The organism is Bacillus sp. CZDM1, assembly GCF_055502545.1.
In genome coordinates, this window is the sequence record NZ_JBUESO010000004.1 from 288,358 (window position 1) to 403,700 (window position 115,343).

The 115,343-nt window shown below is 37.8% G+C and carries 114 protein-coding genes, 2 pseudogenes, 2 riboswitches and 1 other annotated feature (2 of these 119 only partly in view); of the genes and pseudogenes, 32 read left to right on the forward strand and 84 right to left on the reverse strand.

Annotated elements, in window-relative coordinates; translation table 11 throughout:
• From ACY3XC_RS11650 to ACY3XC_RS11665, 4 genes are all read right to left on the reverse strand, one after another.
• Positions 1-190 carry the 5' portion of a hypothetical protein gene (locus ACY3XC_RS11650; protein WP_464868684.1) on the reverse strand. The gene continues 26 nt to the left of window position 1, outside the view, so 190 of the gene's 216 nt are visible here — the first part of the coding sequence; its start codon is at positions 188-190; its stop codon lies beyond the left edge, outside the window.
• Positions 191-479: 289 nt separating this feature from the next.
• Entirely contained in the window at positions 480-746 is a 267-nt protein-coding gene (locus ACY3XC_RS11655; protein WP_179158628.1) for a phage holin, read from the reverse strand.
• A 91-nt stretch (positions 747-837) separates the two neighbouring features.
• Entirely contained in the window at positions 838-2,193 is a 1,356-nt protein-coding gene (locus ACY3XC_RS11660; protein ID WP_464868685.1) for an ABC transporter permease, read from the reverse strand.
• On the reverse strand, positions 2,190-2,879 hold the full coding sequence (locus tag ACY3XC_RS11665; RefSeq protein WP_464868686.1) for an ABC transporter ATP-binding protein: 690 nt from the start codon (positions 2,877-2,879) through the stop codon (positions 2,190-2,192). Before ACY3XC_RS11665 ends, ACY3XC_RS11660 begins: the two co-directional genes overlap by 4 nt.
• A 172-nt stretch (positions 2,880-3,051) precedes the next feature.
• On the opposite strand from ACY3XC_RS11665, the gene ACY3XC_RS11670 reads away from it, so the two are divergent.
• Positions 3,052-5,154, forward strand: coding sequence for a PBP1A family penicillin-binding protein (locus ACY3XC_RS11670; RefSeq protein WP_464868687.1), 2,103 nt, complete (start codon positions 3,052-3,054; stop codon positions 5,152-5,154).
• Positions 5,155-5,417: 263 nt separating this feature from the next.
• Positions 5,418-5,744: pseudogene (locus ACY3XC_RS11675) on the forward strand (IS5/IS1182 family transposase); the annotation flags it as partial.
• 373 nt (positions 5,745-6,117) lie between these two features.
• Here the strand turns inward: ACY3XC_RS11675 and ACY3XC_RS11680 are convergent.
• From ACY3XC_RS11680 to ACY3XC_RS11770, 19 genes and pseudogenes are all read right to left on the reverse strand, one after another.
• Positions 6,118-6,831: an ATP-binding protein gene (locus tag ACY3XC_RS11680; RefSeq protein WP_464868688.1), complete on the reverse strand. Its 714-nt coding sequence runs from the start codon at positions 6,829-6,831 to the stop codon at positions 6,118-6,120.
• On the reverse strand, positions 6,828-7,322 hold the full coding sequence (locus tag ACY3XC_RS11685) for an ECF transporter S component (RefSeq protein ID WP_464868689.1): 495 nt from the start codon (positions 7,320-7,322) through the stop codon (positions 6,828-6,830). The genes ACY3XC_RS11680 and ACY3XC_RS11685 overlap by 4 nt, the downstream gene beginning before the upstream one ends.
• On the reverse strand, positions 7,312-7,896 hold the full coding sequence (locus ACY3XC_RS11690; RefSeq protein WP_464868690.1) for a cob(I)yrinic acid a,c-diamide adenosyltransferase: 585 nt from the start codon (positions 7,894-7,896) through the stop codon (positions 7,312-7,314). Before ACY3XC_RS11690 ends, ACY3XC_RS11685 begins: the two co-directional genes overlap by 11 nt.
• 17 nt (positions 7,897-7,913) lie before the next feature.
• Positions 7,914-8,342 carry a bifunctional adenosylcobinamide kinase/adenosylcobinamide-phosphate guanylyltransferase gene (locus tag ACY3XC_RS11695; protein ID WP_464868691.1) on the reverse strand — a complete coding sequence of 143 codons (429 nt, stop codon included), beginning with the start codon at positions 8,340-8,342 and terminating at the stop codon, positions 7,914-7,916.
• On the reverse strand, positions 8,294-8,893 hold the full coding sequence (locus tag ACY3XC_RS11700) for a histidine phosphatase family protein (protein ID WP_464868692.1): 600 nt from the start codon (positions 8,891-8,893) through the stop codon (positions 8,294-8,296). The genes ACY3XC_RS11695 and ACY3XC_RS11700 overlap by 49 nt, the downstream gene beginning before the upstream one ends.
• Positions 8,863-9,651, reverse strand: coding sequence for an adenosylcobinamide-GDP ribazoletransferase (cobS, locus tag ACY3XC_RS11705; protein WP_464868693.1), 789 nt, complete (start codon positions 9,649-9,651; stop codon positions 8,863-8,865). Before cobS ends, ACY3XC_RS11700 begins: the two co-directional genes overlap by 31 nt.
• Positions 9,648-11,153 carry a cobyric acid synthase gene (locus ACY3XC_RS11710; protein WP_464868694.1) on the reverse strand — a complete coding sequence of 502 codons (1,506 nt, stop codon included), beginning with the start codon at positions 11,151-11,153 and terminating at the stop codon, positions 9,648-9,650. Before ACY3XC_RS11710 ends, cobS begins: the two co-directional genes overlap by 4 nt.
• Entirely contained in the window at positions 11,150-11,722 is a 573-nt protein-coding gene (locus ACY3XC_RS11715) for a bifunctional adenosylcobinamide kinase/adenosylcobinamide-phosphate guanylyltransferase (protein ID WP_464868695.1), read from the reverse strand. The genes ACY3XC_RS11710 and ACY3XC_RS11715 overlap by 4 nt, the downstream gene beginning before the upstream one ends.
• Positions 11,704-12,780 carry a threonine-phosphate decarboxylase CobD gene (gene cobD / locus ACY3XC_RS11720; RefSeq protein ID WP_464868696.1) on the reverse strand — a complete coding sequence of 359 codons (1,077 nt, stop codon included), beginning with the start codon at positions 12,778-12,780 and terminating at the stop codon, positions 11,704-11,706. Before cobD ends, ACY3XC_RS11715 begins: the two co-directional genes overlap by 19 nt.
• On the reverse strand, positions 12,755-13,720 hold the full coding sequence (gene cbiB / locus ACY3XC_RS11725; RefSeq protein WP_464868697.1) for an adenosylcobinamide-phosphate synthase CbiB: 966 nt from the start codon (positions 13,718-13,720) through the stop codon (positions 12,755-12,757). The genes cobD and cbiB overlap by 26 nt, the downstream gene beginning before the upstream one ends.
• Positions 13,717-15,183, reverse strand: coding sequence for an adenosylcobinamide amidohydrolase (locus ACY3XC_RS11730; protein ID WP_464868698.1), 1,467 nt, complete (start codon positions 15,181-15,183; stop codon positions 13,717-13,719). Before ACY3XC_RS11730 ends, cbiB begins: the two co-directional genes overlap by 4 nt.
• A gap of 3 nt (positions 15,184-15,186) precedes the next feature.
• Complete coding sequence (locus ACY3XC_RS11735) at positions 15,187-16,248, reverse strand: FecCD family ABC transporter permease (protein ID WP_464868699.1); 1,062 nt, start codon at positions 16,246-16,248, stop codon at positions 15,187-15,189.
• On the reverse strand, positions 16,214-17,179 hold the full coding sequence (locus tag ACY3XC_RS11740) for an ABC transporter substrate-binding protein (RefSeq protein WP_464868700.1): 966 nt from the start codon (positions 17,177-17,179) through the stop codon (positions 16,214-16,216). The genes ACY3XC_RS11735 and ACY3XC_RS11740 overlap by 35 nt, the downstream gene beginning before the upstream one ends.
• 161 nt (positions 17,180-17,340) lie before the next feature.
• A riboswitch (cobalamin riboswitch) is annotated at positions 17,341-17,533 on the reverse strand.
• 73 nt (positions 17,534-17,606) lie between these two features.
• Complete coding sequence (gene ribH, locus ACY3XC_RS11745) at positions 17,607-18,074, reverse strand: 6,7-dimethyl-8-ribityllumazine synthase (protein ID WP_179158645.1); 468 nt, start codon at positions 18,072-18,074, stop codon at positions 17,607-17,609.
• A 27-nt stretch (positions 18,075-18,101) separates the two neighbouring features.
• A complete protein-coding gene (gene ribB, locus ACY3XC_RS11750) occupies positions 18,102-19,232 on the reverse strand; it encodes a 3,4-dihydroxy-2-butanone-4-phosphate synthase (RefSeq protein ID WP_464868701.1) in 1,131 nt (376 codons plus the stop codon).
• 37 nt (positions 19,233-19,269) lie between these two features.
• Entirely contained in the window at positions 19,270-19,929 is a 660-nt protein-coding gene (gene ribE / locus ACY3XC_RS11755) for a riboflavin synthase (RefSeq protein WP_464868702.1), read from the reverse strand.
• Between the two features lie 152 nt (positions 19,930-20,081).
• Positions 20,082-20,228, reverse strand: a riboswitch (FMN riboswitch).
• An 87-nt stretch (positions 20,229-20,315) separates the two neighbouring features.
• Entirely contained in the window at positions 20,316-20,789 is a 474-nt protein-coding gene (locus ACY3XC_RS11760; RefSeq protein WP_464868703.1) for a GyrI-like domain-containing protein, read from the reverse strand.
• 106 nt (positions 20,790-20,895) lie between these two features.
• Entirely contained in the window at positions 20,896-21,744 is an 849-nt protein-coding gene (locus ACY3XC_RS11765; protein WP_464868704.1) for an SDR family oxidoreductase, read from the reverse strand.
• Positions 21,745-21,748: 4 nt separating this feature from the next.
• Positions 21,749-23,904, reverse strand: a pseudogene (locus tag ACY3XC_RS11770) (CapA family protein).
• 152 nt (positions 23,905-24,056) lie between these two features.
• On the opposite strand from ACY3XC_RS11770, the gene ACY3XC_RS11775 reads away from it, so the two are divergent.
• Both ACY3XC_RS11775 and ACY3XC_RS11780 read left to right on the forward strand, forming a co-directional pair.
• A complete protein-coding gene (locus ACY3XC_RS11775) occupies positions 24,057-24,260 on the forward strand; it encodes a hypothetical protein (RefSeq protein ID WP_179158651.1) in 204 nt (67 codons plus the stop codon).
• Positions 24,260-24,466, forward strand: coding sequence for a YwbE family protein (locus tag ACY3XC_RS11780; RefSeq protein ID WP_464868705.1), 207 nt, complete (start codon positions 24,260-24,262; stop codon positions 24,464-24,466). The genes ACY3XC_RS11775 and ACY3XC_RS11780 overlap by 1 nt, the downstream gene beginning before the upstream one ends.
• A gap of 201 nt (positions 24,467-24,667) precedes the next feature.
• On the opposite strand, the gene ACY3XC_RS11785 is transcribed toward ACY3XC_RS11780, so the two are convergent.
• From ACY3XC_RS11785 to ACY3XC_RS11800, 4 genes are all read right to left on the reverse strand, one after another.
• Positions 24,668-24,868 (reverse strand): cold-shock protein, encoded by a 201-nt coding sequence (locus ACY3XC_RS11785; protein WP_095248754.1) that lies wholly within the window; start codon positions 24,866-24,868, stop codon positions 24,668-24,670.
• A gap of 193 nt (positions 24,869-25,061) precedes the next feature.
• Entirely contained in the window at positions 25,062-25,811 is a 750-nt protein-coding gene (locus ACY3XC_RS11790) for a Cof-type HAD-IIB family hydrolase (RefSeq protein WP_464868706.1), read from the reverse strand.
• A 100-nt stretch (positions 25,812-25,911) separates the two neighbouring features.
• Positions 25,912-27,627, reverse strand: a complete 1,716-nt coding sequence (locus ACY3XC_RS11795; protein WP_464868707.1) for an ABC transporter ATP-binding protein — start codon at positions 27,625-27,627, stop codon at positions 25,912-25,914.
• Positions 27,628-27,741: 114 nt separating this feature from the next.
• Positions 27,742-28,047 carry an iron-sulfur cluster assembly accessory protein gene (locus tag ACY3XC_RS11800; protein WP_179158655.1) on the reverse strand — a complete coding sequence of 102 codons (306 nt, stop codon included), beginning with the start codon at positions 28,045-28,047 and terminating at the stop codon, positions 27,742-27,744.
• 328 nt (positions 28,048-28,375) lie between these two features.
• Here ACY3XC_RS11800 and qoxA point away from each other — a divergent pair, with 328 nt between their 5' ends.
• The 4 genes from qoxA to qoxD are packed head-to-tail and all read left to right on the forward strand — an operon-like array spanning position 28,376 to position 32,160.
• Positions 28,376-29,293 (forward strand): cytochrome aa3 quinol oxidase subunit II, encoded by a 918-nt coding sequence (gene qoxA / locus ACY3XC_RS11805; RefSeq protein WP_179158656.1) that lies wholly within the window; start codon positions 28,376-28,378, stop codon positions 29,291-29,293.
• A 40-nt stretch (positions 29,294-29,333) separates the two neighbouring features.
• On the forward strand, positions 29,334-31,277 hold the full coding sequence (qoxB, locus tag ACY3XC_RS11810; RefSeq protein WP_464868708.1) for a cytochrome aa3 quinol oxidase subunit I: 1,944 nt from the start codon (positions 29,334-29,336) through the stop codon (positions 31,275-31,277).
• A 3-nt stretch (positions 31,278-31,280) separates the two neighbouring features.
• Positions 31,281-31,877, forward strand: coding sequence for a cytochrome aa3 quinol oxidase subunit III (gene qoxC / locus ACY3XC_RS11815; RefSeq protein ID WP_464868709.1), 597 nt, complete (start codon positions 31,281-31,283; stop codon positions 31,875-31,877).
• 1 nt (position 31,878) lies between these two features.
• A complete protein-coding gene (gene qoxD / locus ACY3XC_RS11820) occupies positions 31,879-32,160 on the forward strand; it encodes a cytochrome aa3 quinol oxidase subunit IV (protein ID WP_464868710.1) in 282 nt (93 codons plus the stop codon).
• 15 nt (positions 32,161-32,175) lie between these two features.
• Here the strand turns inward: qoxD and ACY3XC_RS11825 are convergent, their stop codons facing one another.
• The 3 genes from ACY3XC_RS11825 to ACY3XC_RS11835 form a co-directional block, all read right to left on the reverse strand.
• Entirely contained in the window at positions 32,176-32,439 is a 264-nt protein-coding gene (locus ACY3XC_RS11825; RefSeq protein WP_179158660.1) for a hypothetical protein, read from the reverse strand.
• A gap of 131 nt (positions 32,440-32,570) precedes the next feature.
• Positions 32,571-33,890, reverse strand: coding sequence for a hemolysin family protein (locus ACY3XC_RS11830; RefSeq protein WP_464868711.1), 1,320 nt, complete (start codon positions 33,888-33,890; stop codon positions 32,571-32,573).
• A gap of 164 nt (positions 33,891-34,054) precedes the next feature.
• Positions 34,055-34,843, reverse strand: a complete 789-nt coding sequence (locus ACY3XC_RS11835) for a TerC family protein (protein ID WP_464868712.1) — start codon at positions 34,841-34,843, stop codon at positions 34,055-34,057.
• 436 nt (positions 34,844-35,279) lie between these two features.
• On the opposite strand from ACY3XC_RS11835, the gene ACY3XC_RS11840 reads away from it, so the two are divergent.
• Positions 35,280-37,349, forward strand: a complete 2,070-nt coding sequence (locus ACY3XC_RS11840; RefSeq protein ID WP_464868713.1) for a peptidoglycan D,D-transpeptidase FtsI family protein — start codon at positions 35,280-35,282, stop codon at positions 37,347-37,349.
• 49 nt (positions 37,350-37,398) lie between these two features.
• On the opposite strand, the gene trhA is transcribed toward ACY3XC_RS11840, so the two are convergent.
• The 3 genes from trhA to ACY3XC_RS11855 all read right to left on the reverse strand — a co-directional run bounded on the left by trhA (position 37,399) and on the right by ACY3XC_RS11855 (position 39,515).
• Positions 37,399-38,046, reverse strand: coding sequence for a PAQR family membrane homeostasis protein TrhA (gene trhA / locus ACY3XC_RS11845; protein ID WP_464868714.1), 648 nt, complete (start codon positions 38,044-38,046; stop codon positions 37,399-37,401).
• A gap of 353 nt (positions 38,047-38,399) precedes the next feature.
• Positions 38,400-39,005 (reverse strand): LysE/ArgO family amino acid transporter, encoded by a 606-nt coding sequence (locus tag ACY3XC_RS11850; protein ID WP_464868715.1) that lies wholly within the window; start codon positions 39,003-39,005, stop codon positions 38,400-38,402.
• Between the two features lie 66 nt (positions 39,006-39,071).
• Positions 39,072-39,515 (reverse strand): GNAT family N-acetyltransferase, encoded by a 444-nt coding sequence (locus ACY3XC_RS11855; RefSeq protein ID WP_464868716.1) that lies wholly within the window; start codon positions 39,513-39,515, stop codon positions 39,072-39,074.
• Between the two features lie 116 nt (positions 39,516-39,631).
• Between ACY3XC_RS11855 and ACY3XC_RS11860 the strand changes: the two genes are divergently transcribed.
• Entirely contained in the window at positions 39,632-39,979 is a 348-nt protein-coding gene (locus ACY3XC_RS11860) for a hypothetical protein (protein WP_179158667.1), read from the forward strand.
• Here ACY3XC_RS11860 and ACY3XC_RS11865 read toward each other — a convergent pair.
• On the reverse strand, positions 39,976-40,605 hold the full coding sequence (locus ACY3XC_RS11865) for a TVP38/TMEM64 family protein (RefSeq protein WP_464868717.1): 630 nt from the start codon (positions 40,603-40,605) through the stop codon (positions 39,976-39,978). The genes ACY3XC_RS11860 and ACY3XC_RS11865 overlap by 4 nt on opposite strands.
• A gap of 345 nt (positions 40,606-40,950) precedes the next feature.
• Between ACY3XC_RS11865 and ACY3XC_RS11870 the strand changes: the two genes are divergently transcribed.
• Both ACY3XC_RS11870 and corA read left to right on the forward strand, forming a co-directional pair.
• A complete protein-coding gene (locus ACY3XC_RS11870; RefSeq protein ID WP_464868718.1) occupies positions 40,951-42,129 on the forward strand; it encodes a TIGR04053 family radical SAM/SPASM domain-containing protein in 1,179 nt (392 codons plus the stop codon).
• A 130-nt stretch (positions 42,130-42,259) separates the two neighbouring features.
• Positions 42,260-43,210 (forward strand): magnesium/cobalt transporter CorA, encoded by a 951-nt coding sequence (corA, locus tag ACY3XC_RS11875; protein WP_464868719.1) that lies wholly within the window; start codon positions 42,260-42,262, stop codon positions 43,208-43,210.
• Positions 43,211-43,242: 32 nt separating this feature from the next.
• Here the strand turns inward: corA and ACY3XC_RS11880 are convergent, their stop codons facing one another.
• Positions 43,243-43,554 (reverse strand): hypothetical protein, encoded by a 312-nt coding sequence (locus ACY3XC_RS11880; protein WP_179158671.1) that lies wholly within the window; start codon positions 43,552-43,554, stop codon positions 43,243-43,245.
• A gap of 224 nt (positions 43,555-43,778) precedes the next feature.
• Between ACY3XC_RS11880 and ACY3XC_RS11885 the strand changes: the two genes are divergently transcribed.
• Both ACY3XC_RS11885 and tatA read left to right on the forward strand, forming a co-directional pair.
• Positions 43,779-44,801: a M42 family metallopeptidase gene (locus tag ACY3XC_RS11885; RefSeq protein WP_464868868.1), complete on the forward strand. Its 1,023-nt coding sequence runs from the start codon at positions 43,779-43,781 to the stop codon at positions 44,799-44,801.
• 21 nt (positions 44,802-44,822) lie between these two features.
• Complete coding sequence (gene tatA, locus ACY3XC_RS11890; protein ID WP_179158672.1) at positions 44,823-45,038, forward strand: twin-arginine translocase TatA/TatE family subunit; 216 nt, start codon at positions 44,823-44,825, stop codon at positions 45,036-45,038.
• A gap of 35 nt (positions 45,039-45,073) precedes the next feature.
• Here tatA and ACY3XC_RS11895 read toward each other — a convergent pair whose 3' ends face one another.
• Both ACY3XC_RS11895 and ACY3XC_RS11900 read right to left on the reverse strand, forming a co-directional pair.
• On the reverse strand, positions 45,074-45,199 hold the full coding sequence (locus ACY3XC_RS11895) for a hypothetical protein (protein WP_256989071.1): 126 nt from the start codon (positions 45,197-45,199) through the stop codon (positions 45,074-45,076).
• A gap of 19 nt (positions 45,200-45,218) precedes the next feature.
• The gene (locus ACY3XC_RS11900) at positions 45,219-45,803 is read right to left on the reverse strand and encodes a hypothetical protein (protein WP_464868720.1); all 585 of its coding nucleotides are present in this window, start codon (positions 45,801-45,803) and stop codon (positions 45,219-45,221) included.
• Between the two features lie 292 nt (positions 45,804-46,095).
• On the opposite strand from ACY3XC_RS11900, the gene ACY3XC_RS11905 reads away from it, so the two are divergent.
• Positions 46,096-47,319 (forward strand): NAD(P)/FAD-dependent oxidoreductase, encoded by a 1,224-nt coding sequence (locus tag ACY3XC_RS11905; protein ID WP_464868721.1) that lies wholly within the window; start codon positions 46,096-46,098, stop codon positions 47,317-47,319.
• Between the two features lie 140 nt (positions 47,320-47,459).
• Here ACY3XC_RS11905 and ACY3XC_RS11910 read toward each other — a convergent pair whose 3' ends face one another.
• From ACY3XC_RS11910 to proS, 7 genes are all read right to left on the reverse strand, one after another.
• Positions 47,460-48,440, reverse strand: coding sequence for an ABC transporter permease subunit (locus ACY3XC_RS11910; RefSeq protein WP_464868722.1), 981 nt, complete (start codon positions 48,438-48,440; stop codon positions 47,460-47,462).
• Positions 48,433-49,344: an ABC transporter ATP-binding protein gene (locus ACY3XC_RS11915; RefSeq protein WP_464868723.1), complete on the reverse strand. Its 912-nt coding sequence runs from the start codon at positions 49,342-49,344 to the stop codon at positions 48,433-48,435. Before ACY3XC_RS11915 ends, ACY3XC_RS11910 begins: the two co-directional genes overlap by 8 nt.
• Positions 49,345-49,358: 14 nt before the next feature.
• Positions 49,359-50,135: an SGNH/GDSL hydrolase family protein gene (locus ACY3XC_RS11920; protein WP_464868724.1), complete on the reverse strand. Its 777-nt coding sequence runs from the start codon at positions 50,133-50,135 to the stop codon at positions 49,359-49,361.
• A 90-nt stretch (positions 50,136-50,225) separates the two neighbouring features.
• Positions 50,226-51,467, reverse strand: a complete 1,242-nt coding sequence (gene hmpA, locus ACY3XC_RS11925; protein ID WP_464868725.1) for an NO-inducible flavohemoprotein — start codon at positions 51,465-51,467, stop codon at positions 50,226-50,228.
• A 133-nt stretch (positions 51,468-51,600) separates the two neighbouring features.
• The gene (locus tag ACY3XC_RS11930; RefSeq protein WP_464868726.1) at positions 51,601-52,266 is read right to left on the reverse strand and encodes a vWA domain-containing protein; all 666 of its coding nucleotides are present in this window, start codon (positions 52,264-52,266) and stop codon (positions 51,601-51,603) included.
• Positions 52,267-52,308: 42 nt separating this feature from the next.
• Positions 52,309-52,881, reverse strand: coding sequence for a GNAT family N-acetyltransferase (locus ACY3XC_RS11935; protein WP_464868727.1), 573 nt, complete (start codon positions 52,879-52,881; stop codon positions 52,309-52,311).
• 95 nt (positions 52,882-52,976) lie between these two features.
• Positions 52,977-54,407 (reverse strand): proline--tRNA ligase, encoded by a 1,431-nt coding sequence (gene proS, locus ACY3XC_RS11940; RefSeq protein WP_464868728.1) that lies wholly within the window; start codon positions 54,405-54,407, stop codon positions 52,977-52,979.
• Positions 54,408-54,453: 46 nt separating this feature from the next.
• Positions 54,454-54,671, reverse strand: a binding site (T-box leader).
• A 138-nt stretch (positions 54,672-54,809) separates the two neighbouring features.
• Between proS and ACY3XC_RS11945 the strand changes: the two genes are divergently transcribed.
• Positions 54,810-54,944, forward strand: coding sequence for a hypothetical protein (locus tag ACY3XC_RS11945; RefSeq protein WP_256989073.1), 135 nt, complete (start codon positions 54,810-54,812; stop codon positions 54,942-54,944).
• 141 nt (positions 54,945-55,085) lie between these two features.
• Positions 55,086-55,970: a cupredoxin domain-containing protein gene (locus ACY3XC_RS11950; RefSeq protein WP_464868729.1), complete on the forward strand. Its 885-nt coding sequence runs from the start codon at positions 55,086-55,088 to the stop codon at positions 55,968-55,970.
• 43 nt (positions 55,971-56,013) lie between these two features.
• Here ACY3XC_RS11950 and ACY3XC_RS11955 read toward each other — a convergent pair whose 3' ends face one another.
• From ACY3XC_RS11955 to ACY3XC_RS11970, 4 genes are all read right to left on the reverse strand, one after another.
• Positions 56,014-59,166 carry an MMPL family transporter gene (locus tag ACY3XC_RS11955; RefSeq protein WP_464868730.1) on the reverse strand — a complete coding sequence of 1,051 codons (3,153 nt, stop codon included), beginning with the start codon at positions 59,164-59,166 and terminating at the stop codon, positions 56,014-56,016.
• Positions 59,167-59,169: 3 nt separating this feature from the next.
• Entirely contained in the window at positions 59,170-59,631 is a 462-nt protein-coding gene (locus ACY3XC_RS11960; protein WP_179158682.1) for a MarR family winged helix-turn-helix transcriptional regulator, read from the reverse strand.
• 144 nt (positions 59,632-59,775) lie between these two features.
• Positions 59,776-60,360, reverse strand: coding sequence for an ATP-dependent Clp endopeptidase proteolytic subunit ClpP (clpP, locus tag ACY3XC_RS11965; protein WP_179158683.1), 585 nt, complete (start codon positions 60,358-60,360; stop codon positions 59,776-59,778).
• Positions 60,361-60,390: 30 nt separating this feature from the next.
• Positions 60,391-61,083, reverse strand: a complete 693-nt coding sequence (locus ACY3XC_RS11970; RefSeq protein ID WP_464868731.1) for a sigma factor-like helix-turn-helix DNA-binding protein — start codon at positions 61,081-61,083, stop codon at positions 60,391-60,393.
• A 231-nt stretch (positions 61,084-61,314) separates the two neighbouring features.
• On the opposite strand from ACY3XC_RS11970, the gene ACY3XC_RS11975 reads away from it, so the two are divergent.
• The gene (locus tag ACY3XC_RS11975) at positions 61,315-62,742 is read left to right on the forward strand and encodes a TerD family protein (protein ID WP_464868732.1); all 1,428 of its coding nucleotides are present in this window, start codon (positions 61,315-61,317) and stop codon (positions 62,740-62,742) included.
• Positions 62,743-62,789: 47 nt separating this feature from the next.
• Here the strand turns inward: ACY3XC_RS11975 and selB are convergent, their stop codons facing one another.
• Together selB and coaW are read right to left on the reverse strand one after the other, a co-directional pair.
• Positions 62,790-64,646 (reverse strand): selenocysteine-specific translation elongation factor, encoded by a 1,857-nt coding sequence (gene selB / locus ACY3XC_RS11980; protein ID WP_464868869.1) that lies wholly within the window; start codon positions 64,644-64,646, stop codon positions 62,790-62,792.
• 99 nt (positions 64,647-64,745) lie between these two features.
• A complete protein-coding gene (gene coaW / locus ACY3XC_RS11985) occupies positions 64,746-65,552 on the reverse strand; it encodes a type II pantothenate kinase (protein WP_464868733.1) in 807 nt (268 codons plus the stop codon).
• Positions 65,553-65,717: 165 nt separating this feature from the next.
• Between coaW and ACY3XC_RS11990 the strand changes: the two genes are divergently transcribed.
• The 6 genes from ACY3XC_RS11990 to ACY3XC_RS12015 all read left to right on the forward strand — a co-directional run bounded on the left by ACY3XC_RS11990 (position 65,718) and on the right by ACY3XC_RS12015 (position 71,990).
• Entirely contained in the window at positions 65,718-66,134 is a 417-nt protein-coding gene (locus ACY3XC_RS11990) for a hypothetical protein (protein WP_464868734.1), read from the forward strand.
• 300 nt (positions 66,135-66,434) lie between these two features.
• Positions 66,435-67,085: a hypothetical protein gene (locus tag ACY3XC_RS11995; protein ID WP_464868735.1), complete on the forward strand. Its 651-nt coding sequence runs from the start codon at positions 66,435-66,437 to the stop codon at positions 67,083-67,085.
• Positions 67,086-67,101: 16 nt separating this feature from the next.
• Positions 67,102-68,238 carry a glycosyltransferase family 4 protein gene (locus ACY3XC_RS12000; RefSeq protein ID WP_464868736.1) on the forward strand — a complete coding sequence of 379 codons (1,137 nt, stop codon included), beginning with the start codon at positions 67,102-67,104 and terminating at the stop codon, positions 68,236-68,238.
• 24 nt (positions 68,239-68,262) lie between these two features.
• Positions 68,263-69,252, forward strand: a complete 990-nt coding sequence (locus tag ACY3XC_RS12005; RefSeq protein ID WP_464868737.1) for an aminoglycoside phosphotransferase family protein — start codon at positions 68,263-68,265, stop codon at positions 69,250-69,252.
• Positions 69,249-71,195, forward strand: coding sequence for a hypothetical protein (locus ACY3XC_RS12010; RefSeq protein WP_464868738.1), 1,947 nt, complete (start codon positions 69,249-69,251; stop codon positions 71,193-71,195). Before ACY3XC_RS12005 ends, ACY3XC_RS12010 begins: the two co-directional genes overlap by 4 nt.
• Before the next feature lie 21 nt (positions 71,196-71,216).
• Positions 71,217-71,990 (forward strand): HipA family kinase, encoded by a 774-nt coding sequence (locus ACY3XC_RS12015; RefSeq protein WP_464868739.1) that lies wholly within the window; start codon positions 71,217-71,219, stop codon positions 71,988-71,990.
• A 200-nt stretch (positions 71,991-72,190) separates the two neighbouring features.
• On the opposite strand, the gene ACY3XC_RS12020 is transcribed toward ACY3XC_RS12015, so the two are convergent.
• The 7 genes from ACY3XC_RS12020 to ACY3XC_RS12050 all read right to left on the reverse strand — a co-directional run bounded on the left by ACY3XC_RS12020 (position 72,191) and on the right by ACY3XC_RS12050 (position 82,050).
• On the reverse strand, positions 72,191-72,814 hold the full coding sequence (locus ACY3XC_RS12020; protein WP_464868740.1) for a hypothetical protein: 624 nt from the start codon (positions 72,812-72,814) through the stop codon (positions 72,191-72,193).
• A gap of 254 nt (positions 72,815-73,068) precedes the next feature.
• Positions 73,069-76,206: an SbcC/MukB-like Walker B domain-containing protein gene (locus ACY3XC_RS12025; RefSeq protein ID WP_464868741.1), complete on the reverse strand. Its 3,138-nt coding sequence runs from the start codon at positions 76,204-76,206 to the stop codon at positions 73,069-73,071.
• A complete protein-coding gene (locus tag ACY3XC_RS12030) occupies positions 76,203-77,348 on the reverse strand; it encodes an exonuclease SbcCD subunit D (RefSeq protein WP_464868742.1) in 1,146 nt (381 codons plus the stop codon). Before ACY3XC_RS12030 ends, ACY3XC_RS12025 begins: the two co-directional genes overlap by 4 nt.
• 170 nt (positions 77,349-77,518) lie before the next feature.
• Positions 77,519-77,719, reverse strand: coding sequence for a cold-shock protein (locus tag ACY3XC_RS12035; RefSeq protein ID WP_007083969.1), 201 nt, complete (start codon positions 77,717-77,719; stop codon positions 77,519-77,521).
• Positions 77,720-77,969: 250 nt separating this feature from the next.
• Entirely contained in the window at positions 77,970-79,784 is a 1,815-nt protein-coding gene (locus ACY3XC_RS12040; protein ID WP_464868743.1) for a TIGR04190 family B12-binding domain/radical SAM domain protein, read from the reverse strand.
• Positions 79,785-79,930: 146 nt separating this feature from the next.
• Complete coding sequence (locus tag ACY3XC_RS12045; RefSeq protein ID WP_464868744.1) at positions 79,931-80,287, reverse strand: ArsR/SmtB family transcription factor; 357 nt, start codon at positions 80,285-80,287, stop codon at positions 79,931-79,933.
• A gap of 14 nt (positions 80,288-80,301) precedes the next feature.
• A complete protein-coding gene (locus ACY3XC_RS12050; RefSeq protein WP_464868745.1) occupies positions 80,302-82,050 on the reverse strand; it encodes a SulP family inorganic anion transporter in 1,749 nt (582 codons plus the stop codon).
• Between the two features lie 325 nt (positions 82,051-82,375).
• On the opposite strand from ACY3XC_RS12050, the gene ACY3XC_RS12055 reads away from it, so the two are divergent.
• Entirely contained in the window at positions 82,376-83,170 is a 795-nt protein-coding gene (locus ACY3XC_RS12055; protein ID WP_464868870.1) for a TIGR00266 family protein, read from the forward strand.
• A 52-nt stretch (positions 83,171-83,222) separates the two neighbouring features.
• Here the strand turns inward: ACY3XC_RS12055 and ACY3XC_RS12060 are convergent, their stop codons facing one another.
• The 5 genes from ACY3XC_RS12060 to ACY3XC_RS12080 form a co-directional block, all read right to left on the reverse strand.
• The gene (locus ACY3XC_RS12060; protein WP_464868746.1) at positions 83,223-83,714 is read right to left on the reverse strand and encodes a DinB family protein; all 492 of its coding nucleotides are present in this window, start codon (positions 83,712-83,714) and stop codon (positions 83,223-83,225) included.
• Between the two features lie 59 nt (positions 83,715-83,773).
• Complete coding sequence (locus ACY3XC_RS12065; protein ID WP_464868747.1) at positions 83,774-85,234, reverse strand: DUF4153 domain-containing protein; 1,461 nt, start codon at positions 85,232-85,234, stop codon at positions 83,774-83,776.
• A 70-nt stretch (positions 85,235-85,304) separates the two neighbouring features.
• The gene (locus ACY3XC_RS12070; protein ID WP_464868748.1) at positions 85,305-85,943 is read right to left on the reverse strand and encodes an HAAS signaling domain-containing protein; all 639 of its coding nucleotides are present in this window, start codon (positions 85,941-85,943) and stop codon (positions 85,305-85,307) included.
• A complete protein-coding gene (locus ACY3XC_RS12075; protein WP_095248688.1) occupies positions 85,924-86,271 on the reverse strand; it encodes a PadR family transcriptional regulator in 348 nt (115 codons plus the stop codon). The genes ACY3XC_RS12070 and ACY3XC_RS12075 overlap by 20 nt, the downstream gene beginning before the upstream one ends.
• A 103-nt stretch (positions 86,272-86,374) precedes the next feature.
• Complete coding sequence (locus ACY3XC_RS12080; protein ID WP_464868749.1) at positions 86,375-86,542, reverse strand: hypothetical protein; 168 nt, start codon at positions 86,540-86,542, stop codon at positions 86,375-86,377.
• 500 nt (positions 86,543-87,042) lie between these two features.
• Between ACY3XC_RS12080 and asnA the strand changes: the two genes are divergently transcribed.
• Positions 87,043-88,056, forward strand: a complete 1,014-nt coding sequence (gene asnA / locus ACY3XC_RS12085) for an aspartate--ammonia ligase (protein ID WP_464868750.1) — start codon at positions 87,043-87,045, stop codon at positions 88,054-88,056.
• Positions 88,057-88,138: 82 nt separating this feature from the next.
• On the forward strand, positions 88,139-88,477 hold the full coding sequence (locus ACY3XC_RS12090; RefSeq protein WP_464868751.1) for a hypothetical protein: 339 nt from the start codon (positions 88,139-88,141) through the stop codon (positions 88,475-88,477).
• Between the two features lie 71 nt (positions 88,478-88,548).
• Here ACY3XC_RS12090 and aspA read toward each other — a convergent pair whose 3' ends face one another.
• The 11 genes from aspA to ACY3XC_RS12145 form a co-directional block, all read right to left on the reverse strand.
• Positions 88,549-89,973 carry an aspartate ammonia-lyase gene (gene aspA, locus ACY3XC_RS12095; protein WP_179158711.1) on the reverse strand — a complete coding sequence of 475 codons (1,425 nt, stop codon included), beginning with the start codon at positions 89,971-89,973 and terminating at the stop codon, positions 88,549-88,551.
• Positions 89,974-90,094: 121 nt separating this feature from the next.
• Entirely contained in the window at positions 90,095-90,979 is an 885-nt protein-coding gene (locus tag ACY3XC_RS12100) for a YitT family protein (protein WP_179158712.1), read from the reverse strand.
• Between the two features lie 174 nt (positions 90,980-91,153).
• Entirely contained in the window at positions 91,154-92,098 is a 945-nt protein-coding gene (locus tag ACY3XC_RS12105) for a 5-oxoprolinase subunit C family protein (protein WP_464868752.1), read from the reverse strand.
• Positions 92,095-92,862, reverse strand: a complete 768-nt coding sequence (locus ACY3XC_RS12110; protein ID WP_464868753.1) for a LamB/YcsF family protein — start codon at positions 92,860-92,862, stop codon at positions 92,095-92,097. Before ACY3XC_RS12110 ends, ACY3XC_RS12105 begins: the two co-directional genes overlap by 4 nt.
• The gene (gene pxpB / locus ACY3XC_RS12115; RefSeq protein ID WP_464868754.1) at positions 92,849-93,592 is read right to left on the reverse strand and encodes a 5-oxoprolinase subunit PxpB; all 744 of its coding nucleotides are present in this window, start codon (positions 93,590-93,592) and stop codon (positions 92,849-92,851) included. Before pxpB ends, ACY3XC_RS12110 begins: the two co-directional genes overlap by 14 nt.
• An 89-nt stretch (positions 93,593-93,681) precedes the next feature.
• Positions 93,682-95,016 carry a Na+/H+ antiporter NhaC family protein gene (locus tag ACY3XC_RS12120; protein WP_464868755.1) on the reverse strand — a complete coding sequence of 445 codons (1,335 nt, stop codon included), beginning with the start codon at positions 95,014-95,016 and terminating at the stop codon, positions 93,682-93,684.
• A gap of 142 nt (positions 95,017-95,158) precedes the next feature.
• On the reverse strand, positions 95,159-95,773 hold the full coding sequence (locus ACY3XC_RS12125) for a TVP38/TMEM64 family protein (protein WP_464868756.1): 615 nt from the start codon (positions 95,771-95,773) through the stop codon (positions 95,159-95,161).
• A gap of 171 nt (positions 95,774-95,944) precedes the next feature.
• A complete protein-coding gene (pepF, locus tag ACY3XC_RS12130) occupies positions 95,945-97,732 on the reverse strand; it encodes an oligoendopeptidase F (protein ID WP_464868757.1) in 1,788 nt (595 codons plus the stop codon).
• 143 nt (positions 97,733-97,875) lie between these two features.
• Positions 97,876-98,160: a hypothetical protein gene (locus tag ACY3XC_RS12135; RefSeq protein ID WP_464868758.1), complete on the reverse strand. Its 285-nt coding sequence runs from the start codon at positions 98,158-98,160 to the stop codon at positions 97,876-97,878.
• 157 nt (positions 98,161-98,317) lie between these two features.
• Positions 98,318-100,264 (reverse strand): lipoteichoic acid synthase, encoded by a 1,947-nt coding sequence (gene ltaS / locus ACY3XC_RS12140; protein ID WP_464868759.1) that lies wholly within the window; start codon positions 100,262-100,264, stop codon positions 98,318-98,320.
• Positions 100,265-100,479: 215 nt separating this feature from the next.
• A complete protein-coding gene (locus ACY3XC_RS12145) occupies positions 100,480-101,112 on the reverse strand; it encodes a LysE family transporter (RefSeq protein WP_464868760.1) in 633 nt (210 codons plus the stop codon).
• A 196-nt stretch (positions 101,113-101,308) separates the two neighbouring features.
• Between ACY3XC_RS12145 and ACY3XC_RS12150 the strand changes: the two genes are divergently transcribed.
• Positions 101,309-101,821, forward strand: a complete 513-nt coding sequence (locus ACY3XC_RS12150) for a DUF3231 family protein (protein ID WP_464868871.1) — start codon at positions 101,309-101,311, stop codon at positions 101,819-101,821.
• 319 nt (positions 101,822-102,140) lie between these two features.
• On the opposite strand, the gene ACY3XC_RS12155 is transcribed toward ACY3XC_RS12150, so the two are convergent.
• Positions 102,141-103,352 (reverse strand): GNAT family N-acetyltransferase, encoded by a 1,212-nt coding sequence (locus tag ACY3XC_RS12155; RefSeq protein WP_464868761.1) that lies wholly within the window; start codon positions 103,350-103,352, stop codon positions 102,141-102,143.
• 211 nt (positions 103,353-103,563) lie between these two features.
• On the opposite strand from ACY3XC_RS12155, the gene ACY3XC_RS12160 reads away from it, so the two are divergent.
• The 4 genes from ACY3XC_RS12160 to ACY3XC_RS12175 are packed head-to-tail and all read left to right on the forward strand — an operon-like array spanning position 103,564 to position 106,270.
• Positions 103,564-104,124, forward strand: coding sequence for a tyrosine-type recombinase/integrase (locus ACY3XC_RS12160; RefSeq protein ID WP_464868762.1), 561 nt, complete (start codon positions 103,564-103,566; stop codon positions 104,122-104,124).
• Between the two features lie 51 nt (positions 104,125-104,175).
• Entirely contained in the window at positions 104,176-104,676 is a 501-nt protein-coding gene (locus ACY3XC_RS12165; RefSeq protein WP_464868763.1) for a cation:proton antiporter regulatory subunit, read from the forward strand.
• Between the two features lie 5 nt (positions 104,677-104,681).
• On the forward strand, positions 104,682-105,938 hold the full coding sequence (locus tag ACY3XC_RS12170; RefSeq protein ID WP_464868764.1) for a cation:proton antiporter: 1,257 nt from the start codon (positions 104,682-104,684) through the stop codon (positions 105,936-105,938).
• Positions 105,939-105,970: 32 nt separating this feature from the next.
• Positions 105,971-106,270 (forward strand): hypothetical protein, encoded by a 300-nt coding sequence (locus ACY3XC_RS12175; RefSeq protein ID WP_464868765.1) that lies wholly within the window; start codon positions 105,971-105,973, stop codon positions 106,268-106,270.
• 66 nt (positions 106,271-106,336) lie between these two features.
• Here ACY3XC_RS12175 and kynA read toward each other — a convergent pair whose 3' ends face one another.
• From kynA to ACY3XC_RS12225, 10 genes are all read right to left on the reverse strand, one after another.
• On the reverse strand, positions 106,337-107,185 hold the full coding sequence (gene kynA / locus ACY3XC_RS12180; protein ID WP_464868766.1) for a tryptophan 2,3-dioxygenase: 849 nt from the start codon (positions 107,183-107,185) through the stop codon (positions 106,337-106,339).
• Between the two features lie 53 nt (positions 107,186-107,238).
• The gene (locus ACY3XC_RS12185) at positions 107,239-108,669 is read right to left on the reverse strand and encodes an amino acid permease (RefSeq protein ID WP_464868767.1); all 1,431 of its coding nucleotides are present in this window, start codon (positions 108,667-108,669) and stop codon (positions 107,239-107,241) included.
• A gap of 25 nt (positions 108,670-108,694) precedes the next feature.
• A complete protein-coding gene (gene kynU / locus ACY3XC_RS12190) occupies positions 108,695-109,966 on the reverse strand; it encodes a kynureninase (RefSeq protein ID WP_464868768.1) in 1,272 nt (423 codons plus the stop codon).
• Positions 109,967-110,003: 37 nt separating this feature from the next.
• A complete protein-coding gene (locus ACY3XC_RS12195) occupies positions 110,004-110,792 on the reverse strand; it encodes a 2-keto-4-pentenoate hydratase (protein WP_464868769.1) in 789 nt (262 codons plus the stop codon).
• Between the two features lie 20 nt (positions 110,793-110,812).
• Positions 110,813-111,592, reverse strand: a complete 780-nt coding sequence (locus ACY3XC_RS12200; RefSeq protein WP_464868770.1) for a 2-keto-4-pentenoate hydratase — start codon at positions 111,590-111,592, stop codon at positions 110,813-110,815.
• A gap of 26 nt (positions 111,593-111,618) precedes the next feature.
• The gene (locus ACY3XC_RS12205; protein ID WP_464868771.1) at positions 111,619-113,085 is read right to left on the reverse strand and encodes an aldehyde dehydrogenase; all 1,467 of its coding nucleotides are present in this window, start codon (positions 113,083-113,085) and stop codon (positions 111,619-111,621) included.
• The gene (locus ACY3XC_RS12210; protein ID WP_464868772.1) at positions 113,078-113,554 is read right to left on the reverse strand and encodes a RidA family protein; all 477 of its coding nucleotides are present in this window, start codon (positions 113,552-113,554) and stop codon (positions 113,078-113,080) included. Before ACY3XC_RS12210 ends, ACY3XC_RS12205 begins: the two co-directional genes overlap by 8 nt.
• A gap of 19 nt (positions 113,555-113,573) precedes the next feature.
• The gene (locus ACY3XC_RS12215) at positions 113,574-114,584 is read right to left on the reverse strand and encodes an amidohydrolase family protein (RefSeq protein ID WP_464868773.1); all 1,011 of its coding nucleotides are present in this window, start codon (positions 114,582-114,584) and stop codon (positions 113,574-113,576) included.
• Positions 114,569-115,108 carry a 3-hydroxyanthranilate 3,4-dioxygenase gene (locus ACY3XC_RS12220; RefSeq protein ID WP_464868774.1) on the reverse strand — a complete coding sequence of 180 codons (540 nt, stop codon included), beginning with the start codon at positions 115,106-115,108 and terminating at the stop codon, positions 114,569-114,571. Before ACY3XC_RS12220 ends, ACY3XC_RS12215 begins: the two co-directional genes overlap by 16 nt.
• A 62-nt stretch (positions 115,109-115,170) precedes the next feature.
• Positions 115,171-115,343 carry the 3' portion of an NADPH-dependent FMN reductase gene (locus tag ACY3XC_RS12225; RefSeq protein ID WP_464868775.1) on the reverse strand. 391 nt of this gene lie beyond the right edge of the window, so only the last 173 of its 564 coding nucleotides appear in the window; the start codon falls outside the window, past its right edge — the gene reads right to left on this strand; its stop codon occupies positions 115,171-115,173.

Here is a 115,343-nt window from a genome sequence, read left to right on the forward strand (position 1 = left end):
GTTTTTGTCGTATATCTTTTAAATGTAACCGGATTAAAAAGGTAATTCCCAATATGATTCGATTATTCCAAAGCATTGCTTTTCTTACTTTTGGTCCGTAAACATAACGATTCCAAAGTAGATATATTGACTCCTCAAGGATAATAAATAGGATGTATATTACTGCTGCCATACCAATCCAATACCACATATCAAGAACCCCCCTCTTCCATAATTATTTCTCTAAATGTCTATTAACCTTATCTTTATTATACCTTCTACCCTTTAGACAATTGAGAAATTTCAATCCCCTTTTATTTACAATTTTCTACATAATGGCTGTGTTAAATTGGGCTGTTGATTTGTGCTCCAGGCGCTTCGCTTTCCGCACAAATCAACAGTGTTCTAAGATCAACAGTTACCTTTAACACAGCCAACATAATAAAAAACGGCTTAGCTTCCCTCTTGAGTGGGATACTTAGCCGTTTTTTGTTTTTATTTTAGTTCGGTTCTTTGTAATTTTTTGCTCGTGCGCTGTCACTCATACCTTTTGTTGTTGGGTCTTGAATAAGCCCCATCATGGAAAGTAAAATAAATAATGCATTAACAAAAGTTAAAATGGATTGCTGAATAGCATCTGAAAGTTGAAAATCTGTTATCCCTAATGCATTTAATCCTCCCAAAAGCATTTGCGCAACAATCATTAACTGAGCAACAAAGGCCATAACCCAGCTTTTGTTTTTAAAGCGGACCTTCCAGTTGATCATTTTCCCATCTCCTTCCTATGTTATAGAAGTTCTTTCTACTAACATATGCTTGGACTGAAAATGGTTGTCCGCCATTATCACAGAATCTTATTTATATTTCTCTTCTCATTGCCTTTAAAACATCCACTTTCGTTGCTCTTTGGGCGGGGCGAAGACCTGAAAGGATCGTAACGCCATAACAGATAGCCACACAGATAATAGGCAGACTAAGTGGAATTTCGCTAAATATAAGATCAGGAGGGGTTTCCTCACCAAAGGCCTGCTTAATGATTAAAGGAATAACCAAATTGACTGCGTAACTAATCCCGTAGGAAACAATAGTACCAATTAATGCCCCAATCAGACCAATATAACTACTTTCCAGCAGGAAAATTCGTTTTATGGTACGAGGAGTTGCTCCGATTGCTTTCATAATTCCAATATCGGGTGCGCGCTCTGTTACGGCCATCGTCATTGTATTGTAGATACCGATTGAAGCAATTAGAATCGCAATCGTACCTATAAAAATAAGTCCAACCTTTGCGATTGCAAACATCAAATTAACTTGCTTCAACTCATTTACTACTGAATAAGTTGCGTATTTCTCTTCTTTTAATTTGTCTGCTATGCCTTGGACCACTTCCATATTTTTCGCGTGAATTTTCACATCGTCAAAAGTATTCTTATTAGCTTCAAGTTCAGCTAACTCCACCTCATTATTTGAATCAAGGACAATCCCTTTTGGTGTTCCCGTAAATGCCTCAATTTCCTTCAGGATATCCTCTGAAATATATACACTTCTATCCTCCTGCCATTCCTTGGTTGGTTTTTTAGATATTCCCACAACGGTAACGGGTATGATTTTATCTACTGGTTTACCCTCCTCGACTTTTTGAACAGTAAGATTGATTTTTTCTCCAATAAGTTCTCCATTATAACGAAACTCTTCTTTCAATTGACCTTTTTCGTCAAACCATTCCTTTTTCGTTTCCCCTTTTATAGCAAGATTGAGCGGGAAATGATAGCCAACCACTACTTCATCTTTTGCCTTAGCGAGACGGCCTTCTGACAATTCAAAACCAGCTTTTATTTCAGATGGAAAATTAGTAACCACGGTTTGTGTACTTTGCTGATAATCTCCAATTGAATAGGACCCTTCCTGCTGCAGAATTTTCCGCGTTGTTATGGCTTTAACATCCTTAAGCTTTTCAAAAGCTTGTATATCTTTATCTTCTATCTGGCGATAACCGTTTTCATCATTTGTTTCTTGTCCATATACATCAATCTGTGTAACAATCCCACCTTCCAGTATTTCATTGACAACTGATTTTTGTAATCCAAACCCAACGGATGCAAGAACAATTAAGAATGCACAGCCCATTGCTGTAGCAAGTATGGTCATGTAAACTCTTGTTCTATTTTTCTTCATATTTTGACGAACGAAACGGAATTGGTCTCTCAGCTTCATACAAGCACCTCCTCATTCATTCGCCCATCAGTTAATTCAATGGTTCGATGACCGATTTCAGCTACTTTTTCATCATGGGTAATGATTAGAAAGGTAATCCCTAAATCTGCATTCAACTGCTTGATAAACGTCAATAAATCATCCTCCGTTTCACTATCAAGACTGCCAGTGGGTTCATCAGCTAGAATAATAGGAGGATTAACAATTAAAGCACGGGCAATACTCACCCTCTGCTGCTGTCCCCCCGATAATTCTCCTGGGTAGTGTTCCTGGTAATCTGCTAAACCAACTTTAGCCAGCATTTCATTTGTCTGTTTCTTTCTTTTATCTTCGTTGACTCCTTTTAAAATAAGTGGAAGTTCCACATTCTGAAAAGCTGTCATACTCGGTATCAATTGAAAGCTTTGAAAAATAAAACCGAGGTTCTTGATTCTAAATTCTGCAAATTTGGTCTCATTCAATTGTGAAACCTTCTGGCCATTAATCCATATTTCACCTTCTTTCGGGTGAATAAAACCACTTACCAGATTTAATAAAGTTGATTTACCAGAACCGCTCCTGCCAACGATGGTTACGATTTCCCCTTTTTCAATTTCAAAAGATATATCTCTTAGTACTGGAATGACGGTCTGTCTTCCTTTTTTTCCTACAGCAAATTCATGACTTAAGTTTTTGATTGTAATCATAATTTCCTCCTGTTTCCCTACTTCACCTTAATAGACGAAGTCCTCTCATCAAATCCCTACAGGTTATAGAATTATTTTTGTCATTCCCCAAAAAGGGCTATGATTGGTGTTTTTCTGCTAAAAAATTTATAATGAATAAAGCAAAAAATCCTTTTGAAGGAAAGGAAACATAATGGAAAAAATACGCCCCTATTGGGAAATGATTGTCCGTTTCTGGAAAAAGAAGCATCTCACACAGCTATTATTATTAGTCATACTGATTGTCATCCTCACAACCATCGTGTATTTTGGGTGGCTGGCAACAAGGGCAAATGTTCAAACCTTAAAGGAAGGACTTAGCCAACCGACTGTCATTTATGATCATAACGGAAAAATCGCAACGAATGTTGCCACCAATAGGACCGGTGGTGCAAAAATTGAGGAGCTGCCGAAATACGTTCCTGGTGCGGTTGTTGCCATTGAAGATGAACGTTTTTATGAACATAATGGTTTTGATATTAAAGGCATCACAAGAGCTTTTTTTAATAATATATTTGCAGGTGAAATTACTGGCGGAGGCAGTACGCTTACACAGCAATTAGCGAAGAATGCCCTACTCTCACCGGAACAAACCTATAAAAGAAAAGCGGAGGAGTTATTTTTAGCGGTTAAAATTGAAAAGGTATATAAAAAAGATGAAATTCTTCAAATGTACTTAAATCAAGTTTACTTTGGCAGCGGGGCATGGGGGATTAGTAATGCCTCAAAAAGATATTTTAATAAAGAGATAAATGAGGTTACCATCAGTGAGGCAGCTTTGCTTGCTGGATTACTGCAATCTCCCAATTACCTCGACCCCACGAAAAACTATGATGTGGCGATGAAGCGGAGAGATGTCGTTCTTAGTAAAATGAATGAACTTGGTATGATTACGAAAGACCAATACACTGCTGCAAAAGATGAAAAGATTAAGATTAATAGCGGCAGTGGAAGTTTAGTTGAGCGCAAATATCCCTATTATGTCGACGCTGTCCTAAATGAAGCGATTTCAAAATATGGATTAACCCAGGAAGAGATATTAACGAGGGGTTACCGAATTTATACTGAATTAGACCAAAACCTACAAACCGGTCTCGAAAAGGTAAACAATAATAAATCATTATTTCCAAAGGGAAAGGGAGATTCCATCGTTCAAAGTGGGTCTGTATTAATGGACCCAGCAAGTGGAGGTGTACGTGCACTTGTTGGCGGTCGTGGTGAGCATGTATTTAGAGGGTTTAACCGCGCTACCCAATTAAAAGCTCAGCCAGGTTCAACGATTAAGCCTCTAGCTGTTTATACACCTGCCCTTCTAGAAGGTTATACTTTCGACTCAGAGCTCATTGATGAGCCTGCTTCTTATGGTGACTACAAACCTGAGAATTTTTCTAAAACCTATCAGGGCAAGGTTCAATTGTATAAAGCACTGGAGGAATCCTTAAATGTCCCAACAGTTTGGCTTTTAAATAAAATTGGACTTGAGAAAGGATTAGATTCCCTTAAAGCCTTTGGAGTGCCTGTCGAAAAAGAAGATAGAAATCTGGCCATTGCGCTAGGCGGAATGAATAAAGGAATTTCACCGCAGCAATTAGCGAATGCCTTCTCCGCTTTTCCAAATGGCGGTAAGCGCAATGACAGCCATCTGATCACAAAAATCGTCGGTCCAACTGGAAATATACTTGCAGAACGGGAACCAAAATCAACAAAGGTAACTTCTAAGGAGATTGCCGATGAAATGACATCCATGCTTCTAAATGTTGTCGAATCAGGAACAGGCAAAAATGCTCATATTCCAGGTGTTCAAATTGCCGGTAAAACAGGTTCAACCCAGCTCCCCTATTCTGATATAAACGGGACGAAGGATCAATGGATGGTTGGTTATACCCCGAATCTAGTGGCAGCAATTTGGATTGGTTATGACCAAACCGACCGTAAGCATTATCTGCCGAGCAGTAGTTCTGGAAATGTTGTCCCGATTTTCAAGGAAATCATGAAGGAATCATTGCCACATATTCAAAAGGAAGAGTTTGATGTCGTCTCGATTAATGACCAGCTTGCCGGTAAAACGGCAACGAGAGAGAAAATTAAAAAACAGGCTGAGAAAATTAGCGAGGAATTAAACCAAAATGCTCAAAAACTGGGTGAAAAGATACAGGAGCAGGCACCAGTTTGGAAAAAATATTTGGAGGATGCCATGTTTTCAATCGGAAAAGGCATTGATACCATCATCCAGAAACTGAAAGGTTTAACAGAATAAGCACGCCAAAAGGCGTGCTCAGACTGTCGAGAAACTCTCGACAGTCTTTTATTTTGGCTCTTCTCTAAAATGTTGTTTTTTGTATACAAACGGACCGTTCCTTTCCGCTACAGGTGCTTGCTTTCCGCGGGGAGGAAGTCGAGCCTCCTCGATGCTGTGCGTCTGTGGGGTCTCGACCTTTCCTCTACATCCCGCAGGAGTCAAGCACCTTTCGCTCCAATCCACTCCTTGCTCTCAATATTGATAATGGCACAATCTTTCAGAATTCAACAATCAGCTGGAATCGTCAAACCCGTTTTAAGGATACAAATATATTTCAGGAGATTTTTGATTGTCTTTAAAGCAATTAACCATAAGATGGTAGGCGGAAGAGTTTTATTTTCCGATTCCACACATCTTAAAGCGAATGCAAACAAAAATAAATTCACTAGAGTTGAAGTGGAAGTTGAAACACGCGAATACGTTGATGAATTAAACAATTCTATTGAGGAAGACAGGAGAAACCATGGAAAAAAGCCTCTGAAAGAAAAGCGGAGGTGAATGAGAAAAAGGAAATACTCCAAAGTACGACTGAAGCTATTGTAGGTTACGGGGGGTGCATAATGCGAGTGAACTAGTGTTACTCACCGAAGCATGCCAAAACATGAAAAAAATTGCCACACACTTAACGAGACTAGAGAAAGTGTGTAGCAATTCTAATTTAATGCTCCCCTGTTGATTGGAGCGGAAGGTGCGAAGACTCCTGCGGGAGTACGGGGCAGGGGGAGACCCCGCAGGCGCTTCAGCGCCGAGGAGGCTTCCCGGCACGCCCGCGGAAAGCGAAGCACCTGGAGTGGAAATCGACAGGCCATTTAGCAGGCACGAATTTTTTTAAAAATCGTAGGTTAGACTCTAATAAAATATAAAATTGCAGAGAAAAATACCCTTTCTCGACAATCTGAGCACGCCAAAAGGCGTGCTCTTTTATTTAACATCAATGGAGTGAAAATACATATCTGCCAACCTTTTTAAATACTCTTCTTGATACTGTTCAAACGCAATAATAAAGCAAGTTGCGGGTCCAGATGATTTTAAAACATCTACATTCGTATCAAGCATTTCTTTCGTAAATTCTTTAGTAGGAAACATCTGGTTGAGCTCTGATAAGATACCTTTCGAACCGACAGGCCAAATCATGATATCTTGAAGGGTAGACACTTTCCGGAAAGTTGATAAAGGTGCAACCTCTTGTGTAAGGTCAATCACTTCGTTCCCAACTAACGGCTTACCGATTATGGCAAATTTTAAATCATTTGAAAAATACTTCTCTGTTTTTTTATCAAAAGGCTTTTTACCGAGAACTACTAATCCAATAGCAGATTGTTTAAGATGAAAGTTACTTTCTGTACTGCCAGTGATAGGTATATCCTCTAGGTTCAATTCTGCCAATCCTTTTTGGACTCCACCTACGAGCTCACTCCAAGACTCATCTCCACAAAAATTATGGAGCACAACTGAAACCGGCTCTCCTCCTGCTGCGATGCATTCCATTGCTGCTACTCTAAATGAGTAATATGCTACTGTTTCATATGAGACCTGTACATGATCCTCTGCTTTCATTCCAATGCCGCCGCTATTATCACTTGCAACAATAAGCGATTCTTGATTATTTAACGGTATGGTAATGGTATCCCTCATATATTCACATCTTTTTCAATCAAATCTTGTTTGACCAAAGCTTTGAGTCGAGGAATCGCCACTAAAGCTATGACTGTATTGATTGCTGATCCAATTAATAATGATGGAACTAATGCAACATAAAAAGCTGGATTCATGATAAATATAAACGGCAATGGTGCAGCAAATGCATTCGCAAGGATAAAGAGAATACTAGCAGTGCCTTTCTTCTTCTTTTTATATAGAACACCAAAAATAAAGACCAGAAGGGCCATTTCAATTGCAATTAGTACATGCATGGGTCCTAATGGAAAACCTGCGATTAAAGCAGATAACAAATGCCCTAACGCACCGACAATTGCTCCTGCACCACCGCCTAACAAGGCAGCAGCCAGTAATGCTGGAAAAACATCAAAAGCTACTGTGCCGATGATTGCCGGAATTTTAATTGCAGCGCCAACCGCGGATAAGGCTGAAAATAATGCCAGTAAAATGAGCATTCTACTTTTCATCTTTACGTTTCCCTTCCCTGAACACTTTTGCACTTCGAACATATTCTACGTCTTTTACGTTAAGTCGATAATTTACCACCCTTGCTAAGGCAAAGAAATAGTCGGAAAGACGATTTAAATATTTCAATGCTAATTCAGGCGTTTTCTCGTCGGTCTTCATTAATGTTACAACTAATCTTTCTGCTCTCCTTGTCACCGTTCTGGCAATATGAATCGAAGCAGACGGCTTTGTTCCCCCAGGTAAAATAAACCTCTCGAGTTCCGGAGCTTCTTGAATGTATTCATCGATTTTCTTTTCTAGGTACTCAATGGTTTCTTGCTCCAGCTTAAACTCAACTTTATCGGAAATATTGGCAAGATCCCCGCCACAATCAAATAATTCATGCTGAATTTTCTCAAGATCTGCTAAGACATCCTTAAAGATTAGCTCGTCAAGTTCCGTCATAACCTGCCCTACAAAACAATTTACTTCATCCACTGTTCCGTAAGCTTCCACTCTACTATCATCCTTGTCGACCCTGCCGCCAATAATACTTGTTTTCCCTTTGTCACCAGTTCTTGTATAAAGCTTCATTGCTTCTCATCCCCCGTTTATTTGATTGTTTGATTTAATCCATACCAAATGACATCCACTTTATCTGCTTTTGCAGCAAGATCTTGATAGGCCCATCCTGTTACATCCCGCCATAATCTAATTTCTCTCTCCATCGGGACAATTCCTTTTGTGATATCCGTCCCAATTACCACTAGTTTTCGCTCGGGCTCTGCTTTTTCCCAAGAAAGCCAATTGTTTATAATTTGAATCCAAATTTCCCGACATCTGTTTGAATGAATGGTCTTCGTTAACTCTTTCAACCAAATTTCGATTCCTTCCAAAACTAGTAAATCACTATTTATATGGTTAATGTTTTTTGCCAGAGGTGTTTCCTGATAAGCTGAAAGCCAGCTGCCAGTTAAACCGTACGTATTCTTTACCCATGCTCTTTTGCCGTTAAAGGCACCTCCCGTAATAAAGTGCAACGATCACGCCTCCTTAATGCTTCTCTATCAAAAACAAGTTCAAATCCTTGATGATGTTGTACCTGCCACGACCAAAAGTCTCTAGGTTGGGGTGCAAATTCAGATAATAAGTATCGAATGATCCCGCCATGCGTGATAATGGCACAGCGGCCGACATTTTTAGAGAGAATTTCTCCAGTAATCTCTTCCCACCCATTTTGAACCCTATGGGTGAATTTATCAAATGACTCTCCTTCTGGAGGACAATAAGATAAAGGATTCGATAGCCAACGCCGATAAAGAGGAACTTCTTTTAAATCTTCATAGGTTTTTCCTTCCCACCTGCCAAAATTCATTTCTCGTAAATTAGGTAAAAGAATCAACTCTTTATTAGGAAACAGTATAGTGGCAGTTGTAATGCATCTTGGCAGATCGCTAGAAAAATAGAGATTGTAGCTGCTTTTTGTGCTCAGGTCAGAAGACTCTTTGCATAAAGGAGAATCGTTCCATCCTAAATAAGCTTTTCGTTTATTCTCCTCTGTTAGGCCATGGCGAAATAATGCAATAACCACACTGTCATCCATAAAAATAATTCAGTCCCTTCAACGGCAGCTCCTAAAACATCACCCGTAATTCCACCGAACCACTTTACAGCTTTTCTACGGCATACTAGCAAACTAGCAAAGGCTATCAAAATCAATATCGAAACATGAAAGAATCCGTTAGCAGCCAATGTCATAAGAGCTAGAAAGACAGCAATATAAATTGGATATATCCATAATACTTTTATTGTTGCGGCACTTTGGAATAAAGTACCCAGTCCTTCCTTTTTAGCGGACTTCACGGTAAGCAGCAGGACACCCATGACACTTTTACTCATAAAAGGGATGGCAGCTATCAACATGTATGATACTATTTGTACATTTTCGGTAATCTCATAAATAAAGAGAAACCGACTGCTTAGCAATACAATAACCGAGATTACACCAAAGGCTCCTGTTCTTGGGTCCTTCATAATCTCGAGCCTTTTCGGTTGATCGCCGTATGAAAAATAAGCATCGCTTGCATCCATCCAGCCATCCAAGTGGATTCCACCAGTTAAAATAATCGTCATTAACCAAAGCAAGAACGCGATAGCAAGATTGGAAAAAGGAGTATATTCTAGCAATAGAAAAATGAGCGAAGCATATATCCCCCCTTGAAGCAATCCTAATAAAGGGAAAGCTTGAACGGCACTTTTTAAATGAGGCTTATCCATAGGTAATGCAAAACGGACTGGAATGGCAGTAAAAAATTGCAGGTCGAGTAAGAAACCCTTTAGAAATTTCATTTTGAGCACCACTTATGGATGATGTCATTTAGCTGTTCAAAATTAAGATGTGCTCTCATTTTTTCCGCAATCTCATCATATCTTGTATCTTTGTACTCACAAATATAAATGGTTTCCTTACTATGAATACCTTTGCTTTTTCGAATCATGTTTAACCAATGATTTCTCCATTCGTCATTATGAAAAAGATGATGAAGATACGTGCCAATAATTTGTCCATTCTTGCTGTAATACCCTTCTTCTTTTCCATTCTCAAGCGCTAAAAATGAACAGCCTTGCTGATGTAGTTGTGTTTTCCCTAAATGTATTTCATACCCTTCCAGCTTTCCATTTGTGGTCAAACCTGTATTTTCATGGTAGACTCCTGCAGCTCTCACTGTTTCTTTTTCATCATAAAAAGTGGTTCTGCCTGGAATCCATCCAAGTCCTGCCACGCTTTTGTTAGGTATCCCTGTATCCGAACCCATTTCATCGATAATTTCTACACCCAGAATTTGATATCCGCCACAAATACCTACAACATAACCGCCATCTTCTATATGTTTTTGAATCAAATTATCTAATTGTCTTTCTCTTAGCGTATTCAAATCATTGATTGTACTCTTTGTCCCAGGAATAATGACTGCGTCAGGATTTCCAAAATCAGAAGGGTGTTTGACCCAGCGAATCGAAACATCCTCTTCATATAGAAATGGTTCCAAATCACTATAGTTCGAAACAAACGGAAGATGGATGACAGCAATATCCAGATTCCCCTTTTTCCTGTTTGCAAATTGATTGCTTAATGACAAAGAATCTTCCCCATCAATCATATGATCTTCAACATAAGGCAGTACACCTAATACAGGAATTCCCGTTTTCTTTTCCAGCCAATGAATGCCATCTTCAAATAAGCTGATGTCCCCGCGGAATTTATTAATGATAATGCCTGCAACCCTTTGTCTTTCTTCAGGTTCCAAAAGCTCTAGCGTGCCTACAATACTCGCAAAAACTCCGCCTCTATCAATATCTGCTGCCAATATTACAGGAACATCCGCCAGCTCAGCCACCTTCATATTCACAAGCTCTCGATCCTTGAGATTGATTTCAACCGGACTTCCCGCCCCTTCAATAACCACTAGTTCGTATTCACTCGATAGGTGTTCAAGAGACTTCCTAATCACATCAAGTCCCTTTTCATAAAAAGTATCCCGATACCCTCTTCCAGAAAGAGTTTTCAACGGCTTACCTAAATAGACAATCTCAGAATCCTGGTTCGAACGGGGCTTTAATAATATCGGATTCATCCATACAGTTGCCTCGATTTTTGAAGCTTCTGCCTGGATTCCTTGTGCCCTGCCCATTTCTTTTCCATCTTTTGTAACATAAGAGTTGTTAGACATGTTTTGAGATTTGAAGGGTACAACTTTTACTCCATCATTGGCAAACATTCGGCAGAGTGCGGTCACAATAAGGCTTTTACCAACATCGGATGCCGTTCCTTGAATCATAACTCCTCTCATTTCCTAACTCCCTTCATGTTGGTCGGTATTCCCGCCTCAACTAAAAATGCTTGATCAGCGGACTTCACCAACTGCTGATGAATTTTTCCGAGAATTCGTCCATATGAAAATACGAGGTCATTCTCAGCCATTGACTCATGGAAAACTTCATTACTAACAACGATTAATACTTTTGCTCTGTCACGTATTTCAATTATTCCTGTTGTGATCCTTTCCATTACATTTGCTAAAAATGAGTTATCCCATTTTTGGTTTGCAGAAAACAGTTCATTATTTAAGAGGGTCGTAACACAATCAAGTAAAATAATATCTTCGATGTTAAAAAAATGAGCAATCTCCCCAATATTTTGAGACTGTTCAACCGTTCTCCATTGGAAATTTTCAGCTTCACGGTCATTCTGATGCTTTGCAATTCGGTCCCGCATTTCTTGGTCGGAAGCCACACCTGTTGCCAAATAGTTTAATTTACCACCATTTTCTTTTGCGAGCTCTAGTGCCATTTTTTCAGCAAAGCTGCTTTTCCCGCTTCTAACCCCGCCAGAAATAAAGATTAATGAAGCTGCCGCCATTCCAGCAACACCTCCATTAATTTACTATTTTCTTCCTTGCTTTTTATTGCGAAGCGAAGCCAATTTCCTTCCAACCCTGGAAAATTAAACGTGTGGCGGGGAATGATCCCCTTGTGCAAAAGAAATTCAAAAAAGCTAAACTGATCCTTGAGACAGGGATCTCTTAACAAATAAAAATTAACTTGGGAAGGTGTAATCACAAAATTTTTCTTCTTAAAAAAAGTAAATAACCGTTCCCGCTCTTCCCAAATATAGACTTGGGTCTGTTTAATGAATTTTTTATTTTGTAAACAAAGATCACCCGCCAATAATGCGATTGTATTGATACTCCAATGCGGCTGCAATGTGCTAAGTTCCGCAATGATGTTTGAGGGGGCAGCTGCATATCCTAAACGAAGTCCTGGAATCGCAAACATTTTTGTCATTGAACGGATGATGATTAAATTCGAGAACCTATTTATGTAAGGAATAAAAGAATGATAATCTATTAAAAAATCATAGAATGCTTCATCCAAAATCACGAAGCAATTTTGTTTTTCACATTCCTCAATAATTGAAAGTATTGTTGATACAGAATATTGAATACCCGTCGGATTATTTGGATTACACAAGAATAAGGCATCTGCACTCGGTAATTTTGGGCGTAGCTCATCCATACTTAGCGCAAAATTTGGCTCTTTCAGTTGATGATATTGAATCTCACAATGATTAGCCCGACAAGCCTTTTCATATTCAGAAAAAGTTGGTTCCACCACTATTACCTTTTTACCTGTCAGAAACCTTGCCACAAGGGTAATGAGTTCAGCTCCTCCATTTCCAATTAAGATGGAATCATCAGAAATTTGTTCACTTTCTACTATCCTGCTCTTAAGTTGTTCAGCAAATGGGTCTGGATACACATTAATTTCCTGATAAAAATCATTCCATTTCTCTTTCAGAACGGAAGGCGGGCCTATAGGATTAATATTTGCACTAAAATCTATATACTTATCTGGGAGCGAAAGCCCCATCGACTTAAAAAGGTGCTGCGGATTAGATCCATGTGAAGGCCAATTCAAGAATCATCCCTCCTATCCATAAAAATAGCAAAAATAAAAAAACGGTTTTATCTAAGATTCTATTAGCCAATAAAATATGACCTGCTTGAATAGGTTGTAGAGGCTCCCCCATCTTTGCCCGGTTTGAAAGTATTCCTTTGTAATAATTGATACCGCCTAGCTGAATACCTAAAATCGCAGCCACCGCCGCTTCACCCCAGCCGCTGTTTGGACTTGGATGCTTCTTTGCATCTCGTAACAATATCATCAACGCCCGTCGATACTCCATTTTGATAGGCTTTGTCCCGATTAGCATAAGGATTCCCGTAACCCTGCTGGGAATCCAATTCATTACATCATCCCACTTAGCAGAAGCCCAACCGAAATCTTTAAATCTCTCATTCAAATAACCTGCCATTGAATCACAGGTATTCGTTGCCCGATAAACCAGTGCCAGCGGAGCACCTCCAATCAGCGCCCAAAACAAAGGAGCTGTCACCCCATCACTCGTATTTTCAGCCACCGTTTCGATTGCTCCTCGTGCAATTTCACCTTCATTTAAAGTATCTGTATCTCTGCCAACAATGTATGAAAGTTTTATTCTTGCGCCGGCCAAGTCGCCTTTTTCTAAGGGACCATAGACATCAAGCGAAGCATCCTTTAGACTTTTTTGGGCAATTGTTGTTGCAATAATACAACTTTCAACAACAATCCCTGCAATAGGATGAATCCGATAACTAATTACTACAAGTAAAATTCCGATAGAAAATACTATCAATAGTACAAAAAGGAGCATTAAAATCCCTTTGATTCTTTTATTTTGTCCGTGGTTTAACACTTTTTCAAAGAATGAAATCAACGATCCTATCCACCTAACAGGATGCGGCCAATTAGGTGGATCCCCTACAAGCTTATCAATGAAATAAGCAATGGTTATGGCAGTTAAATGATAAACTATCATACGAATTTCCTCTTTTGAGATTTTCGAATACCCTCTGTCGTGCACTCGTAAACGGCTTTTCCAATCAGTTTTCCTAAAGGAGTAATCGTACCCGCATACTCTAGAATTTCTCCAGCCTGTGCAGCGGCAATTAAAATACTATCTGTGGAAGTCCCCGTAGCAATGGTGCCTGTCACTCCATCCATAACCTTTAAATCATGGAGCGCTTTCGCTTTTGCTTCCGTTGCAGTCATTATAGATTGAATAAATGCTTCCTCCGTTAATTCACCATTAACGAATATCCATGTATTGATGGTGCCAGGCACCTGTTCAAATGTATGCTGTACACTTTTGGAGGAATCGACAGCGTTACCAACACCTGCCGTTACCACAACAAAAAGTGAAAAACCTAACCCTTCGATGTGCTTATAGGCAACATCTTCAAGGACGACTGCTGTCATCATTCCAACTGTTTCAGAAGGTTCAAAGCTATTTGCTTTTAAAAAGTCTGCCATTTCTTTGCGATGATCGCTGCAGTTATAGTCTTTTCCAACGTGACGATTAACAAACGTATGATGCCAGCCTGTTCCCGATCCAATAACCCCAGAAGACATCGTCCTTAATGGAGAAGGGGCTTTTATCTCGATAAACTCTTTGGTCATTCGCAGCAATTTTTCATCGATTTGAACTTTTTCCATATCCTGCTTCTCTTCGGGTAATAACACCATTTGTGGTGCAGCTACTCTTGGATGGGGATGCTTCTTAATTTCGGTATGATAAACGTCTCGTATTCTTTCTTCCCTAAGCACTTCATTCGGGATATGGTTTATATTAATACTTCCGTTTTCAAGGAGAAGCAAACGATCGCAGTATAATCCTGCAAGATTTAAATCATGAAAGATGGAAAGGACTGTCAAACCCGTTTCTGTCGTCCAGTGTTTTAACAAATCCAGCAATTCTTTCTGATAGGATAAATCTAAGTGATTGGTTGGTTCATCTAAAAGAAGAATTTCCGGTTCTTGGGCAAGTGCCTGCGCCAGAAATACCCTTTGTTTTTCGCCGCCGGATAACTCTTGGATATTTTTATTTTTGAAAGAAGCGATACCTGTCTGTTTCATTACACGCTGCACGATGCTTTCATCCTTTTCTCCCCATGTCTGAAACCAGCCCGTTTGATGGGCATAACGACCAAGAGAAACGGTTTCTTTTACGGTATAGGAAAAGGATTGCGTAGAATGCTGTGACAAAACAGCTACGATTTGTGCAAGCTGTTTTGAATTAAACTCCTGTAGACGTTTACCTTTAATGAAAATATCACCTTTTGCAATCGGCAGGATTCCACTTATCATTTTTAACAGAGTCGTCTTGCCGCTTCCATTAGGTCCCAATATACCGAATAACTCACCAGTTTGAACTTCAAAGGAAATATCCTTTAATACAGATTCATCTGAATACCCGCCTGATACATCTTGAACCCTAAGCATCCTTTATCCACTTCTTTCCGTTCTTTTTCTCTGTAATAGGATTAATGCAAATACTGGGGCACCAAATAAAGCCGTTATGACTCCAATCGGCAGCTCTGTTGGAGAAATAATTGTTCTCGAAATTAAATCTGCCAAAATTAAAAATCCACTTCCCGTAATAATCGATAATGGCAGCAGGTGCCTATGATCAGGACCCCACAATAATCTTGAAAGATGTGGAATCACCAGCCCAACAAAACCAATCGTCCCTGAAACCGCAACTGCAGCTCCTGTTAATATCGATCCTGCAGTCAGGATCATTAGTTTTCTCTTTTGAACGTTCACACCTAAGTGGTGGGCACGTTCTTCACCAAAGGACATAGCATTTAATTCTTTTGTATTAAAAATAAGGATGACTGATCCTAGAACAAAAAAAGGTAAAATAATTTTTATGTATTCCCAGCCTCTCATCGATACGCTACCTAAAAGCCAGCCAATAATCTGCCTAAGTTCATCACCGGTTAAAGCAATCATGAGTGAAATAATCGCACCGAGAAAGGAACTAAAGATGATTCCTGTTAAGATAATCGTTTCCACCCTCATCGAGCGTTCAATTTTTCGGGCAAAAGCTAACACTAAAAATATCGTAACCCATGAAAATAAGATACTGAGTAAGGGCAGCGTGAAGCTTCCAATAAAAGGGATTGATAATTGGAAAAATAATGTGAGGACCGCCCCCACGGACGCGCCCGATGATACACCTAACGTATAGGGGTCCGCTAAAGGATTCCTTAATAGACCTTGAAAGGCTGCTCCTGCAATGGCGAGAGATGCTCCTACTAAACCAGCCAATATAACTCGTGGCAAACGAATGTTTAAAACGATACTCGAAAACATGGGGTCAATTTGATCTAGTGAAATAAAGCCAAATAGCTTCGACATGATGATTTGGATAATGGTAAAGATAGGAACCGAAACGGTTCCTATCGAAATTCCTAATAAAATTGAAAGGAGCAGGAAGCTTCCTGCTATCAAATAGGCTAATACTTTATTATTTAAAAATTTCCGGATAGACAGCCTTTGCAAGTTCCTCTACTCCTTCTACAATCCTTGGGCCTGAACGTGTAACAGTATCAGAATCCACATCGATGACTTGCTTGGTTTTTATTGCATTGACATTTTCCCAACCCTGTCTGCTTAACAATAGTTCTGTTGCATTTTCCGTATAAAATCCATATGTAGTAATGATGACATCTGGGTTTCGCTCAATGATTGATTCTTGATCCATTTTAATCCAGCCTTCTTGATCGCTTGCAATATTTTCAGCATTAATCAAACTGATCATTTCATCCATAAATGTGTTTTTTCCGGTTGTAAACACATCCGGAGCAGGAGATACTTCTACAAACACCTTTTTCTTTTCGTTTATTTCTTCAGCTTTGGCTTTAATTTCTGTTAATTTATCCTGCATCCCTTTAATTAGTTCTTCAGCTGCTTTTGTTTCACCAGTTGCTTTTCCAATCATGTTGATCGTATCATACACCTGTTCAAAATTGAGTGCATCATTAATGATTAAAACAGCAATTCCAGCATCTCTAAGCTGTTGGAGTCCTTCTTTCCCATTATCAGCAGTTGATTCATGTGCCAATACTAGATTGGGTTGTAAAGAAATAATTTTTTCGATGTTTAGGTTCATATCACCGATCTTCTCTTTTGATGCAACATCCTCCGGATAGTTGTCAAAATTAGATACACCCACAACTTCTTCACCAAGTCCCAGCGCAAAAGCAATCTCTGTATTACTTGGAATCACAGAAACAATTTTTTCTGGTTTTGCCTCAATTGTAACCTCATTATCTAAAGAATCTTTAATGGTTACGGGAAAGGCCGTTTCCACTCCTTTTTGCTCAGTGCTGCTGTTTTCTTGATCCTTCACAGGTTCTTTCTGTTCCCCACATGCTGCTAAAGCACCTATTGTTAATAAAAGAATAAGTAATAATGATGATAATTTTTTCATTGTTCTTCCCCCTAATGACTTTGCGTCAAAATACATCATTAAAAATGCCTGCACCTAAAAAACAAAAAACATCTCTACGATTAGTAGAGATGTTGGTTTGATTAGATTCCATTATAAAAAATGACTCTAGTCGTCCACACCTCCCTATCCTCGTAGGTTTTTTGGGGCACAAGAATTAGGCAGGTTTCCTGGCTCATGGTCATAGCTTCCTACGTCTTCCCATCAAATTGACAGTGACATAATGTAGGTTGCTCCCATTTACAGTGGCGGGACCGCGTTGGCATTTAACCAAACTTCCCTTTTAAGCTAAAAACTTTAAAAAAGTTTTTAAGCACCTATTCTACAAATATTTTTATGATAGACCTATTATATCGAATAAAAATTCAAAATGTATCATTTCCCACAAATTTCTTCAAAAAAGATCTTATTATTCCATATTTCGGATTAAATTAGCCATTTCTATAGCGCCAGTTGCTACATCCCAGCCCTTATTACCAGCTTTTGTTCCTGCACGCTCAATTGCTTGTTCAATCGAATCTGTTGTTAAAACTCCAAAAATAACGGGGATACCGCTATCCAGATTAATCCTTGAAACACCCTTGGCTACTTCATTACATACATAGTCAAAATGTGGAGTAGAACCGCGAATAACGGTGCCTAATGTAATAACAGCATCATACTTTTTACTATTCGCCAATTTTTGAGCAATTAGCGGAATTTCAAATGCTCCTGGCACCCAAGCGATGTCCACATCTCCATCACTTACCCCATGTCTTTTTAAGGCGTCCTGCGCACCGCTTAACAATTTGCTCGTAATAAACTCATTAAAACGTCCGACAACAATTCCGATTTTTAAACCTGAGCCTACTAAATTACCTTCATAAAAATTACCCATGATAATACCTCCATAAATGTTAATGTTTTATTTTTTTACCTTTTCATCTAGTATTTCCATTTGCAAGGGAACCGTTTCAATGATTTCAAGATCATAGCCCTTAATGCCTTTGATTTTTCGCGGATTATTGGTTAACAACTTCATTTTTCTAATCCCTAAATCCTTTAATATTTGGGCACCGATTCCAAATTCCCTTAGTTCTTCTCCAGTACCATTCTTTTCATTTTCGTCTAAGGTGTTATGACCATCCTCCCGTAATTTATTTAGTAAACCACGGCCTCCCTGACGTATATATAGGAGCACACCATTTCCTTCTTGTTCAATTTGTGATAATGCTACATGTAACTGTGGTTTGCACTGACATTGGAACGAACCAAAAACATCGCCTGTTAAACACTCTGAATGCACACGAACAAGGATAGGATGATCAGGATTTATTTCACCTTTTACTAATGCTAAATGTTCTTTACCATCAATTACGTTTGAATACCCTGCAGCCTTAAATTCACCAAATTCCGTTGGTAAATTGATTTCGATTTCGCGTTTGACTAGTTTGTCTTTTTTATTGCGGTATTCAATCAAATCTTTTATGGTAATCATCTTCACATTAAGCTCATCGGCAATTTTACGCAACTCCGGAACGCGTGCCATTGTGCCATCGTCGTTCATGATTTCACAAATGACACCAGCAGGCTTAGAGCCGCATAGTCTTGCTAAATCCACGGCCGCTTCGGTGTGTCCTGTTCTCCTCAAGACTCCGCCTTTTTTGGCCACTAATGGAAAAATATGTCCTGGACGCTTGAAATCAGAAGGCTTTGATTCCGGATCAAGCATGCTTAATACTGTTGCCGACCGTTCAAAGGCTGATATCCCTGTAGTTGAAAATTTATGGTCAATACTAACTGTAAACGCCGTACCATGTACGTCTGTATTTACGGCTACCATTGGGAAAAGTTCTAATTTCTGTGCTAACTCCTCATCAATCGGAACACAGATTAATCCTCTTCCATGCGTAGCCATTAGATTGATTACCTCAGGTGTAGCTTTTTCAGCCAAGGAAATAAAATCACCTTCATTTTCTCGATCCTCGTCATCACATACAATGATGACTTTGCCGTTTTGCAGATCTATCAATGCTTCTTCAATCTTATCAAACACGTCTTTTCTCCCCTTTCTAAGTTCCGTTGATATGTAATTAAGCAAAACCATTCTCTTCTAAAAAACTCGCGCTAATTCCGGATGGACTCTTTTTGTTACTATTATTTTGACTGTTTGTTAAAAAATGTCCAACATACTTTCCAATCATATCGCATTCTAAATTGACAATATCACCTGATTCCTTAAGACCAATAATACTTTCAGATAATGTATGCGGGATGAGTGATAAAGTAAATGTTTCATCTGTGACTCCAAATACAGTCAGGCTTGTACCGTCTACGGCAATTGAACCTCTTTCGATTACATACCTTAATATTTCTGTTGAGGCTTCGATTTCGTAATAGATTGCATTTTCAACCTGTTTTTTACTTTTAATTACACCCGTTCCATCAATATGGCCTGAAACGAAATGACCTCCAAACCTGCCCCCTGCAGCCATTGCTCTTTCGAGATTCACTTTTGCACCACGTTTGAGTGATCGTAAGCTGGAGGCTTTTACGGTTTCAGGCATGACATCTACTGTAAACTGATTGCCTGAAAAGCTAGTGACAGTAAGACATACTCCGTTTACCGAGATACTGTCTCCAAGATGGACATCCTTGAGAATTTTTTTTGCATCAATTGTAAGAACGAATGATTCTCCAGTTCGCTGGATATTTGCCACTACTCCTAATTCTTCAATAATACCGGTAAACATAGTTTTACTCTCCTTCCCTTTTTTTTTGCATATACCCATAAATGAATAAAAAAAGACCCTGAAGAGATGAAACACCTCAGGGTCCTTGGAAAAGGCAATAAGAAAATAGGGCTTAAAAAAGGGCAGATTTCTCCCTTGGTTAAAACCGGATTTTTTTCCTTCTCCCATCCAGACTTTAACTGTCGGCTCTGGATTTTCACCAGATCCACCGCTTAACTTTTACGTTAACCGGGTCACGGACTAAGAAGCTATGCTTCATCACCGCCGGTTAGGAATTTCACCTGACCCCGAAGGAATATTCAATATGATTACTATTAGTATACATAATAATTGGGAGAAATGCTAAAAAAAGAAAGAGAAGATAAAATCTTCTCCCAAAAATTACGTCATTTGTAGGTATCCTTATAGCTTTTTACAGGAAGATAAAGTTCGAAACCCATGCTGCCTTCGCTATCAAATTCATTTTCTTTAACAACTTTTAAGCTCAAGGCATGATCGTCTAAATCATAGCCATAATCTTGCATCCATACTAACATTTGCCGGTATGTATTTTCTAATTCTTTAAAACTTCCTTTATAGGAACAATAAACATAATTTTTGCGAGGGATGGTAAATCCAACCATACCATCAGGAACATTTTCTACCTTTTCAACTGGTGTCGTTACATAATAGGTGAATTCTGTCTCTCTGCTATGAAAGGGCGCAATTACGATTGCATCATTGGTTTGATTGGGTACTTCTTCTAACCGTACTTTCATTTCATTAAATAATTCCGGTATCTTGTCCATTTGGGAATAAGTGCCACTCCCAGAAATTCCAATTACCTTTATTTCTTCTTTTTCAAGTACTTGAATCTCCATACCTATCACTCCTCTTTTGTTGCTTATATATCTATTATTCTCACCTTACCCCTAAAATTCCTTCCTAAAAACGACAACATCGTGAATACATAAGGACTAATCTGCTCTATTTTACAAACAATTTACTTATAATTGTTTTTTCCCAAAGTCTCCATGGTAAAAAGTTTTTCAAAAAGATAGCAGCTTTAACTCCACGGCCAATTGGGTACCTAATACCCGGGTTTTCCAATGTTGCAATCTCAGCTATTTTTTTTGCCACATCCTCGGGGTTGCCAAAGCTGTTTTCCCCTTCTGCAATATATCTTTCTATGCTTTGCATGTAATCCTTATATGGAGAGTGTAAAAGTAATGATTCTTCTGCAACCTGTTTTCCTGTTGACCAAATATTGGTTTTGTAGGAACCAGGTTCAATCAATACGACCTTCACACCAAATGGCTGCATTTCTAGGCGGAGACTCTCACTCCAGCCCTCGATGGCATACTTCGAGGCAACATAAGGTGAAAGACCAGGAAAAGCTACTTTCCCGCTTATACTGCTAATATTGATTATACACCCCTGTTTTTGCATCCTCATTAAAGGCAAAAAGGCCTTGGTAACGGCGAAAACTCCAAAAACATTTGTTTCAAATTGTTTTCGATATTCATCCATTGATACATCTTCCACAAACCCTGCGCCTGCATATCCAGCATTATTAATCAATACGTCTACTCTCCCAAACTCCTCTTTAATCCACGATTTGAAGGCTTGGATTGACTCTTCATATGTAACATCTAATTCATGAACGATGATTTTAGATTCAACTCCATGCTTCCTTGCCTCCTGCAAAAGCATACTGCTTTTATTACAGTTTCTCATGGCAGCAATAACAGTGAATCCTTTTCGTGCTAATTCTACAGAAGTACTTAAGCCAAATCCGCTTGATGTACCGGTTACAATAGCTGTTTTGTTTTCCATAGTTTTATCTCCCTTTTGCTTTTGCAACCGTTGTTGAGTCAGAAATGATTCCATTGTTAATTTGAACTTCCCCGTAAGATAAGGTTTGAAGCTCGTTCCAAATAACTTGTTTTTCCTGCTCTGTCTGTACAATGATTTGATCCTGAATAATTCTAAACGGTACAAAAGACATTTCAATATTGTCCTTTTGGATATCTAGATGCAGGATTCCAGTTTGTGCTTTATCCCCTTTAATGTAATTTGGAAAAAGGAAATTTCCTAATGAATAGGCAATCGGTTTACCTTTATAATATTCAAAGCCTTGAAGCACATGAGGATGGCTGCCAATAACCCCATCCGCCCCTGAATCAATCATCGTTTTTGCCCACTCACGTTGGAAAGCTTCAGGAGAACGCTTGGTTTCAACACCCCAGTGGATATAGACAAAAAGGAAATCTGCATCTTTCTTTTCTATTTCAATGGTGTTTTGAATTAAAGATAAATCATATCCATTTGCTAAGCCTGGCTTTGTATCGGTTGCCAACCAGGTAAAGTCAGGAAGAACTCTTGAGAATGCCAGCAATTTAATACTTCTGCCTTTAATCGTATACGTTTTAGCACCATAAGCCTCTGCCTTGTTTGTCCCTCCACCCATATAGTCAAGTTGGTATATTTTCAGATTACTAAGCGTGTCGGTAAACCCGGATTGACCATAATCAAAGGAATGGTTGTTAGCCAAACTTACTAGCTGAAACCCAGCATTTTTAATCCTGTTAAGGAAATAGGATCTGAACGGAAATTATATTCCTTTGGAACCTTTACTCCGTCTGTAGTAATCGCTGTTTCCAGATTTACGACACTTAAGTCACTCGAGGAAAGTTCCTTTTTAATATGTATGAAGGGATAGTCTGGACCTTTTTGTTTTACCGTTTCTTTTACAGACCAATCCATCATCGCATCGCCGGCAAAGGTAATCCTAATTGATTTCTTAAATTGTTCTTCTTCTGCTTTTTTTGCTGCTGCTTCCCATGAATCTTTTATCTTAATTGGATCAGCCGATAGAGTTTGCTTTAGGGATACAAGACGGTGATAGTATGTAACTTTTTCTACTTTATTATCGATACTCCAAGGTTTAATATAGTTTACAAAAAACTCCTTCGTTAAAAAAACACTATTGTTTCCCGATTTTGTATTTCCATTTATATAGATACTTTCAAGTTTGCTCTTGGGTACGTCAACTGTTAGGTATTCCTTTACGATTAATTCATGATGCTTATTAACAATGTTAGCAATTCCTGCGATGACCTCCTGTGATTTTTCATATCCAATTCCCATAGTCGTGACAGCTAATCCAAAGGGTACTTTATCGTAAACGATGGCGACGTCATTATAAATCAAGTCTTTCGGAATCATCCCAACCTTATGAGCAATATTCTTACCAGGAATACCTTGAGGGATTGTAGTATTATAGATTGTATTTTCTAGGTATGTTACCAGTTTTTCTCCATATTTACTTTCCTTAGAAAATTGGTATACTTCTTTTGCATACAGAATTAAATCCCCTGCAGAAGTAACATTTTGTCCTCCGGGGTATGTATACTTAGCTCCAAGGCTTTTCATGAATTGAATAAAATTGTTCTGCCCTACTCGTTCCTTTAGCATAATAAAAGCAATATTATCACTATAGACCATCGCTTTTTCGATAAGGTCCTCAATGGTATAGCTACTCCCTATTTTATCATTTTGAATGATGCCGCTTCCTTCATAATAATGATGACTCATATAAGTTAGCTTTTCAGAAATATCGATTTCCCCTTGATCAGCGAGCTTCAATACATATAGTGCCAATGGAAGTTTAATCGTACTTGCTGCAGGCATCTTCTTATCATTATTTATTTCATAGGATACATCGGATAGTAGATTTTGGTAGTGAAGTGTAATCTTATCTTGCCATGGTTTTATGTATTCTTCTAACTCAATCTGCAAATCTATTAGATTATCATCCGGTTCTGTGCATGGCCATGCATACTTTGTGAAACTATGATAAAAAGGATAATCAAAAATAAAAAAGGATTTTTCAATGCCCCTCTCCCCCCTAGTGATTAGAATTAGTTTAATATGAGGGAGCTGCAAAAGGTGTCGAAATTTAAAGTATTTTAATAAATAATCAGAAAATAACAATAATCATTTAACAGAATAAATTTAAGGTAAAAAAATAAATAACAAGAAAGTGAATATTCCGTAACTTTATCCTTTTTAATTAATTTGTTAATTTTATTAAAAATAGATTATACTGTATGTATCTTAGTACATATTTTCAGGAGGATTTTCTAATGTCAGATAACAATCAAACAAACCAAAATGAAGAACCAAAAAAGAAAATGAGTTTGCAGGAAGCTATGAAGCAGCAGCTAGCCAATAAGAAGAATAAGGCTGCAGCAGCGAATAACAGCCAAGGCGGGCTGCAAAACAGCCAAAAAATGAAAAGCCAACAGACTAAAAAAGTGAGTAATACTCGTAGAAAAATGGGTGTTTAATGAACGGACAAAATAGAAAAGACATCACTCCCGGTATCGAGGTTAATATTGTACTTAAGGCTGATCAAAGAACCGGAAAACTAACAAGGGGTGTCGTGAAGGATATTTTAACAAATTCCAGCTCTCATCCCCATGGGATTAAAGTGAGATTAACGGATGGCCAAGTTGGCAGAGTGCAGGAAATATTGAATTCAAAGTCCACCTAATGGTAAATTGAACTATCCTTAGGTATGAATTTTCTATAATAACCCCATACTATAAATAACCATTTTACTTATCACATATTGAACCTCCACCTTTTGTGGAGGTTTTTTTATTCTATAGGGACTCTCTTTTATATGAGTGACCGCCCAGAACGATAAAAAAACAGACTCGCGTTGGAGTCTGTTTTTGATTTAGAAGGTTAATTATGCTTTACGAACGTTAACCGCTTGTGGACCACGTTGTCCATTTTCGATTTCAAACGTTACTTCTTGACCTTCATCTAACGTTTTGTAGCCTTCGCCTTGAATTGCAGAGAAATGAACGAATACATCGTCTCCACCGTCACGCTCGATAAATCCAAAGCCTTTTTCACCGTTAAACCATTTTACTTTACCATTTTCCATCTTTGTAGCTCCTCCTAGCATGTAACAATTACATGAAATTGCAATATAGTCTTGCCCGATTATTATAACCAAGAGGAATTGTTTTTAAACAATATCCTCTTGGTTATAAGTATTTCTCAATAGATTAAATTTTATTTCAAGAAAATAAAATTTTCTATTCAGTATATTGTTTATGTGTCCGCAAATGATAGTACTAGAGCACCCATTTTCGGATTGCTGCAGCGACACCATTTTCATTATTGGTTGTGGTGACCCAAGATGCTGCTTGTTTTACCAATTCCTGAGCATTTCCCATTGCAATACCTAAGCCAGCCTCTTTAATCATCGCCAAATCATTAAGACTATCACCTACGGCCATAACATTCTTCATATGTATTCCTAGGCGCTCACAGACTAAAGCCAGTCCTTTTGCCTTATTAATCCCAACTGGGTTTACTTCGATATTTGTTGGAGTCGAGTTACTTAATTCAAACTCCCCTCTTGCTTCTAGCTCTTTTAGAATTATATCCCTTGTTGGTTCATCTTTTATGTTAAACCCAAATTTCAACCATTCCTCAGCATGAATATCCTCCGGCATTTCATCAAACCAGTTTCGATTTGTGTTAATCGCCCAAAATCTTATCTTATGCTTTTGAGTAAGCTCTACCATCCATTGAATGGCATCTGTTTTCAAAAGATTTCTCTCCACTAGACCTCTTTTATCGTCCCAGATTTCACTGCCGTTTACTGTTACTAAATAAGAGGACAACGCAAGTGAATCCGCATGTTTTTCACATTTTCTTAGAGATCTGCCAGTACTGAGGACTACATAAATACCTTTTTCCTGTGCTTCCGAAATGGCGAGTCGGTTCGCCTCAGAGATCTCGTGTTCATCATTTAGCAGTGTACCATCCATATCAAGTGCAATTAATTTTATCTCGTTATCACTTTTATAATTTTCCATTCGTAATCACTCCTTTAAAACCATTACCTTAATAGACTATCCATTTTCTCACAAAATAGGAAAAATCCCCACGTACTTCGTAGAGATTTTCCAAAAAAAGTTATCGTTGGTATTGGACACGGTGAAGATTCGCAAAAATACCGCCTTGTTCAATTAACTCGTCATGACCGCCTTCTTCAGCAATTCCTTCTTCCGTCACGACAATAATCCGGTCAGCATTCCGAATGGTAGCAAGTCTATGAGCAATAATCAGCGTTGTTCGATTTTTTGCAAGTTCGTTTAAAGCTTCTTGGATGACCATTTCCGTTTCAGTATCGAGTGCAGAGGTTGCTTCATCTAAAATTAATATAGGTGGATTTTTCAAAAACATCCTGGCAATCGCTAATCTTTGCTTTTGACCGCCGGATAGCTTTAATCCCCTTTCACCAATTTCCGTTTCATACCCATCAGGCAGTGATTGAATAAATTTCTCGAGATACGCACGTTTTGCAGCCTCAAATATTTCCACATCTGTTGCATTCCGCTTCCCATATGCGATATTTTCTCGTATAGTCCCCGTAAAAAGAAAGACATCTTGTTGAACAATTCCGATTTGAGAGCGAAGTGATTTTTTTGTCATATTACGAATATCGAATCCATCAATCATAATGCAGCCATTGCTCACATCATAAAACCTAGGGATCAAAGAACAAATCGTGGTTTTACCTGCTCCCGATGGTCCAACAAACGCAATAGTCTCACCTGCAGTAATGTTTAGGTTGATACCTTCAAGTACTGACTTTTGTTGGTCATAACTAAAAGAAACATCATTAAAGATAATATCACCATTAAGTGAAGCTACTTCAATGGCATCATCCGTATCCTTTACTTCTGGCTCAGAGTCGATAATTTCCATAAAACGTTTAAATCCAGCCATTCCTTTTGGATACAATTCCATAATCGCACTAATTTTATCAATTGGTTTAAAAAGAACATTTATGTAAAGTACAAATCCGACAAGCTCCCCATATGAAAGCTGCCCTGTAAAGCTAAGCCATGCACCATAAACAAGTACAATAATGGTAATTAACCTGGTCATCATATAAATACCGGATAAACTGAAAGACATCACGCGATATCCTACTAGTTTTGCATTTCGGTATTTATGATTATTTTTTCGAAATCTTGCAATCTCAAAATCTTCATTTGTAAAGGATTGAACCACACGGCTTCCTGACACACTATCTTCCACTCTCGCATTTACATCTGCAATGCTTGTGTACATATGACTCCAAGCCTTATTCATCTTTAGATTACAGACTACAACTAATAATGCTAACAAAGGTAAAATCATTACAGCGACAAGTGCTAATTTCACATTAATCGTCAGCATAATCCAGAAAGCACCGATAAAAGTCATCACGGCAATGAAAACATCCTCAGGTCCATGGTGGGCAAGTTCACCGAGGTCAAATAGGTCGTTGGTTATTCTACTCATAATATGCCCTGTTTTGGTATTGTCAAAAAAGCGGAAAGACTGTTTTTGCACATGCTCAAAAAGTTCTTGCCTCATGTCTGTTTCAATATTAATCCCAAGCTTATGACCCCAATAATTCACCACAAACTGCAAAAAGGTACTAAGTACATAAACCATCAACAGCGCAATACTAACTGTCACAATGGTTTGCCAATCTCCCCCCGGCAGCAATTCATCAATAAACCAAGATACTGCTAATGGAAAAGCTAACTCTAAAACCGCAACAACAACAGCACTGCTAAAATCAAGGATAAACAGCTTTTTATGCGGTTTGTAATAAGAAAAGAAACGTCGAATCATCGCAGATCTCCTTTTTAGTTGGGGTAATTGGATTATATGAAAATATTTTGAAAATTACAATCAAAAAAACCACCTGTAATAACTTCAGGTGGAATTCATTTATTCTTTCTATATTTAATGATGGTGATGATGTCCGCCTTTTGATGGATTGGTAATCAGCCATTCTTCTTTTGGAACATGGAACATTTGAATCCATACACCATCTAGATATTCATCTCGCGTATCGAGGATTAAATCAATGTCCTTATCTGTTTTAACCACTTCATCATGCTCTGTTGGGGTATCGAGCATTAAATCATAATGGGCATGGTCACCATGCATATTGGTTACATACACACGGAACAATTTCCCTTCTGCTTCTTCCCCCTCCAACATTTTTTTCAATGCTTTCGCTGCATGGCGATTGATTTTGACTTTCATATATGTCTCTCCTATTCCTATGTATTCATATACATTATCCCATTAATATCTAAATTTAGACAATTATTTATCGCTTAAACTGAAGATATTCCCACTGAATATCTAATAAAGGAAATTAAAACCTTAACAAATTTGTCACAAATTATTTGAAAAACGTATATAAACATCACAGCGATGTTGTTAATATTGTAGTAGGAAATAATGACACTAATTATAAAATTATTATTAGTTAGTAATTAATCTCATTAAAAAAAGGTAAATTCCTAAACAAGTTTGTGAACAAATTCACGTACAACCACCATTCTAATAAATGAGAGGAGAAAAACACATGCACAAAAAGGGTACAAAAGGGGCTTTATATTCAGTGATTCTTACAATTATCACACTATTAACTGGATGTGAGCCATTACTTGTCTTGGATCCCAAAGGTCCTCAAGCCGAAAGGCAGGCTAGTGACATCCTATTATCAATAGGAATCATGTCTGTGATTGTCATTGTCGTTTTTGCATTATTAGTCTACATGCTAGTAAAATACCGAGCTTCTAAACAAAGAGCAGATTATGAACCTCCTCATATCGAAGGAAACCTTTGGGTTGAGGTTATTATGGTAGGTATTCCAGTATTAATCGTTGCTTATCTATCTTACGTATCTGTTCAAAGTAATTATATCGTTGAGGCAACACCAAAAGGATATGAAGATAAAGAGCCATTAGTCGTCTATGCTTCATCCTCAAACTGGAAATGGCATTTTAGTTATCCAGAAGAAGGAATTGAAACCGTCAATTACTTATATATTCCAACAGACAGAGCTCTTGAATTTAAACTTTATTCTCACGGTCCGATTACAAGTTTTTGGATACCACAGTTAGGCGGACAAAAATACGCGATGAATGACCATGTCACTACCTTGCATTTAGCAGCCGATGTCCCTGGTGAATTTATGGGACGAAACGCCAACTTCTCAGGTAAAGGATTTGCTGAAAATACATTCAATGTCACTGCAATGTCTCAAGAAGATTTTGACGATTGGGTAAAAGAAGTAAAAGAAACAGCTAAGCCGATAACAGAGAAGAAATTCGAGGAATTGTTAGAACCAGGTCATCTAGGGCAACAAACATACACTGGGACTCACCTAGAATTTTCACCGCCGCCATCTGGCCATAATCATAACGATGAATCAGCAGAAACACCTGAAACAGAATCTCAAACAGATTCCCATACCGGGCATGAAGGTATGAGTCATTAATAATAAAAAAGTAATCTTCCGTTGAAAGGAGATATAATAAATGGATTTCTTTAATCGATTTGCCGTTCCACATCCTAGTATTGCGATTTATGCATCGATGGCTGCAATTGGCCTTACACTTATTGCTGTTATTGCCGGGATAACTTATTTTAAAAAATGGGGTTACCTATGGCGTGAATGGTTAACAACTGTTGACCACAAACGAATTGGTATTATGTATTTGCTATCTGCCCTCCTCATGCTATTCCGAGGCGGGGTTGATGCCATCATGATGCGTGCTCAGCTGGCTGTACCAGAAAATACACTGCTTGACGCACAGCATTATAATGAAATTTTCACCACACACGGGATCGTAATGATCCTCTTTATGGCAATGCCATTCATCATGTTCTTTATGAACTTTGTTGTTCCACTACAAATCGGAGCACGTGATGTGGCATTCCCACGCTTGAACGCATTAAGCTTCTGGCTATTCTTTATGGGTGCGATGTTATTCAACATTTCATTCGTTGTCGGAGGTTCACCTGACGCAGGCTGGACATCTTACTTCCCGCTTGCAGGCAACGAATTTAGTGAATCTGTCGGTACCAATTATTATATGATTGCGATTCAAATTGCAGGTATTGGTACATTAATGACAGGAATAAACTTCATCACTACCATTCTCAAAATGAGAGCGCCTGGGATGACATTAATGAAAATGCCAATGTTTACTTGGTCCGCTTTAATTGCGAACGTAATTATCGTTTTTGCTTTTCCAGTATTAGCTGTGTTACTTGCAATGGGAACCTTGGATCGTCAATTTGGAACACATTTCTTTACCATGGATAATGGCGGTATGGATATGCTTTGGGCCAACATTTTCTGGGTTTGGGGACACCCTGAAGTATATATCTTAATCCTGCCGGCTTTCGGTATTTATAGTGAGATCATCTCCACCTTTGCACGTCGTAACCTATACGGCTATACATCAATGGTTGGTTCGATGGTTATTATCTCTCTTCTATCCTTCTTAGTATGGGCGCACCATTTCTTTACCATGGGGCAAGGTGCCTTAACAAATAGTATCTTCTCGATTACGACAATGGCAATTGCCGTTCCAACAGGTGTGAAGATTTTTAACTGGCTGTTTACGCTAAGAAAAGGAAAAATCGTTTTTACTACGCCAATGCTTTATAGCATGCTTTTCATTCCGCTTTTTACACTTGGCGGAGTAACCGGAGTCATGCTAGCAATGTCTGCAGCAGACTATCAATATCATAATACGATGTTCTTAGTCGCTCATTTCCATAACGTTATTATTCCTGGTGTTGTCTATGCAATGCTTGCTGGGCTGCATTATTACTGGCCAAAGATGTTTGGCTTCATGCTAAATGAGAGAATTGGAAAATGGACGGCATGGTTAATGTCTATTGGCTTTATATTGGCTTTCATGCCGATGTATATTTCAGGTTTAGATGGCCAGGCACGCAGGATGTACACATATTCAGAATCTGCTGGATTTGGACCAATGAATATGATTTCTTTTGTTGGCGCGGCGATAATGGCCATTAGTTTTGTGTTAATTGTTTACAATATCTACTATAGTACTCGTTATGAATCAAGAGATATTAGTAATGATCCTTGGGATGCGCGTACACTAGAGTGGTCTACACATACACCAGTACCAGAATATAATTTTGCTATTTTACCAGATGTACGGTCCAATGAGGCATTATGGGATGCTAAGAAAAATGGTCATGTACTATTTAAAGGTGAATACGAGAAAATTCATATGCCAAATAATAGCGGTATCCCATTTATTATGAGCTGTATCTTCTTTGTATGGGGATTCTCCTTTATATTCAGTCTGTGGATTCCTGTCATCGTTACTACTCTAGGAATTTTCGGATGTATGGCTCTAAGGTCATTTGAGCAAGACCATGGCCGTTATATCTCTGTTAAAGAAATTGAAGAAACAGAAACAAATTTGCGAGGTGCTTAAAAAATGAAAATAGATAACTCGCTTCCATTAGAATATAGTACCGAAGAAAACAGTTTAAAAATCTTAGGATTTTGGATCTTCCTTGGTGCCGAAATTATGCTTTTCGCTACCCTTTTCGCTACCTATTTCACTTTAGAGAATAGAACGGGAAGCGGACCAACTGGTGAAGAGATTTTCCAAATTACTCCTGTTTTATTTGAAACAATCCTTCTATTAACTAGTAGTTTTACTGTTGGACTTGGGATTCATGCGATGCGTATCGGGAAACAAAAAGCGATGATTACCTTCTTCTCCCTTACACTTCTTCTTGGTCTTGCCTTTTTAGGAGTGGAGATTTTTGAGTTTGTTACCTATGTACATGAAGGTGCAGGATTACAAACCAGCGCATTTACAGCTGCCCTGTTAACCACACTTGGAACACATGGAGCACACGTTACACTTGGATTTTTCTGGGGATTATTTATTATCCTGCAGATTAAAAAACGTGGATTAACTCCACAAACAACCAATAAAGCATTTATCTTCTCACTTTATTGGCATTTCCTAGATGTTGTTTGGATTTTCATCTTCAGCTTCATCTATTTGAAAGGAATGATGTAATATGAGCCAATTATTTCCGATGAAGCAAGTACTTGGTTTTGTATTTTCTTTACTCCTTACAACCGTAGCACTTGCGGTATATTTCTTAGATATGTCGTTTGCAGCAGGAATGACAACCTTACTTGTTACAGCATTCATCCAAGCAGGACTTCAACTAGTTGTTTTTATGCATGCTGGGGAAACAAAGGATAAAGGTGCAATTTACACAAATGTATTTTACGGTTTGATCATAGCACTTGTAACAGTGTTTGGAACGTTACTCGCGATGCTTTGGGATATGTAATTGAAAAAGGAGTACCTATTGAATAGGTGCTCCTTTTTTTGATTTAACTGGACCTACTTTCGTCCCTATATATGATTTTTCTAACATTTCATCTGTTACGACTAAAAACACACCAATCAGAAAAATAAATACGGCACCAACTGATGTTCCAATTCCAATTGGAACCAAAATGTTGTAACCGGTTACAAATATTCCGGCAATAAAAGCCAAAATACCCATAGTTAGAACAGTTAGGCCGACATACGTTACAGCATTAAGGAATTTCTCTCTACTTTTCATAACAACGTATCCCCTTTCTATATATTAATTATTGACCGCGTTCACAAAATTGTCAAACTTTTTTTAAGAATCGATACTCTATTCTTGACATAGCAAAACAAGCAATTCCCCAATTAGGCGGAATTACTTGTTTAGTTTTTTTCTTCTGCTGTAAAAACCTTCTTCGCTTCTATTAATAAAATATGATGTCCTTCAATTTCCTTAACGGTGAAGATGACCCCTTCCTCTTCAATCTCGTCACCCTTTTTAGCATCAAAATTCCGTGTCAGAAACCAGCCGCCTATCGTATCCATTTCATCATCTGATAAATTGGTCCCTAAAAGATCATTCACTTCATTAACCAATACTTTTGCATTGAAACAATAATGATCTGGACCGAGTTTCCTAATTTCCGCGACTTCATCAGTATCGTATTCATCACGGATTTCACCAACAATTTCTTCTAAAATATCCTCAACGGTTACCAATCCCGAAGTCCCGCCATATTCATCAAGGAGAATGGCCATATGTGAACGTTCTTTTTGCATTTTCACCAGTAAGTCATGAATGGGAATCGATTCAATGACGCGAATAACTGGTTTTAACATAGGTTGTAAGGTAGTATCCTTTAGGATTTCTTCTTTTTTAATCTCTTCCGTTAAAATTTCTTTTATATTTATAAGTCCTAATATATTATCCTTATCCCCATCAACTACAACAGGGTAACGTGTATATTTTTCTCTCTTTATGACTTCCCTAACGGTTTCAACACTATCATTCATATTCAAGGTAACCATTTCTGTCCTAGGAACCATGATCTCTTTTGCAATTCTTTCATCAAACTCAAATATATTGTTCACGTACTCCAGTTCGCTTTTGTTAATCTCGCCGCTTTCATAGCTTTCTGACAGCAGTATCCGCAATTCCTCCTCTGAAAGTCCTAATTCATTTTCAGAGACCGATTTGAACCCAAACCAGCCAACAAGTACTCGAGCTGAGTTATTTAATACCCAAATGAATGGGTACATAAGTTTATAAAACCAAATCAAAGGTTTAGATGTCGCAAGAGTAATTTGTTCCGCTCTTTGGATCGCTACTGTTTTAGGAGCTAACTCTCCAATTACAACATGCAAAAATGTAACAGAAGCAAATGCCAAACCAAACGATAAAATATGGGATACTGCCTCATTTAATTCCAGCCGCTTAAATAATGGAAACAATAAGCTCTCAACCGTGGGTTCTCCCAGCCAGCCGAGGCCTAATGCTGTAACAGTTATACCAAGCTGGCAGGCTGATAAATATTCATCCAAGTGGGTAGTCACATGTTTGGCAGCTTCTGCCCCTTTTCTGCCTTCTACAATTAATTGTTCAATTCTCGATCCCCTTACTTTCACGATAGCAAATTCTGTTGCAACAAAAAACCCAGTTAACGCGATTAATATTGCAATTAAAAGAAGATTTATGATTGTCAATCGCTGACCTTACATGGTGTAAGGCTTACACCTCCATAATAAATGTATGTATACGTTTATTCATACCCATAATCAGCTCTTTTTACTGAAAGAAAGCTGCAATCGATTGAATGCAGCTTCCTTTCAAATCTTAGTATTATAAGTTTTCCTTTATTGATAGTAAATTATGAGGCTTTTGTATCTAATTTCGCTTTTTCTACAACTTGATCCTTTGATAAGAACCAGCCTGCTGCAGCAATTCCCACTAACACTGCGTAAAACGTTAGTTTCCATTCGGTTGAATGGGCAAATTCTTCACTTAATACCGCAAGCGACGGATGTGAAAGTGTGTACACGGCAAGCTTTACACCTACCCAGCCAACAATACCGAATGCTGCAATTTCTAATCCAGGTCTTCTTTCTAACAGCTTAACAAATTGATTAGCAGCAAAACGCATAATCACTAGACCAATAATCCCACCAGCAAAAATAACTAAGAACTTTCCACCATCTAGACCCCCGATATTAGGAAGCGGCGTTTCTGGCAGCACAACTGCAAGTGCTACTGCAGCTAAGATGGAATCGACCGCAAAGGCAATATCTGCTAATTCTACCTTAAAGACAGTTGCCCAAAATCCACTTTGCTTAGCAGGTTTCTCTTCCAGTTTATTTTCTGCTTTTCCATTAATAGCTACTTTACGGACAATATGATTAATCGCCATAAATAACAGATAAAGGGCTCCGATTGCTTGAACCTGCCATACATCCACTAGGAAAGAAATAACAAATAATGAAACAAATCGGAACACAAACGCACCAGCTAAACCATAAAACAAAGCTTTCTTTCGATCTTCTTCAGGAAGGTTTTTAACCATGATTGCAAGTACTAAGGCATTGTCTGCTGCTAATAATCCTTCCAGTGCTACTAACACCAACAATACCCATCCATATTCCAGCAATAGAGAAAAGTCCATCAATAAGTCCTCCTAAGTAAGTAAGTTTTTTTCTAAAATATCCCTTTCGCTGCAATAAAAAAGCCTTTACCCTGGGCAAAAGCTGCAATTCGCTTTTACCCTGGTAAAGGCCACAAAAATACAAAAAGACCTTTACCGTTTGTGCAGTAAAGGTCTTGCTAACAACGTCACGTTGCCAATAAAGCCGGAGAAAATTACTTCTCGGAATGACGACTTTATTGTCCAGCTACTCCCCTTTAAAAAGGAAATATTTTATTACTAATACTATATGATAGAACCGACAAATCGTCAATACCAAAATTTAGCTATTGCCATATACTCCAGAACTAATAGGAAATCCTTTACATTTCTTCAAATATAATCGTAAAATAATAAATAATTACCAATTCTCTTATGAGGACATACTAACCAAAATGTATCAAGGATGTGAAAAAATTTGGAGAAAAAGAAAAAAAAGAAATCTCATTTTCCAATCCGCCTCAATCTGCTATTTTTCAGTGTTTTTTTGTTATTTTCCATCCTAATTTTGCGCCTGGGATTTGTTCAAATCGTATACGGGGAAAATTTTAAACGTGAGTTGGAAAGAAAAGAAGATATTACGATCAACAACCCTGTACCTCGGGGGAAAATGTTTGACAGTAATTACCGAGTCATCGTTGACAATGTTCCAAAACGCGCGATTACATACACAAACATGGGAGCCAGCCAGAAAGAGATGCTGGATACCGCTGAAAACTTAGCAAAATTAATTGTTAAGAATTTTGATAAAATGACGCAACGGGAAAAAAGGGATCTTTGGATCCTCAAAAATCCGGAAAAAGCGGATGCAAAAATTACTAAAAAAGAATTAGATTTATTTAGAGCAAAAAAATTAAAAGATAATGATTTATATAAATTAAAGATCGAAAGAATCACCGAAAATGAAATAAGTCAATTAACGCCAGAGGAGCTAGAAGTCTGGTCCATCTATCTTGAATTTTCGAGCGGTTATAAATTCACCCCGCAAATTGTCAAAAATGAAGATGTCACACCGGAGGAATTTGCGATTGTGAGTGAAAATCTACAATCCCTTCCAGGAGTTGACACCACAACAGACTGGGATAGGTCCTATGCCTTTGATCAAACATTAAAATCAATCCTGGGGAACGTAACCAAAACCGAGGAAGGTCTGCCTGCAGACCGACTAGATCATTTCTTATCATTAGGGTACAACCGTAATGACAGAGTAGGAAAAAGCCAGCTTGAACTGCAATACGAAGATGTACTCCATGGACACAAATCAAAGGTTAAAACGATAACAGATAAGCAAGGGAATGTCATTGAAACCGAAGTGGTTTCGGATGGAAAAAGAGGCAAGGACCTCGTCCTTACCGTCGATATGGTTTTACAAAAAGCTGTAGAAAAAATCATTGAAGAAGAGCTCTGGGGATTGAAAAATACGCCTAATACCTCTCTCTTGGATCGCGCGTATGTCGTGTTAATGGATCCGAATAATGGGGCCGTTTTAACAATGGCAGGAAAAAGAATAGTGAAAAATCCTGAGACCGGAAAATTAGAAATGCAGGACGATGCACTAGGTACCATTACGACTACCTACAATGTAGGTTCTGCTGTGAAGGGTGCAACGGTTTTAACTGGTTTTAAACAAGGTGTTATTAAACCAGGCACTCGAATAAATGACACAGGAATTAAAATCAAGGACACTCCACTGAAAAAGTCTTATTCCTATTTAGGTACACTGAATGATGTCGATGCGTTAAAATTATCGTCAAACGTTTATATGTTCCATACTGCCATTAGAATTGGTAAAGGAAATTACCAATTTGAACAGCCTTTAAGCCTTGCTCCAAATACGGTTGACATCATCCGAAATTCTTTTGCAAGCTTTGGACTTGGTTCTAGAACAGGTATCGATCTGCCAAATGAATCTAGTGGACTAAAAGGGCCAAGCCGGCTCCCTGGTCATATAATGGACTTAGTAATTGGACAATATGATACGTATTCTCCAATGCAGTTAGCACAATATATTTCAACCATTGCAAATGGCGGAAAAAGGATGAAACCACATATTGTAAAGGAAATACGAGAGCCTATCGATAATCATACAGATGAAATTGGTCCTGTTTTTCTAGAAATTAAACCAACTGTCCTTAATACGATCGATGCTGAACCTGCATGGATTGACCGGGTCCAATTAGGCTTCAAAAAAGTATTCCAGGAGCCAGGGGGAACAGCATATAAACGTTTTACCGGTGTCCCCTACTCTCCTGCAGGAAAAACTGGTACGGCGGAAGCATTTTATGATGGACCATTACGTGCTAATTTCGGTAAGGAGCCTCCTCCGGTTATGAATTTAAGCTTAGTTACTTATGCACCGAGCGCTAATCCTGAAGTGGCAATGGCTGTGATTGTCCCTTGGGCCTACCAAGGAACCACCGATAATGGAGCAAACTTTCTTATCGGGCGGAGAGTGATGGATACTTACTTTTCCATGAAGAACAATTAATTAGAAAAAGGCGTCTGGTATTTTTTAACCAGACGCCTTTTTCAATTCACTATTTAATTGGTAATACATAAAACAATACGCAGAAAAAGTGAAGCACAGTTGCTGCGATTACAAAGAGGTGCCAGATTGCGTGGTGGTAGCGGAACCCGCGCCATACATAAAAAATGGCACCAAAGGTATAAAGAAGACCGCCAATCATTAATAATGTCATCCCTTCGGAGGGAAGCTTGGCCGCTAGTGGATTCCACACGAAAACCATCATCCACCCCATGACAACGTAAAGAATGGTGGATGTAAATAAGTATTTTTTTGTAAAAAAACACTTGAATACCGTCCCGGCAATTGCGAGTCCCCAAACGATACCGAACAGTGACCAGCCTAAAGGACCTCTAATTACAATGAGCAGAAATGGTGTATAAGTTCCAGCAATATAAAAGTAGATAGAGGAATGGTCGAAAATTTCAAATATGTCTTTTGCTTTACCTTCAGGAAAACTATGTACCAATGTTGATGACATATACAAAATGAACATGGAGGCTCCATAAATCGTAAAACTAACAATGTGCCATGCCGTTCCGTAGAGTGTGGAAAAGACAATTAATATGACCAAAGCAGCAATACTAAGCATGGCACCAATTCCGTGCGTAATCGAATTGGCAACTTCCTCTTTCCGTGAAAATACATGTGTGTTTGCCATTTCTCAAAGCTCCTTTTTAACTCTTCTTCAATTTCTTCATTAAGTCTATTATGCTCTTTTTTGGACTCCAACAGTTAAATTTATAATTAGTTTTGGTTTCAAACCCTAAACGACTGCAGTAATAAATCATACGATCTGATTTTCTTTCCGCTTTAAAATGCCTGCAGGTGGCGCAGAAATGGAAGTCTTTCATTATATTCCCCTCCACAGATTTACCAATCTATTAATTATTCATTCATAGTTTGTTCATATTTTTTCGTTAAGATAAATTACAGGTTCAGTAACAGGCAATCCTCCCCCCTTTATTTTATAGATTCTTTACCCATACCCGGCAATTTGCCGGGTAAATTTTTTTAAAACGAAAACACTAGGTATACCACTGTTCCCCACATGATTACAGCAGATATTTTGTTTAACGTGTTAATGAATTGGCCCGTTTGATCAAGTTTTCCTACCAATCTGCCAACGACGGATAATCCAAAAAACCATAACCAAGAAACGAAAATACATACCATAGTAAAGACTGCCTTTTCTATTCCTGTGTACGCTATTGAACTTGTTCCGATTACTCCAATTGTATCCATTATGGCATGTGGATTTAACAATGAAACAGACGCAGCAAAGGTAATTTGTTTTTGCGCTGTAAATAGTTGACCACTATTCTCCTCTGTACTAGGTTTACTTTTCCATGTTACATAGCCCATATATAATAAAAAAGCAATCCCAATTACACTCAATGCTATTTTTAAAAAGCTGATTTCTAAGACAACTGCGGAAATTCCTAAAACAGCCAACGAAATTAAGAGTGTATCACAAAGTGCAGCTGTTAAAACCACTGGTAATGCATTAGTCCATTTTGGCTGTAAGGCACCCTGATTAAATACAAAGACATTTTGTACCCCTAAAGGTAAAATTAGTCCGAAGGCTAAAATAAATCCATGAATTGCAGCACTTATCATCCTGTCTCTCCTAAACATAATAATACTGGCTGTCTACTAAATGAGCAGACAGCCTTTTTGACGATATTATATTTTTCTTTGCATAAATATCTCTGGGTCATCGAGTGTCTGAAAACCGTATTGTTCATAAAGACCATGAGCGTCGAAAGTACATAACATCATTTTCCGAACATCTTTTAGTTCGGATTGCTCCACCATCGTTTCCACCATCCATTTCGATAAGCCTCTTCCCCTATATTCAGGAAGGACAAATACATCCATAATCCAAGCGAATCTTACAAAATCAGTTACCGCCCGGACAAAACCAATTTGCGTTGCATCCCCTTTTGCAGGATCTCCCTCATACATTCCAAAGCAAATCGAGGATTTCTCTATCGATTTCTTTACTTTTTCAATCGTAATACCTTTGGCCCAGTAAGAATCAACACTTAAAAAATGGTGAATCACATCAGTATCAAGATATTGCTTATCTGTACTAATAGTAAAACCAGCCTTTTCCCAACTAGACATCTTCCATCACCTTCCATAAATTAGGGATAAACTACTATCTTGTTGTATCTGAAGTATACTTCCTTCCTTGCCTGTCAATAACAATACCAAACACTAGAAGAAAGAGGTGTCATGGCATGAAGGGAATCTATTTTATTAATGATAGGATAAGATTAAATGGGCTTTCGAAGGAAGAAAGCTTTAAACTCCAAGAACAATCTATATTACCTTACATTCAACAGCATAAAATCGAAGTCGTTAAGTTAAATCCATACCAACTTTATGACTACTACACGATTCCACACGCGCTGTTACATGATCTAAAAAAGCATAAAAACTATCTTGATTGTTTGGTTCAGTACTCTCCTTTCGTGATGGAAGATTTTATTAATTCGTATCCAGCACGATGGTTCATTTTAAAAAGCTTCTTTAAAGAAGTCATTACAATTGAAGAAAAAGACCTCCCAGTAAAATACATTGTTTAGTCCAATGATCCTTTAGCCATTTTACGATAAATTATGAAAAAGTTAATAATGAAAATAATGAGAATATAACACCCATATAAAACAAAAGAAAATAACTTATTGCTGCTAAAAGAAGCACCCGCATAGGATAAAATCAATATGTTTGGTATTTTCCCTATCGTTGAAGCGGCAAAAAATATCAGCCAATTCACGTTACTTAAACCACAAATAATGTTGACAACAGGCGCTGGGATGATTGGAATCAGTCGGCAGGTTAGGATAGCAACAAAGGAATTTCTATCAAGAAACTTCTCATATTCCTGAGCTTTCGGATAATTCTTTAACTTAGATTGTGCATAATCCCGGAAACCGTACCTGCTTAAATAGAAGAAACCTATTGTTCCAGCCATTGCTCCCGTTAAGGAAACGATCACTCCTTGAGTGGCTCCAAATACTCCGCCAATAAGACCAGCTAGGACAGGAAAAGGAATGACAGGAAAAAAGACGCATATGGCAACAAACAGCATGCTAATGAAAATAGAAAGTACTCCGCCTGCCTTCATTATTGTAAGCAGTTCATCTTTTTGAAAAAAACCAATTGCAATGACAATCAATAATAATGATAGGCTTAGGATTCTTTTAACCATCAATTTCTCCTAATCTAATTTACTCTTCATAGTTAAGTATAAAGGTAAATGCCCTTTACATAAACCATAAATATTCAGATTTTTTGAACAAAAAAAGACCTCTATCGTTAGATCAACCCTTATCCATCAAGGATTTCCGATCACAATATCTATTAAAAATACAATAAATAGTAGTAGTTTGATAGTTTTTAGAAAAAGGAATGTAGAAATATTGTAACAAACCTTATGAAATATTGTAACAATCCTTTCATGCACAACGAAAAGAGAGACCTATAATAAACACATAGAAACATTTTTAATGATTTTAATTGTTCTTAAAAAATTTAATGAATCTTGGTGATGACAATGCAAGCAATAGGAAAAGGACACCCACACGCAATGGGACATCCACACGGAGTAAGCAAGGGCATTGATTATGATGTAAACCCCTTTATTGTAATTTGGGAAGTAACGCGCGCATGTGAGTTAAAGTGTGTACACTGCCGAGCTGATGCCCAGTTAACTCCAGATTCTCGTGAATTAACGCATGAAGAAGGAATTAATTTAATTGATCAAATTTATGAAATGGACAATCCAATGCTCGTTTTCTCAGGCGGAGATTGTATGATGAGAGAGGACCTTTTTGAGCTTGCAGATTATGCGGTTAAGAAAGGCATGCGTGTTTCGATGACACCAAGCGCAACCCCAAATGTTACGAAAGAAAGAATGGAACGTGCTAAAGATGTCGGCCTTTCCCGCTGGGGCTTTAGCCTTGACGCACCGACTGCTGAAATTCACGATAAATTCCGCGGAGTACCTGGTTCCTTTGACCTGACACTTGAAAAAATAAAATACTTAAATGAATTAAAAATGCCTTTACAAATAAATACTGTTATCTCTCGTTACAATTACGACCATCTTGAAGAAATGTCTAAACTAATTGAAGAGCTTGGCGCCGTTATGTGGTATATTTTCTTACTCGTTCCAACCGGACGAGGTCAAATAGATGCGTGTATCACACCTGCAGAGCATGAAAAAGTATTCCGTTGGTTGTACCAGCTAAGTAAAACAGCTCCTTACGACATTAAAACAACTGCTGCACAGCATTACCGTCGAGTTGTTTTACAAGAAAAAGCACGTGACCATGTTATTGAAAAAGGTGAAATTCGCTACGAAGACTCTATCACCACTGATTTTGCTTCGATGCACGATGGTTTAAAACGTGCACCAAAAGGTGTAAATGACGGAAATGGCTTTGTCTTTGTTAACCATATTGGAGATGTCATGCCAAGCGGCTTGCTGCCTATTGTCGGCGGAAATATCCGTGAAACGCCGTTAGCCGAAATTTATCGTGAAGCAAAAGTATTTAAAGATCTTAGACAGCCAGACAACTATAAGGGCAAATGCGGAGTATGTGAATACAACAAAATTTGTGGCGGATCTCGTTCAAGAACCTATGCGGTTACAGGAGACTATATGGAAAGTGAACCTTTCTGCGTTTATATCCCTCAAGCAATGAGAAAAAAATCAGAACAAACTGTATAAGCAACTATAGGCATTCCATTGGAATGCCTTTATTATTCCACTAATCCTGTTTTGAAAATATCACCTTTTATCGTTATGATTATACATGTAGATCATTTTTAAATTCTGAAGAATGAATAAGGTGTTAAATATGTTAAAAACCATTGCCGTTAACGAAAATTATCAATTGATTCATGATTTGAGCCCCACTGAGTTAGTCCAAGGTAATTATTTATGGTATTGGATTGATTTTGGGCAGCCATCTCAAAGTGAAATTGAGGTTCTAAATGAACCCCTTCACTTTCACCCACTAGCAATCGAGGATTGTATCTTTACACTGCAGCGACCAAAGCTAGACTACTATGAGGATAATACTTTTTTTGTTACACAAGCTCTAAATGCACTCACCTTAACAAAAGAAGAAATTGATTTCTTCCTTGCAGAAAATTATATTGTTACCTTTCACCATAATCCATCACCTGAGATTGATGAAGTATGGGACAGATTATCTCTTTCATCAAAGGCTAGAAAGTGGAATCCATCACAAGTGTTATACCATGTCTTAGACAAAATGGTGGATAATTATTTTCCGCTTGTCTATCAAGTGGAGGATACATTAAATGAATTAGATGAGAATTCTAAGGGGAGATCAATGGAGGCCCTATTAGAGGATCTTTTCGATACAAGACACCAGCTTTTAGCTTTAAGACATACCGTTACACCAATGAGAGATTTGGTATATCGAATTATTAATTCACAACGGATGACCAAAATGCAGATAAAAATGGAGTATTTCTCTGACATTCATGATCATCTTTTAAAACTTACCGAAATGGTTGAAGCGAATCGAGAATTAGCGTCTGACATCCGAGACAGCTATATTTCTTTAAATTCACATCAAACAAACCATGTCATGAAGGTCCTTACTGTTATTACTACCCTTTTTATGCCTCTTACCTTTATCGCGGGAATATATGGGATGAACTTTCACTACATGCCTGAATTAACATGGAAATATGGTTATTTTTCCACTTTATTCTTAATGTTTTTAGTAGTGTTAGGAATGTCTCTGTGGTTTAAAAAGAAGGGATGGTTCAAATAAAAAAAAGACTAGGCCGCTTAGTCTTTTTTCTGTTATTCCCAATTTTCGTACGTAACCGTACCCCCTGTTAAATCAATGGTATTCCGCTCACCCTTATAGTAAGTTCTTCCATCCTTTTCGAAAATATAATTTTCATAGGTAAAAACCTCTTTTCCATCTGGAAGATGGATGACAACTTGGGAACCAAGATTTTCTTCAGGTGATTCAATTTTTATTGTACTTAGATAATAATACCGAAACACGAAAAAACCCACGCTCAATATCATACACATTAAAATGAAAAAAAATGGTCCCTTCCAGGAAAATTGCTTCGTTTTTTGGTGATATAGTTCGAATCTGGTCATTTTTCTCCCCCATAAACGATAAGTTATTTTATAATTCTAAATTATTCCTTTTATACTTATTTATCCCATTTTTAATTAAATCCACACTTCCTAAACTATGCAAGGAACACGAAAAAGTTGCCGAATTTTGAATTCGATTGATTTTTCTATACAATGTTATAATAGGAAAGAGTGTAATTTCGAAGGGGGATTTAGCTTTGACAAACAAGAATACAGAGGAAACAATGAAATTATTGGTGGATTTAGTATCGATACCAAGTCCATCAGGGAATACCAATGAAGTCATTTCCTATGTTGAAAATTACCTGGCAGAATTAAAAGTTGAAACTAGAAGAAACCGTAAAGGTGGTCTTATTGCCACTATAGAAGGAAAGGATTCTAGGCAGCATCGTATGCTTACGGCACACGTAGATACTCTGGGGGCTATGGTAAAGGAAATTAAGTCTAACGGAAGACTGAAAATCGACTTGATTGGCGGCTTTAAGTATAACTCGATTGAAGGTGAATATTGCCAAATCGAAACCAGCAGCGGAAAAAAAATAACGGGAACCATTCTTATGCATCAAACCTCTGTCCATGTATACAAGGACGCTGGAAAAGCTGAGCGCAACCAAGATAATATGGAAATCAGGATTGACGAAAAAGTACATAATGCAGAGGATATTAGAGCACTAGGAATTGAAGTTGGCGATTTCGTTTCCTTTGATCCGCGGGTAGAAGTAACTCCAAGCGGATTTATTAAATCGCGTCATTTAGATGATAAAGCAAGTGTAGCCATACTACTTCAGTTAATTAAGCAAGTAAAAACTGAAAACATACAGCTGCCGTACACCACCCATTTCTTAATCTCGAACAATGAAGAAATCGGATATGGTGGTAATTCCAATATCACACCTGAAACCGTCGAGTACTTGGCCGTTGATATGGGGGCTATGGGCGATGGACAATCAACCGATGAATACACAGTTTCTATTTGTGTAAAGGATGCAAGTGGACCCTATCATTACGAACTTCGCAAGAATTTAATACGACTTGCTGAAGAAAACAATATTGAGTACAAACTCGATATCTATCCCTTCTATGGCTCGGATGCCTCAGCAGCCATTCGCGCTGGGCATGACATCGTACACGGGTTAATAGGTCCTGGAATCGATTCCTCCCATGCTTTTGAACGAACACACGAATCATCGATTGAAAATACAGCAAAGCTTTTATTACATTACGTACAATCTAATCTAGTTTTTTAATATTTTAAAAGGAGGTTCGGGATGTTTTCTAACATTGGTGTACCCGGATTAATCTTAATTCTAGTGCTTGCCTTAATTGTCTTTGGACCGAATAAACTGCCTGAAATTGGCCGTGCATTTGGTAAATCCATTCGTGAATTCAAGCGTGCTACAGATGGAATTACGAATGACATTAAGGAAGAATTTAAGGATGATCTAAAAGAGGCACAGAAAGAAAAGATTGAATTAAAAAAATAAAAAAATGCAAGCTGCATTGTTGCAGCTTGCATTTTTTATCTTCGCGATTTATCAGCAAAGTTTTGAAGTTGGTTTATTATTTTCTTCCTTGCTTTATCATTTCTCAATAGATATGCTGCCCCTAATGCAGCTGTTGTCATTAATAATCGATTTCTTGCCAAGTGATTCAACTCCACAATTCTATTCTGCTAACATGGTCTTTATCTTTTCATTATGTTGTTTAGACTGATCGAGAAGTTGATTTAATAATTCTGCTGCCCGCTTATCATTTTTCGTCTCAACTGCAGACTTTAGGTCATGGAAAGTTTTCCAATGACCCATTGCTTTCCCGCCGTGAGCTTTTTGAACAAATTCCTCTTTTGTTATTTTTCCTTCATCTAACTGTTTCTTTAACTCTTGAATCTTCGTCATTTTTTCTTGCTTCCACTTTTCACGTTTCTCAGCATTTTCAGGACTTAACCACTTGTTTCTTAATTCCTTTTTCTCAGCTAATACCTTTGTCCATTCTGCTTTTTTATCAGGGGTAAATTGATCCACCCATCCTAGCAGCCTTTGTTCACGCTCCGCCATTTTTGCCTGCCAGTCTTTGTGATTATGCTCCTGTTTTTCGCAATCACATTCTTCTGTTTCCTTCTCTCCATCTTTATCCTGAGAGCCTGGTACTGCTGGTTTTTCACTTCCTCCTGGCGTTTGTACATTCGCAGATACAAAAACTGGCATCGTTAGTATTAATCCTAGCAAGATCATCAACATTCTTTTTTTCATAGCTATTCTCCTTCTTTCTTACTATATTCTTATATTTAACCAGTTTTTAATTTGGCACGAATTTATCATTCCCTGTAAGTCGAAAAAAATTTACCAATTCGACAAATTTTATTGTTATATACTACTTGTTTCTTCATAGGGGATACCGTATTCTAAGAATATAGAAGATATGTGAAATTATTCACAAAAATATAGAGCAAATCGCTCTATATTTTTTACAAGTTATTGTGAAAGATTTCACAAAATTATCATAGATAGATAAACTTTTTTATAATTAGGGAGATGCATTAAAATGAGCAAACCAAAAATAGTGATCTTAGGAGCAGGTTACGGCGGTATTATCACAAGTAAGAAGTTAGAAAAGTTACTTATATCTGGTGAAGCAGACGTTACATTAATTAATAAACATGAATACCACTACATCACGACTCAACTCCATAAAACTGGAGCAGGTACTGCTGCTGATCGTCAAATTGCGATGGAAATTCCTGAGTTGATAAATCCTCTAAAAACAAATTTTAAAAAAGGCAATGTTACTGGTGTAGATGTTTCCAAGCAAGCAGTACACCTTGAGGGTGGCGAAACGGTAGAGTATGATTACCTATTAATCGCTTTAGGCTTCGATATTGAAACATTCGGGATTTCTGGTATTAAGGAACATGCTTTTGCCATCCGCAGCTTTAGAAGTACAAAAGCCATTTATAATCAAATCATTAGACAATTATCTCTTTATAAAGATGACAAAGATCCATCACGCCTGACGTTTGTTGTAGCTGGCGGCGGATTTACAGGAATCGAAATGTTAGGTGAATTAGCAGAGGGGCTTCCTAAGCTTTGTAAAAAATATGAAGTTCCTTATGAAGATGTAAAAATTGTTGCAGTAGAGGCTGCTGCATCTGTTATTCCGTTTTTCCCTAAGGAGTCCATCCAATATACAACTGAAGTGCTAGAAAAGTTTAATATTCAAATGTATACGGCAACCAAAATCTTAGAATGTACACCTGAGAAGGTTGTACTTGAAGATAATATCGAGATTCCAACTCGTACATTAATTTGGTCTTGTGGTGTGAAAGGCAATGAGATTGTTCAAAATTGCGGCTTGCCGATTGTAAAAGGCAAACTCCCAGTTGACTCGTTCCTTCGAGTTAATGGTAGAAAAAACATCTTTAGTATTGGTGACTGTTCTTTATTCATGAAGGATGATAAAAATGCTCTCCCTCCAACAGCACAGGTTGCCCTGCAAGAAGCTGATGTTTGCGCGAAGAATATTGTTGCAGCATTAAGAGGAGGAAGCTTGAAAGCTTTTGAATATCACCATAAAGGATCTGTTGCATCAATCGGAACCTTTGCTGCAGTAGGAAAGGTTGGAAACTTTAGACTATCTGGATTATTTGGTGCTTTCATGAAACAAGTAATTGAAGCCCGCTATTTATTAAACCTTGGCGGAACTTCCCTCATCATTAAACAGCACTTTGGAGTAAGTAAAGAACCAGTAAAAATGACAGCAAATCAGTAAATGTTAAAACAATGGAAAAGGAATCCCTCTCCTTCTTCCCATTGATTAGGATATCCCTTGTTTATTTTGCGCCTTAATCCCCCCCAATATTAAGGCAAAGAGCTATTCCAAATACGCAGGAATAGCTCTTTTATTTTGATTTAATATACATCCTTTTTGGTAAATACAAGGAATGAAACAAATAATCCAATTGCCCACCACACAAGTAGAACCATCATTGAAAATGATAATGTCATCCCTTCGATTGGCGGCGGGTTACCATTCATATAATTTGTTAGCTTTAAATTCACCATAAAGAAATACTTAGCAGACTCCCATGACGAAACCATATTGCTAAGAATCGCTCCTGAAATTAGAGCAGCCAGCATAACACCCATGCCAGCAGCCGTACTGCGAATTAACACGGATAGCATGAAAGAAAGTGTCCCTACGACAATCGCTACAAACCAAACTAGTCCAAAATCCATTAATAGAAACTGCCATTGATTGATTAACTTCACACTGGAGGTATTTAAACCTGTATCACTCACAGTAAAACCAGTCAATACTGGGGCTCCCCAGCCTTTATAGCCAAATACCAATCCCGAAATACCATAAGAGAGGATTCCAGCTATCGCTACAATTAACGAGATGGCAAAAGTTAAAGTTATATATTTACTCAGCAGGACCTTCCACCTTTTAACGGGCCGCGTTAATAGTAACTTAATCGAGCCTTGACTATGCTCAGAGGACACAATATCACTTGCAATGACCATAACCATCAATGGAATAAATAGTTCAATTGAATTTTCCAAAAATATTCTCATAAACGTCGGAGCACCAGGCTCTGAGGGGTTTATGTCATGATCCAAATAATATTGATTTTGCTGCATGGCAATTTGCAGTTGTTTTTTCCATTCATCCGAAATACGGGCACTGCTAATTCGGTTTTGCTGGTCAATAATGGTTTGTTGGATCATCGTCCGCCAATCGTCGGTTCCTAATTTTTCTCTTTGTCTTTCAACCTCTTTATATTGGGCATAGGTAAACATTGCAACCAGGATACCAATGATAATTGCAATTACAATTAGACGTTTTTTGGCAATAAGCTTCATCATTTCATTTTGAATCAGTTTATTCAATGGAATCACTCCCGGTTAACTCGAGGAACAAATCTTCCAATACAGGCATTTTACGATTCATTTCAGTCACAGATACACCTGCTTCAACAAGCATCTTATTCCACTCTGCTGTTTTAATCTCATCATATTCCGTCGAAATGGAACCATCTTCTCTTTCTTCAATGGTTGTCACGGAATGTAAAACCTTCTTCCCATCCTCTGCGGGATGGAAACGCCATACAACTCTTTCTCTATTTGATAACAAGTTATGGACAGTATCCGTTTTAATCACGGTCCCTCTTGAAATAATCGCCACTCGGTCGCACAGTAGTTGAATTTCACTTAATAGATGGCTGGATACAAGAACACTCAGTCCCTCTTCTTCGGCAAGGAACCGAATAAACTCCCTCATTTCTCTGATACCAGCAGGATCTAAACCATTCGTTGGTTCATCAAGAATTAACACCTTGGGTCTTCCTAAAAGCGCCTGTGCAATCCCCAGTCTTTGTCTCATTCCAAGTGAATAGGTTTTTACTCTATCATGAATTCGATCTTTTAGACCCACAAGCTTCGTTACTTCGTTGATTCGCTCTTTGCCAATCCCATCAAGCATATTCGCAAAATGCAGCAGATTATCATAACCAGACAAATATGGATACAATTCAGGATTTTCAACAATACAGCCGAGATGTTTCATTGCTTCCTCGAAGTTTTCTTCAATGTTATAGCCGCCAATCTTAATGCTTCCTGAAGTAGGTTTGATTAATCCTACTAACATCCGGATGGTCGTCGTTTTACCGGCACCATTTGGACCTAAGAATCCAAATACCTCCCCTTCTTTTAAATCAAAACTAATCCCTTTAATGATTTCATTTTTTCCGATTATTTTTTTCAAATTATGTACAGATAAAGTTATTTTCTCCATTTTCGCCGTTCTCCTTACCAGGTAAGCAATGAAGCCACTCGTTCAGCTATTAAACGGTACCCTTTTGTATTTGGATGAAACTTGTCAGTATATAGATAATCATTAACCTTTAACTCAAACAGATCAAATGTTGGTACAAATACAATCTTTGGGAAATTGGCACTTAATTCAGCACTCTGATAATTCCAATGACGAACTACTTTTGACATCTCTTTTCCCTCTTCTAAGTCAATAAATGGGTTATATAGGCCAATGAAAAAAACATTTGCATTTGGATTACTGGTACGAATCTGCTGGAAAATAAAATGCATGTTTTCAAGGAACTTCTTCTCGATTTCAGTAATGTCTTCCGGATTAAATTCGAATAAACCTTGTCCACCCCTGAACAAATCATTGCCGCCCATTGTCACTAAAACCATATCTGCTGATTGAATTTGCCGCTTAACTTCCGTTTGCTGAATTTGCTGCTTTAGCTGGTCAGAAACTTGTCCGCTAACGCCTAGATTCGTCAGCCGCACTTCCTGCTTTGTTTTTTCCTTTATTTCGTCCATAAGGACCCCAACATAGCCTTTTCCGGTTTCATCACCTGTTCCTCTTGTTAAGGAATCACCTATGGCAACAATATGCATTTCTTCTTTTTTCTCTGCTTTTTTTTCAATAATGGTTTTCTCTGGGATTTTATCGGGCTTGCCTGCATAATATTCGGCTACTGCCCATCCAAGTCCAACCAGCCAGAGGAGGCAAAAAAATACAGACACCATGGTTACCGACCTTATGACATTCTTATTCAAAAAGCTTCATCCTTCCTAGGGATTTCTACTTTTTATTTAATCACAATTAATGGCCGAATCAAACTTTCAACCCAGAAAAAAACCGATTTCCTAAACGGAAACCGGTTCTTTCTTCACACTTTCTTCTAAACTATCTTTTGGTCCGAAAAATTCAAAGTGAATTCTTTCATCATTTACCCCTAAATTCTTTAAAGAAGTATTAATAGATTTCATAAATGGCAGTGGACCACAGAAATAGAAGTCTGCATCTAAACTTAATACATTTTTCACAAGCCACTCTTGTGTCACATAGCCTTCAACATCAAAGGCATTGCTCTTACGATCTTCTTCTGTTGGAGAATCATAAAAGAAGAATGAGTTTACATTGTCCTTAGAAGCTAGTGCTTCTACTTCTTCTCTAAGTGCATGGACATTTCCATTTGCCGCAGCATGAATGAAAGTTACCTTTCTTTGAGGCTGCACTTCAACTACTGTTTTTAACATACTTAACATTGGAGTTAAACCTACACCGCCGCTTAATAGTACTACAGGTGTATTTTTTTCAATATCAAGGACAAAGTCTCCCGCTGGAGCACTTACATTTAGGATTTCGCCTTCTGTTACACCGTCATGTAAGTAATTTGATACCATTCCATCAGGGTTCGCTGTTCCTGCTTCGCGTTTTACGCTGATGCGGTAATAATCTTTACCTGGAGCATCAGACAAACTATATTGACGGATATGTGTAAATTCCTCGCCATCGATTTCAAGTTTAATGCTAATATATTGACCTGGAAGGAATTGAGCAATTCCCTTGTTATCCACCGGTTTTAAATAGAACGATGTAATAACATCACTTTCTTTTACTTTACGATCAACTACAAAACTGCGGAAACCGTCCCATCCACCTTCTTGTTTTTCAGCTTCTTCATACATTTCAGCCTCAACACTGATAAAGGCATCTGCAATTACCCCATATGCCTCTCCCCAGGCATTGATAATCTCATCTGTAGCAGCATCACCCAGTACATCTTTAATCGCTAATAATAGATGTTTGCCGACAATCGGATAATGCTCCGGTTTAATTCCGAGACTTCTATGTTTATGGGCAATTTGTTTAACAACAGGGAGGATTGCTTCAAGGTTATCAATATATTGTGCCGCCGCATAGACTGTCCCCGCAAGCGCTCTTTGTTGTCTTCCCTGTTTTTGGTTTGCATGGTTAAAGATATTTAATAGTTCAGGATGATTCCCAAACATCATTTGATAAAATCGTGTTGTAATCGCTTCTCCATGTTTTTCTAAAACAGGTACGGTTGATTTAATGATTTCGATTGTTTTTTGATTTAACAAAACAAACACTCCTTATGTGGTTATTACTATTTATATAGTGATTATATGAGTTATCATGCAAGGAGTAAGTGATGTAAATCACACTCTATTATATTCGAATACTTTGGCCTAGAACTAAAGTACCTTCTTAACCTTACAGAATTCCCTTTGTTTTTGCTTCTGCCAGCCATTCAGGAAACTCATTTAGCAGATTGTTATACAATTCTTCGTCGGATATAATTTCAATATCCTTAATGTGAAAGAAATTTGCATTATCTATGAAACGGCCTTCCATAGTGTCCAGTTTTTCTAGCACCTCAAAATTAGAATCACCAATACCGACAAACTGCCAGAAGATTGGTTTATTGGAGGATTCAACTATAGGCTTCTTAATCGTTCTCTTACAACCGCCATCGTTGATAAACACAATAAAGGTAGGTTCCTTTGCAGGTTGTTCTACTGTGTATTTATTAATTACATCTTCCATTACCTGGGGTTCATCATTTCTACCAAATTTGTGGATTAAATTGTTATTTAAAATATAATCATCTACATAATTAATAAAATCGCTTTCAGTTACTGACTTCAATCGTGAAAATTCGTTGTCATACACCCAAACATCAAGTGCTCCATCATCATCAAACTGACTAGCAACAGCTAAAATTCGCTCCACAACTTTTTGTACTGTCCCATTTTTGTACAGAGAACGCATTGACCCTGATATATCTAAGATTAACCCAACTCTTGCAACCACATCGGTAAGTTTCTTCTTTTCTAAAATAACTCCTGCAGTCTTTTTCATTAAACTAATTGTCGTCATGATATATCCCCTTTCAAAATTTTACCAACTCCCATAATTATACTATAGTGGATACAAATTTGTTTTTGCAAAAACACAGGTATCTCTTGGTTCCTTTGTCCCTACTGTCAGACTATCATTTTTTAATATCCCCTCTAATGTAAATCCTAGTTTCTCAGGGATGGCTCTGCTTCTTGTATTATTCGAATCGCAGCGGATTTCAACTCGTTTTGCATGAAGTTCATTAAAGGCAAAATTCGTGATAGCCTCCGTAGCTTCCGTAATGTATCCTTTACCGGAATGACGGGTATCAATCCAGTAGCCAATTTCAAATTTAGGTATATCCCAGTTTATTCGATGCAAGCCTGATGAACCAATAAATTCACCAGTTACTTTATCTAGAAGATGTAATCTTAAATCTTCACGGGTAATAAACTTTGCAATACTATCACGTATATTGGCTTCTACATCCTGCTCAGTTTGATTCATATGAGCCCATGGCATCCATGGCTTTAGTTCATTGAGTGATGCTTGTATGGCTTCGTATACCGCTTTACCATCACCTGGTAAGGGTTTTCGGATCAATAATCTATCGGTAGTAAACTCTTCTGGAAACTCTCTTAATATTGGTTTCACTATGTCTCCCCCCTTTAAAACTTTGGATCTTCATGAACTCTTACTAAGGATTTTTAATAAAAGACCCTTCCAAAAGGAAGAGTCTAAAATTCATATTAGTATGCTTTTGCCCAGTAAACCATTTTGTCAGCTTCTTTACCACAGCACACACATGTAGTAGAAACTTGTTCCTGTTCAAATGGAATACATCTAGAAGTTGCAGTTGTTTCTTCTTTGATTTTCTCCTCACACGCAAGTTCGCCGCACCACATCGCTTTTATGAAGCCTGGTTTCGCTTCTAGCTTTTCCTTTAATTCAGGAAGCGTCACCGCCACAGATGTTCTTTCTTCACGGTGGTTCAAAGCTTTATTATATAAGTTGGCCTGGATATCATCGAGTAATTCTGCCAGCTTTGTTTCAAGTTCAGACAATGGAACAATTACTTTTTCCAATGTATCTCGTCTTACTAATACAACCTGCTTGTTTTCAATGTCTTTTGGTCCAACTTCCAAACGAACTGGAATTCCCTTCATTTCGTATTCATTGAATTTCCAGCCTGGTTTTTTATCACTGGCGTCGATATTAACACGTGCTACTTTAGAAAGGGAATCCTTCAATTCATAGGCAAAATCAAGAACTCCTTCTTTATGCTGTGCGATTGGTACAATCATAACCTGAGTTGGCGCCGCTTTTGGAGGAATAACTAAACCGCGGTCGTCTCCATGGACCATAATTAACGCCCCAATGATTCTTGTTGTAAAGCCCCATGAGGTTTGGTGTACATACTGAAGCTTTCCTTCTTTATCGGTATATTGAATATTAAATGCTTCCGCAAAACCAGTTCCAAAGTGGTGAGACGTTCCGGATTGAAGTGCTTTACCATCATGCATTAAGCTTTCAATGGTAAAAGTAGCCTTCGCTCCTGCAAATTTTTCTTTTTCCGTCTTCTGGCCTTTTACTACTGGAATTGCAAGAATCTCTTCACAAATCGCTGCATATACATTCAGCATTTTTATGGTTTCTTCCATTGCGTCTTCATCGGTCGCATGTGCAGTATGACCTTCCTGCCATAAAAACTCTAATGTTCGCAAGAAAGGACGAGTCGTTTTTTCCCAGCGGACGACATTTGCCCATTGATTATATAATTTTGGTAAATCTCTGTGAGAATGAATAATTTTACTATAATGCTCGCAAAAAAGAACCTCCGATGTTGGACGGACTACTAAACGCTCAGCCAATTCTTCAGAACCGCCATGTGTAACCCAAGCTACTTCAGGCGCAAATCCTTCCACATGATCCTTTTCCTTTTGCAATAAGCTTTCAGGAATAAACAATGGCATATAGACATTTTCATGACCTGTTTCTTTGATTCGGCGGTCTAATTCATTTTTTATATTATCCCAAAGGGCATACCCATAAGGACGGATAATCATCGATCCGCGAACACTTGAATAATCAATTAAGTCTGCTTTTGTTACTACATCGGTATACCATTGGGCGAAATCCTCGTCCATGCTGGTAACATCTTTTACAAATTCCTTTGCCATTTTGACACCTCATTATTTTTTTGAATATAAAAAGGCCTTGGCCCCAAAAAGGGACCAAGACCTGGCGATACCACCCTAAATTCATAAAGCAAATGCTTTATACTCTCGACATGATAACGGATTTTATCCGCATGTATCTTCAAAAAGAATCCGATACAGAACTCCGAGGCAGGTTCAAATGTCTGTCTTAAGAAACCTTCCACCAATGGTTTCCTCTCTTTGTAAGACCATCTACATTTTACTAATCCTCATCACAGTTTCAAATAGTATTTTTCAAAAATTATATATTTCAGATACAAAAATGTCAAATATTATTATGGAAGATTATTCTGACATCCATTTCTCCTTATCTTTATTCTTACCCACTATTTGGGTTACAATTATGTAAATGAGGTGATTTCCTTGAAAAATGAAGATAAGAATGAGATAGAACAGGAAGAAGAAGAAAAGCAATACTTACTTGAGCTCATGAAAATGCAAAATGAAGCCTTAAAAAGAATTTACAAAAACACATTAGATCATGAAAAGAAAGAATAATCCACTATTTAACCGGACGTTACTGACGTCTTTTTTATTTTCCTCTAAGTTTCATTAAACGTTCATAAAAGCCTCTAAAAATACAATCCATTACATTTATAATGTACATATGTTGTTTATTAACTTTAGGGAGTTTTTTAAATGTATATGTTGTCGATATTCACAATCGTGATTATGAGTTTAATGACAGGGTCTTCTATTTTCCTTTTACATCGGAACAAAAATAAACTAGCTAACTTATCTGGACTGGTAATCGTAATGGTACTAACCCTGATGAGTGGTCTATTAGCTGGGTATATTAGCGGAATTCTATCAGGAGAATTATTTTTCCCTGTTGGATTGGGTACGTTAATAGGTTTTATTCTTGGCTTTATCGCTGGTCAACCGATAGGAATCCTTGCCATTTTAACGGGGTCAGCAACTGGGGTCGTGAGTGGAATAATGGGTGCTCTTTTGGGAGCAATTCTTCAGTTCGATAATCCTACTATCATATTAGGTATTTTATTAGCTGTGTATGCAATCATTCTTGGTCTTGTCCTATTATTTATCATCGTAGACTCTAATGGAAAACTTACACTTGATACAAAAGGAATTTCACCATTTAATATCTTATCAGGCGGGTTAGTACTCATTGCCTTATTCTTGTTTTTGTATAGCAGTGATTTGGTTAAGATTCCTGGTGAGAGCGAAGCAGCACAAACACAAGAGAATACTACAACTACCACACCAAAACAGACAGAACTAGATATTACGAAGGAAACCAATCCAAAAATTGAAATGATGGTTACACCAACTGGCTACACTCCAAATGTTATTAAAGTAAAAAAAGGCGTGCCTGTAGAATTAAATATAACAAATCCAGGTGATAATAGCTGCTTCTCTACCTTCATGATGCCTGATTTTGATTTAAATAATGTTAACCTAAAGGCAGGTACAACAAAGTTAACCTTTACACCTGACAAAGAGGGTGAATACACCTTTAACTGTGGAATGAATATGTTTAGAGGAACCGTTATTGTTGAATAACCTATAAAAGCAGCTCGCTGAAAACCTTCAGCGAGCTGCTTTTTTACATATGTGTTGAATGATGTTCCACAACATTATCGTTATTTTTTCTAAACGGCCACCAGTTTGCTGCCCCAAATGTTTTTACCATAACTGGAACAAACAATGGTAAGATCACGAGTGCATAAAGTGAGAGTCCTATTAGGAGGATAGCCGCAATTTGGAGCAAGGATAAAACACCTGCCGGCATCATCGCAGCGAATGTACCTCCTAAAATGATGGCTGCAGAGATAATAACGGTTCCCATCTTTTTCATAGCGATAAGGATTGCTTGTTCTACTGGCATATGTTTAAATTCGTTAAATCGGTCCATTAAGAAAATACTATAATCAATGCCGAGCGCTATTAAGATAACAAATGCAAAAAATGGAACAGCCCAGCTAATGCCTGAATAACCCAGCCAATTAACAAAGATAACCTCTGCTAATGCCATAGAAGTATAGTAGGTTAATATTAATGACCCTATCAAATATAGCGGCATAATGATGGAACGGAATAGAATGATTAGAATAAACGTAATCCCTATTAGCATCAGTACCACTGTCCGTGAGTAATCCGCTTGTGAAATATTATCAAGGTCATGGTGCATACTTGATACCCCACCCACTGCTACTTCTGCGTTTTCAAGCTTCGTATCCTTTACCACCCGTTCCACAGTTGCCTTAATTTCCGGAACTGTGTTTAGGGCTTCGTTAGAGTACGGATTTTTACTAAATACTACGTCAATCGTCATTACCTTGTGATCCTTTGACATATAGGTATCTAAAACTTGTTCGAAGTCTTTGCTGTTTAGGACCTCTTGTGGGATATAAAAACCATTTTTCTCTTGGCTGCCCACTCCAGCTAGATACTCTTCAGCAGACTCCAAACCATCAGATACTTGATTTAATCCATCAGCACTTTGCGTCAATCCATCTGTCAACTGGGTAATTTGACCACCTAAGTCTTGAAAACCTGTCAAAATCTGCTGCTGACCATTATTAACACCACTTAAACCATTTGAAAATTGTGGAAGTCCATCCACAATTTGACCTTGGCCATTTCCCATTGTGTAAAGTCCTGATTCAATTTCTGTTAAACCTTTTAAAAGGTCTTCCATTCCTTTTACGAGAGCTTCCTGACCCGCAATGGCTTCTGAGAATTTACCATTAGCAAAACTAATACCATCCTGTGCACCTTTTAAACCAGCATTTAATTGATTCAATATTCCAGCTAATTCTGCTGTTGCTGCCTGAGATCCTTGAATGGTCATTTTTATTGCTAAATAGTTTTCATTTTGTCCAATATCACTATATTGATTTTCTAAATTAGTAAAATATTGATTTGTTGCCGCTAAGGTATCGTGTAATCCACTAACACCCTTTGCTACTTGTTCGTAGTTTCCGGCAAGAGCCTTAATGCCGCCCTCTGCTTGTTTGTAACCTTCAAGCAATTGTTTACTGCCTGCTAATACCTTGGCAGACTCAGATTTAACAACTGTTAAGCCTTCTTTTATTTGAGTAGTACCGGTTGCACCTTGATTTAAACCTTCTTCAATTTTAGCAAGGTTCTCTTGAATACTTCCCATACTAGACTGTAACTGGTTCGTACCATTAATTAATTGGCTAATTCCATCTACAGCTTCTTCCATTTTAGGCTGGTTGGCTTCAAGCTGGTCTCCTGCCTCGGCTAGACCACTGCTAATCTTCTGAATTCCTTCATTCCCTTGGCCAAGTCCATCACCCAGACTTTTTACTTGTTCAGATATATATAAATCATCAATGGTTTCTCCTGTTGGACGTGTCACAGAACGTACCGAATCTACATCACTAATTTTATTAAGTTCCTGGCTTATTTTTTCAGTAATAGCAATGTATTCTGAAGTATTCATTTCATCATCATTTTTAATGACAATTTGAGTAGGCATTGATTCACCTGGACCAAAGCCATCAGAAATGATATTAAATCCTTTGATAGAATTAAATTCATCACCTATCTCTTCTAAAGAGTTAAAAGATAAATCTCCATCGTAGGTAAATAAAGCTGGAATTGAAATAGCTGCCACAATGAGTAAGGCAATTAATGGACGTGCTAGAGCAAAACTACCAACAAATCCCCAAAATTTACTTTCCCCATGTTCAAGCTTACCCTTCGATGGCCAGAAAAGTTTCTTTCCCAACACCACCATAAAAAATGGAACAACAGTAAATAGGGCGAGTAACAATAACGCTACACCAATTGCAACCGCTGCTGCTGATTGATAAAGTACAAAGGTTGAAAACCCAATCGAAGCAAATCCAATCATAACTGCTAACCCACTAAAGAAAACCGTTTTTCCGGCATTTCGATAGGTGATGACAATTGCTTCTACGACATTATCATTTTTTGACATTTCCTCTTTAAATCGACTAAGCAGCAAAATACAATAGTCTGTACCAATCCCAAACAAGACTGCTACCAAGAAGATTTGCGTAAAGGTTGATAACGGAAAATTCACTGTATCTACTAAGATAGCGACAATCGATTGTGCAGCCAAATAGCTGAATCCTACCGTAACTAATGGAATAATTGGAGCAATAGCTGATTTAAACACTAGTAAAAGGACGATTAATATGAACACAACCGTGATACCTTCTGTTTTCTTCAGACCTTCTTGTGAGTTTGTTACAAGGTCCTCAGCAATTAACCAGTTCCCCGTATAATAGTGTTCTAACTCTACATCTTCAAGTGCTTCATATAAGTCTTTCGATATTTCTTTTCCTTCACGGTCATTTGCTATGACATTTACAGAAACAAGAATGGTTTTACCATCCTCAGATACAAGCTGTTCCTTTAATTCTTCTTGATTAAAATGAGTTAGAATCGAAGTGATACCAAGTTCTTCCTTATTCTTTTCAAGAATGTAAACTGCTTTTTCTGCTTTAGCAAAGTCTTCTTTCATTAACTTCTTATCACTATGAAAGACTAATGCTGTTTGCAGCTCATTCCCGCTATTTTCACTCGACTGGACATCTTCCAAAATCTTTTCAGCGAGAGTAGAAGAATAACCTTCTGGAACGTTAATTTGCCCTTTTTCACGGACAAGGTTTTCCATATTTGGTGCAGCCATAAAAAGCACAGCAACCATGGCTATCCACGAAATGAGGATAAACCATTTACCTTTAATAATTGCTCTCACGTTTTATTCCCCCATTTCTTCCTTTTTCATGTTGGTTAATATCAGGGCTAATTTTTCATAGGTATTTATAAAATTAGTAATTTCTGTTTCATCAAATTTGGTGATAATTGTCTCAACTAAAAGATGTACCTTTTCTTGTGTCTTTTGAAGCAGTTCTTTTCCTTTTTCACTTAAGGTTAGATAAACCACTCTTCTGTCGTTTTCATCACGCGTTCTATCAATTAAACCTCTATCTGCCAACCGGTTAATGATTGCAGTGATTGCACTTTTATTGACACCAAAGGCTTCTGCCAATTCAGACGACGTGCACTCGTTTGATTTCTGAATGTATCCGATAATATAATGTTGATCAATCGTTAGGTCTTCTTCAATCTGATTTTTAATCAATGACTCTGCTTTCTTATTGACATCAAAAGAAACGGACACATATCGGTCGATTAGTTCCTGAATTGTCTTTTTATCCATTGTCCATTTCACCTCACCTCAAAATTAGTTAAACTGTTAAACTATTCACCTGTTTAACTATATGACACGTCGTAAAAGGTGTCAATAAAAAAAGGTCAGCTAATTGCTGACCTTTTTTCATATTTTGCATTATTATTTTTCAGTTTATTCTTTGGGGTATAGAATCTCATCGATAATTCCATATTCTTTGGCTTCTTCGGCACTCATAAAGTAATCTCGATCTGTGTCTTTTGCTACTTTTTCAACGGTTTGACCCGTTCTGTCAGCAATAATCTGATTAATATGTTCGCGGAGCTTTAGGATGCGTCTTGCAGAGATTTCTATTTCTGTTGCCTGCCCTCTAACGCCTCCAAGTGGCTGATGAATCATAATTTCACTATTTGGAAGAGCATAACGTTTTCCTTTTGTACCGGCGAGCAGCAGCATCGCTCCAAAGGATGCTGCCATCCCTGTACAAATGGTACGAACCTCTGGCTTAATGTATTGCATGGTATCATAGATAGCGAATCCTGCTGAAGTGGAGCCTCCTGGACTATTTATATAAAGAGAAATTTCTTTATCGGGTGCGTCCGCTGCTAAAAATAATAATTGAGCGACAACACTGTTCGCCACATGATCATTAATTTCATCACCAATGATAATGATACGATCCTTTAACAGGCGAGAATAAATATCATACGACCGTTCACCACGGTTAGATTGTTCAATAACATAAGGAATGGTACTCATTTTAAATCCTCCTTAAAAGCGAATAGTAGGCTATGCAGCCATGCAGAGAGTGCTTAAAGGAGCTGATGCTTTGAATGGGATGGTTATTCTAAACGCTGCGGAAGGTACTTCCGTTGTATCTAGGATGGACGGAATGGCTTCAATCAAATCTGTCGGGTCCTGGTTGACTAGAGAATCCTGAAAAAGCTTCCCAAGCTGTTCTCTCGATTCATCTTCCCAAAATGAATCGAGAGACTGACTTTCCCTTTGATTTTCTATCCGTTTTCTTGCTCTGTTTAAACTTGATTTTACAGCAATTTCTGTTGTGTTTAATATCTCTGCAATTTCCTTCGATTGATATTGGAAGGCTTCTTTTAAGAAATAAATAATCGCTTGTCTTGGAGTAAAGCATTCCATCAGTAAATCGACAGAATCCATACTATCTCCAGTTGGGAAATAGGACTCCTCACACTTCTGATCATTTCTTAATTCTTCCCTTTTTCTCTTTCGAAGAGTATCCATCCATTGATTGCGGGCAATTTTATTTAATAATGCACTTGTAATTTTATCTTTATGATAATAGGTTATAGCCTTTATCATAGCTTCTTGAGCAAGATCATCTCCATCCCATTTACTCTGAGATAGAAAGTAACAATATTTCTGCAGCTTGGGATACGATTCACTAAAAAAGAATTCCTCGGACTGCACATCTTCAAGGCTGTACAGACTAAGTTTGTTAGCCATTATTTTTCACTCCCTTAACACTCTCTACATTCTAAACGTTTTAACGGATTAAAAAGATACGGGTGGAAAAAATTTTTCTTATATTTCTACTATATACATTTATGAAACTTTTTCACCATTTTATCGTAGATGTTAGGAGCGAGAAAAATTAATGGGTATATCATTTCTTTCTTCTACATCGCTTGCATTATAATAAGATAAGAAGAGTAAACATGATTAGGAGTGAATTACGTGGGAGTTACGCTTAGTAAAGGCCAAAAGGTTGATTTAACAAAGTCACATCCTGGTCTGCATAATGTTGTCGTGGGTTTAGGATGGGATATTGCACATAATGGTTCTAACTTTGATTTAGATGCTTCAACCTTTTTATTAGGGCAAACGGGTAAGGTTCAAAGTGATCAGGATTTTATTTTTTATAATAATCCATCTGGCGGAAATGGCTCGATTAATTACAGCGGGGATAACCGAAATGGTGCTGGCGAACGGGATGACGAACAAATCCGGATCAATTTACAGGGAGTTCCCAGCCACATTCATCGCATTGCTTTTACGATTACGATTCATGATGCTCAAATGAAGCAGCAAAATTTCGGACAAATCTCTAATTCATACGTACGAATCTTTAATGAACAAACCAATGAGGAACTACTTCGTTTTAACCTAGGCAGAGATTTTACTGTTGAAACAGCGATTGTTGCGGCTGAACTATACCGTCATAATGGAGAATGGAAATTTAATGCGATTGCCAGCGGTTTTCAAGGTGGGCTGGCTGCATTATGCCGCAATTTTGGTGTATCAGTAGATGATGCACCGGCACCAACACCACCTGTGCAGCAAAATCTTTTTAATAACAATCAAAACCAATTCAATAACCAAAATTCATTTAATCAAAATCAATACGGTTCTAACCCTTATCAGCAAAACCAACAGACTCAGCGAATTCATTTACAGCCGGAATCTTCCTATTCGCAGCCAGCTTTTGGATATCCAACACAAACATCTTCACCAAACAACCATCGTACATATGGGGATGATATTCATTGTCCGCGCTGTAACTCATCGAATGTTAGGACGGGGCAAAAGGGCTTTGGTTTGGGGAAAGCAGCAATTGGCGGGTTAATTCTAGGGCCTGTAGGTTTGCTTGGTGGTTTTATTGGGAAGAACCAATTAAAGTTTACTTGTAATAGCTGTGGTAACAATTGGTCACCGAATCAAACCGACATAAATGAATGGGCCAATCAATCGAAAAGAAAAGCTCAGGAATTGTTTAATCGTTACAAGAGTCAGGATGTTTTAGAGGCAGTAGTAGCGGCTTGTGCCCTGGTTTCCATGGCAGACGGATATTTGGATGCCACTGAACGTCAGAAAATGATTGAATTTGTTAATTCCAGCGAAGAGTTACGCGTTTTTGATAGTAACAAAGTCATCCAAAGATTTAATTATTTTGTTTCACGGATTGAAGCAGACCGGATGATTGGTCGGGCTGAAGCCTTCCGTGCACTTGGAAAAATTAGATCAAAACCAGAAATTGCCCGTTTAGTTGCTCGCTATTGTATTGCCATTGGGTATGCAGACGGTAATTTTGATCACAATGAAATGCAAATGGTCAGTGATATTTGCCGCGAGTTAGGATTAAATCCTGGAGAATTTCTTTCATAGCAAGTAAAAACCTCAATCCGCTACATTGGATTGAGGTTTTTACTTGCTTATTTTTGCCAAACTCGTTTATTTTCTACTCGTTTTGTAAGGCCTTTAGAATCTAATCTCTCTAAAAATGGGATCATATATTTCCTGGAAAGGTCTAAGATTTCTTTGGCATCGCCAACTTCAAATTCTTGTCCTGTGCCACCTCGAAGTTTTTCGACGGCTTCCATAAAAACATCCCCGTGATAAGCAAATTGCTCATCCAAATAGACAACAAATTCTTGATCTTCCATAAACCGTCTTAAATCAGCTTCTAAATGGTCAGGAATACCAGAATCCGAAAAATAGTCTTTATAATAACGAACCTTTAGCGCATCCTTCTTTAATTCACCTAGCATGTTTTCAGCCCGCTTTTGCCAGCTTTTCGGTACATGCGGTACAAAGTTTGCCAAGGAAACAAACTGTTCTTTCCGCTTAAATACTTCATTTGCAATCCCGTTTTCCACCACAAAATCAATTAGCGGTTTTGGGAATCTTTTTTGCATAGACTGCAAAAGTTCGGCCTTATTAAGACCAAGTTTCATGGAATACAATTGATGGAATTCTTGTAAACGATCATAGATGTCTTCTTCAATCGAATTAATTAACATATTGAGTGTAAACTCTTTACCATTGTATAAGACAAATTCATCATCAGCTAAAAACTCATTCAGAGTTTCCTCTTCAAGTGCTGTACGCTTTATTAACTCATTAAGAGATAGACTTTTGGCTTCATAGATGGCAGCCGTTATCCGTTCCTTTGGCGAACCTTCTTTTTTCTTTTCAAGTTCTTCAATCGTTTGATTTCCAAACCGATATTTATTCCCTCTTGGATCGATTACCCAGCCGCCGCCAATCGTCTCTTGTGGACTTGGACGACGTAAAATAAAGCGATCCCCCCGCTTAGTAAGGATTTCTTCCTCTAAACGAAGCTGACAAAGAATTTCACCGTTTTCTTCTTTTATCTCATTCCTATCAAAAAAGACAATCCGTCCCATTACCTCTGTGGTTCCAATATGAAGCTTAATCGGCATCCGCTGTTTTACCATATGTTCGAGATCCTCAACCACCCGTATCGCTACATCCACTGTTTTCGTAACAATAAAGTGTTCGGAAGATACAAGAACATCACCGCGTTCTAAGTCCTCTTTCGAAACTCCAGAAAGATTAATAGCTGTACGCTGGCCAGCATATGCTTTTTGAGCTTGCATATGATGAACCTGAATTTGCCTTGCTTTCACTTCGAGTCCCTGCGGCATAATCTTTAATGTTTGACCCTCTTCCACCGTTCCTTCATAAACCGTCCCACGAACCACTGTTCCCTGACCCTTGACAGTAAATACCTGGTCAATCGGCAGACGGAAGGCACCTTTTGCGTCTCTCATTTCCTGCTCTTTAAGGGTTTTGATGATTAACTCTTTTAACACTTCTATGCCCTTTTTAGATAGGCTGTCCACTAATACAAACGGGGCATCCTCAAAGACACTTCCTGTTAATTCTTCTAAAATATCATCCTTTACAAGCTCAATAAATTCTTCATCAACCCTGTCAATTTTAGAAATCGCAACAAACCCGTTTTTCACTCCTAAGAATTTTAGGATATCCAGATGCTCTCTCGTTTGCGGCATGACTCCTTCATCTGCAGCAACAACCAGTACCACAAGGTCAATCCCTGCCACCCCAGCAATCATTTGACGAATAAACCGCTCATGCCCCGGCACGTCAATAACCGAAATTTGAATATCCTGATCCTCATATAATGGAGCAAATCCAAGTTCAATTGAAATTTGTCGTTCTTTTTCTTCCTTTAATCTATCAGTATCCACATTTGTCAAAGCTTTCGTCAAAGAAGTTTTACCATGATCTATATGCCCTGCCATGCCAATTGTAAAATATCGTTTCTCCAAAGTTGCCACCTACTTTTTTCGGTCTTCCTTTTTACTTTATCCTTAAAAAACATATTGTTCAAGAGAACATTTTTAGACCGACAAAAAGGCTCCAATTGCACCGCAATATTCTCCCTTTTCCAAAAACATCGTAGATAAACCTACCATATTCAAATAGTATTCTAGACCATGTTTTAATGATGGATTACCGATAATTGCAGTTCCGATAATGACCACACTTTTAACTTGGTGAATGGTTGCAGCCTGCGAGGTTAACAATACGATAGTTTCAGCAATCATATTGGAAAGTGAGGCAAGTCTATCCGCTTCCATATGGTTCAGTTTTTTACCTTTAGCAAAGTTCGCTGCTGTTAAATCACCCTGAATGGGGCTGTCTGCTGCTTCATAAATATCCTTAACCAGCATATCCACGTTTCCTTTATTTCCTTCTTCAGCGAGCACGGTAAGCAGTTGATAATCCTGTACTTTCGTTAATAAAGAGCCTAGACCCGTGAATGTACCTCCGCCCATTCCACTGCCAAGAATTCGCTCCGCTTTATCCCCATTTACCAGATGCCACGAGGTTCCCGTACCAATATTTAAGACCAAGTAGGATTCTTCGATACTCTTATTTTCTTTTGTAAGTAAGAAACGTGCCCCCTCACAGGTTGCTTGAAATTCAGGGATTAACGTACTTTCTTGAAAATACCTATTTTGTATAGCAAGCGCTTTACCGCCTGTAATGGAAACTTTTAAAGAGGGAGCTACCATTTTTAACCATGAAATAGCAGAATCCTGCTTGTTTATTGAAAACTTCTTAAAATGCATTCTTCCATTTTCCTGATAAACGATTTTGATTAACGAACCACCAGCATCAATTCCTGCAGTAATCTGTTGCATTGCCCCCCACTCCTTCTAAAGAACTGATTTTATTACTTATTTGACAATAATCCCTATTTATCCTGCTTTTTCATTTCACGAATCCTACACATTCAGCCCGTCTAAGACAACTATTTATGTGTTATGTTTTAGAAAAGAATTCTATTACAACAAAGGAAGATTTCAATGAAGAGAATCGGTTGGACTATTGTTATAGGAATGATACTGTTAGTGGGTTGTCAAAACTCTGAACCTAAAGAGGAGACAAAACAATCTACGGTACAAAATCAGATGGAGGAATCAACTAAATCGGAAACAAACGCTGCTTTCCCCTATCCAAATCTATTATCTGAAAGTGAACAATCCTTTTCGCTTTTAGTCATTGGGGATAATGAAAATCCGATTGAAAAAAACAATAAAATCACTGAAAAAGTCAATAATATTTTAAGTCTTCCCGAGCTAGAAATGGCACAGCAAGCATATCCCGAGCTTAATATTAAGACAGAACCCTCTTATATTCTTTTTGACCAAGCCGGGGTTGTTTACCAAGGAGGGAATTTTAAAGAGTTAGCAACTTATCTTGAAAAAAATAAATCAAACTAAAAAACCAGAATTTTTTCTGGTTTTTTTAGTTCTTTTTTTTAATCCAGCGATATTTCCTATTTGATTTTTGATTCCATAACTTGTGTCCTACATAAAAAAAGAAGACCTCTTAAGAGAATCTTCCTTTTATCTAACGTAATGTTTCCAAATAGTTAGTAAGTATTTCTTTTGAACTAGTGTTTTCGCCAAATTTTTCAGAAGTTGGACAAGCGTTGAGTTCCCTTTTCTATCTTTATCATATCTTATTAGTAGATTAATATTTTTTACATTTTTTTAATTTATAGAGGGAGATGAAGCATTATGCAACATAAGTCTAAGAATTCCGATGAAGCAAGGTTAATCAATGAGATTAACAAAATAAAGGTGACGAAGCCTGAATCTACAGGAATAATCATTCATAATCCGACAGACCTTCCTATCATCATCCAGGAAGAGAAGCGTGTTGTCATTGGTATCGATGAAACTCGTTGTGCAGCGTATTTCGAAGAAGAGGAAAAAGCCGAAAAAGAGTTTCAAGCTCTTCAGATGGGAGCGGAACGAGGAATTACTCCTATTGTTTATGAAAGAAGAGGGACTTACGTAGTAATGGAGTCTATTAAAGCGCCGACTATAGCTGATTACCTGAAAAACAATCCTTTAACCATTGAATTAATACAAAAACTTCTTGGTCTTCTCGATGATTTTAAGGCAATTGGTTTTACCCGTCTTGACCACGATCCGGCATACATTTACTTAATGCCAGACGGCAGTCTTAAGGTAGTAAACTTACACCGCCATAACAAAATACCACCTAAGCAGTTTCCACAGCGAATGATCAAGGGATTGGGTAATCAGGTTACTATCTTTCTTCAGTACGTAAAAGAATTTGAACCCACTTTGTATAACACTTGGACAAATCATCCTAAGTTCAATGCCACTATCGCAAAAGCAAAGTTAGGTAAAAGTAAATAGGAGGTGTTTGGAATTCATGAAAGTAGCAATGATTAGCTGGGAATATCCGCCGCAATTTTCCGGGGGGTTGGGCATCCACTGTCAAGCCATTGTTCGAGAATTGACAACCATCGGAGTTAGTATTGATTTTTACCTCCCTGCGTTTAAGAAACTCGAATTTGAAACTCCAGAGGGTATGGTTATTCATCATGTGCAGATGAACAAGCCATTCTCGGATTATTCTTATTTAGGAACTGCCATATGGGATTCTGTAATGGATTTCCGGAATCGACTGGATGAAGTATTTCAACCGGAAGGTATTGATATCATTCATGCGCACGATTGGATGGGTGTATTTGCAGCAACAGGAATCGCCCAAAAATACAAGATTCCCCTCATCTGGACTGTTCATTCTACAGAATATGATCGAGCTGCGGGAAATTCACTTAATCCCGCGATTTTTACTATTGAACAAGAAGCTCTTCTTACCGTGAATCATACGATATCTGTCTCCCAAAGGACAAAACAAATTCTGATTGATCGTTACCGTGCCGATCCGGATAAAATAACTGCAATCTACAATGGTATTGACTTCTCACCTTTTGAACAGATGGTAAACAGAGATTATCAAAAAATTGAAGGGCATATCTTATTTCTCGGTAGATTGACCGGCCAGAAAGCTCCAGATGATTTTTTACAAGCAGCTAGTTTTGTTCTTGCAGAACGTAATGATGTCCGCTTTATAATTGCAGGGGATGGTGACTTACTCAATAAGTTACGTCTCAAAACACGCCGCTTGAAAATTGCTGATCGTGTTGAGTTCACAGGAAGTGTCTTTGGTGAGAAATTGCAAGAATGTTACAAAAATGCCATACTTTATGTTCTTCCAGCCAGATCTGAACCTTTTGGAATAACGGTTTTGGAAGCAATGGCTGCAGGTATCCCGACAATCATCTCGTCCTCAACCGGAGTTGGGGAAATTGTCAAGAATGTTCATATCATTGAGCCGAATCAGCCGAAGGAACTGGCAAAGGCGATCATTCACCTCTTGGACAACCCAGAGCTAAGACAAACCTTAGGGCAAAAAGGTGCTCAAGAAGCACGGACATGGTCTTGGAACCTTGTAGCAAAGAAGACTCGCCAATTATATTTAAAGCTATTAAACACAACGTAAATTAAGGAAAGGAGTTAATAGAATATGTCAAAAGAGGCACAACTTCCTGCAATTGAGGATATTATTTCAGCCTATCAAGATTGCTATGGGACAAGCAGAAAGGTTCTGCAGGCTGTACTCATTTCCTACACCCCTAAAATACGGAAAATGATCCTAGAATATCTTGTAACCTACCGTAATCAAGATGGAGAATTGGAAGAAGAATCTTTAATTGGAAAAGTCTATTCTGATCAAAAAAAAGGAATTGAAAGCTATCGGTTTTTGCAATATTTGTGGAACAATGGATTTGGTTTTGATCCTCAGTATACGATAGTACATCCCATCGCTTATTTACAGAAATGGAGATTAATGATTATGTCTAAGTCTCCTGGCAAAACATTGGACGATTGGATACATGATCCAAATATGAATAGCAAGCAGCTAGCCTTTCTAATGGCAGACTGGTTGACACGAATGCATGAGATTCCTCTTACAGAAATCCGCGAAGCGACACGAACAAGAGCCAATGCTGACGTGAGGCGTTTTTATGAAGATCTTACAGAACGAATACCAAAAGAAAAAGCAAAGCTAAAATCTATATACGATAAATTTATTCAAAATTCAGATAAAATCAGTACAGGCGAAGCAGTGTTACTTCATGGTGACTTTCATACAAAAAATGTATTTTTGCATGAGCAAAAAGTCATTGCGATTGATTTTGATCACCATTTTGCAGGCGACCCCGCCTGGGATGTAGCGTATTTGGCATGTCAAATTCAGGTAAGCGGCTTTTTCAAGAAAGGTAATTTTGATTTTTTTCAACCAATGATTAAGTATTTCATTGAAAAGTATTTTGATGCTCATCCTGCCTACGACAAACAGTCTTTTCTTGATCGAATCTCTTTATACAGTGCTCGTTCCCTTTTTGAAAGCCTGCACTATGAATTATGTGTCCTAAATACAGGAAACTTTACCATTATAGATCCTTTTCTTACCAAGTGCGAGCTGTATTTGCAAGGAAAGGGTTATAAATGAGCGGCCCATCCATTCCCATTGCCATCGTTCACCATGCCAATCAATACCTGATCACTAACGGCTACGACAATCGTCCGGGTATCGATGAGATTATTGGGCCTCCTGACGCTACCTCCGGTTTACGAGCTGTATTTGATCTCCATTCCCAATATAACATACCCTTCCACCTCCATATTAGTGGCACGTTTATCGAAGCATGCGCCTGGTTTGATCCGCTTTTTCTTGAAGAAATTGTTGAATTAAGAAAATCGGGATTAGTAGAGATTATTGGATCTACGTATGCCCAAAATATTATGCCTTTGTTTGATCGCGAACATAATCGTTATCAAGTTGAAGAAGAACTGCGTCTGTTTGAAACGTGGCTTGGATCCGAAATTTCTGAGGTAACGGGATTTTGGGTTCCTGAACGAGTATGGAATACCCAAAAACTAGCTAATGTTCTTACTGATACAAGTCTTCCTAATGGAGGGTTTCAATATGTTCTAGTGGATGACCGCTTATTCTTATCTAACGCCTTACGTGGAAACTTTGATCTTAATCCACGCTTTATTCCCGAACTTTTTGAAGCTCATCGTATTGAAGGGAGTCAAGGTTTAATCGCGCTTCCGCTCTCTTATGAAATGCGTTTATCTGTCCCTCTTGAAACAGAGAAGCATGAACAACGATTAAATATTCTTATGTCGCAAATACAGCAAGAGATCATGAACGGTCGAGACGTAATTGCAATCTATGGCGATGATATGGAGAAGGTTGCAGGAATTCCTCCTTGGAATCCTCTTGCTGTTGAACATTATCGTTGTTTCCTGGAATGGTTGATTAATAGACAAGATGTTACACCCGTTCTTCTTCGGTCATGGTTGGCGAATCACAAAATTCAACCCCAGCGTCCTATCGGAACTGGTACCTACCGAGAGCTGGCTACAGAGTTTGGAGCTGGTGAAGATTATATGAATTGGGCTAATTCACAGGCTTGGGCTCCTTATCAACAATCCTTGATCAAAACGTGGGAGGAGCTAAAAAAGCTTTCATCTAAGACTAATCCACAGTCTTCATTACTTGTACTAGCACGAAAACACTTTCTTGCTTGTACTTATGAAACAGGCTGGCACGACGCTCCAAACAGTATTCACAGCGATCCAGACAGCAGCGGCGTCCCATTACCCGCTCCTTGGGCACGTGCAGTCGCCAGTCATGTTCGGGCAACCTCAATCCTGATGGAAGCAGTAAAATGGGAAAATGATTGCGATAACTCCAGCCTCATTCATGCTTTTGAAGATGATTTAGATAATGACGGTCATAAGGAAATCATATTACGAAATAATGTTTTAGCCGCAGTGATTTCGCCTCGTTTCGGGGGGCGTATCATTTACCTGTTTTTTTATAAAGAAGTTGATGGGCAGCTTATCGTTGGTAATCCATCAGACGACTGGAATTGGTTGGAGGAACTAAACGACTTTATGGACGTTCCAATGAATCATCCAGGTGCATTGGCAGATTATGGATTTGAACATGACACATATGAACTTCTTTCTCTCACGATAAAAGAAGATCAAGAAGTTGAGCTCGTGATCGTGAACAAGCAATCAAACAGTGCTGCCTATGGGATGACCAAACACTTTTTACTCAAAAAAGGACAAGGTGAAATCAATATTAAATATGACCATATTCCTTCAAACATTTTGCCTCTATCACTCGATATTGGTTTATCACCAGACTACTTGCGACTATTGCGCGAAGGCCGATCCGACATTCTCCCTTACCAAAATGAAAACAAGAGAGGATTTCAAAACGGGAAAGTGATTTCTTGGGTTTCCCTAAAGTCAGAGAATATCATTTGGAGGATGCCTCGTATTCCTATTTTCGGACACGGCTTTTGTTTGGGGCTAACGGTCACATCTACCTCTGCTTCATTTTGTCTAGGAGCAGAGTTTTCATCATATTAGAAAAAGGAGGATTTAATTAGTATGAATCAGAACATACATCCTGTTAAGCTGCTGGAAACCTTCTTTAAAGGTTATTCCAAACCTCAGCACATTCTTTTTAGTGATGGTCGCACGTATGTAGTGAAGTTCAAAAATAATCCATCTGGAACGAGAGTTATGGTAAACGAGTACATTGCCGGTAAATTTGGCCAACTTCTCTCCCTTCCTGTTGTACCTTTTGAAGTGGTACAAATAGAAGATGATTTTATTAAGGAGTCTCCAATTCTTTCTAAACTCAAGTTCACCTCTGGGAGCCAGTTTGCCAGTTTGTTTATTGACAATTGTATTCAACTCTTAAGGGATTCGAAGAATGAACACGTAAAAGTAATCAATCGAGATCATCTTGCCTTAATGATGGTATTCGATCTTTGGATAGGCAATACAGATCGTAAAGAGAACAATGTCCTGCTCGAACTCGCTGAGAAGGGGGAGTATTATCTCCATATGATCGACCACGGCCGTTGTTTTTCTGAGGCGAAATGGACCGTCAAAACACTAAGGAAAATGCCTAAAGTGGCTGTTAACCTGAACGTTCATAAGTGGTGTGTTTCTTTATTGCAAAGTCAAAACGAGATAAATGCAGCGATCGAAAAAATAATGGCAATACCAGAAAAGGCAATTCAGGAAGTAATCAAATCGATTCCTGACGACTGGGATGTATCGGAAATGGAAAGGGAGGCGCTTGTCACCCACCTTGTTAATGCAAAACAATTATTACCAGAGCTAAATTTACAATGCAAAAAAAAGAAAAAATAAAGGAATAAAGGTTCTGCCTCATGGCAGAACCTTTTTAGGCTAATAAGAAAGGGCTCCGTATGCATAAGGACGCAGTCGAAAAGTCGTGCTTTTCGACTGCGTCTCATGAACCGCCTTTAAGGGCTCGCCAATCGGCGATTCTTCTAGACAAAATAAAACCTTACTCTCATAGGTGTTACAGAGTAAATGAAACGTATAATCTATACTTGTCCTTTCACTTTTGTCATTAAATCAGGAAAATCAGGATCATTAACCCAGCGATTATACCATTTAGGACTAATTTCTTGGACAAATCGAACGAAATCTTCAGCATTAACTCCCATATCACCAATTAGTTTTTTTGCTAAGAGGACAGGCTGAGGTTTAATCATGTGAACTACATCTATTACTTTCATTTTCTCATCAGGCACCACATAGATGTGACGCGCAGAATGATCGAAACGATTGAAGCCTGCTTGTTCAAATGAATCCAATACATCAATAATTTTGGCCGTTAATTCCTTATCAAGTGGATTCTTGTCTAAAAATTCGAAAAGAGTTGGATATGTCAAGTATTCCATAACAATAAAATTTTCTCCCGATAAATACACCTTTGGACAAATACCAATATTACCTCCAAGTTGCAATCCATGAAGCTCACGATTCAGGTCTTGTTTTGCACAGTAGATTTTCACACAGCGATTTTCATCTATTTGAAAAACAGCCCCTTGGTGCCCTTTTCCCAACAACTTAAAACTTGTTGGGTTATAAATTTCCACACTTCCGGATTGTTTCGATATATGAATTTTATCCAGCTTATCGACAATCTCATTTTCCAAATTCACTCTCAACAGCTCCTTTCTTTTGTCTCAATATCTGATTACTATATTAGAATATGTTCTAAGTAAGGTGCTTGTGCTAGACAACTCTCTTGACCGGCTCATCAAAATTTTCAAGAGAGAGTTTGCTTTCCAGTTACAATCGGCTTCCGGGTTCTCTCATCCCTAGCAGAAGCGCAATTTCCTTTCCCCAATTTCAAAGCTATCCAAGCATGTTGAAGCCAAAACAAAAACACACGAAAAATTCGTGTGTTTTTGTTTTAGTTTGTAAATATAAATTCCGTCCTGCTTCCGGTTTGCCCGGCTATAACCTCTAGTCTAATATCAATTCGTTCTTTAAGCTCTGGGACGTGCGAGATGATACCGACTAAGCGTCCACTGCTTTGGATATCCATTAGTGCTTCAATCGCTTGATCAAGTGATTCCGGATCCAGCGTTCCAAAGCCTTCATCAATAAACATCGTTTCTAATGAAACTCCGCCTGCATAGTTTTGGACGACATCTGCTAGTCCAAGAGCTAATGATAGAGAAGCTTTAAAGCTTTCCCCGCCTGATAAAGTCTTTACATGGCGCTCTTGACCAGTATATTGGTCAAAGACAAGCAGTTCTAAGCCACTTTGAACATTCCCTTTCGAACGGTCTGTTTTCCTTAGAAGTTCAAATCGTCCTGCCGTCATTTTCCTTAATCGAACATTTGCCTCCCGCAAAATATCATCTAAGAAAGACGCAAGTACATAGCGTTCAAACGTAATTCGATACGTATTTTGTCCTTTCGCAATTTCATGAAGATGGCCAATCAACTTATATCGTTCCTCCAACACCTTCATTTGTTCATTTATTCTTTCTACATTATTGTAAATTTCAACATTGTCTCTCTTTTTAACAAATAGATCCGTACGCTGATTGGTTAGCTCTTCAATTTTACGGGCTAAATTCTCTAATGAAGCTTTTAATCCATCAACATCTGGCGTCTTAATGTCTTGTAAAAGCTCAGTCAACTCTTTTAAGCGGTCTGAAACAGAGCGTAACTCTTCACGGTAACCGCGGATTTGGCCTTCAAGATTCCGGATATCAGCTTCATTTTTTTTAGCAGAATGGTATTCCCCATAATTAATAAACCCTTGTTCTGCAAGTCTATTAACAAAGAGTTCTTTCTCTGTTTTCAACTCATTCTCTTTGCTAGAGTGGTGCTTCACCGCGTCCTGTAATCTAGCTGTTTCAGCAGATTGTTTTTCTTTAACTGCTTGTAATCGCTGCTTCGCCTCTTCAAGCCTTTGCACTAACATTTCATGATGTTTTTTAGATGTTGATAGTGCTGTTTCATAGGCTTCTTCAGTACGAAGATTTTCTGGAATAACCTTCATCATCCTAGTTAAATTCGTTCTCATCTCCGTAAACTGTACAGTTACCTTTGTTACATGTGCAGCAAACTGCTGAATAGCACTTTGTAATTCTGTTTTTTCCGTACCACTCTTTTCTAGTTCATGATTAATTTGATCAAGTATTTTAATTTGAGCAGCAAGTGTTTTTTGTGATTCAAGTAGCTTATTTCTGTTAGAAATCACTTCTGTCTTCGTTAAATGTAAATCCGATTCCTTAAAATCAATCCGGTAAGTGTATATTTCTTTAAAAATCTCTTCACACTTTTCCCGTTGTGTTTTTTCAATAGATTGACTCGCAAAAAACTGAGATTCTGCTGCTGATTTTTCTTTTTCTAATAGAGCTGCCTGCTGCTTTGCAGCTTTCAGGTCCTCTTCATTTGGGATTAGAGCTTGATTCGATGACGCTGGTGATGGGTGATGCTCCGAACCACAAACTGGACATGCCTCACCACTAGTAAGTCGTGCTGACAGAAGGGACGCTTGGCCATGCAGCCATCGATTCTCCATATCTTCAACTAGTGCCTTTGCATCCAAATACCTAGCAGTTATTTTTTCGAACTTGCCGGATTTCACTTTATGATCTTGTACTGCTTTTTGATGACGTCCCAGGTTAAGTTCATATTTTTCTAGCTTATCAAGTTCTGCCTGCATTTTTTCAATCAGACGGTCATTTTCTAAATATTTTAGCTTACCCTTCTCAATGACTATCTTTTTGTCGTTTAGTACTTTGATTCGTTCTTCCAAGCATTTAAAGTTATTTTCTGCTTTTAGCTGCTTGTCCTTTGCACTCTTAAGAGAGGCTTCCACAATTGCAGAGTCCTTTACTAAAGCAGCAAAGGAATAAACATCGTCTTTCATATTAATTAATTGATTAATGGCTTCTAGTGCTTTTTGTCGTTCACCTTCACGCTCTTGCTCTGCTTGCCACAGTTGCTCGTATTGATTTGTAAGAACATCTAATTTTTCAATTTCGCCCTGTATAGATGTTACATTTCCATTCAGTTGGTCCAATTCACGCTTTAATCGATGGCATAGCTCTTCCTGCTGTGCCAATAATGCTGCTTTATGCGCAAGCTGTACCTGTTTTTCTTTTTCAGCAAAGATCTCAGCTTGTGATTCAAGTTTAAGTTTTTCCTCTTTTAACGCTTCTCTTGTCTGAATTTGCTTTAAGATCGTTTCGGCTTCAAATAACTTCCCTTTTAAGAAGTCTTGTTCCTGTTCCTTTTCTTTCAAGCTAATAACCAATTTTTCAATCAGGCTTTCCATACTACTGATTTCTTCCTGCAGTAATGGCATCATGATCAAATCGTTAACACTATCTGCTTCTAAATATCCTTTAAGCTCTTCGTTTGTTACCGCTTGAATACGTCGGAGGTTGTCATTTCTAGTTTGAACCTGCATTTCAACAGAATTCTTTAATTCTGTAGATTCTACTTTCAGCCTGTCTTCCACCATTTTATAAATTTGAGTATGGAACAACCGCTGTAAAATAACTTCTTTATCCTTACTGTCGGAGGTTAATAGCTTACGGAACTCACCTTGAGGAATCATTAAGATTTGGCGGAACTGGTTGCTGTCAATCAGCATAATTTCCTTAATCTTTTCCTCCACCTCATTGATCTTAGTGGCGATTAATTTCTTTTCACCTTTCTCATCCCAGCTGTATAATTCGGCCTTGGCAGGTAAAGTAGTAAATCCTTCACCCTTTTCCTTCTTTTTTGGCTGTTGAGGTAAGCGGGTAATCGAATATACTTTGTTACGGATTGCGAAGTCGAGTGAAACCTCTGTTACCAAATCAGCTCTTGCAAATTGGCTTCGTAATTCAGGTCCGTTACGGTCTTCCCCACTTGCTTTTCCATATATTGCATAACTAATTGCATCAAAAATTGTGGTCTTACCTGATCCGGTTTTACCAGAAATGACAAACATCGTGCGATTACCCAGCTGGGTGAAATCGATGGTTTCGACATCTGCATAAGGACCAAATGCCTGCATCGTTAGTTTTAATGGTCTCACTTTGCACCCTCCTCTCGTAAAACTTTTCCAATCACACCAGCCATAACTTCTTTTTTGTCAGCAGTAAACTCAGAGGTTGTCATTTCCGAATAAAATTGCTCAAACAAATCAAGCTCTGATTTCTTCTCATTTTGAGTAATGTTAAATGACTGCTTTTTCTTCAAATCTGTAATATCTATTTTCCGTTCAAGATGGAGTACGTTTGGATATACTTGACGTAATTTATTGATTGGATCAAGCAGTGCACCTTCGTCTAGCAAAGTGATTTTCAGATAATCATGTAATTTTTGTTTTTCATAAAAATAAGGATCTAGTAACTCCTCAAGATGCCCTTCAAGTTCACGCATGTCATGTGTCGGACTCAAGGACCTATAGCGATGAGAAAAAATTCCTTTCTCGTCCATTTCGATAATAGAAATCGATTTATTTTGCTTCGCTTCTGAAAAGGAATATTTTAAAAGGGAGCCGGAATATTTTACCTTATCATGTTTAATGGCATCCGGACTGTGGAGATGACCCAGTGCCGTATAAGAAAATGGTTCAAATAGTTCTGCACCTACACAACCAGATCCCCCAACGGATAAAACCCGTTCTGAGTCTGAAGTCTGCCCTCCCAAGACAAAGGCATGTCCTACCAACACATTAGGCTCGTTGGGATTCAAGTTTTCCTCCATCCTGCCAATCAATGCTTTCATAGCATCTTGATGGGAATGAATCGAATCATCTGCAAGAAGTTGACGTACCACTCCAGGTTCTGCATAAGGTACCAAATAGAAATTGACCCCGTTAACCTGTACGGGCTTAAAGCTATCTGAGAGCTTACCAGATAAGTAGAATTGGCTATGCTTATACCACGAGCTTCCAAATGAAAGACGTTCAGCACTATCATGGTTTCCCGCAATCGCAACTACAGGAGTTTTTAGCTCAACATTGATTTTAAAGAGGATTTCATCTAATAATTCAACTGCATCTGTTGGTGGAACAGAACGATCATACAAATCACCGGCAATCACGACCGCATCCGGCTTTTCTTCCGCCACAATTTCTATAAATTGATTTAGCGCTTCACGCTGATTATCCGTCATATAGACACCGTGCACTAACTTACCTAAATGCCAGTCGGCAGTATGGATAAATTTCATTTTAGTCACCCCATCCTTTTCATCTCATAAATACTATTATAGCAAAATACCAACTTATATGAGGATGGAAAACGAAGCAATTACAGGTAATAATGGATGAAGATTATGTCATAAATGCAAAAAACAGCCCGACACATTGGCCGGGCTGTTAAATCATTGTTTTCATAGAATTATTTTTTAGTAACGTTAGCAGCTTGTGGTCCACGAGCACCTTCAACAACTTCGAAAGATACTTCTTGACCTTCTTCTAAAGTTTTGAAACCTTCAGTTTGGATAGCCGAATAGTGAACAAATACGTCGTTTCCATCTTCAGCTTCGATAAATCCGAAACCTTTTTCAGAGTTGAACCATTTTACTTTACCGTTTTTCATGTAAAAAAATCCTCCTATTGGCTTAGATTAAGCCATGTGTAAAATTCACCAAATTACAACGTGATAGCTTTACTTCCACTTTCTTATCCAAACTTCAGTTAAAACTTGAACAAGCATTGTAACATAAATCTAATCTCGTGCAACGGCTGACTAAAATTTAACATTTTTCAGCTGTATAGTCAATAAAATACAATAGACAAAAGCCTACAAAATTCGCGGTTTGCCAGGCTTTTGAGCTGTTTGTATCGCATTACTTTTCGTGTTCATTACCGCTTGGATTTGTGACCATAACTTGATTCCTGTCAATCTTGCCGAATTTACATTTTAGATCCTTTACGACATCTTTGATGAGTAATTCTAAACCAATATAGGTTAGTGAAGGGAAGTTAGCAAATAGCTTTTTGACTTCCCATTTCAGCTCATTCTCACCGCAAATACTGTGTCGATTAATTTGATCCACTTCTTTTTTTATTACGGAAAGCTCTTTTTGTTTTTCCTCCTCTGGCAGGAACTCAAGTGCATCAAGTCTGGCAAGGAACTCGACTGACTTTTCTATTTTCAGCCTAACCTCATCATGAACCTCTTTGGCAATAATATGGTTCTTGTATTTAAATTGATTAAGCTTCAATGCTGAGTCATACGTCGCTTTTACAATTTCCTCTCTTGTCATGCTGTTGGTTTCGTAGCTAAGCATATTTTTCCAGGATGGTTGTTTCATAGCTTCACGGAAGTCTTCTAGTTTGTTACAGAATTTTTTATAGCCATATTTCTCTGGATTTTCAAACGCCGGGCTGCCTGGATCAAGGAATGGAGAAAGTGGTGCTACAAAGTACGAAATATTCGAGGCCTCACCACATTCTTTGTGAATATTTTCACAAAAATCTACATTTCTCATCGCACTATCATACGTTTGATTAGGAATTCCCGTCATGAAAAACAAATCAATTTTAGCACAGCCTTGTTTTAATGCAAATTGGAGCATTTCAATTACTCTAGCATTTGTACATGGCAGCTTTCCATTATATTTGCGGATATCTTCATCTGCAGATTCAAGGGTTAGCTCGATACTGTACTTAGGCATTGCTTTATTTAATCTTTCAAAAAATTTCTCATCTGCATAATTAAACAATTCGAAGACAATTTCGTTCTTTATCTTCATTTTTGCTAAGCCGTCTAGGAACTCATCAACGTACTCCTTGCCACCTTGCCTTATATCATTCAAAAGAAAAATTGGGGCTCGTGTGAATCTTTGAATTAAAGCAATATCTTCAAGCATTTTTTGTGGGGAGCGCATGACTAATTTCTTCCGATTACAGTTTAACTCATAGGCATCTTTAGACCCACCGCAGATTAAACAGTTATAATTACATCCTTTAGAAGTTAATATAGCGGTATTTGGATATTGCAGCCATCCTTTGTATGGCAATGGGTCTAATAAATTTAAATATTTAAAGACGGAGCCTATGACATAGCGATAACCTGGCAAATTATACTCATCGAGACTATCTGGTACATAAGTAATCTCGTTATAAAAATATTGATTATTTCGCTTCCAGGTTAGATTAGGAATATCTGTAAATCCCGATACATCCTTCTTCTCCAACTTATTTAGCAGCATAAGTATTAACTTTTCAGTGGTGTCACCGCGGACAACGAAATCAATACAAGGATACTCAATTAATTCTTTGTGAAAATATGTGCTGGATAGCCCGCCAAACATTACAGGAGTCTCCGGATGGAATTTCTTAACGATTTTGGCTAACTCCACACTGCCATGTGCATGCGGCAGCCAATGTAGGTCTATCCCAAATGCCTTTGCTTTAATATTCTTAATTTTTTTCTCAACATCGAAATTGGGGTTTAAAAGCATTCGATTGGCGATATTGACAATCTTCACTTTTAATCCATATCGTTCAAGGTAATCCCCGATACTAGTTAAGCCAACCGGGTACATTTCAAAAACGGGAGATGACGGAACCACATCGCTGATTGGACCGGTAAATAGCATTTTTTTTCTGAAATCATAGACTGTAGGCGGATGCAGCAGTACCAAGTCGTAAATCATTTGATCACTTCCTAAATTCCATTATTTGTTTACACCTCTATAGTAATATAGAAATCAAGGAAAAAGATGGTACAAATATTACAATTAATTGATAATTATAAAAGCAAGGTATTCCTAGGGTTAAACATAAAAATAGCCGAAGAATCTTATTTCTTCGGCATCGCAACTACTTCTTCATCTTCGTCTCTGAATTTATCTAATATCGTAATGGTATCCACAAGATGATTATTAAAAATTTGTCGAGCAACGGCAAGCAGTTCAACAATCATTGGATCTTTTAAAGTATAAATGACTTTATTCCCTTCCTTTGTTCCCGAGACAATATTCTTCGCTCTTAAAATTGTTAACTGCTGTGAAACGGCAGATCCTTCACTGCCAACAAGGGTTTGAATTTCATTTACATTTTTATCCCCTTCAGCTAGCAGCTCCAGTATGCGGATTCTCAATGGATGTGCGAGAGCTTTAAAAAATTCCGCCTTAAATTGCTGCATTTCTAGATTCAATTCATTCACGTCCTTTAGTAAGTAGCTGTGAGCTTCTGGTTACTGCTTTCCATTACTTCTGAAGCAGAAAGCTTCTTACATTCTTTAAATGCAAAGTGTTTACAGCCAAGACATTTATTGCGATCCAGTTCAGATAACGCAAACTGAATGGCGTCACCTGTGTGTTCAAAGAAATTCTCTTGACCAATCACATCATATAAGCCCGTACTTCTCAAAACATTTTTGGGCTGTTCGCTTATTCCCGATATAATCACTATACCATTTTTTGAAAAATGGGACACAATACTAGCCAAATTGGCTTCACCCGTAGTATCCATAAAAGGAACCCTGCTCATCCGTAATAAGAGAATCTTAGGTCGATAGTTTATCGTGGTCATAATCGATGTTTCAAAGGTTTGGGCAGCTCCAAAGAATAATGGACCCTCTACATTATAAATACTTACTTGAGGGCAATCATGTGTATCAGATACGATTTGAGTCTCGACCTTTGCATGTTTATGCTGAAGGTTTGGCAGAGCCTTTGCAGTCGTCATCAGATTGCTCATTCTCATGGTAAATAGAACCGCAGCCATCACTAAACCGACTTCAACTGCAGTTGTCAAATTAACAAAAACTGTTAGTAAAAAGGTAACAACTAAGACCAGCGAATCAGTGGATTTTGTTTTTAATATATAGGCAAATACTTTGCGTTCGCTCATATTCCATGCAACAACCATTAGGATCGGCGCCATGCTTGCGAGCGGTATATAGGATGCAAATGGAGCGAAAAACATTAGTACGAGCAATACTACTATTCCATGAATGATCCCAGATAATGGTGATACTGCCCCGTTTTTTATATTGGTAGCCGTTCTGGCAATGGCCCCTGTTGCCGGTATTCCTCCAAAAAGCGGAGTTACCATATTGGCAATCCCTTGACCTATGAGTTCCTTGTTGCTGTTATGTTTACTATTTGTCATGCCATCGGCAACAACTGCTGAAAGCAGTGATTCAATCCCGCCAAGCATCGCAATGATAAACGCTGGTTTTAATAGAGTAATAATCATCTCGAAGCTCAAATCAGGCATCTGAAGCTTTGGCAATGAACTTGGAATTTGTCCATAAGCACTGCCGATTGTTGCTACCTGCCCTGGATAAAGCAAGGTTGCAATCACAGTTGAAACAACTAATCCAATTAGTGGACCTGGGACCTTAGGGGCAATCTTGGGCGTAAATATAATGGTTGCTAAACATATGGCCGCTGTAAGGATGCTCAAAAGGTTAATCGTATCAATGTGAATGAATAGTTCATTTAAATTTTTGATAAATTCTTCGTGTTTCTTAATCCCCGTCAACCCTAGGAAACTAGCAATTTGTCCGGTGAAAATGGTGATCGCAATCCCTGTGGTGAAACCAATTGTTACGGGTCTGGGAATGAACTTTATTAAAGATCCCAGTTTGAAGATTCCCATTAACAGCAGCATGATTCCGGCTAAAAAGCCTGCAATTAACAAGTTTTCGTATCCGTACGTCATAACAATTCCAAATAATATTGGAATAAACGCACCGGTTGGACCGCCGATTTGGTACTTCGAGCCTCCAAAAAGGGAAATGAGGATTCCGGCAACAATTGTTGTGTAGATTCCATATTCCGGCTTCACTCCTGAAGCAATTGCGAAGGCCATTCCAAGAGGTATGGCAATTACACCGACAATGAGTCCTGATAGGACATCTTTTGGCACATTACTTAAGGAATATTGATGGAATCTTTTGTCACTAAACATATGAACCCTTCTTATCTTTTGAATTTGTATATCTGATTATTTGAATATAGAGGAATTCGAAATAATAATCAAGACATTTGTTTTAAAAATATTTCCAGTTGTATTTTTCCGTATCTCTGTGGTATATTTATTTAGCGATGAGCTGAGTTGTGTAAGTCGAGAAACATTCCTTATGGAGCGCACTATGTGGAGTGTGGTTTTTCGCCTCAATACGCAAAGACGCCTGCTAAATGCAGGCGTCTTTTTTATGTTTAAAATTAGCACTTTCCCCCTAAATCTTATAAAATGGAATTATAAGGGATTTTTTATTTGAGGAGGGAAAATGATGAATAATCATGAAATCGATTATAAGATTTATGGCGATGATATGCAGTTTGTTGAGGTTGAGCTTGATCCACAGGAAACAGTTATCGCCGAAGCAGGAAGCTTTATGATGATGGAAGATGACATACATATGGAGACGATTTTTGGAGATGGGTCTGGCAGCACTGGCGGCAGCGGACTAATGGGTAAACTATTTAGCGCAGGGAAACGGGTCATTACTGGGGAAAGCTTGTTCATGACCGCCTTTACTAACCAGGGTCATGGCAAAAAACACGTTTCCTTTGCCTCTCCATACCCAGGTAAAATTATCCCAATGGATTTAAGTGAGTTGGGTGGAAAAATTATCTGTCAAAAGGATGCCTTTCTCGCAGCTGCTAAAGGTGTTTCGGTTGGGATAGAATTCCAGCGGAAAATTGGTGCTGGGTTCTTTGGCGGTGAGGGCTTTATTATGCAAAAGCTTGAAGGTGATGGTCTTGCATTTGTTCACGCTGGTGGAACGATTACCAAAAAGGAACTCCTCCCTGGTCAGACATTACGAGTAGACACCGGATGCTTGGTGGCTATGACGAGTGGCGTCGATTATAATATAGAAATGGTTAAAGGAGTTAAAACAGCCCTTTTCGGCGGCGAAGGCTTATTTTTTGCGACTCTACGCGGGCCTGGTTCGGTTTGGATTCAGTCACTGCCATTTAGCCGACTCGCCAGCCGCGTCTTCGCAGCTGCACCACATCGTGGTGGTGATAAGGGAGAAGGCAGCATCGCAAAAGGTATCTTTGATATGTTTGGCGGGGATTAACAGTAAAATCTAAATTAAAAATCTTAAAACCGGGCTTAGCCCGGTTTTTCAGTTAGCTTAACCCCTGTTCAGGATCCCATGAACCTTGCATTTTACGGATTGTAACCATTTGTCCAATATGATAAGCGTTATGGAGGGTAATACTCGATAATGATTCTAACCATGTTTCTTTCGATTCTTCACTAATATATTGATCAAACTTCTCATTTTCACTATTTTCAATGCTTTCATACCAGTTAATCATCACCACATTATATCTTTCCACGACCTCCTGCCATTCCAAATCTTTTAAAAAGGTAAAAGTAGTATCATTATTTCCTTCCATCCTCGGAATAGCAATACCATTAAACCGGTTTAAAAAACGTTGATTCCAAAAAACCAAATGACTAATAATTTCCCAAATAGAATTCTCAGAATCTGTCTTTTTCCAGTTGGCTTGCTCCTTAGTTAAACCAGCGACTGCTTTTTCAAAAGAAATAAACCAATGACTCTTTTTTTGACAACAAAGAAATTGTTCAAGTAAAACATCTTTTCCGTTCATCATCCAATTCTCCCCTAGATAAATGTTATCCTTATATTTTCGACCCAATCCTTTGATTACCTTTATTCTAAATCAATTTTTCTTAAATCTTCATTTGCTTTAACTCTATTAAGGTTATAGGATTGCCATGGAATATTGTTCAGATATGTTTCATTTTTTCTTTCTAGTAAGATATTTTTCAAGCCCGGAAGCTGAGGGTTTTCTTCATATAACTCAATTAACCCTAGAATACCTGTGTAAGATAAGCTATTTAGATAATGCAAATCAACTTTCCCACTTTGTTCATATCTTTCAATATTCTTTGTCACGATTATTTGCTCAACATTTATTACGTTCATCACGGTGTAATAGAGTAAGGCGCTTATAAAATAAAAGTGGAATAAGGAAAGTTTTTCAATCCAGATCTTTATTAAGGTATACATGAAAATGACAACAAGGAAAATCATAAACGAGTGCGCCATCACTCTTATGAAAGTAAACCCATATGCATCCTCGTACATGCTTAAGCGCATGAAAGCTGAACTTAATAACACTGCACTTGAAAGGACAAGAGTGGTTAGCAGCAATTGGATAAATCGTTTTATGAAACCAATCGTACTATTAACAAAAGTTAATACAAGAACGGTAATCGATAGATTGATCAGTGTAACAAATAATAGTTCAAAAAAGCCTTTTCTTGCATATTCAGCATAGGTGAAATCACCTTGCAGCGACCCGCTAAAGAAGTATTTAAATTGGACAATGGTAAAGAGGACATATACCGCATTTATTAACACTAAGACAGTAATGGTAATGATACCATCCATTTTAAAGGTTAGTTGATTGCCATTTTGATTCATTACATTTATTTGTTTCTTCATCAGAACCTGCATGAGACCAAAGATAGCAAAAGCATAAAACAAAACTACGACGATACGAAAAACTACTTCAGCGTCAATTAACTGAAACCACTGTGGAATTCCCCCTACCATCTTTTCAAATTGAGTATCTGCTGACATAAGCAGCAATAAGACAACCATTAAAACGGGAATGGAAATCAATATTCCAATGGAAACCTTTTTCCACACTTGAAACTTACTTTCGTCAACCCCCTGTTTAAAAACCTTTCCCAAAAGTGATGCAAATACGAAATTATACTTAATTGCACCGCCTAATTTCGAAAATAAGTAGGTAACAAAGGCAGGTTTATTCCAACGAATGCTTTTTTGACTTGTTACTATTACAAGATGAAAAAAAACAAGCACAGGAATCACGATAATATTCAAAGCATAAAAATACATATTATCATTAATAAAATAACTAGCTGCTAACAGCCAGATACAAATAAGTACAAGATATCCAAATCGCTGGTGAGAGAAGGAGAAACCTCGATAGCGGAAAAAAAACAAACCGTAAAAGGCAACAATAAAGACTAAATAGGATATCCCTATTTCAGTGCGAAAAAAAGCTTCCTCCGCCACAATTCCTAACACCAAACATAACAATAAAAATATCCAATCAGATTTGCCTATTTTCAATTCCATAAATATCCCTCTTTCACGTAGAAATTCTATATACATAGTTTTTCTAGGTATATAGGTAAAAAAAAGCTGCTTATATCGATGCCTTCCTCCCCCATCGATATCCAAGCCAACTAATTGGATATAAGATGATGGTCAAAATGATACAAGCAATAATAAATGATTTTGTTAATAACGGTTCAAACCATGAATGCGGAATAATTTCAAATACCGTTAAGACCATTAACAACAGATTTGGAATGAGTGAAAGTAAAAAAGTCTTTTTCAAAAGGGTCCTTCCTCCATGTCCAAAGCCTTTCCCGATTTCATAGCCGAGCAACGCCCAAAAAAACATATAAATAATAGCAATTATGGTAGGAATAGCGGTTAAATGACTCCATATAACCGAAAGCCAATCCCATTGATATACATTATGGAAAAGCGTTAATAAGCTTCCTCCACCAAAAAAAAGAACATTCATTAGAATAAATAGCCATTTCATATTACTAGGTGTTACAGAAAGTTCCTCTTTCCACAAGGCTGCGATTTCCTCAGGACTCCCCAATCTGGAAATAATTCGTTCCATCACCTCAAACTCATTCTTACAATCACAGGCTTCAATCAGAATTTCATCGATATGAGTTTCATATTCCATTAGGATACTTTGCTTATCTTGATGGTTTACAAGGCCCTTTTCCAGTTCTGCTAAAAACTTATTCTTCGGCCGTTCCATGCTTTGATCTCCCTATTACCTTGTTCATCACCTTTACAAAATCCTGCCATTCACGGGTTTTTTCATTTAAAACTTCTTTTCCTGCATCCGTAATTTGGTAATATTTACGTGCTGGGCCCTTCTCCTGCTCCTGCCAATAGCACTCTATATACTCTTGTTTTTCAAGCTTGTGCAAGGCTGGATATAATGTCCCCTCTTTAACACTTAAGCCATTATCACTTCGCTGCTCTAATTCTTTGACCAATTCATATCCATACATATCTCTTTCATTTAACAATTGAAGCAAAATTAATGAAGTACTTCCCTTTACCAACTCACGATTAAACATATCTTCACCTACCTAGAATTATTAGGTACATAGAAATTCTACACCATGAAGGATTATTTGTAAAATAAAAAAGTGACGATTTTTACCATCGCCACAAAAATGTTTATTTCTTTTTATTTTTCTGGAGCTGGATAAATTGATCACGTTCCCCGCCATCAGATAACTCCTCAGAAAACTCATGATTCTTTTTTAGATCAAATAGTTCATTTGGTTTAATCATCCTTGGAGGAATATTATTATTTGGCGCTGCTTGTTCGTTCCAATCACTCATAGTATCACCTCTACTGTTAGTTTGGGAATCATGATAAAAAACATACACAAATCGTTATCTGCATAAATATTCCATTTTTTCATCATACTAAGTAAAAAACAATGGGGTGTAGAACATGGGTTTAATTAACTCCTTTAACCAATGGAGAGAAACTAGATATCAAAATCATGTATCTCATATGAGGACTCAAGACAAATGTCCTGATTGCTACGGGAGAGGCTTTACAGTTTATCCCTATAATGAATTTGCTTATTATAACTCAGTGGAATGCCCTGGTTGTCAAGGCAGCGGAGTTTACTCCGATTGGGATCAACTGAGGTAATGAAAAAAATCTCTTCAGCCGAGTCAAATCGATGAAGAGATTTTTTTTATTGTTTGGTCTAAACCTATGGAAAGGAAATCATAATTTTGCTATAATTTCAGAATATTCTTTTGGAATACATCTGATTGCATATAAAAACACTTTTTTAATATAATTTTAAATGGAGGTTTTTGATTTAATGGAAAATTCACTTTCTACTCAACAGCTTTATGCTTCAAAATTAGATCTTTTACAAACAGAAGTGGCAATTAAAAAAACAAAGGATTTCTTTGAAAGCTCCTTAGCTGAGAGTTTAAATTTAACCCGAGTTTCCGCTCCTATCCTCTTAAGATCTGGAAAGGGTTTAAATGATGACTTAAACGGTGTCGAAAGAATGGTTTCCTTTGAGGCATTGGATATTAAAAATGCAAATATCGAAATCGTTCAATCGTTAGCAAAATGGAAAAGGATGGCTTTGGCAAGGTATGACTTTTCCCTTGGTGCAGGATTATACACCGATATGAATGCGATTAGAAGAGATGAAGTTTTAGATCACTTGCATTCCATCTATGTAGACCAGTGGGATTGGGAGAAAATTATTACAAAAGAAGAGCGTAATTTAGGGACTTTAAAATCTGAAGTTCAAAAAATATTTCAAGTATTTAAAAAAACTGAAAATTATTTACACGAGCATTATCCAGTACTTGAACCTATACTGCCTGAGGAGATTCATTTTATTACCACGCAGGAACTTGAAACAATGTATCCAGAACTTTCATCGAAAGAACGAGAAGACAGGATTGCAAAAGAATATGGTGCGGTGTTCATTATGCAAATTGGAGGTCAGTTATTATCAGGGGAAAAACATGATGGACGATCACCAGATTATGACGATTGGACATTAAATGGTGATATTATTTTCTGGTATCCCCTTCTAGAACAATCCATTGAAGTTTCTTCTATGGGCATTCGTGTAGATGAAGAGGCACTAAAAAAGCAGTTAAAGATTTCAAATTCTGAGGATAGAATGTCCTTAGAATATCATCAAGCCATTCTTAACCAGGAACTGCCTTATACGATTGGTGGAGGAATTGGACAATCAAGGATATGTATGCTTTTTCTACAAAAAGTTCACATAGGTGAGGTTCAGGTTTCGGTCTGGAATGATGAGATCCTTGAAAACTGTAGAAAAGCAAACATCACACTATTGTAATTTTAAGTACTTAGAATAATTATCAGACTTCCTGGAGATTTATAAAGATATGTATGCTTGTAAATTCTCTGGGGGTGCTTTAATGTCTGTATTTGTTTATCAGACGTTTATTATTAAACAAGATAAATTTAAAGAAGCGATAGACAATTTACGTGAGATTAAAAAATTTAGAAATGACAATTATAACCACCATGTTGAAATCCTTACACCTATATCTGGTGAAGATCATACCTTTGCACTGCTTTCTACATACGATGGATTGGGAGAAATGGAATTAGAAAACAAAAGAATGTTTGATGATGAGGAATATATAGAACTCATTGGTCCTTTTTTTCTTGAAAACATTAAAGAAGGAAGTATGTATACCCAAATCTATAGAGGTTTAAGTGATAAAAAGAATGATAAAAAGAGTGAAAAATAACGTAAAGAACCGCACAGTTGGAAATCATGTGCGGATCTTTTTATGTTTTTCACCAATCATTCGTAACCAAATTAATCTCTATCCAACAGTTCTTCCCCTGCAATACCTGGCTCAGTCATTTCATAGACATTCAAAATAATATCCAATTCCTCTTCTGTTAAAACATCATACTGTAAACATAGTTCACGAACAGATTTCCCAGAAATGGTCGCTTCCCTGGCAATTCGTGCTGCTACTTCGTATCCGAGATGTGGATTTACAGCCGTAATAATACCCACACTTTTGTCTACATAGTCTTTTAAACGCTCTTCATTTGCTTCAATGCCTGTTAAGCAATGATCCGTAAAGGCACGGAACCCATTATTCATAATACTGATGGACTGAAGAAGGTTAAAGACTAAAACTGGCTCCATTACATTCAGCTCGAGTTGACCAGCTTCAGATGCGAGACAAATGGTATGGTCATTTCCAATGACCTGAAAGGCAATTTGATTGATTAGCTCAGGCATAACCGGATTCACTTTTCCTGGCATAATCGAAGAACCTGGCTGACGAGCAGGAAGACGAATTTCACCTAACCCTGCTCGAGGCCCTGAAGCCATTAAGCGAAGATCATTTGCGATTTTTGACATATTCATCATGCAAACTTTTAGAGCAGCCGAAACTTCTGTATAGGCATCTGTATTCTGTGTCGCATCTACAAGGTGCTCAGCATTTACAAGTGGAAAGCCACTGATTTCAGCGAGCTGTTTCACTACATCTTTTATATATTTAGGATCTGCGTTCAAACCTGTTCCTACTGCCGTAGCTCCCATATTCACTTCTAACAAATGCTCACGTGTATGTTTGATTCGATTAATATCACGAGTAAGAACCCTTGCATATGCTTCAAACTCTTGTCCAAGTCGAATTGGAACAGCATCCTGAAGATGTGTACGTCCCATCTTAATAACCTTCTCAAACTGTACAGCTTTTTGTTTAAATACTTTTTGCATATCTTCCATTGTCACTAGTAATTTTTCTAATAATGTAAGCGTTGAAATATGTATTGCTGTTGGAAATACATCATTCGTAGATTGTGACATATTAACATGTGTATTAGGACTTAAATGAAAATAATCACCTTTCGCTTGACCAAGTAATTCGAGACCACGGTTAGCGATGACTTCATTTACATTCATATTCATCGAGGTCCCCGCACCACCCTGAATCGGATCGACGATAAATTGATCATCCCACTTACCAGCAATAATCTCATCCGCTGCTTGTATGATAACCTCAGCATGATCTTTGTATAATCTAGTTGTATTCATATTAGCAATTGCTGCTGCCTTTTTTACCATTGCAAGCGCTTTAATTAAAGACTCATGAATGCGGTATCCTGTAATCGGAAAATTCTCCACAGCCCTAATCGTTTGAATCCCATAATACGCCTCAACCGGTATTTCTTTATCCCCAAGGAAATCCTTCTCGATTCTTTTCTTGTCTGTTGACATCCCGTTTCATCCTCTTCTAGTAATCTATCTGGTACATATCAAATGTAACATAAAAACAGTTGAAAGAGGTAAAAAAACATCCCAGAGAATTTAGCCCTGAGATTTTTCGTAAATGTGTAAATTAATGGATGTCCCTCTTCTTAAAACGTCCGCCCCTAACTTCGGAAATGTCTGCTATCGCCAAAAAGGCATTTGGATCAATTTCCTCAACAATCGTTGTCAGTTTCGATTCTTCTAGTCTAGTGATGATACTGAAAATTACCTTCTTATGGTCACCGGTATAGGCTCCCTCACCCTTAAGGTATGTTACACCACGACCTAAGCGAGCATTTACGGCATTTCCAATTTCCTCTGCTACATCACTGATAATCCAAACAGATTTCGATTCCTCGAAACCATCCACTACCGTATCAATTGCTTTCGCAGCAATAACGTAAGCTAGTAAGGAATACATCGCCCGGTCCCAACTAAACACAAATCCTGCTGCCCCTAAAATAAAGAGGTTGATAAACATAATAATTTGACCGACGGAGAATGGCACTTTCTTAGTTATCACGAGCGATAATATTTCTGTACCATCTAATGCTCCGCCGAAACGTATAACAATTCCAACTCCAATTCCTAATATCATGCCGCCAAAAATGGTCGCAAGAAGAATATCGTCGGTAAAGGCTGGTATTGGATGAAATAATGTTGTAAAAACAGATAAAACAATAATTCCATATACAGTAGAAATAGCAAAGGTTTTACCCATCTGCTTGTATCCCAAATATACAAATGGCAGGTTTAACAGGAATAGAAAGATACCGAGCTCAAGACCCGTTAGATGAGATAACATTATCGATATACCTGTTACGCCGCCATCAATTACTTTGTTTGGGACTAAAAAGATCTCTAGACCGGTAGCCATTAATATCGCACCGAGAGAAATGGCTATCGCTCGAAAGATTTTTTTACTAAGAGGAAGTTTTCGATGCTGCACTTTTTCGTTTACTAATTCTGTCACAAAATCACACCTTATAAAAATTTATTATAAAAACCATACTTGAGAAATTAATTATGCTGTTAATTCTCGCACTAGGTTATTATTACCAAGTTATGTAGCTATCATGAATTAATTATTACTATTATTATACCATAAAATCTATTAAACCTGAATTTAAGTTCACTTTTAGGAGGGTTATGACCTTGACAACAAGTTTAAATATTTAATCGTATTCTTACTTTCGACTATCAGATTTTGAGCAGATTGAAGGGAAATCTCCTTAAATCTGACCCTTGTTCCCGGTTTAGCTTGAGCAAGAAGCGGGATATCTGTTGAAATAACACTTCCTATTCTAGAATAGCCTCCTGTAGTTTGGTGTTCAGCCATTAGAATAATGGGCTGCCCGCTTGATGGGACTTGAATTCCTCCTAAAGGAATGGCATCAGAAATAATATCAGCTGTACTGCTATGCTCAATTTTCGGACCCGATAATTGATACCCCATTCGGTTTGATTGAGGAGAGATGATATATTCTGCAGTCAGAAATGTTTTGAATCCTAATGGAGTAAATTTATCTTTATGTGGACCCGCTATTATTCTAAGTATTAATGGATTCATATATTCTGGAATGAATTTTGCATGAATAAATCTATTTCTTCTGATGTAAGGTTTCCCATAAAGGGTATCCCCTTCTTTTAGAGCCCTGCCATCCAATCCACCAAATTTTCCTGATAAATACGTTGATTTACTGTTCAATACGAATGGAACTTGAATGCCTCCAGCAACACAAATATACGTTCTTGCTCCCTCTTTTACCCTTCCATACGAGAGGGTTTGCCCTTTCTTAATTACGGTGCATTTCCACACCGGTACCTCCTGATTATTAATTTTAGGAGTAAAATTTCCGCCGCATATTGCAATAGAGACATCATGCAATGCCAAGAGAACGGGTCCTATTAGAGGTGCTTCAAGTGCAGCCTCACCTAATACGTTTCCAACTAATAAATTTCCCATTTGTAAAGAATACGAATCCATTGCTCCTGATGGGCTAACCCCGTATTCGCGGAATCCATATCTCCCAAGGTCTTGTACAGTTGTTTGCAATCCTGGTTTTATTACCTTAAAGATTGGCGTTTTCATCTAACATACCAGCACTTTCTTATCCTTATATTTTCTTTTAATAAAGCTTCCCTTAGCTCCTTACTAAAATCTAAGGCAGCAGGTTCATCGCCATGAACACAAATAGTGTCGGCACAGATATCTATATCGGTACCATCTGTTGCTGTTACTTTTCCTTCCTTAACCATTCGAATCATTCTTTCTACTGCAAACTTCACATCATGAATCATACTGTTCTGTTCGCTTCTTGAGGTTAAGGTTCCATCAGGCTGATAAGTTCGATCAGCAAAAACTTCTGAAGCTGTCAGCAAGCCCTTTTCTTTACCTGCCTGTATTAGTTCACTGCCTGATAAACCAAAAAGGATTAATCTGCTATTATAATCTGCTACAGCCTGAGCAATAGCAACAGCGATTGAACGACTACTAGATGCCATATTATATAGCGCACCATGTGGCTTTACATGAACCAAGGCTACACCTTGAGCTTGAGCAATCGCAGCTAGGGCACCAATTTGATAGAGGATGAGATTATAGATTTCTGTTGGATTAATATTCATTTCTCGCCGGCCAAATCCTGCTAGATCAAGAAATCCAGGGTGGGCACCAATACTCACATGATACTTTTTAGCCAATTTTACGGTTTCCATCATCACATTATGATCTCCAGCATGATAGCCGCAAGCTATATTTGCAGATGAGATATGCTTCAAAATTTCTTTATCATTTCCAATTTTATATAACCCATAGCTCTCTCCAAGATCACAATTAAGGTCAATAACATTCATGTCCACTAGCCCCCTTTTTGTAAGACAATATTTCATACTTTTTAACAGCTATCCGTTCTTTTATAGTAAGAAACTCTTCATAATCTACAGGCAGGAAGGTTACATAATTTCCTGCCGATAATAGCGACGGATTTTCATTCTCACTATCAAATAATCGTAATGGAGTTATGCCAATAATCCTCCAACCCGAAGGTACCTCAGCTGGATAAATCCCCGTTTGACTTCCTCCAATTCCCACAGACCCTGCCGCTATTTTGGGTCTCGGCTTTTCTAGACGAGGAGCGGAGATTTTATGGGAAAGTCCGCCAAGATATGGGAAGCCTGCTACAAACCCAATCATATGTATCAAGTACTCTTTGTTTGCGTGATTATTAACGACTTCCTGCTCACTAATATTATTGTATTGTGCAATAAACCTTAAATCCGGTCCAGTCTCTCCGCCATAATAAACCGGGATCCTATAGACATATGATTCTATTTGGGGTGTTTCCATTGCAGACTTATAGATTGAAAATACTTTTTTCTCCAATTGACTATAAGTAATCCTTACGGGGTCATAAAAAATGGAAATAGATGTATAGGCCGGGACACACTCGAACACTCCGACCACCTTATTACGTCTAAAAACATGTAGAAATTGATGGATTTGTTGATGAATCCCTTCATCAATTTTATTGCCAAAGGTAATCGTGATTGCCGAATCACCTAATGGTACGATCTCAACACACATTTACCTCACCTTCTTATCACAAGAATTTGTTATTAATACTCTTTACTTTATTTAATACATTAGGATAATGCAATTAAAAAACGCTCTGATCACTGTAGATCAGAACGTAATTGTTTAGTCGCACTTTCTTTAGCACTTTTTATTGTGTGGCGCGGGTAACCAGTTAAAATGGCTGTCACTGCACAAATCCCTATTAATACTGGGTAATATGAATAGGCTAAAATGCTGACTGGGGAAATACCCGCCACCCCTGCAGCAACGAGCAATTGAGCACCATATGGGATTAATCCTTGAATACTGCAAGAAAAAACGTCGAGTAAACTGGCTGACCTGCGAGGGTCAATTCCGTACTGATTAGCTATATTCTTTGCAAGCGGTCCAGCAATAACGATTGAGATTGTATTATTTGCTGTGGAAAGATCTGTTAAGCTTACAAGTCCAGCAATCCCAAATTCAGCCCCTTTTTTCGATTTAATTTTACCTGTTACGAGGTGGAGTAAATAATCAATCCCGCCATTATGCTTTATTACTTCCACCATACCTGCAATTAAAATGGCCAGGAAGGAGATTTCAAACATTCCTGCCATACCTTCGCCAGTCTTCTGAATGAGTTCCATAAGGTTATAACTTCCATCCACTATCCCAATAAAACCGGCAAACAGTATTCCGAATGTAAGAACCAAAAATACATTTACTCCTGCTAACGCAGTAATCAGTACACCTAGATAAGGTAGAATCTTTATCCAATTATAGGATTGCTGACTGATATTGGCTTGTTCACCCATTGTTAGTATAGCAAGAATGATACAGGTAATAATGGCGGCAGGAAGAGCAATAAGAAAATTCATTTTAAATTTATCCTTCATTTTTGTCCCTTGCGTCCTTACTGCTGCAATCGTCGTATCCGAAATAAAAGACAAGTTATCCCCAAACATGGCTCCGCCAATCACTGCAGCCATCGAAAGCGCAAGAGAAATATCCGTTTGCTCGCTTATGCCAACACCTATAGGTGCCAGTGCGACAATGGTTCCCATACTAGTCCCCATTGACAAGGATATAAAACAAGCAATAATAAAAACACCGACCATTAACAGATTTTGAGGTACCACAGATAATGCCATATTCACAGTTGAATCAACTGCACCCATGCCTTTAGCTGTCTCTGAAAAGGCACCTGCTAATAGGAAAATCATAACCATAAGCATGATGTTTGATTCTCCCGCGCCTCTTGTAAAAATTTCTACCTTCTGATTAAATGTTTCTTTCCTATTCATTATTAACGCAACAGCTGCTGCAATAACAATTGCTACAATGACCGGAAATTTATAAAAATCGCCCGTGACAATTCCCGATCCAATAAATAATACTAAAAACACAGCAAAAGGTATTAACGCCCATGGATTGCCTTTTTTGTTTGTACTCATGGTAAACACCCTCTCTTTCCAATTCACATAAAAAAAACCTCTTCTTTCCAAACAAGAAAAAGAGGTTTTACTGTCTATTTAACAAGCAAATATTAGAGTACAATAATTTCTTTGATTGTGCAATATGTAATATTAAAGTTTTTTAATTTACTTGTTTTCTTCTTTTCTGTTTTTTCTTTAGACGGTAGAAAATTACCAATCCTACAAAAACGAGTGCTATTCCAAGCAAGATATTTTGCTCCATATTCCCCTCCATGAATCCTGCAGGGATGAGAGTTAACACAAAGAAAAAGATGAGATTTCCAAACATCGTACCAATCAAAAAATGCTTAAAGGTGATAGAACTTAATCCACTCAGAATATTGATTAAGCTAGTAGGAACAAATGGAATAATTCTAGCTTGGAACACAAATAGCAGCCCATTCTGCTCCATCTTTGATAATAGTTCTGGATTACTTTTTTTCTGTACCCAATCATTGAAAAAATAACGACTGCATAAAAACCAAATCCCAGCAGCAATTATACTTGTGAACCAACTCCAAATAAGGCCATTAAAAAAACCGAATAATGCATAATTTATCGTAATGATAATAATAAGAGGAATAATAGTAAATGAATTTTGAATCACCATAATGATAAAGGTAAAGAAGAATTTTGAAAATGTGGTATCCTTCAAAGAAAGTATGATGGAATCCAAATCCCCGCTTCTAAGCAGCTGAAAAGTTTCGGTATTATGAATAACTAAAAAAATGATCAATATTATCCCGATTAAGGAAATGATTTTTTTCCAAATATTAATCACCTATTTTCATTTTAAGGTATTCTAGGGTAAGGGTAAAATATATTCTTAAACACATCATACCATGCAACAATTAACAGTGATAAAAAAAAGATGGCACAAAAGAAAATTTGTGACATCCTTTGACAATTATAAGCTTGAGAATTCCTCTACAAGGTCTCCAAACTTTTTCATGGCATTTTCAATTGGCACTGGAGTGGTTAAATCTACTCCAGTCTTCTTCAACAACTCGAGAGGATAATCACAGCTTCCGCTCTTTAAGAAGGCAAGGTATGATTGTAAGGTTTCTTTATCACCTTCAAGTATTTTCGTTGCCAAATGAATCGCTGAGGCAAAACCAGTTGCGTACTTATAGACGTAAAATGGACGATAGAAATGAGGAATTCTGGACCAGCCAAATTTCACTTCATCGTCAAAAACCACCACATCCCCATTGTATTCCCTAAACAATGCTTCATATGTCTGATTAAATACCTCGACATTTAATGGGGTACCCTTTTCTGCCAGCTCATGAGTGATTTTCTCAAATTCTGCAAACATGACTTGGGTAAAGAATGTTCCTTTAAATTGATCAATGAAATGATTTAATAAATGTTTCCTTACTTCAAGATTCTTTTCTGTATTTAATAAATAATTAATCAGCAAAATTTCGTTGACCGTCGAAGCCACTTCTGCGACAAAAATACTATAACGAGCCGTAATTTGAGGCTGATGCTGCGAGCTTAATTTACTATGGACCCCATGACCACACTCATGGGCAAGTGTAAATAAACTGTCCAAATCATCTTGATGATTTAATAATATAAATGGATGAACCCCGTATATCCCCAAATTATAGGCACCTGAGCGCTTACCAGGAGTCTCACGGACATCAATATACCTGGCATCCTTGAATTCTTTTAGGATGGTTACATATTCTTCCCCAAGAGGTCCTAGAGCTTTTATCATGGTTTCATATGCTTCCTCATAGGGTATGACCTGTTTTACACCCTGAACTAAAGGAACGGACATATCATATTGCCTAAGTTCATCTAGCTGCAGCTTCTGCTTGCGGATTCCAGAATACCTGTGAAGGGGTGCAATATTATCTTTCGTTGCTGTTATCAGGTTCTCATATACTTCCTTTGGCACCATATCACCGAACAGTGCTTTTTCTAAAGCAGATGGATATTTTCTGATTTTTGCTAAGGTTACGTTATTCTTGATTGCTGCAGAAAGTGTACTCGCAATAGAATTCTTTAATTCAACATATGGCTTATAATAGGATTTATATGCTTCCCTTCGTCTTTCCCGGTCTTCATCCTCGATTAATTTCGAGTACATCCCTCTCGTTAACTGAACCTTTTCCCCATTGTTATTGGTTACATCGCCAAACTTAATATCTGCATTATTGATCATCCCAAAGGTTGTACTTGGAGCAGACAGTGCTTCGCCTAATTGGGATAACACTTCTTCCTGATCTTTACTAAGGACATGTGTCTTGTATCGAAAGGATTCATATAAATCCTCTTCGAAGTACTTAAGGCCTTCCTCTTCTGCAATATAGCTGCTTAAGGTTTCTTTATCTAAACCTAATAAGTATGGCATAAAAAACGATGTTGAGGAACTAACCTTCACACTTAGACCTTTGGCACGATCTAATAAAGATTGTGAACCAGAATCCCTTGTATCCTCATCTACCCTCAGCATGGCGTAAGCATAGACATGATTAAATGTATACGATAATTCCTCTCTTTGTTTCAAGTATTGATAAAGACTCTTACCATCCTGAATGATTCCATCAAATTGCTTCAATTTTTCCGCCATTTTTTCAACAAGCTGAAGATCGTTTTCCCATTTAGTTAAATCGGAATAAATGTCTTCAAGGCTCCATTTTTCGTTTACGGGTACATCATTTCTAGAAGTATAGACTGACATTTGCTACCTCCTTAGAGAATTTTATTATTAGTAACTATTCGAATCACGCTTGTACTAGACCTATCCTTAATTTTTTCAAAAGGCCCGTTTTGCACACGATAAAAGCACCTTTTTAGGTGCTTTTTACTTTATCCTATTAATCCCTATGATTGCAATGTAAGAAACTGATTAAATCGATTATTGGATTGACAATGTGGGCATTTAACCGTAATTTCAACATCAACAATGTGTAAAGCTCCATTATTGACAATACTTTTTTTTAGAACAACAACTTGGTCGGTGAATGCTTTACCCTTATAGATTGATGACAAATCCTCTACATTTTTCACTCCACTAACAATTGCAGCATATTCAAAGTCCTTACTGCATAAAATGCACGACTTTTCACCTGTAACAACATGATTTGCAGCAGCCATTTGTAAACTCATTTGTCTCATCTCCAATCTGTCTTTCATTCATTCGACAGTCAAAGGGTGCATTCCTTCTAAATTTTTATGTATTTAAAAAATTCACATTTTCGACAACTTTAAAATATATGATCTAAAAAGGCTGTTTAGGGATCTCCTAAACAGCCTGGATTATATTTTATTCTTCATCATCTTGTAATTGATTGTAATTATATTGTGTTCGGTCAATAGGAGTAAAGTTTCCAGGAGTGTAGAAGCGTAATAGATCTCCGTTTACGACTTTATCAGAAAGTGCTAATTTATTTTCAACGATTTTCTGAAGATTCAATGCCTCTTCCATCCTACCTTCATCTAATTTCAATCCTGTAGTGGAATCGTAGAATTTACCACCTACAGATGAAATAGTTGCACTCATAAAATTACCATCACGGAATGGAACAAGATCATCATGCTGTTCAGATAAAAGGTCAGTTCCAAACTGAACATAATCTTTTGTATCAATTCCTAACAAGTGAAGCAGTGTTGGCAGGATATCAATTTGTCCGCCGTATTCGTGGTTAATTCCACCCTCAATTCCAGGAACACGAATAAAGAAAGGCACGCGTTGTAATCCGGCACTATCAAAATCTGTAATTTCTTTACCTAGAACTTGTTCCATTGCTTTATTATGATTTTCTGAAATTCCATAATGGTCGCCGTACATGACTATGACAGAATTATCATATAACCCTGATTCTTTCAGGTAATCAAAGAATTGTTTCAAAGCTTCATCCGCATAACGAGCTGTTTGGAAGTAGGTATCAACCGATTTATCACCCGTTGTATGCGGTGCAATGGTTGCTTCTTCCTCAGCAATCGGATAAGGGTAGTGATTTGAAACAGTAATAAACTTTGTATAAAAAGGCTGAGGTAATGTTTCCAACAATGGAATTGATTCCTCAAAGAATGGCTTATCCATAAGCCCATACTCAGCTAGGTCTTCTGGATTCATACTATATGAACTTTCATCAAAAAAGTGATTATATCCAAATGATTTATAAATTTCATCACGATTCCAGAAGCTGCCTGAATTCCCATGGAACACAGCAGAACTATAGCCTTGTTGACCTAAAATTGCAGGTGCTGCTTGATACGTATTCAACCCTTTAGTTGTAAAAGCTGAACCCTGCGGTAATCCATATAATGAATTTTCAAGAATAAATTCAGCATCAGCCGTTTTACCTTGCGCAGTTTGATGGAAGAAGTTATCAAAATAAAGTGTGTTTTGATCCTTCGTTAACGAATTTAGAAACGGTGTTACTTCTTCCCCATTTAACTTGTAGTCAATAAGGAAATTTTGCATCGATTCAAGATGTAAATAAATTACATTCATACCTTTTCCTGCACCAAAGTATGCAGGATTTGGCTGTGCGTAGTTTGATTTGGTATAGTTAATTACTTCTGTCATATCGTCACTGTTCGCCATAACCCTTTGTGCGGAAGCTTTTGTACTTTTAACAGCATCATAAATGGTGTAGTTGTACATACCTAAATATTTCACAATATAATTACGGTCAAATCCTCTTGTTAACAATTGAGGACGATCACTTTCAGCTAGTCCAAGATTTCCGCATGAAATAGCAAGTGATAATGAGAATAATGCAGCTACTTTTCTGCGATTCATGTCTTTAACTTCCACTTTCACAAAGCGAAATGCAAGTAAAGCAATCAATAGGATGATATCCATAAAGAATAAGAAATCATATGGTCTTAAAAGTGTTACGACACTTCCGCTTACATCACCAAAGTTTTGAGTCTGAGTTAAGGTCGGTAACGTAATAAAGTCATTAAAGAATCTGTAATAGACAACATTTGCAAATAATAGAAAGGATAAAAAGAAATCAATCACAAGTAGTGCAATATATTTCTTACGCCCTTTAAATAAAAAAGCCAATCCTAAAAATAATAAAGATGATCCTAACGGATTAATAAATAATAGGAACTTTTGTAGTGTATTTTCAATACCTAAATCAAATTGAGTTAATTGAGCTATATAGGTTTTCATCCAAAGGAAGAATACAGCCAATAAGAAAAAGCCAATATATTTATTTAAAATACCTTGACCCTTTTGAGTTAAGTTATTCATTTTTTGCACCTGCCTTAAGAAAATAATCATTATTTAGTGGGGGTTATTTTATATAAGTTATATTAATCTATCACTAAATCTATCATTAATAGTAACAGTTAAGTATGAACAATTTATGAACAATTTATAAAATAATTCAACACAAAATTGTATTATACGGATTATTTATCAAAAGTCAAGTGAGGTTGTGTTCTTTCAGAATCAATGTTGAGTTATTAACTAAAGAGTGCATGAATACCCTGGTATCCAAAATAAAGTCCAAATAAAACGAGTGATGCACCAGAAATAATGGAGATAGCAATTAAGCTTTTTACTGTCAGGAGCTTTCGAAAGCCTGTAGTTAGTCCAGCAACAAATACGTCCCAAATGGTTAGTCCAAGGAAAATCATACAGCTATAAATCAAAAGAGATTCTGTTCCATTTGTTTGGGCTGTTTTTGCTAAGACCGAGCCATAAATACCTAACCAGAACAATACCGATAAAGGACTGGTAATGGACATAATAAACCCAGTAAAGAAACATTTCATTAGTGACTCTTGATCTCTTCCATAAGTAAGAGTGATCGTATTCGCATTTTTGATACTTTCTAAACCTGAATAAATAAGGATAAAGCCTCCGAATAACCAAAGAAATATTTGGATCATCGGAATTCCCAAAAATTGTACCATCCCTAAATAAACAAGCAGCATAAAAAATCCATCCGCCACCATAGAGCCTGCACCAACAATCCATGCATGCCAAAATCCATTCTTAATTCCCTTATCTAACCGTGCGGAATTTACCGGCCCGATTGGAGCTGCCAATGTAAATCCCAAAATGATGTAACTCAATAAAATGCTGATACTCAATCAAACCACTCCACTCCGCCTTTGTCTAACTTGTACATTTTATGTAAATTATCCAGACACATGTCCAAAAAATTCTAATCATGAAAAACGATAAAAATTAATGAGAGGGTTCGAAATGGGCAACCCTATTGATGTGCTTGGAAGAAAGGTGGCACTGATTATGAACAAATTTTCATATACATTAAGGAGGGCAACGATGGGAATTTTAAGCGGCAACCCTAAAGAGGAGCCTTTACACTATGGTGAAGTATTTGATCTTTGGTCGTCATTATTAGCAGGGAATGGCATGATTGCAGGGTATAAAACCATGCTGAACCATGCTGGTGATGAAGATTTGAAGAAGCTGTTAGTTGAAGCCGTGGAGATATGCCAGCAGGAAAAGAAGCAATTGGAAGAACTATTAAAAGAAAATGGCATTGGTTTGCCTCCTACACAACCAGAGCCGCCTGAGGCATGTTTAGAGGATATTCCTGTAGGAGCTAGAATTCCTGACCCTGCGATTGCGGCTGGACTTTCTGCCGATATTGCTGCTGGACTCGTCTTATGCAGTCAAATAATCGGCAAGTCTATAAGGGAAGATGTAGCCATGATGTATGGACAGGTTCATACACAAAAAGCAGGACTCGGCGCAAAAGTGCTTCGTTTAAATAAGGAAAAAGGCTGGCTCATTCCTCCTCCATTACATCTTAATAAGCATGGAGATTGTTAAATCAAAAAACTCAAAGAAAAAGGGATGAACACGGTTGTTCATCCCTTTTGATTATTTAAAAAAGTAATAAACATGCATTTAAAAGTTCCACTGTAACTACCTAAATAGGTATTTTAGTTTACAGATATTGGCTAATAGTCCAAAACCATAAGGAAATAGTTCAAAACCCTTTGGAAAAAGTCCAAAACATCAAGAATATAGTCCAAAACCACAAGAATATAGTCCAAAACACCCCTAAAATAGTCCAAAACATTTTCCCAAACTATTTTTCAAAAAATATATCCGATTAATAGGCTCTTTTACTAGATTACCTTCATTATTAGAAGTAATCCGAAAAGTAAGGTGTTTGCCTCTCAATGATATTCTCTAATATCTCGACCACCTGAGCATTACCTTTTAGGCGTGAAATGGCAGCCAAGTGAGATGGTCTCTTATAACTAAGCAGCATAGTTGTCAGTGTCTGTATATCGAGAGAAAATGTTGGCTCTTCTTTACTTTTAATTAATTTTCCTTGACCTAATGGAGATACATTTAATGTGAATGTCCCTTGATTCCACTCAAGCATAGGATCCTCAAGCATAAACGTTAACTGTATATCTGTGCCTGTTGCTTTAAAAGGATATTGAGAAATAAACTGTTTTGCACATACAATACGTGCCATAAAATAGGGAGAGATACTTTCATTAATATCCCCATCCTCCAGCCAAAAAGCTAATGGTTCATTCATAAAAATATTCCCTACAACCTTTGACACCATGGAAAAATGGGCACCAATGAAATTCCAGAGTCCAATCCTTGCCTCTTGATTCATATAAACCATTTCTTTAATATGAAGCACGTCCTCAGATATCCAGTACAATAGATACCCTTGAGGCTTGTGTGAACTGTCATAATAAAGTGCTGCCGTTAATTCATCTACATCCCATCTCCAATATTCATCCCAGGCCAAGTCATTTCGAAGCATACCAACATGCATTTTACTCGAGAAGAGTTTATATACAATCCTTACGTCCGGGTGCTCAATATTCAATCTTTCTACATATCCTGGAACTTTCTTGATCTTTGGTAATTGAACATCTCTTACTTCAAAAGTCATCTTATCCGAAACAATCTCCCATCCCCTGCGGCGATAATAGGGAATCGAATAGGGAAATAAATAAGATATCGATTGTTTTCTTTCCCGCATATCTGCAAGTGCCTGCCCCATCAACTTATACATAAGTCCCATATTTGCGTACTCTGGATAGGTGCCGACACCTGTCAGCCCTCCCATTTCATATGATCGCCCAAAAATATTTACTTGGAAAGGGTAAACAGCTAGTTGTGATACCAGTTTTTCACCATCAAACCAGCCTATCACATCCGCCTGATCCAGAACTGGCTTTTTGGCTAAAGCTATTTCGCGTTCTTCCCAGCCAATCATTTGCAGATCTTTTTTTGTCACTTGGAACACATAACGCAATAACTGATTGAATTGTTGGAAATGTCTTGTTTCCACTTTCCCCATTTTGAGCCTGTCTAGTCGACTCATATTTATACCTCCAATTTCAAATAGCACGCTAACTATTAGTCCTAACATGTATTGTTTGCTTTATTAGAAATAAGAATTCTTGGCTATAAATTTTTATGCTAAGTTTTTGTCATACTTTAAATAGGCTTTTAAATAAGGCAATAAATTTGAATGTTACATAATACCATGTTACCATTATATTATGTAACATGGATAAAGGAGAAAAGTTTTTATGGAATACGTTGAAGCTTTAAGGGATATCAAGCAAATCAATGCAATTAAAAAATATTTAAAGAAGCATTCTGATCGAGATTATTTCCTCTTTATTTTTGGAATTAACACGGGGTTAAAAATTACAGAAATGCTTGATATCAAGGTTGGCGATATCTTTAGTAATAAAGATGGTGTTAAAAACTTTTACTTGTACCTTCATCATGAAACCTTGAAGGAAGTTTACCTGAATCATAAAGTTAAACAGACCCTTCAACATTATGTGGAAAGCAGCAAGTTAACCAATGAGGATTTTTTGTTCAAGTCTTCCAAAACTGATAAACCCATTACACGCCAACAAGCATATCGGATTATCCATCAGGCCGCTGCAGCAATTGGTATTGAAGGAAAAATAGGAACCAATTCTTTGCGTAAGACTTTTGGATTTCATGCCTATAAACGTGGAATCGCCATCTCACTTCTGCAAAAGCATTTCAATCATTCAACCCCTTCCGAAACACTTAAATATCTAGGAATTTCCAAAGATGAGAAAATAAAAACAGAAATTGATGTCAATCTGTAGAGTGCAACACCATTTTATCCATGTACAAATTATTTTGAGGAGGAAAAGTTAATGAATATTCGCGAAATCGAACTGCCTGGTATTGGGAAGAAATTTGAGGCCATCACAAATAACAAGGATAAGCTAGTCATTATCATTCACGATGATGGAAGAAGAGACATTTATCATTTCGATCAGGAGGATTACGAGGAAGCAATCGCCAGCACTACCTTCAATGATCAGGAAGCCAGACAGCTTGCAGCAATAATTGGCGGAATGACTTACGCGCCCAAAGCATTAGAAACCATAGAAATGGCATTTGATGATTTAGTGATTGAATGGTTTAATGTCGAACCAAATGCAGCAGCTGTAAATCAAAGCATCGGACAACTTAATATCCGTCAATCTTATGAAGTAAATATTATAGCGATTATTAAACGACAGAATCATAAAAAAATTCATACTCCTGGTCCTGAAACTCTTTTAGAAGAAGGAGATACAGTTATCGTGTCTGGGGAGCGTAATCAAGTAAAAAGGATCGTTAAAGAAGTACTTTCAAGAAGGGACGGGTGATACTTTTGACGAATCATTTAGTTTTTGAAGTCGGGACAGCATTAGTACTAGTTGCTCTTACAGCAGTATTAGCAGGAAAGTTGAAATTTTCGATTATCCCCTTTCTCATCCTCTTAGGGATGGCAGTTGGTCCACATGCTCCACAAATTGGGATCATTGATCTTACCTTTATTGAAAGTTCAGAGATTATTGAGTTTTTTGGCCGTATTGGTGTACTGTTTCTATTATTCTATCTGGGTCTTGAATTCTCAGTAGGAAAACTAATTCGCTCGGGCCGTTCCATTGTAGTAGGTGGTTCAATTTATGTAGCACTAAATTTTACATTAGGTATTGTTTACGGTTTTATGACAGGTTTTCCTATTATGGAAACATTAATCATAGCTGGTCTTCTTAGTGTCTCCTCTAGTGCAATAGTCGCCAAAGTTCTTGTTGATTTAAAAAGAACAGCAAATGCCGAAACCGAGTTAATTTTGGGAATTATTTTATTTGATGATATATTCCTAGCATTATTCCTCTCCATCATGTCAGGTCTATTATTAGGCGGAGCGACCACGGTTGTTGGAACAATCTTTTCCGTTCTGATTTCACTAGGTTATATGATTCTCTTTTTTATTATCGCTCGCAAAGGAGCACCTATTCTCAACAAACTATTAAACATTAAATCTAATGAAATTTTTATCCTCGTTATCTTCGCATCACTCTTTTTTATCGCAGGTTTTTCAGAGAAACTACATGTTGCAGAAGCAATCGGCGCATTACTATTAGGTTTGGTTTTCTCTGAAACAGAACATCGCGAGCGTATCGAACATTTGGTTATTCCATTTAGGGATTTCTTTGGAGCACTTTTCTTCTTTAGTTTTGGATTAAGTATTGACCCCTTTAGCTTAGGTGGAGCGGTTTGGCTGGCTATTGGTGCAGTAATACTTACGATTATTAGTAACTTTGTAGCTGGAATGATTTCCGGGAGAAAAGCTGGTTTATCTTATAAAGCTTCCTCAAATATCGGATTAACAATCGTTTCTAGAGGTGAATTTTCGATCATTGTTGCTAACTTAGGACTTGCGGGCGGCTTACTGCCTATCCTAAAGCCGTTTACTGCCGTCTATGTTTTAATTTTGGCTATTATTGGGCCATTATTAACCAAAGAGTCAAAAAATATATATAAATTATTAAACAGTATTTTCAAATGGGAAAAAAGCAAAGTACCTAAAAAGAAAATCACTATTCCTAATCATGAAAATGAAAATACCCCTGGTCTTTAAAAATGTAATGATGAGCAAGGGAGGCTCTTATAATGGGCATCGGGTTAACAATCATTTTGTTAACATATGTTTTATTATTAGTCATGTCCTATCAGTTTTTTATATTCATAAATGAAAAAGATGACAAGCGCAGCTGTATCATTATTACCAAGTCATATCAATATGCGTATTCAAACCTGTTATTTGGAATTCTTGTCGTATATGCATTAATAGTACTTCCCCATATTCATATAGATTCACAAACCATCAGCTACCTAGTTCTAGCTAGTAAGTTTATTTCAATCGTTACACTTGCTGGGAGTATTTATCTCCTTAGCAAAAAAGTAAAATAACACAAACAAAAGCAAAATTAGACCAATAGAAAAAATCCACCATTTCTTATTATGGTGGATTTTTTTCTATAACTTTGTTCGTAAACTCCAAAGTTCAGGAAAGAATTGCTGGTCTAAAACTCTTTTTAAATAGGTTACACCTGATGATCCGCCAGTTCCTGTTTTATGGCCTATGATTCTCTCCACTGTACTCATATGATTAAAACGCCATAATTGCTGTTGGTTGCCAATATCAACTAGCTTCTCAGCTAACTCGTATAAGTCCCAGTATTTGTCGACGTTGCGGTAGACGGTCAGCCACGCTTCTTCAACACTTTCATTAGGTTCATAGTTTTTGGATAAATCGCGATTTAAGACCTCTTCATCTACTGGAATTCCACGAGCAACAAGTGCGTGGATGGCGGCATCATAAATACTTGGTTTATAAAGTGCCTCCTGCATTTTTACATACAATTCCGGCTGATGCTGATAGACTGCTAGAGTATGAGCATTTTTGTTACCTAATGCAAATTCAATCATTCTGTTCTGAAAGGACTGGAATCCGGAAGATTGACCGAGCTTATCCCTAAACTCTAGGTACTCTGAAGGGGTTAAGGTAGAAAGCACACTCCATGATTGAATCAATTGCTGCTGAATTCTCGAAACGCGTGACAGAATTTTAAAGGATGGCTCTAAATTATTCTGGCGAATATACTGGATCGCCTCTGTTAATTCATGAATAATTAATTTCATCCATAATTCACTTGTTTGATGGATAATAATAAATAACATTTCATCATGGTGACCAGATAAACGGTGCTGACTATCTAAAATCTTATCAAGGTGCAGGTAATCACCATAGGACATTGCTTTTTGAAAATCTGTTTGAATCGATTTTTCCAAACCGATGCTTGTGTTTTTTTCTGGTGTATTCACGTAATATACTCCCCCTGTTCTAATGTGGTACTGATGTATGAATTAATAAGTTATTAATTTATATTCTCATCTAAAATATCATTCGTTTCATTTACTGATTTTTGAGTGTTGGATCTTTTTTTAAAAAAGAAATAGGCAGCCGTTAAAAACAGTAACCATGGAATTCCGAATTGAAGCATAATCTTAAAATCTGTAAACCATGTTGTTATCATTAAACTCAATAGTAGTACTGCTCCTGCGATCGTTAAATAAGGAAAGCCAATCATTTTTACAGGCAATTTACGGCCATTTGACTTCTCCCACTTTCTTCTGAAAAACAAATGGGATACAAACACCATAAACCATGTAAAAATAGCACCGAACATTGAAATCCCCATCATAAACGCATAGGAGGAGCCTGGTAATAGTGCATTTACTGCAGCTGCAAGGAAAATCCCAAAAGTAGAAACACCAAGAGCCTTTAACGGAACTCCTTTTTTGCTTAATTTGCTTAAAAAGGCCGGAGCGTCATTTCCCTGGGACAAAGAAAACATCATCCGTGTAGAGGCATAAAGTTGACTGTTCATAGCAGATAAGGCAGCAGTTAATATAATAAAATTCATAATACCAGAAGCACCAGGAATATTTAAGAGTTCCATGACCTTTACAAAAGGACTTTCTTCTACACCTGCAGATTTCCAAGGAACAATCATTAACATAATTCCGATAGTAATAATATAGAATGTAGATAATCGGAATACCGTTGCTTTCAGTGCTTTTGGCACCGCAATATCGGGATCTTTAGCTTCTCCAGCTGTAACCGCTATCATTTCTGTTCCTAAAAAGCTAAATAAAGAAATAAAGATCGCGACCCACATCCCCCACCAACCAAAAGGCAGGAAACCTCCGTCATTTACAATATTCTCAGGCCCCATATTCGGCTGAGCTGAATTACCGAATAATACATAAGATCCTAAAAGTATGAAACCAACTATTGCACTTATTTTGATCATCGAGAACCAATACTCAAAAGTCGCAAAGGTATTTACGCTCGTTGCATTTACATAAATCAATACACCCGCAAACAACAAAATCCAAATGAATCCAGGAACATCAGGGAACCAGTACTTCATATAAACAGCAATGGCACTCACTTCTACTCCGACCGCAAGAACGTTTGCTATCCAATAGGAATAGCGTACAAGAAAACCAGCCAGCGGGCTGACGTACTTTTCTGAAATGGTGCCAAAGGATCCTGACGTTGGGTGAGCCACCGTCATTTCGGATAAGCACCCCATTAATAGTAATACAATAAATGCACCAATAGCATAACTTAGTATTACACCCGGTCCAGCAGTACTAATGGCAAGGCCGCTTCCAAGGAATAAACCCGTACCAATTGCACACCCCATTGCAATCATCGTTAGCTGTTTGGTTTTTAATTCACGCTTTAATCCCATTCCAGATTCATTCCCTTTATTTAAATGAATATTTTTGTTCCCCATATAGTTCCTCCTACTTTTAGTAATCTTATGCTACGACCTCACGTTCATTTGCGAACTTTTCATATTGTCTTTCTTCCATAATTTTCTTTAGAATTTGTACTACTTTCCATACTTCACTAAAAGAGGTGTAAAGAGCCACTGGAGCTAGACGAATAATATTAGGTGCACGGAAATCTGGAATAACACCATTTTCTTTTAATGCCTTGCAAATGCGTGCAGCTTCCTTATGCTCTAGGCTCACATGACCTCCACGACTCACATCGTCTAGAGGGTTACCCAACTTGAATCCCAGATCGGATAACTCTTGGTCCAACAAATCCATCAAGAACCGATTTATTTTCAATGACTTTTCCCGGATATTTTCAATTCCTGCTTCTGCAAAAATCTCCAAAGCACCAAGTAACGGTGCAAGACTTAACACATGAGGTGTCCCAATTTGATAGGCTCCGGCAGACTCAGCAGGTGTTAATGAATGTTCCATATCAAATTGTTTCTCTTTTTTAGAACCAAACCAGCCCGCAAGTCCAGGAGCAGTTCCAAAGTGTTTCTTATTTACATATAATCCGCCAACACTTCCTGGACCACCATTTAAATGCTTATAATTGCACCAATAGGCAAAATCAACACCCCATTCACTAAACGAATGTGGTATGGCACCGATGGAATGGCAGCCATCAAAACCGATTAAGATCCCTCTTTTATTCGCCTCCGCTGTTAGACGTTTCATGTCCAAGATTTGACCGCTTCGGTAAAGTACAGTTGGTAAAATGATGAGCGCAATGTCTTCGGTCATTCCCTCGATAATATCCTCTTCATCTAAGAAACGGCCATCCCGGCTTTTTACGCGAATAAGATGTGTATCTGGGTCAAATCCATGTATACTTAGTTGGCTTTGAAGAGCGTAAATATCAGATGGAAAGGTTAATTCATCAGCAAGAATTTTTGACCTCTTTCCTTCCGGCTTATAAAAAGTAGCAACAAGTTGATGCAAATTTACAGTGGTCGAACCCGTTACAATGACTTCATCCGAAGAAGCACCTACTAATGGTGCCATCATCTCTCCTAATCTTTCTGATAAAAAAAACCATGGGTGTTTCCCTTTTGTCCAGCCATCAATTCCATGTTCTTTCCAATCATTTAATGATTCTAATAGAGTACTTTCTGCTCTTTTTGAAAGGAGACCTAATGAATTACCATCCATATAAATGGAATTTGGTTTTATGTAAAACTCTCCCCTAAATTTGATCAAGCTGTCAGACTGGTCTAATTGTTTGGCATACTCTAATGTTATTTCCATATGTATCCACTCCTCTGGATTTATTTCTACTATATTATTATTTACAAGAGAATGATACACTGCCCAGTTCTGCAAAATCTACTAAAATGGTATCACCAGCTTGAAAGCAAATCGCTTCCGTAATGGCACCACTAAGAACGATATCACCTTTTTTTAAGCCGCGTCCCGTTTCTCCAAGCTTATTTACTGCCCAGGCTACCGCTGCAGCAGGATTTCCTAATACTGCAGCACTTGTGCCGACAGTGGCCACTTCTGAATTTTTGGACATATATACACCAATTTCTTTCAGGTTTAGAGATTCAGGATACTTCCATTTGTTTCCGACGATAAATTTTGAAGATGAACAGTTATCAGCCACAACATCAACCAGAGTAAACTTGAAATCTAAATAACGACTATCAATAATTTCAATAGCTGGTGCCACATATTTTGTAACACTTAAAATATCTTCCGCTGTAACAGAAGTCCCTTGGATATCTTCATCAATGAAGAAGGCAATTTCAGGTTCTGCCTTTGGATGGATGAAACTGCTATAAGGTACTGGCTCCCATTCTGTGGCAAGCATATCATCCATTAGATATCCATAAATCGCTTCATGGACCCCCATCATTTCTTGCTTCGCTTTACTTGTTAACCCGAGTTTAACTCCAATCCGTTGAAGTCCTTCCTGTTCTTTTTGCTCAATCAATTTTTGTTGGATTTCATATGCCTGCTCAAATGTTAAGGACGGGTATTTTGTCGTAATTTTTTCGACTTCTCGTTTTTCCTTTTCTGCGTCTAAAAGGTATTTTACAATTTCTTGTTCTGTTCCTTGCATCAGTTTCATGTAGAAAACCTCCTATTTGTTTACTCGAATGTTACAGAAACAGTTCCCAATAAGCCGAAATGTGCTGAAATCTTATCTCCCTCTTTTACAGGAACTGCACCAGAAAGTGCTCCTGGAAGAATCAACTCACCTGCTTTTAAATGGATGCCAAATTCATGTAATTTATTCGCCAACCAGGCAACTGCTTTTGCAGGGTGTCCTAACGCCGCTGTTCCAGCTCCTGTTGCAACCATTTCATCATTTTTATAAAGGACCATTCCCTGGGTCCGTAAATTAAAACCTTCTATTGTACTTAGCTTATTCCCAACAACTACTCTTGCAGATGATCCATTATCCGCCACAGTATCTTCTAATCTAATTTTCCAATCAGTTATACGGCTATCAATTATCTCAATGGTCGGCACCACATATTTTGTAGCCATTAACACGTCTAAATAATTTACATTTGGTCCTACTAAGTCCTTATCTAAAATAAAACCAATTTCCGCCTCAACTTTTGGACTGATGAATTCACTCATTTTGACCTTGCCACCATCAGAAATCCTCATATTATCTAATAGGTGGCCGTAATCTGGTTCATCAACTCCGAGCATCTGCTGCATTGCAGCGCTAGTTAGACCCACCTTCTTCCCAATAATCTCATGTCCTTCTTCTATCTTTTTCTCAATTACCTTAAGCTGTATATGGTATGCATCACGAACATTAAGGGTGGAAACCCTCTCTGATAGCGGAGTTACTGGCATTTGACTATTCTCTGCCCTAATTAATTCAGTTGTAATCAATTCTATGAAATTACTCATTATACAGCCACTCTTTCCCTAAGCCCTTACAATTTCATTGTAATCGTTTTAGCCTCAGTGTAGAAATCGAAACTATGACGTCCGCCTTCCCTGCCAATACCACTAGCCTTCGAACCGCCAAAAGGAGTTCTTAAATCTCGATAGTACCAACAATTGATCCAGAATAAACCAGAATTAATCTGATCTGCTACACGATGGGCACGCCTCAAATCATTTGACCAGACAACACCAGCCAACCCGTAAATCGAATCATTCGCAATTTGAATCGCTTCCTCTTCTGTTTTAAAAGGAATAACCACTAACACCGGTCCAAAAACTTCTTCTTGCGCTACTCTCATTTTATTATTTACATCATAGAGTACGGTTGGCTCGTAAAAATTACCTTCTGTTAAACCTTCTACACGCTGTCCGCCAGTAGCAAGCTTTGCACCCTCATCTAATCCAATCTGCACGTATTTGTCAACAGTTTCTAAATGATTTGTGGAAATAAGGGCACCCATATCTGTATTTTCATCCAATGGGTCTCCCACTTTGATTTTCTTAACCGCTGGTAACAATTTTTCTAGGAATTGTTCATATACTGTTTCCTGTACTAACAGCCTTGAACCTGCAAGACAGATTTCACCTTGATTTCTAAATATCGCTTCAATCGATCCTTGAACTGCTTCATCCAAGTCAGCATCATCGAACACAATATTTGCTGATTTTCCGCCCAATTCTAGTGAAACTGGGATTAACTGTGTGGCCGCATTTCTCATCACCGTTTTACCGGTTGAACTTTCCCCGACAAATGAGATCCTGCGCACAAATGGATGAGTGGTCATAGCCGTCCCTACCGTTGAGCCTGGTCCGGTAAGAATATTCAAAATTCCTGGTGGAAGTCCTGCTTCATTGGCAATTTCGCCTAACATGACAGCACTTAATGGAGTATAAGATGCTGGTTTCACAATAACCGTATTGCCTGCAGCTAAAGCTGCAGAAACTTTCCAAGTCATTTGCATGAATGGCAGATTCCAAGGGATGATTAAGCTTGTAACTCCAGCTGGAGCATATTGTGTATAGCTCATATGCTTGGATTGAGGATAATGCTCATGATGAATATACTTTGCCATTTCTGCAAAGAATCGTAAATTTGAAGCCGCTCTTGGTATATCAAAATCTCTGCTTTCTTTTATCGGTTTTCCCACATCTAATGTTTCAAGCAACGCTAACTCATCAACACGAGCCATGACAAGATCGGACATTCGACAAAGAATCTTAGCTCTCTCTTCAACTGGCATTTTGCTCCAGATACCATTTTCAAAAGATGTTTGAGCAACTTGAATCGCACTCTCAACATCATGCACACTGGCACTTGCGACTGAAGCTAACTTTTGATTCGTTGCGGGATTAATAGTGTCAAAGGTTTCACCTGAACTAGCATTTACATATTCTCCATTAATAAATAGCTTAGCATCGTTAATCTTAAGCTGTTCTTCAAGCAACTTACTCATTTTGATCACCATCCTCTACTTCCAAAATCATCTCAACCTCTACAGCATTATTGTGTGGCAGCTGTGCCATCCCAACAGCAGACCTGCCGTGTCTGCCTTTTTCTCCAAATACCTCAACCAACAAGTCTGAGGAGCCATTCATTACTTTGGGGTGATCAGTAAAATCTGATGTACTGTTTACAAAACCAAGAATCTTGACCACTCTTTTTACTTTACTAAGGTCGCCTAGCTCATGTTTGACAACAGCTAATAGATTCAGCATACACTGTCTGGCAGCCTGATAACCTACCTCAATGGATACGTCCTCACCAAGTCTTCCACGAAATTCATCTGTACCCTGTCCTGAAGTAAAAATAAGGTTTCCAGCGCGAACACAGCTAACATAGTTTCCAGATGCTTGGCGTAGAGGTGGAAGCTTTAAACCAAGTTCCTTTAATCTTTCTTCTGGGGTTATCACCTTTTCTACCATCTACTCATCTCTTTTCCTACTAAATTAGTTGATTAACCGGTAAATTTAAAAATCTAAGTGCATTTTCACCTAACATCGCTCTTTTCTCATCTACGGTTAGGGTTAAAGTATCATCAATTATCTTCCCTGGAGGCGTTTCCCTTAGTAAAAATGGGTAATCAGAACCCATGATGACTTGTTCTGCTCCAAATTTTTCAACTAGGAATTTAATATTCACAGGATTGTTTACGATAGAATCATAGAAAAATTTCTTGGCATAAAAACTTGGAGGCTGCTCGGTCAGTTGTAGGTGCGGCCAGACATTCCACCCATGATCAAGGCGGGGAAGAATATAAGGCAGTGAGCCGCCGCCATGAGAAAAACAAATTTTTAATCCTGGAAACTTTTCAATGACACCTCCTAGAATTAAACTTGCAGCAGCTAAAGCGGTTTCACTTGGCATCCCAACCGTGTACATTAGGTTATGTTTGGTAAACCGATCGCTGCCCAATGTTTCCCATGGATGAACGAATATAGGAACATTCCACTTCTCACACATCGCAAAGAAGTCTGTTAACGATTCATCATCTAAATTTTTCCCATTAATGTTCGTGCCAATTTCAATCCCCTTTAAACCAAGCTCATGAACACAACGATCCAGTTCACGAATGGCAATTTCAACATTTTGCAGCGGGACTGTCCCAAGACCAATAAACTTCGTAGGATATTGTGCAACTGTCTCTGCGATAAAATCATTCTGTAATCTTGACATAATTTCAGCTTCTTCAATGGGTGCCCAGTAAGAAAACGTTACAGGAATGGGCGAGAGAACCTGTATATCTACATTTTCCTTTTCCATATCATTAATCCGCTTCTCTGGACTCCAAACCTGGTCTGTTACTTCACGAAAAACCTTGCCTGCAACCATAATATTAGCACCACACGAACAGGTTGGCTGAAGGATTGGCCATTTATCATTTTGGTACTTCGCCGCAAAGTCCGGGAAATTTTCTGGAATGATATGTGTATGAAAATCTACTCGCATTTCCATTCACTCGCTTCTTCCGGCATTACATAACCACAATTCTTACAAGTGCGAAGCTCAACATTACTGTTAAAACCATTGATTGCCTCTTTTACCTGTACTTCAATATTCGTTAACTGGACAGAAACTCGATGCATCTCATGGTCACATTCATCACAGAACCAAACAAAATCCTCTAATTCACCTGTTGCTCTGTCACGTTCAATCACAATTCCAATTGTATCAGCCACTCGATGCGGAGAATGAGGTACATTTGGAGGTAAATGGAATACTTCTCCTTCTTTCACTGTAATCACTTCTCTTTTACCCTCTGCGTTAATAATTTCAACGTAACAATTACCCTTTAATTGATAAAAAATCTCTTCCGATGGATCAACGTGAAAATCACGTCGTTTGTTTGGACCGCCAAGGATCATAAACATTAGCTCCGAGTCCTTCCAAACCACTTTATTGTTTACCGGCGGATTTAATTGTTCCTTATTTTCTTCAATAAATCCCCATAGGTTAATTGGTATTAATGAATTTGTCATGAATATCTGTCCCCTCTCGAATTTTATTGACCCCACTTTTTACTAAATTAAAATAAAGTCTGTTAAATGACCGTTTTTAATTTTTCCTCTGATGATTTTAACGCTTCTTGCATGTACACTACTTCTTTTGCTAAGTCTGTTATTCTGTTTAATACTTCCTGATCAATGATTTCATTATCTTTATTGAAATGATCGTTATTAACATACACATAGCCTGGCGCTACGAATGCCCGGA

Coding starts and splice junctions, on each gene's coding strand:
- ACY3XC_RS11655 (WP_179158628.1), bottom strand. CDS start 746: ATGATCAACTGGAAGGTCCGCTTTAAAAACAAAAGCTGGGTTATGGCC.
- ACY3XC_RS11660 (WP_464868685.1), bottom strand. CDS start 2,193: ATGAAGCTGAGAGACCAATTCCGTTTCGTTCGTCAAAATATGAAGAAA.
- ACY3XC_RS11665 (WP_464868686.1), bottom strand. CDS start 2,879: ATGATTACAATCAAAAACTTAAGTCATGAATTTGCTGTAGGAAAAAAA.
- ACY3XC_RS11670 (WP_464868687.1), top strand. CDS start 3,052: ATGGAAAAAATACGCCCCTATTGGGAAATGATTGTCCGTTTCTGGAAA.
- ACY3XC_RS11680 (WP_464868688.1), bottom strand. CDS start 6,831: ATGAGGGATACCATTACCATACCGTTAAATAATCAAGAATCGCTTATT.
- ACY3XC_RS11685 (WP_464868689.1), bottom strand. CDS start 7,322: ATGAAAAGTAGAATGCTCATTTTACTGGCATTATTTTCAGCCTTATCC.
- ACY3XC_RS11690 (WP_464868690.1), bottom strand. CDS start 7,896: ATGAAGCTTTATACAAGAACTGGTGACAAAGGGAAAACAAGTATTATT.
- cobS (WP_464868693.1), bottom strand. CDS start 9,651: ATGAAATTTCTAAAGGGTTTCTTACTCGACCTGCAATTTTTTACTGCC.
- ACY3XC_RS11710 (WP_464868694.1), bottom strand. CDS start 11,153: ATGAGAGGAGTTATGATTCAAGGAACGGCATCCGATGTTGGTAAAAGC.
- ACY3XC_RS11715 (WP_464868695.1), bottom strand. CDS start 11,722: ATGGCGGCAGCTTCATTAATCTTTATTTCTGGCGGGGTTAGAAGCGGG.
- cbiB (WP_464868697.1), bottom strand. CDS start 13,720: ATGATAGTTTATCATTTAACTGCCATAACCATTGCTTATTTCATTGAT.
- ACY3XC_RS11730 (WP_464868698.1), bottom strand. CDS start 15,183: ATGCTTAGGGTTCAAGATGTATCAGGCGGGTATTCAGATGAATCTGTA.
- ACY3XC_RS11740 (WP_464868700.1), bottom strand. CDS start 17,179: ATGAAAAAATTATCATCATTATTACTTATTCTTTTATTAACAATAGGT.
- ribH (WP_179158645.1), bottom strand. CDS start 18,074: ATGGGTAATTTTTATGAAGGTAATTTAGTAGGCTCAGGTTTAAAAATC.
- ribE (WP_464868702.1), bottom strand. CDS start 19,929: ATGTTTACCGGTATTATTGAAGAATTAGGAGTAGTGGCAAATATCCAG.
- ACY3XC_RS11760 (WP_464868703.1), bottom strand. CDS start 20,789: ATGGAGATTCAAGTACTTGAAAAAGAAGAAATAAAGGTAATTGGAATT.
- ACY3XC_RS11765 (WP_464868704.1), bottom strand. CDS start 21,744: ATGGAAAACAAAACAGCTATTGTAACCGGTACATCAAGCGGATTTGGC.
- ACY3XC_RS11775 (WP_179158651.1), top strand. CDS start 24,057: ATGTCAGATAACAATCAAACAAACCAAAATGAAGAACCAAAAAAGAAA.
- ACY3XC_RS11780 (WP_464868705.1), top strand. CDS start 24,260: ATGAACGGACAAAATAGAAAAGACATCACTCCCGGTATCGAGGTTAAT.
- ACY3XC_RS11785 (WP_095248754.1), bottom strand. CDS start 24,868: ATGGAAAATGGTAAAGTAAAATGGTTTAACGGTGAAAAAGGCTTTGGA.
- ACY3XC_RS11790 (WP_464868706.1), bottom strand. CDS start 25,811: ATGGAAAATTATAAAAGTGATAACGAGATAAAATTAATTGCACTTGAT.
- ACY3XC_RS11795 (WP_464868707.1), bottom strand. CDS start 27,627: ATGATTCGACGTTTCTTTTCTTATTACAAACCGCATAAAAAGCTGTTT.
- ACY3XC_RS11800 (WP_179158655.1), bottom strand. CDS start 28,047: ATGAAAGTCAAAATCAATCGCCATGCAGCGAAAGCATTGAAAAAAATG.
- qoxA (WP_179158656.1), top strand. CDS start 28,376: ATGCACAAAAAGGGTACAAAAGGGGCTTTATATTCAGTGATTCTTACA.
- qoxB (WP_464868708.1), top strand. CDS start 29,334: ATGGATTTCTTTAATCGATTTGCCGTTCCACATCCTAGTATTGCGATT.
- qoxC (WP_464868709.1), top strand. CDS start 31,281: ATGAAAATAGATAACTCGCTTCCATTAGAATATAGTACCGAAGAAAAC.
- qoxD (WP_464868710.1), top strand. CDS start 31,879: ATGAGCCAATTATTTCCGATGAAGCAAGTACTTGGTTTTGTATTTTCT.
- ACY3XC_RS11825 (WP_179158660.1), bottom strand. CDS start 32,439: ATGAAAAGTAGAGAGAAATTCCTTAATGCTGTAACGTATGTCGGCCTA.
- ACY3XC_RS11835 (WP_464868712.1), bottom strand. CDS start 34,843: ATGGACTTTTCTCTATTGCTGGAATATGGATGGGTATTGTTGGTGTTA.
- trhA (WP_464868714.1), bottom strand. CDS start 38,046: ATGGCAAACACACATGTATTTTCACGGAAAGAGGAAGTTGCCAATTCG.
- ACY3XC_RS11850 (WP_464868715.1), bottom strand. CDS start 39,005: ATGATAAGTGCTGCAATTCATGGATTTATTTTAGCCTTCGGACTAATT.
- ACY3XC_RS11855 (WP_464868716.1), bottom strand. CDS start 39,515: ATGTCTAGTTGGGAAAAGGCTGGTTTTACTATTAGTACAGATAAGCAA.
- ACY3XC_RS11860 (WP_179158667.1), top strand. CDS start 39,632: ATGAAGGGAATCTATTTTATTAATGATAGGATAAGATTAAATGGGCTT.
- ACY3XC_RS11865 (WP_464868717.1), bottom strand. CDS start 40,605: ATGGTTAAAAGAATCCTAAGCCTATCATTATTATTGATTGTCATTGCA.
- ACY3XC_RS11870 (WP_464868718.1), top strand. CDS start 40,951: ATGCAAGCAATAGGAAAAGGACACCCACACGCAATGGGACATCCACAC.
- corA (WP_464868719.1), top strand. CDS start 42,260: ATGTTAAAAACCATTGCCGTTAACGAAAATTATCAATTGATTCATGAT.
- ACY3XC_RS11880 (WP_179158671.1), bottom strand. CDS start 43,554: ATGACCAGATTCGAACTATATCACCAAAAAACGAAGCAATTTTCCTGG.
- ACY3XC_RS11885 (WP_464868868.1), top strand. CDS start 43,779: ATGAAATTATTGGTGGATTTAGTATCGATACCAAGTCCATCAGGGAAT.
- tatA (WP_179158672.1), top strand. CDS start 44,823: ATGTTTTCTAACATTGGTGTACCCGGATTAATCTTAATTCTAGTGCTT.
- ACY3XC_RS11900 (WP_464868720.1), bottom strand. CDS start 45,803: ATGAAAAAAAGAATGTTGATGATCTTGCTAGGATTAATACTAACGATG.
- ACY3XC_RS11905 (WP_464868721.1), top strand. CDS start 46,096: ATGAGCAAACCAAAAATAGTGATCTTAGGAGCAGGTTACGGCGGTATT.
- ACY3XC_RS11915 (WP_464868723.1), bottom strand. CDS start 49,344: ATGGAGAAAATAACTTTATCTGTACATAATTTGAAAAAAATAATCGGA.
- ACY3XC_RS11930 (WP_464868726.1), bottom strand. CDS start 52,266: ATGACGACAATTAGTTTAATGAAAAAGACTGCAGGAGTTATTTTAGAA.
- proS (WP_464868728.1), bottom strand. CDS start 54,407: ATGGCAAAGGAATTTGTAAAAGATGTTACCAGCATGGACGAGGATTTC.
- ACY3XC_RS11950 (WP_464868729.1), top strand. CDS start 55,086: ATGTATATGTTGTCGATATTCACAATCGTGATTATGAGTTTAATGACA.
- ACY3XC_RS11960 (WP_179158682.1), bottom strand. CDS start 59,631: ATGGATAAAAAGACAATTCAGGAACTAATCGACCGATATGTGTCCGTT.
- clpP (WP_179158683.1), bottom strand. CDS start 60,360: ATGAGTACCATTCCTTATGTTATTGAACAATCTAACCGTGGTGAACGG.
- ACY3XC_RS11970 (WP_464868731.1), bottom strand. CDS start 61,083: ATGGCTAACAAACTTAGTCTGTACAGCCTTGAAGATGTGCAGTCCGAG.
- selB (WP_464868869.1), bottom strand. CDS start 64,646: ATGGCAGGGCATATAGATCATGGTAAAACTTCTTTGACGAAAGCTTTG.
- coaW (WP_464868733.1), bottom strand. CDS start 65,552: ATGCAACAGATTACTGCAGGAATTGATGCTGGTGGTTCGTTAATCAAA.
- ACY3XC_RS11990 (WP_464868734.1), top strand. CDS start 65,718: ATGAAGAGAATCGGTTGGACTATTGTTATAGGAATGATACTGTTAGTG.
- ACY3XC_RS11995 (WP_464868735.1), top strand. CDS start 66,435: ATGCAACATAAGTCTAAGAATTCCGATGAAGCAAGGTTAATCAATGAG.
- ACY3XC_RS12000 (WP_464868736.1), top strand. CDS start 67,102: ATGAAAGTAGCAATGATTAGCTGGGAATATCCGCCGCAATTTTCCGGG.
- ACY3XC_RS12005 (WP_464868737.1), top strand. CDS start 68,263: ATGTCAAAAGAGGCACAACTTCCTGCAATTGAGGATATTATTTCAGCC.
- ACY3XC_RS12010 (WP_464868738.1), top strand. CDS start 69,249: ATGAGCGGCCCATCCATTCCCATTGCCATCGTTCACCATGCCAATCAA.
- ACY3XC_RS12015 (WP_464868739.1), top strand. CDS start 71,217: ATGAATCAGAACATACATCCTGTTAAGCTGCTGGAAACCTTCTTTAAA.
- ACY3XC_RS12030 (WP_464868742.1), bottom strand. CDS start 77,348: ATGAAATTTATCCATACTGCCGACTGGCATTTAGGTAAGTTAGTGCAC.
- ACY3XC_RS12035 (WP_007083969.1), bottom strand. CDS start 77,719: ATGAAAAACGGTAAAGTAAAATGGTTCAACTCTGAAAAAGGTTTCGGA.
- ACY3XC_RS12040 (WP_464868743.1), bottom strand. CDS start 79,784: ATGATTTACGACTTGGTACTGCTGCATCCGCCTACAGTCTATGATTTC.
- ACY3XC_RS12050 (WP_464868745.1), bottom strand. CDS start 82,050: ATGTTTAGTGACAAAAGATTCCATCAATATTCCTTAAGTAATGTGCCA.
- ACY3XC_RS12055 (WP_464868870.1), top strand. CDS start 82,376: ATGAATAATCATGAAATCGATTATAAGATTTATGGCGATGATATGCAG.
- ACY3XC_RS12060 (WP_464868746.1), bottom strand. CDS start 83,714: ATGATGAACGGAAAAGATGTTTTACTTGAACAATTTCTTTGTTGTCAA.
- ACY3XC_RS12065 (WP_464868747.1), bottom strand. CDS start 85,234: ATGGAATTGAAAATAGGCAAATCTGATTGGATATTTTTATTGTTATGT.
- ACY3XC_RS12070 (WP_464868748.1), bottom strand. CDS start 85,943: ATGGAACGGCCGAAGAATAAGTTTTTAGCAGAACTGGAAAAGGGCCTT.
- ACY3XC_RS12075 (WP_095248688.1), bottom strand. CDS start 86,271: ATGTTTAATCGTGAGTTGGTAAAGGGAAGTACTTCATTAATTTTGCTT.
- ACY3XC_RS12080 (WP_464868749.1), bottom strand. CDS start 86,542: ATGAGTGATTGGAACGAACAAGCAGCGCCAAATAATAATATTCCTCCA.
- asnA (WP_464868750.1), top strand. CDS start 87,043: ATGGAAAATTCACTTTCTACTCAACAGCTTTATGCTTCAAAATTAGAT.
- ACY3XC_RS12090 (WP_464868751.1), top strand. CDS start 88,139: ATGTCTGTATTTGTTTATCAGACGTTTATTATTAAACAAGATAAATTT.
- aspA (WP_179158711.1), bottom strand. CDS start 89,973: ATGTCAACAGACAAGAAAAGAATCGAGAAGGATTTCCTTGGGGATAAA.
- ACY3XC_RS12105 (WP_464868752.1), bottom strand. CDS start 92,098: ATGAAAACGCCAATCTTTAAGGTAATAAAACCAGGATTGCAAACAACT.
- ACY3XC_RS12110 (WP_464868753.1), bottom strand. CDS start 92,862: ATGAATGTTATTGACCTTAATTGTGATCTTGGAGAGAGCTATGGGTTA.
- pxpB (WP_464868754.1), bottom strand. CDS start 93,592: ATGTGTGTTGAGATCGTACCATTAGGTGATTCGGCAATCACGATTACC.
- ACY3XC_RS12120 (WP_464868755.1), bottom strand. CDS start 95,016: ATGAGTACAAACAAAAAAGGCAATCCATGGGCGTTAATACCTTTTGCT.
- pepF (WP_464868757.1), bottom strand. CDS start 97,732: ATGTCAGTCTATACTTCTAGAAATGATGTACCCGTAAACGAAAAATGG.
- ACY3XC_RS12135 (WP_464868758.1), bottom strand. CDS start 98,160: ATGAGTTTACAAATGGCTGCTGCAAATCATGTTGTTACAGGTGAAAAG.
- ltaS (WP_464868759.1), bottom strand. CDS start 100,264: ATGAATAACTTAACTCAAAAGGGTCAAGGTATTTTAAATAAATATATT.
- ACY3XC_RS12150 (WP_464868871.1), top strand. CDS start 101,309: ATGGGAATTTTAAGCGGCAACCCTAAAGAGGAGCCTTTACACTATGGT.
- ACY3XC_RS12155 (WP_464868761.1), bottom strand. CDS start 103,352: ATGAGTCGACTAGACAGGCTCAAAATGGGGAAAGTGGAAACAAGACAT.
- ACY3XC_RS12160 (WP_464868762.1), top strand. CDS start 103,564: ATGGAATACGTTGAAGCTTTAAGGGATATCAAGCAAATCAATGCAATT.
- ACY3XC_RS12165 (WP_464868763.1), top strand. CDS start 104,176: ATGAATATTCGCGAAATCGAACTGCCTGGTATTGGGAAGAAATTTGAG.
- ACY3XC_RS12175 (WP_464868765.1), top strand. CDS start 105,971: ATGGGCATCGGGTTAACAATCATTTTGTTAACATATGTTTTATTATTA.
- ACY3XC_RS12185 (WP_464868767.1), bottom strand. CDS start 108,669: ATGGGGAACAAAAATATTCATTTAAATAAAGGGAATGAATCTGGAATG.
- kynU (WP_464868768.1), bottom strand. CDS start 109,966: ATGGAAATAACATTAGAGTATGCCAAACAATTAGACCAGTCTGACAGC.
- ACY3XC_RS12195 (WP_464868769.1), bottom strand. CDS start 110,792: ATGAAACTGATGCAAGGAACAGAACAAGAAATTGTAAAATACCTTTTA.
- ACY3XC_RS12200 (WP_464868770.1), bottom strand. CDS start 111,592: ATGAGTAATTTCATAGAATTGATTACAACTGAATTAATTAGGGCAGAG.
- ACY3XC_RS12205 (WP_464868771.1), bottom strand. CDS start 113,085: ATGAGTAAGTTGCTTGAAGAACAGCTTAAGATTAACGATGCTAAGCTA.
- ACY3XC_RS12210 (WP_464868772.1), bottom strand. CDS start 113,554: ATGGTAGAAAAGGTGATAACCCCAGAAGAAAGATTAAAGGAACTTGGT.
- ACY3XC_RS12215 (WP_464868773.1), bottom strand. CDS start 114,584: ATGGAAATGCGAGTAGATTTTCATACACATATCATTCCAGAAAATTTC.
- ACY3XC_RS12220 (WP_464868774.1), bottom strand. CDS start 115,108: ATGACAAATTCATTAATACCAATTAACCTATGGGGATTTATTGAAGAA.